Annotated in this window: 86 protein-coding genes (1 of these 86 running past the window's edge); 45 read left to right on the top strand and 41 right to left on the bottom strand. The window is 47.6% G+C overall.

Features of this window, described 5'->3' with window-relative positions:
* The first annotated feature begins 730 nt into the window (after positions 1-730).
* Positions 731-1036 carry an MliC family protein gene (locus A3K86_RS10925; protein ID WP_068330933.1) on the top strand — a complete coding sequence of 102 codons (306 nt, stop codon included), beginning with the start codon at positions 731-733 and terminating at the stop codon, positions 1034-1036.
* Between the two features lie 220 nt (positions 1037-1256).
* Here A3K86_RS10925 and A3K86_RS10930 read toward each other — a convergent pair whose 3' ends face one another.
* The 14 genes from A3K86_RS10930 to hemL form a co-directional block, all read right to left on the bottom strand.
* Positions 1257-2669 (bottom strand): phosphoglucomutase/phosphomannomutase family protein, encoded by a 1413-nt coding sequence (locus A3K86_RS10930; RefSeq protein WP_068330934.1) that lies wholly within the window; start codon positions 2667-2669, stop codon positions 1257-1259.
* Between the two features lie 56 nt (positions 2670-2725).
* On the bottom strand, positions 2726-5131 hold the full coding sequence (locus tag A3K86_RS10935; protein WP_068330935.1) for a GH36-type glycosyl hydrolase domain-containing protein: 2406 nt from the start codon (positions 5129-5131) through the stop codon (positions 2726-2728).
* 33 nt (positions 5132-5164) lie between these two features.
* On the bottom strand, positions 5165-7090 hold the full coding sequence (locus A3K86_RS10940; protein WP_068330936.1) for a beta-N-acetylhexosaminidase: 1926 nt from the start codon (positions 7088-7090) through the stop codon (positions 5165-5167).
* Positions 7087-7977, bottom strand: a complete 891-nt coding sequence (locus tag A3K86_RS10945) for a glucosamine kinase nucleotide-binding domain-containing protein (RefSeq protein WP_415860034.1) — start codon at positions 7975-7977, stop codon at positions 7087-7089. Before A3K86_RS10945 ends, A3K86_RS10940 begins: the two co-directional genes overlap by 4 nt.
* A gap of 4 nt (positions 7978-7981) precedes the next feature.
* Positions 7982-9718 carry a glycoside hydrolase family 9 protein gene (locus tag A3K86_RS10950; protein WP_068330938.1) on the bottom strand — a complete coding sequence of 579 codons (1737 nt, stop codon included), beginning with the start codon at positions 9716-9718 and terminating at the stop codon, positions 7982-7984.
* Between the two features lie 97 nt (positions 9719-9815).
* Positions 9816-10811 (bottom strand): ABC transporter ATP-binding protein, encoded by a 996-nt coding sequence (locus A3K86_RS10955; protein ID WP_068330939.1) that lies wholly within the window; start codon positions 10809-10811, stop codon positions 9816-9818.
* Between the two features lie 26 nt (positions 10812-10837).
* A complete protein-coding gene (locus tag A3K86_RS10960; protein ID WP_068330940.1) occupies positions 10838-11809 on the bottom strand; it encodes an ABC transporter ATP-binding protein in 972 nt (323 codons plus the stop codon).
* A complete protein-coding gene (locus A3K86_RS10965) occupies positions 11809-12837 on the bottom strand; it encodes an ABC transporter permease (RefSeq protein WP_068330941.1) in 1029 nt (342 codons plus the stop codon). Before A3K86_RS10965 ends, A3K86_RS10960 begins: the two co-directional genes overlap by 1 nt.
* Positions 12838-12839: 2 nt before the next feature.
* Complete coding sequence (locus tag A3K86_RS10970) at positions 12840-13826, bottom strand: ABC transporter permease (protein WP_068330942.1); 987 nt, start codon at positions 13824-13826, stop codon at positions 12840-12842.
* 139 nt (positions 13827-13965) lie between these two features.
* Complete coding sequence (locus A3K86_RS10975) at positions 13966-15645, bottom strand: ABC transporter substrate-binding protein (RefSeq protein ID WP_068330943.1); 1680 nt, start codon at positions 15643-15645, stop codon at positions 13966-13968.
* Positions 15646-16530: 885 nt separating this feature from the next.
* The gene (locus tag A3K86_RS10985; protein ID WP_068330945.1) at positions 16531-19920 is read right to left on the bottom strand and encodes a response regulator; all 3390 of its coding nucleotides are present in this window, start codon (positions 19918-19920) and stop codon (positions 16531-16533) included.
* 353 nt (positions 19921-20273) lie between these two features.
* On the bottom strand, positions 20274-21293 hold the full coding sequence (gene rsmC / locus A3K86_RS10990) for a 16S rRNA (guanine(1207)-N(2))-methyltransferase RsmC (protein WP_068330946.1): 1020 nt from the start codon (positions 21291-21293) through the stop codon (positions 20274-20276).
* Positions 21294-21392: 99 nt separating this feature from the next.
* Positions 21393-22478, bottom strand: a complete 1086-nt coding sequence (locus A3K86_RS10995; protein ID WP_084406577.1) for an AI-2E family transporter — start codon at positions 22476-22478, stop codon at positions 21393-21395.
* A gap of 330 nt (positions 22479-22808) precedes the next feature.
* The gene (hemL, locus tag A3K86_RS11000) at positions 22809-24107 is read right to left on the bottom strand and encodes a glutamate-1-semialdehyde 2,1-aminomutase (RefSeq protein ID WP_068330947.1); all 1299 of its coding nucleotides are present in this window, start codon (positions 24105-24107) and stop codon (positions 22809-22811) included.
* Between the two features lie 321 nt (positions 24108-24428).
* Here hemL and clcA point away from each other — a divergent pair, with 321 nt between their 5' ends.
* A complete protein-coding gene (gene clcA, locus A3K86_RS11005; RefSeq protein ID WP_068330948.1) occupies positions 24429-25820 on the top strand; it encodes a H(+)/Cl(-) exchange transporter ClcA in 1392 nt (463 codons plus the stop codon).
* Between the two features lie 59 nt (positions 25821-25879).
* Complete coding sequence (erpA, locus tag A3K86_RS11010) at positions 25880-26221, top strand: iron-sulfur cluster insertion protein ErpA (protein WP_068330949.1); 342 nt, start codon at positions 25880-25882, stop codon at positions 26219-26221.
* Positions 26222-26352: 131 nt separating this feature from the next.
* Here erpA and A3K86_RS11015 read toward each other — a convergent pair whose 3' ends face one another.
* Entirely contained in the window at positions 26353-27672 is a 1320-nt protein-coding gene (locus A3K86_RS11015; RefSeq protein ID WP_068330950.1) for a peptidoglycan DD-metalloendopeptidase family protein, read from the bottom strand.
* A 128-nt stretch (positions 27673-27800) separates the two neighbouring features.
* Here A3K86_RS11015 and tyrS point away from each other — a divergent pair, with 128 nt between their 5' ends.
* Positions 27801-28988, top strand: a complete 1188-nt coding sequence (tyrS, locus tag A3K86_RS11020; RefSeq protein ID WP_068330951.1) for a tyrosine--tRNA ligase — start codon at positions 27801-27803, stop codon at positions 28986-28988.
* Positions 28989-29052: 64 nt separating this feature from the next.
* Here tyrS and A3K86_RS11025 read toward each other — a convergent pair whose 3' ends face one another.
* The 9 genes from A3K86_RS11025 to gltB (A3K86_RS11065) all read right to left on the bottom strand — a co-directional run bounded on the left by A3K86_RS11025 (position 29053) and on the right by gltB (A3K86_RS11065) (position 45536).
* Positions 29053-29472 carry a VOC family protein gene (locus A3K86_RS11025; RefSeq protein WP_068330952.1) on the bottom strand — a complete coding sequence of 140 codons (420 nt, stop codon included), beginning with the start codon at positions 29470-29472 and terminating at the stop codon, positions 29053-29055.
* Positions 29473-29725: 253 nt separating this feature from the next.
* On the bottom strand, positions 29726-30334 hold the full coding sequence (locus A3K86_RS11030) for a TRIC cation channel family protein (RefSeq protein WP_068330953.1): 609 nt from the start codon (positions 30332-30334) through the stop codon (positions 29726-29728).
* Between the two features lie 60 nt (positions 30335-30394).
* Positions 30395-31228 carry a vitamin B12 ABC transporter substrate-binding protein BtuF gene (gene btuF, locus A3K86_RS11035; RefSeq protein WP_068330954.1) on the bottom strand — a complete coding sequence of 278 codons (834 nt, stop codon included), beginning with the start codon at positions 31226-31228 and terminating at the stop codon, positions 30395-30397.
* A 3-nt stretch (positions 31229-31231) separates the two neighbouring features.
* Positions 31232-32185 carry a cobalamin biosynthesis family protein gene (locus A3K86_RS11040; RefSeq protein WP_068330955.1) on the bottom strand — a complete coding sequence of 318 codons (954 nt, stop codon included), beginning with the start codon at positions 32183-32185 and terminating at the stop codon, positions 31232-31234.
* Positions 32185-32886 (bottom strand): 5'-methylthioadenosine/S-adenosylhomocysteine nucleosidase, encoded by a 702-nt coding sequence (gene mtnN / locus A3K86_RS11045; RefSeq protein WP_068330956.1) that lies wholly within the window; start codon positions 32884-32886, stop codon positions 32185-32187. The genes A3K86_RS11040 and mtnN overlap by 1 nt, the downstream gene beginning before the upstream one ends.
* A 213-nt stretch (positions 32887-33099) precedes the next feature.
* Positions 33100-34512, bottom strand: a complete 1413-nt coding sequence (locus A3K86_RS11050; RefSeq protein ID WP_068330957.1) for a glutamate synthase small subunit — start codon at positions 34510-34512, stop codon at positions 33100-33102.
* 12 nt (positions 34513-34524) lie between these two features.
* The gene (gltB, locus tag A3K86_RS11055) at positions 34525-38988 is read right to left on the bottom strand and encodes a glutamate synthase large subunit (RefSeq protein ID WP_068330958.1); all 4464 of its coding nucleotides are present in this window, start codon (positions 38986-38988) and stop codon (positions 34525-34527) included.
* Between the two features lie 535 nt (positions 38989-39523).
* Entirely contained in the window at positions 39524-40996 is a 1473-nt protein-coding gene (locus A3K86_RS11060; protein WP_068330959.1) for a glutamate synthase subunit beta, read from the bottom strand.
* Complete coding sequence (gene gltB, locus A3K86_RS11065) at positions 40989-45536, bottom strand: glutamate synthase large subunit (protein ID WP_068330960.1); 4548 nt, start codon at positions 45534-45536, stop codon at positions 40989-40991. The genes A3K86_RS11060 and gltB (A3K86_RS11065) overlap by 8 nt, the downstream gene beginning before the upstream one ends.
* A 619-nt stretch (positions 45537-46155) precedes the next feature.
* Here gltB (A3K86_RS11065) and mnmL point away from each other — a divergent pair.
* The 4 genes from mnmL (at position 46156) to A3K86_RS11085 (ending at position 52116) form a co-directional block, all read left to right on the top strand.
* The gene (mnmL, locus tag A3K86_RS11070) at positions 46156-47091 is read left to right on the top strand and encodes a tRNA modification radical SAM protein MnmL/YtqA (RefSeq protein ID WP_068330961.1); all 936 of its coding nucleotides are present in this window, start codon (positions 46156-46158) and stop codon (positions 47089-47091) included.
* A 163-nt stretch (positions 47092-47254) separates the two neighbouring features.
* Positions 47255-49090: a GGDEF domain-containing protein gene (locus A3K86_RS11075; protein WP_084406589.1), complete on the top strand. Its 1836-nt coding sequence runs from the start codon at positions 47255-47257 to the stop codon at positions 49088-49090.
* Between the two features lie 189 nt (positions 49091-49279).
* A complete protein-coding gene (gene arcB, locus A3K86_RS11080) occupies positions 49280-51640 on the top strand; it encodes an aerobic respiration two-component sensor histidine kinase ArcB (RefSeq protein ID WP_068330962.1) in 2361 nt (786 codons plus the stop codon).
* Positions 51637-52116, top strand: a complete 480-nt coding sequence (locus A3K86_RS11085; RefSeq protein ID WP_068330963.1) for a hypothetical protein — start codon at positions 51637-51639, stop codon at positions 52114-52116. The genes arcB and A3K86_RS11085 overlap by 4 nt, the downstream gene beginning before the upstream one ends.
* Positions 52117-52216: 100 nt before the next feature.
* Here the strand turns inward: A3K86_RS11085 and arcA are convergent, their stop codons facing one another.
* Entirely contained in the window at positions 52217-52936 is a 720-nt protein-coding gene (arcA, locus tag A3K86_RS11090; RefSeq protein WP_068330964.1) for a two-component system response regulator ArcA, read from the bottom strand.
* An 832-nt stretch (positions 52937-53768) separates the two neighbouring features.
* Here arcA and A3K86_RS11095 point away from each other — a divergent pair.
* Entirely contained in the window at positions 53769-54260 is a 492-nt protein-coding gene (locus A3K86_RS11095) for a putative 4-hydroxy-4-methyl-2-oxoglutarate aldolase (RefSeq protein ID WP_068330965.1), read from the top strand.
* Between the two features lie 107 nt (positions 54261-54367).
* Here the strand turns inward: A3K86_RS11095 and A3K86_RS11100 are convergent, their stop codons facing one another.
* Positions 54368-54829: a hypothetical protein gene (locus A3K86_RS11100; protein ID WP_068330966.1), complete on the bottom strand. Its 462-nt coding sequence runs from the start codon at positions 54827-54829 to the stop codon at positions 54368-54370.
* Positions 54830-55195: 366 nt separating this feature from the next.
* Positions 55196-56911: a bifunctional isocitrate dehydrogenase kinase/phosphatase gene (gene aceK, locus A3K86_RS11105; protein WP_068330967.1), complete on the bottom strand. Its 1716-nt coding sequence runs from the start codon at positions 56909-56911 to the stop codon at positions 55196-55198.
* A gap of 498 nt (positions 56912-57409) precedes the next feature.
* Between aceK and thrA the strand changes: the two genes are divergently transcribed.
* From thrA to thrC, 3 genes are read left to right on the top strand one after another with little or no spacing between them, the layout of a single operon-like run.
* Positions 57410-59869 carry a bifunctional aspartate kinase/homoserine dehydrogenase I gene (gene thrA / locus A3K86_RS11110; RefSeq protein ID WP_068330968.1) on the top strand — a complete coding sequence of 820 codons (2460 nt, stop codon included), beginning with the start codon at positions 57410-57412 and terminating at the stop codon, positions 59867-59869.
* A 1-nt stretch (position 59870) separates the two neighbouring features.
* A complete protein-coding gene (gene thrB, locus A3K86_RS11115; protein ID WP_068330969.1) occupies positions 59871-60827 on the top strand; it encodes a homoserine kinase in 957 nt (318 codons plus the stop codon).
* Positions 60828-60829: 2 nt separating this feature from the next.
* The gene (gene thrC, locus A3K86_RS11120) at positions 60830-62116 is read left to right on the top strand and encodes a threonine synthase (protein ID WP_068330970.1); all 1287 of its coding nucleotides are present in this window, start codon (positions 60830-60832) and stop codon (positions 62114-62116) included.
* Positions 62117-62201: 85 nt separating this feature from the next.
* On the opposite strand, the gene A3K86_RS11125 is transcribed toward thrC, so the two are convergent.
* Positions 62202-63380 (bottom strand): dicarboxylate/amino acid:cation symporter, encoded by a 1179-nt coding sequence (locus A3K86_RS11125; protein ID WP_068330971.1) that lies wholly within the window; start codon positions 63378-63380, stop codon positions 62202-62204.
* Positions 63381-63695: 315 nt separating this feature from the next.
* Positions 63696-64073, bottom strand: coding sequence for an autonomous glycyl radical cofactor GrcA (gene grcA, locus A3K86_RS11130; RefSeq protein WP_068330972.1), 378 nt, complete (start codon positions 64071-64073; stop codon positions 63696-63698).
* A 410-nt stretch (positions 64074-64483) separates the two neighbouring features.
* Between grcA and nfo the strand changes: the two genes are divergently transcribed.
* The 3 genes from nfo (at position 64484) to A3K86_RS11145 (ending at position 67230) form a co-directional block, all read left to right on the top strand.
* A complete protein-coding gene (nfo, locus tag A3K86_RS11135) occupies positions 64484-65332 on the top strand; it encodes a deoxyribonuclease IV (RefSeq protein ID WP_068330973.1) in 849 nt (282 codons plus the stop codon).
* A gap of 497 nt (positions 65333-65829) precedes the next feature.
* The gene (ung, locus tag A3K86_RS11140) at positions 65830-66510 is read left to right on the top strand and encodes a uracil-DNA glycosylase (protein WP_068330974.1); all 681 of its coding nucleotides are present in this window, start codon (positions 65830-65832) and stop codon (positions 66508-66510) included.
* A gap of 186 nt (positions 66511-66696) precedes the next feature.
* On the top strand, positions 66697-67230 hold the full coding sequence (locus A3K86_RS11145; RefSeq protein ID WP_068330975.1) for a hemerythrin domain-containing protein: 534 nt from the start codon (positions 66697-66699) through the stop codon (positions 67228-67230).
* Positions 67231-67293: 63 nt separating this feature from the next.
* On the opposite strand, the gene A3K86_RS11150 is transcribed toward A3K86_RS11145, so the two are convergent.
* Positions 67294-67476 (bottom strand): DUF3545 family protein, encoded by a 183-nt coding sequence (locus tag A3K86_RS11150; RefSeq protein ID WP_068330976.1) that lies wholly within the window; start codon positions 67474-67476, stop codon positions 67294-67296.
* A 715-nt stretch (positions 67477-68191) separates the two neighbouring features.
* Here A3K86_RS11150 and A3K86_RS11155 point away from each other — a divergent pair.
* Positions 68192-69619, top strand: coding sequence for an alanine/glycine:cation symporter family protein (locus tag A3K86_RS11155; RefSeq protein WP_068330977.1), 1428 nt, complete (start codon positions 68192-68194; stop codon positions 69617-69619).
* 87 nt (positions 69620-69706) lie between these two features.
* On the opposite strand, the gene A3K86_RS11160 is transcribed toward A3K86_RS11155, so the two are convergent.
* Positions 69707-70420 (bottom strand): hypothetical protein, encoded by a 714-nt coding sequence (locus A3K86_RS11160; RefSeq protein WP_068330978.1) that lies wholly within the window; start codon positions 70418-70420, stop codon positions 69707-69709.
* Positions 70421-70679: 259 nt separating this feature from the next.
* Between A3K86_RS11160 and yaaA the strand changes: the two genes are divergently transcribed.
* Complete coding sequence (gene yaaA, locus A3K86_RS11165; RefSeq protein ID WP_068330979.1) at positions 70680-71459, top strand: peroxide stress protein YaaA; 780 nt, start codon at positions 70680-70682, stop codon at positions 71457-71459.
* 82 nt (positions 71460-71541) lie between these two features.
* Here the strand turns inward: yaaA and srmB are convergent, their stop codons facing one another.
* The gene (gene srmB / locus A3K86_RS11170; RefSeq protein ID WP_068330980.1) at positions 71542-72789 is read right to left on the bottom strand and encodes an ATP-dependent RNA helicase SrmB; all 1248 of its coding nucleotides are present in this window, start codon (positions 72787-72789) and stop codon (positions 71542-71544) included.
* 159 nt (positions 72790-72948) lie between these two features.
* A complete protein-coding gene (locus tag A3K86_RS11175) occupies positions 72949-73671 on the bottom strand; it encodes a tRNA1(Val) (adenine(37)-N6)-methyltransferase (protein WP_068330981.1) in 723 nt (240 codons plus the stop codon).
* Positions 73672-74032: 361 nt separating this feature from the next.
* Here A3K86_RS11175 and brnQ point away from each other — a divergent pair, with 361 nt between their 5' ends.
* Positions 74033-75346, top strand: coding sequence for a branched-chain amino acid transport system II carrier protein (brnQ, locus tag A3K86_RS11180; protein ID WP_084406578.1), 1314 nt, complete (start codon positions 74033-74035; stop codon positions 75344-75346).
* Positions 75347-75447: 101 nt separating this feature from the next.
* Here the strand turns inward: brnQ and fldB are convergent, their stop codons facing one another.
* Positions 75448-75966 carry a flavodoxin FldB gene (gene fldB, locus A3K86_RS11185; protein WP_068330982.1) on the bottom strand — a complete coding sequence of 173 codons (519 nt, stop codon included), beginning with the start codon at positions 75964-75966 and terminating at the stop codon, positions 75448-75450.
* A 229-nt stretch (positions 75967-76195) separates the two neighbouring features.
* On the opposite strand from fldB, the gene xerD reads away from it, so the two are divergent.
* The 8 genes from xerD (at position 76196) to A3K86_RS11225 (ending at position 86760) form a co-directional block, all read left to right on the top strand.
* On the top strand, positions 76196-77092 hold the full coding sequence (xerD, locus tag A3K86_RS11190; protein WP_068331314.1) for a site-specific tyrosine recombinase XerD: 897 nt from the start codon (positions 76196-76198) through the stop codon (positions 77090-77092).
* A 169-nt stretch (positions 77093-77261) separates the two neighbouring features.
* On the top strand, positions 77262-77990 hold the full coding sequence (gene dsbC, locus A3K86_RS11195; RefSeq protein ID WP_068330983.1) for a bifunctional protein-disulfide isomerase/oxidoreductase DsbC: 729 nt from the start codon (positions 77262-77264) through the stop codon (positions 77988-77990).
* Between the two features lie 110 nt (positions 77991-78100).
* Entirely contained in the window at positions 78101-79825 is a 1725-nt protein-coding gene (recJ, locus tag A3K86_RS11200) for a single-stranded-DNA-specific exonuclease RecJ (RefSeq protein ID WP_068330984.1), read from the top strand.
* Positions 79826-80100: 275 nt separating this feature from the next.
* Positions 80101-81199 (top strand): peptide chain release factor 2 gene (gene prfB / locus A3K86_RS11205; RefSeq protein WP_107270318.1). Its coding sequence is split into 2 segments (ribosomal slippage): positions 80101-80175 and positions 80177-81199, totalling 1098 coding nucleotides; the frame shifts between segments, so codons are not numbered across the junction.
* Positions 81200-81231: 32 nt separating this feature from the next.
* A complete protein-coding gene (lysS, locus tag A3K86_RS11210) occupies positions 81232-82737 on the top strand; it encodes a lysine--tRNA ligase (protein WP_068330985.1) in 1506 nt (501 codons plus the stop codon).
* A gap of 214 nt (positions 82738-82951) precedes the next feature.
* Complete coding sequence (locus A3K86_RS11215) at positions 82952-83383, top strand: hypothetical protein (RefSeq protein WP_068330986.1); 432 nt, start codon at positions 82952-82954, stop codon at positions 83381-83383.
* Positions 83384-83911: 528 nt separating this feature from the next.
* A complete protein-coding gene (locus A3K86_RS11220; RefSeq protein ID WP_068330987.1) occupies positions 83912-85186 on the top strand; it encodes a dicarboxylate/amino acid:cation symporter in 1275 nt (424 codons plus the stop codon).
* Between the two features lie 227 nt (positions 85187-85413).
* A complete protein-coding gene (locus tag A3K86_RS11225; RefSeq protein WP_068330988.1) occupies positions 85414-86760 on the top strand; it encodes a sigma-54-dependent transcriptional regulator in 1347 nt (448 codons plus the stop codon).
* A gap of 113 nt (positions 86761-86873) precedes the next feature.
* Here the strand turns inward: A3K86_RS11225 and A3K86_RS11230 are convergent, their stop codons facing one another.
* Positions 86874-87332 (bottom strand): PACE efflux transporter, encoded by a 459-nt coding sequence (locus A3K86_RS11230; protein WP_068330989.1) that lies wholly within the window; start codon positions 87330-87332, stop codon positions 86874-86876.
* A gap of 145 nt (positions 87333-87477) precedes the next feature.
* Here A3K86_RS11230 and A3K86_RS11235 point away from each other — a divergent pair, with 145 nt between their 5' ends.
* Positions 87478-88359, top strand: a complete 882-nt coding sequence (locus A3K86_RS11235) for a LysR family transcriptional regulator (RefSeq protein ID WP_068330990.1) — start codon at positions 87478-87480, stop codon at positions 88357-88359.
* A 419-nt stretch (positions 88360-88778) separates the two neighbouring features.
* A complete protein-coding gene (locus A3K86_RS11240) occupies positions 88779-89024 on the top strand; it encodes a hypothetical protein (RefSeq protein ID WP_068330991.1) in 246 nt (81 codons plus the stop codon).
* A gap of 121 nt (positions 89025-89145) precedes the next feature.
* Here A3K86_RS11240 and A3K86_RS11245 read toward each other — a convergent pair whose 3' ends face one another.
* Positions 89146-90180, bottom strand: a complete 1035-nt coding sequence (locus A3K86_RS11245; protein WP_068330992.1) for an NADP(H)-dependent aldo-keto reductase — start codon at positions 90178-90180, stop codon at positions 89146-89148.
* A 269-nt stretch (positions 90181-90449) separates the two neighbouring features.
* On the opposite strand from A3K86_RS11245, the gene A3K86_RS11250 reads away from it, so the two are divergent.
* Entirely contained in the window at positions 90450-90752 is a 303-nt protein-coding gene (locus tag A3K86_RS11250; protein ID WP_068330993.1) for a DUF6482 family protein, read from the top strand.
* A gap of 57 nt (positions 90753-90809) precedes the next feature.
* Here the strand turns inward: A3K86_RS11250 and mutH are convergent, their stop codons facing one another.
* Positions 90810-91493: a DNA mismatch repair endonuclease MutH gene (gene mutH / locus A3K86_RS11255; protein ID WP_068330994.1), complete on the bottom strand. Its 684-nt coding sequence runs from the start codon at positions 91491-91493 to the stop codon at positions 90810-90812.
* A 768-nt stretch (positions 91494-92261) separates the two neighbouring features.
* On the opposite strand from mutH, the gene rppH reads away from it, so the two are divergent.
* The 5 genes from rppH to A3K86_RS11280 all read left to right on the top strand — a co-directional run bounded on the left by rppH (position 92262) and on the right by A3K86_RS11280 (position 97797).
* Positions 92262-92786, top strand: coding sequence for an RNA pyrophosphohydrolase (gene rppH, locus A3K86_RS11260; RefSeq protein WP_068330995.1), 525 nt, complete (start codon positions 92262-92264; stop codon positions 92784-92786).
* Positions 92787-92858: 72 nt separating this feature from the next.
* Entirely contained in the window at positions 92859-95114 is a 2256-nt protein-coding gene (gene ptsP, locus A3K86_RS11265) for a phosphoenolpyruvate--protein phosphotransferase (protein WP_068330996.1), read from the top strand.
* Positions 95115-95125: 11 nt separating this feature from the next.
* Entirely contained in the window at positions 95126-95929 is an 804-nt protein-coding gene (locus A3K86_RS11270) for a sulfite exporter TauE/SafE family protein (RefSeq protein ID WP_068330997.1), read from the top strand.
* Positions 95930-95952: 23 nt separating this feature from the next.
* Complete coding sequence (lgt, locus tag A3K86_RS11275) at positions 95953-96759, top strand: prolipoprotein diacylglyceryl transferase (RefSeq protein ID WP_068330998.1); 807 nt, start codon at positions 95953-95955, stop codon at positions 96757-96759.
* Between the two features lie 186 nt (positions 96760-96945).
* Positions 96946-97797, top strand: a complete 852-nt coding sequence (locus A3K86_RS11280; protein WP_068330999.1) for a thymidylate synthase — start codon at positions 96946-96948, stop codon at positions 97795-97797.
* Between the two features lie 171 nt (positions 97798-97968).
* On the opposite strand, the gene A3K86_RS11285 is transcribed toward A3K86_RS11280, so the two are convergent.
* The gene (locus A3K86_RS11285) at positions 97969-99111 is read right to left on the bottom strand and encodes a Na/Pi symporter (protein ID WP_068331000.1); all 1143 of its coding nucleotides are present in this window, start codon (positions 99109-99111) and stop codon (positions 97969-97971) included.
* Positions 99112-99597: 486 nt separating this feature from the next.
* Between A3K86_RS11285 and nhaA the strand changes: the two genes are divergently transcribed.
* The 4 genes from nhaA (at position 99598) to A3K86_RS11305 (ending at position 102417) form a co-directional block, all read left to right on the top strand.
* Complete coding sequence (gene nhaA / locus A3K86_RS11290) at positions 99598-100755, top strand: Na+/H+ antiporter NhaA (protein ID WP_068331001.1); 1158 nt, start codon at positions 99598-99600, stop codon at positions 100753-100755.
* Position 100756: 1 nt separating this feature from the next.
* Positions 100757-101020 (top strand): hypothetical protein, encoded by a 264-nt coding sequence (locus A3K86_RS11295; protein ID WP_068331002.1) that lies wholly within the window; start codon positions 100757-100759, stop codon positions 101018-101020.
* A gap of 122 nt (positions 101021-101142) precedes the next feature.
* Positions 101143-102030: a transcriptional activator NhaR gene (gene nhaR / locus A3K86_RS11300; protein WP_068331003.1), complete on the top strand. Its 888-nt coding sequence runs from the start codon at positions 101143-101145 to the stop codon at positions 102028-102030.
* A gap of 93 nt (positions 102031-102123) precedes the next feature.
* Positions 102124-102417: an ArsR/SmtB family transcription factor gene (locus A3K86_RS11305; protein ID WP_068331004.1), complete on the top strand. Its 294-nt coding sequence runs from the start codon at positions 102124-102126 to the stop codon at positions 102415-102417.
* 102 nt (positions 102418-102519) lie between these two features.
* On the opposite strand, the gene rpsT is transcribed toward A3K86_RS11305, so the two are convergent.
* The gene (gene rpsT / locus A3K86_RS11310) at positions 102520-102780 is read right to left on the bottom strand and encodes a 30S ribosomal protein S20 (protein ID WP_068331005.1); all 261 of its coding nucleotides are present in this window, start codon (positions 102778-102780) and stop codon (positions 102520-102522) included.
* A 209-nt stretch (positions 102781-102989) separates the two neighbouring features.
* Between rpsT and murJ the strand changes: the two genes are divergently transcribed.
* The 6 genes from murJ (at position 102990) to ispH (ending at position 110511) form a co-directional block, all read left to right on the top strand.
* Positions 102990-104549 (top strand): murein biosynthesis integral membrane protein MurJ, encoded by a 1560-nt coding sequence (gene murJ / locus A3K86_RS11315; protein ID WP_068331006.1) that lies wholly within the window; start codon positions 102990-102992, stop codon positions 104547-104549.
* 79 nt (positions 104550-104628) lie between these two features.
* Positions 104629-105591: a bifunctional riboflavin kinase/FAD synthetase gene (ribF, locus tag A3K86_RS11320; protein WP_068331007.1), complete on the top strand. Its 963-nt coding sequence runs from the start codon at positions 104629-104631 to the stop codon at positions 105589-105591.
* 5 nt (positions 105592-105596) lie between these two features.
* Positions 105597-108443, top strand: coding sequence for an isoleucine--tRNA ligase (ileS, locus tag A3K86_RS11325; protein WP_068331008.1), 2847 nt, complete (start codon positions 105597-105599; stop codon positions 108441-108443).
* On the top strand, positions 108443-108970 hold the full coding sequence (gene lspA, locus A3K86_RS11330; RefSeq protein WP_084406579.1) for a signal peptidase II: 528 nt from the start codon (positions 108443-108445) through the stop codon (positions 108968-108970). The genes ileS and lspA overlap by 1 nt, the downstream gene beginning before the upstream one ends.
* A 131-nt stretch (positions 108971-109101) precedes the next feature.
* A complete protein-coding gene (fkpB, locus tag A3K86_RS11335; protein ID WP_068331009.1) occupies positions 109102-109551 on the top strand; it encodes an FKBP-type peptidyl-prolyl cis-trans isomerase in 450 nt (149 codons plus the stop codon).
* Positions 109552-109563: 12 nt separating this feature from the next.
* On the top strand, positions 109564-110511 hold the full coding sequence (ispH, locus tag A3K86_RS11340) for a 4-hydroxy-3-methylbut-2-enyl diphosphate reductase (protein ID WP_068331010.1): 948 nt from the start codon (positions 109564-109566) through the stop codon (positions 110509-110511).
* A 105-nt stretch (positions 110512-110616) separates the two neighbouring features.
* On the opposite strand, the gene A3K86_RS11345 is transcribed toward ispH, so the two are convergent.
* Both A3K86_RS11345 and A3K86_RS11350 read right to left on the bottom strand, forming a co-directional pair.
* Positions 110617-113751, bottom strand: a complete 3135-nt coding sequence (locus A3K86_RS11345; RefSeq protein ID WP_068331011.1) for an efflux RND transporter permease subunit — start codon at positions 113749-113751, stop codon at positions 110617-110619.
* 12 nt (positions 113752-113763) lie between these two features.
* Positions 113764-114912 (bottom strand): efflux RND transporter periplasmic adaptor subunit, encoded by a 1149-nt coding sequence (locus tag A3K86_RS11350; protein ID WP_068331012.1) that lies wholly within the window; start codon positions 114910-114912, stop codon positions 113764-113766.
* Between the two features lie 224 nt (positions 114913-115136).
* On the opposite strand from A3K86_RS11350, the gene dapB reads away from it, so the two are divergent.
* Positions 115137-115343, top strand: partial view of a 4-hydroxy-tetrahydrodipicolinate reductase gene (dapB, locus tag A3K86_RS11355; protein ID WP_068331013.1) — the beginning only. It continues 603 nt past the right edge of the window; the window shows 207 of its 810 coding nt (coding positions 1-207); the start codon lies at positions 115137-115139; the stop codon falls past the right edge of the window.

Below are 115343 nucleotides of genomic sequence, written 5' to 3' on the forward strand. Positions count from 1 at the left end.
CCGGGGGTCGCGGGTTCGAGTCCCGTCCGCTCCGCCACTTATACTAAGCCCGAGTCGAAAGACTCGGGCTTTTTTACGTTTGTATTTTGGTTAATCACGGATTGGAAGCGGCCGCTCAGTGGGTTAGCTTTTTTACCTTGAAAGCTGCGGCCTGCCACGCCGGGGGCGCGCTGGTTGTCGGTGTGGCAGTTTATTTATATAAAGTCCCGTCTGCTCCGCCACTTCTTCGAAAGCCCTGCTAGCAATAGCAGGGCTTTTTACGCCTACTACTAACCCATTTATCATCTATTAATAAATAGACCTCATCTGTTCACTTTTGTGATCTGGCTGTTCATTGTTAACTGTATGTTTTGGTTGTGTGTTTTGTTATTGTCTTGTTGAAAAATAAACAAATGAACGCTCCTAAAAAAGAGTGTCAATCAACGAAAGTAAAGTTAACGAGGTAATTATGTCTGAGTTCGAGATGTTGGTAATGACCGCTCTAGCGTGTGTTGGTATGGGAATGATTGTTGTTGGTCCTGCACTTTTTGCATACGGTCTTTACAAGAAGAAAAAGCTACAAGCTTAATAACAATTTTGTCGCAAATTTTAAAACCTCAGTTGTGTGTTCACCACAACTGAGGTTTTTTATTTTTTTAGATGTTAATGCGTTAGCCTAAACTGGTAATAGTTAATCACAGCTCTGTGCGTAAACGAACATTAATGATAAAGCGGAGTGGGAGGGAATGTTATGCGTCGACTGATGTATGCGCTTGGTATCGTTATGGTTGCGGGGTGTAGCGTGGAGCAATCAGCCTTTCCGGTCGAAATAAATTACACTTGTCCTAAAGGACAGTTTTTTACCGCTCGTTACCCAGACGCTGAGTCAGCGGTGGTATATTACCTAAATGATGTACGAACCTTACGTCATACGCGCTCTGCTTCAGGCGCGCAATATCGAGATGCGAGCGAACAAACTATGCTTTTTACCAAAGGTGATGAAGCAATGTTGGAATGGGATGACTACCGCTTAAATGGTTGCCGGGCTGGGGAGTAAAAGTTTTCGTTCGCGGTAGAATAAATAAGGCGATAGATATAAAAAAGGGCAGTTTTAATCACTGCCCGGTTCGCTAATGACCTGAATCCAGTAGGGAGCGATAAAGTAACACTAATTTAGTGTTACCGAAGGACTCAACATTCACCTATTACTAGGTTATACCAACATGAATTGGTATTACGCATACCGCAACTGGTCTGCGGCATGCGGTTTGGGGGAATCATACGTGAAGGAATTCACGCATTTGTTCCAAGATTGCTTCTGCTTTCTCCTTGCTTTCCATTTCAACAAAGATCCGCAGTAATGGCTCGGTGCCTGAGAAACGTGCCAGTGCCCAGCCGCCATTTTTGAAGTAAACTTTAGCGCCATCGGCATAGCTGACTTTTTCTACTTCTTCGGCAAATTCAGGGAGCGGGCGTTCAACATAAATCTTGTTGTAGAGACGTTCTTTATCCGCAGGTTTAAAGGTGCAATCACCTTCTGCGGTATAGGCGTACCCGTACTTGTCGTAAATTTCATCTAGCATTTCAGACAGCTTCTTACCTGTAACACTGATCATTTCTACCAAGAGGCTAGAGGCGAATACCCCGTCTTTCCCTTTGATGTGACCGCGAATAGTGAGACCGCCTGAGCTTTCGCCGCCCAGTAAGGCATCATCAGCTTCCATTTGTGAACTGATGTGCTTGAAGCCGACAGGTACTTCAAAGCATTTCTCATTGTGCGCTTGTGCAACTTTATCGAGTAAATGGGTAGTGGCGATATTGCGCACCACAGAGCCTTTCCAGCCTTTGTATTCCAGCAGGTAGTAGTAGAGCAGCAGTAAGACTTCATTCGGGTGGATGAAGTTACCTTTTTCATCAATGATCCCAAGGCGGTCTGCGTCGCCATCGGTGCCGATACCAATGTCGTAACCTTCATGCGCCACAATGTGTTTTAGGCGATATAAAGTGGCTGCGTTAGGAGATGGCATCAAGCCGCCAAAGGCGGGGTTTTGTCCGTCGTTGATCACATCGACATCACAGCGCCCTGAAATTAAGACGGTTTGTAAGGCATTTTTGGCAACGCCGAACATAGGGTCAATGACAACGCGAAGGTTGGCACGTTTAATGGCATCAATATCGATAAAGTTAATGATTGAATCGACGAACTCGTTCATTGGGTTGATCACGGTGATCACGCCATCATTTTGTGCTTGTTCAAAGTCGACTGCTTTTACATCTTGAGCGCTGATCTGGGCAATCTGATGCTCAATTTTGCCTGTGATCACTTCATCGGCATCACGGCCCCCTTCAATGAAGACTTTGATCCCGTTGTAATCAGCAGGGTTGTGAGATGCGGTGATACAAGCAGAGTAGGTGGCACCAATCGCTTTAGATTTAAACATCACGATTGGGGTCGGAACGTACTTGTTGATGAAGCTTACAGGGATACCATTGCCAGCTAGCACTTCTGCAAACCAAGCAGCCGCTTTGTCAGATAAGAATCGGCGGTCGTAACCGATCACAAAGCCGTTTTGCTGAACGTTTTCAGCGAGCATAATGTTAGCAAGGGCCTGAGCAACCAAGCGAACATTGTCTTTGGTGAACTCTTCACCGATCAATGCGCGCCATCCCCCTGTTCCAAATTGGATCATGTGGAACTCCTATTTCTCTCGTAGATAGATGGGGCGCAAAGGGCGCCCCAAACTGTTTAACCCATGACTACAGTGACAGTGTTGGTGCTGCCTTCAGGTTGGACAGGGACTGTATCGTCAATGACTTCACCGTTAAGGGTGATGGACTTGATCCCTTTGCTTACACCTTCAGGGTTTTCAACTGTGATGTGATAAGTCGCTCCCAGCCACTGACGTGTGACTTCAAACCCAGGCCAGTCGGTTGGAATACATGGGTCGATGGTAAGGCCATCAAAGCCAGTACGAACACCTAAGATAAAGTTGGTGACTGCAAAGTAAGCCCAACCAGAAGTACCCGTTAGCCAAGGGTGGTTAGCTCGACCATGATTTTGATGGTCACGTCCCATGATGAACTGTACGTACGAGTAAGGTTCTGCAATACGCGTTTCAATCATGTCGTTTTGGTTGTACGGGTTAAGTGCATCATAGAACTTCATCGCACGGTCACCGCGACCTAGCTTGGCTTCAGCAACCCACGCCCAAGGGTTCGGATGCGAGAAGATAGCGCCGTTTTCTTTTACGCCTTGGTAAACGCGAGTAACAAAGCCGATATCATCGTTTGGCGTTGCAAATGATGGTGAGTTGAGGTGTAAACCAAATTCAGAGAATAGGTTTTCATCCACCGCATCCATGGCTTGCTCGCCACGCTCTTGAGATACTGCGCCAGACAATACGGCAAGGGTGTTGGACTCAAGGTGGACACGCCCTTCTTTTTGCTGCGCGGTACCGATCTTGTCACCGTTTTTGGTCAAACCACGGATGTACCAGCCGCCTTCGTCATCCCACAGGTGGGTTTCACAGGCTTCGCGCACATTGGCTGCCATGATGGTGTACTTCTCAACATCTTGTTGCTTGCCAAGGAATTTGGCTAAATCGATAAACTCTTGTAGTGCCCAGAAGTGCAGGAATGACACCATTGAAGACTCACCACCGCCAAGGTTGAGGCAGTCGTTCCAGTCGGCACGAAGTCCTTTACAGATCCCGGTTTGACCCACGTACTCGGCCGAGAAGTCGAGTGCAGCCTTCATGTGTTCGTACACAGTCGCGTCACCGCCATCAGCATACGGGATCACTTCATTGAAGAAGCTATGCTCGCCCGTTTCCATTACGTATTTACAAATGGTCGGTACTAGCCATAAATGGTCGTCAGAGCAAGTATCTTCGATGCCGTGGATCTTGTCGTCATCCGACGGTGTTGGTACCACTGTTGGTGATTTTGATGGGGCAACATCCGCTTTCTCTGGATCGAACCAATCCGGATCAAAGAGGTGGAGACCGTAGCCCGCTTTTACCTGACCGCGTAGCAAATCAACAATGCGTTTGCGGGTCATGGTTGGGTTGGCGTGAGGGACTGAAATCGCATCTTGGGCGGTATCGCGGTAACCCAAACCGGTACGGCCACCGACTTCAATAAAGGAAGCGAAACGCGACCACACCACACAAGTCTCAGCTTGGTATAGGGTCCATGCGTTGATCATGGTATCCAAACCTTGGTTTGGTGATTTTACTTGGAATTTGTCACAGCGCTCATCCCAGTGTGCTTTGATATCAGCAAAAGCGTTGTCGATTTCAGCTAGGTCTTGGTATTTAGTACGCAGACGTTCACCGTTGCCTTTACCAATACCTAGAATGTAAGCAAAACGTACTTCTTCACCCGGTTGGATGGTGAATTGTTTGTGCAGTGAGCCACAGTGGTTATAACAGGTTTGTGCGGTGTTGAAGCAAGTGCCTTGTTCAACTGCAAGCGGGTTTGATTCATCACGGTAGAGACCAAGGAAACTGTCACGTTGACCGTCGTATGAATCTGGGGCAAACGTTGATGCGAGGTAGTAGAAACCTTCGAAGTCGTTGGTGTTGTAGTACAGGTCGTATTCAATGACCCCTTCTTTGTACTCGGTGCCTGCTGAGTACAACGACATCTGGTGGTTTTGGTTATCTGACTGAATGTGGCTGAAAGAGAATTCAACAAACGAGAAGGCACTAATGGTGCGCGGTTTGTTGGAAGTATTTTTGATCACCACATCCCAGATTTCGGCATCTTCGCCTTTTGGCACGAACAACGTTTTCGTGGCTGTGATGTCACTGTATTCACATTTGAATTTAGAGTAAGACAAGCCATGACGCACTTCGTAGTTAGCTTCGTCTAAGCTTTTGGCGACAGGTTGCCATGAGATTGACCAGTAATCTCCCGTTGCATCATCGCGTAGGTAAACATAGTGCCCCGGACGGTCAAAGGTCGCGTTTGGGCGGAACTTGGTCACGCGGTTATATTCAGGCGAGTTGTAGAACGAGTAACCGCCTGCATTTTGTGAAATGACAGTACAGAATTTCTCGGTACCTAGGTAGTTGGTCCAAGGTGCTGGGACATCAGGGCGAGTGATGACATATTCGCGGTTGTCATTATCAAAGTAGCCGTATTTCATGGGTAACAATCCTTTTTCCTGTTCAATGCTGTGTTAATCACAGCGGCGGTACTGAACACCCGCCTGATCTAAATAATGAAGTTGACCGTGAAGACGCGCACTAAAGTCGTCCCATTGTCGTAATTGAGGTTGGCTCCAGCAGACCTCCGCCAGAGCGAGTAGCCGAGGGTAAATCATGTGATCGAATCGCTGCTGAGTGTCGACACGCTCGCACCACAATGCTCCTTGGATCCCCAATAAATGTTGATGGACAGGATCTTGTGGGTCGAGCTCAGCCAAAGGGCGATAGCTGTAAACTTTATCTAGTGGTAATTTTCCAGCCCAATCGACACCCATCTCTTCGGGCGAGTAACCTTGTACCAAGTCGAAATAGGTAAATTGTGCGGGTTGCATGATGACATCAAAGCCAGCTTGGGCAGATTGGAGCCCAGCTTGTTCGCTCAACCACGAATAAATCACGGTTTGGCTATCGACACCGCCGCCTTTGATCACCTCTTCCCAGCCCATCATGCGCTTGCCTTTAGCGCGCAACACTTCGTTGGCAAAGCGCAAGATATGGCTTTGCAATTCCATTGGCTCGCGGTAGCCATGTTTAGCCATGAAGGCTTGGCAAGCAGGGCTTTCCGTCCAAGCGCCGTCAGGAACTTCATCACCACCAATGTGGACATAAGGGGCAGGGAACAGTGCAGCCACCTCAGTCAGCACATTGGTGATGAATTGGTAAGTCCCTGTTAGTGCTGGTGATAAAATATTGTCGGTGTAGTGTTGGGCACCGCTGTATTGCGATTGATCGTCAGGGTCTTGCAGCAATCTAGGTAAGGACTTAAGTGCCGCACGACAATGCCCCGGCATGTCGATTTCAGGGATGATGGTGATCCCACGATCGGCCGCATAAGCGATTAACTCTTTGATCTCGGCTTTGCTGTAGTAGCCGCCGTAGCGCTCACTCAAATGAGAATATTGCGGTTGCAACGCTTCGTTAGGACCACGCCACGCACCGATCTCAGTAAGCTCTGGATAAGCGTCAATCTCAATGCGCCAGCCTTCATCGTCGGTTAAATGCCAGTGGAAAGTGTTGAACTTGTATCGGGCAAGGTGATCGATAAAGGTTTTCAGGCGGCTAAGCGGGTGAAAATGTCGAGCACAATCGATCATCATGCCACGATAACCGTGGTGAGGGTGATCGTTGATATCGACCATAGGGATCGCATAGTGCCCTTGTGGTTCGGCGGTGAGTGGTAGAAGTTGCAATAGACTGGCTGTCGCATGGACAAAGCCTGCTGCATCACTCGCTTGAAGCCAGATCTCTTGTTGCTCAACCAACAGGTGATAGCTACTGGCGGCTAATTGCGAATTGAGCTGATAATGAATATGTCCGGTGCGTTGCAAAGGTAATTGAATATCGCACTGCTGTTCGAGCTCGGCTTGTAACCAGCGGATCGCACCCGCAGCTTCTGGGGCGGCTTGGGCGATCACACAATCGGCAGAGAGCGAGAAAATACCATCAAGCGCGATGAGCTGAGCTGGCTGCGGGATCAAGTTGATCGCTTTAGGCGCAGCTAATGGCGTGGTATAGCGCTCGGTATGCGATAAGCCGAGATCCACCGTGGTCACTTTGACTGGGATCGGCGTGATTTTCTCTCCGGTAGTGGTCGTTGAGAGGAAAGCATCGTTGATACCGTCATCATGGTAGGCAAAGCCATCAGTGTTGATTTCAAACTCGGTGTAGAAACAAGAGTTTGGCGCCAAAGGCGGATTATTAGTTGGGGTAAAAACACAATAGCTGCCGTCTTGTTGCAAGCTACCATGAGTAAAGGAGGCGGCATTGATCTTACGGCTGTTGGCAAAATGAAGTTGCCAATCAAATAGCGCTTGTTCGGTTAAGTTGTGCAAAGTGAGGGCAAAACGAAATGCGGTTTCAGTTTTGGCGATCACTGTCATATCGAGGCGAAAACTCATAATGCCACCTCTTCAAGTGGATAGAGATTATGGTTGCCTTTCGCCATGGCAATGGCACCGTCCATCGCATCCCCTTGTGGATTAGCTATGCGTTGCTGCATGGGTGGGGTTAGCCATGGGTGAATACGTTCAGCGATACTGCCCATCAAGCAAATTTTATCGGTGCCACGTTGGATCAGCGCCTGCATCCACATTTCGATATCAGCGGCGGTTTGTTTTAACATTGCCACCCCGAGTTCATCACCTTGGTTGGCATGGGCGAAGATCTGCGGTGAGAACTGGCCGTAATCACACGGGCGTGCTGTTTTCGACCATTCAACGATGGCGTCGATGTCATGATCGAAATGTGTCAATACGAGCTCGGTAAGTGGGGTCTTCTCACCAATACCGTCAGCGCGCAGTAATACTTGCTGGATCAGCCGTAGCCCCATGACAGCACCGCCCCCCTGATCCGAAATTGGAAACTCTCGACCACCGACCACATGCTGTTCGCCTTGGTGGATCAAAATGCCGCACGAGCCTGTACCCGCAATCAAGATAGCGCCGTCTTGTCCACCCCATGCGCCTAAACAAGCCCCGTAAGCATCGGTGTTAAGGGTTACCGCACCATACGGCATGGCTTGTTGCATGAATGCGTACCACGCACTTTTTTGTTCACCGCCAGCAAGGGCTAACCCGACCGACATGGCTGGGTAATCCTGCTCGCTAAGCCCTGCTTGGCGAGCTGCGGTGGCGATGGCGTCATTGATGGATGTGAGCGCCACTTCGGCACCGAGCAAGATATTGGCGCTGCCAGTTTTGGCTTCACCAAGGAAGTTGCCATTTAGATCGCAGATCCGAGCGCGACAAGAGGTGCCCCCACCGTCTACACCGACGAGATAACGAATGGAATTAGGCATGGTGACGCTCCTTGTATTGCAATGTGATCGCGAGTAAGTACCAAGCGCCATGTGGGAGCCATTGTTCCCCCCAGCGCCAATTTTGTAGCATGTCGTCTTTGTGTGGCTCGGGGTTGAACGCGATATCACGTTCATTTTCAAAGCCAGCAGTAATGCCGTTGCAGATCCCCCCTTTGGCATTGAAGAAACCAAGGTGTGGCAGGTAATCTGGGTTGTTACTGCCATGGCCGTCGAGCATCGACATGTCGAATGGGTTAAGACCAACAATCCAGTTCAGCGCTTGGTGACCATAGTCTTTCAGCGCATGCTCTAGCACGGGATCGTTAGCATAGGTTTGAGCCATGAAAGCCATGCTGGCAAGTGATGCGATACGGGCATTTTCACCTTGCCACCAGTAGCCAGTTTCATTGTGGTGAGGAACAAAAAAGGCGCTTTGTTTTTCACCATCAACCGCTTTGGTGTATTGGCGTGGGTAGCCAAACGGGTTGGTGACTTCTTGGGTGATATCCAGCTCAAACTGTAAGGCGTTTTGCAGTACGGTTGCGGCTTGTAGGTAAAGGGTATTATCACTTTCGATGCTGAGATAGCGCATCAAGGCGATGGCTGGCAGTCCGGCTTCCGCGGCATGAAAATACGGGCGACTGCCGTCTAAGTTCGCCGACCAAAAGTGCTGTTGCTGTTGATCCGAGTGTTGACGACGCATTAGACGTTGCGCCCATTGGCGCGCCTCATCAAGAAAGACGGTTTGTTCGCTGGCTTTGAATAGCTCAACACACGCCATTAGAGCGCAGTATTCATCAATGATGTTCTCTTCGCCGTCATCAAGGTACTGGGTGTTGTGCTCTTTAAGGTGCCAGTAGCCTTTGCAAGCGGCAGCAAGGTAATCGAGACTAGAGACAGGCGATTGGGGCGAAACCCGAGCGACTGAGTGTAACTGGCTTAATTGTGCGGTTGCTGCCAGTGCCGCAATCGCCATCCCGCCGCCTTGACGGAATCCGGCTTGATAATCGGCAGTTTTGTGGCCGTCTTGCGAGTAGTAAGCGCAAATGTCGCGTTGGTTGGTTTTCTTACTCCACTTATCAAACACCGTCATGTAGAAGAACCCTTGTGGCGCTTGCATCCGTAATAGGAAATCGGCGCCGAAGGTGGCTTCTTCTAATAAGCGAACTCGAGTGAAATCGGCAACTTGAGACTCATCTTCCAGTTGGCTGTACGCATGCGCCATGTTCCAGACCACCATAGGGATCTGTTGTGGGTTGAAGAAGTTAGCGTAAGAAAGGTGGCTAAAGTATTTGCTGACATCGCCAGAGGCGTCGTACCAACCGCCGTGAACATCCACGGTATCTTCGCTATCGAGTAGCGGCGCAGTGCGATCGGCGTGGTCGTATTGCCCGCTACAACGCTGGGATTTGAAGTAATGTAATACATCGCTAAAAGTACGGTACATCAGTAAGCCTTGACCGATTTGGAATGGCTTCGAGGTGTATTCACCGACTTTTAAGCAGTAGTCACCGTCCTCTTGGTAGTCGCTAAAGTCGACGCGGTAGAGTTCTCCGGTGTGCCATTGATCGACTGAGCCGCAGTGCTCAATGGGCAGCTGTAGGATTGCTTCGCCATCAGAGCTGCGAATAAGCTGCGCATGGTGGTGTGGGCATTCAGTTTGGGTCTGAATAAGGGCGTGTTTTACGCCAATGCGCTCGTAGCCAAGATGATTGATTAACAGCTGCATGGTTCCTCCTTGGTTGTCGGTACAGCGGACAACCAGTACGTCGATAATGGTTTGAGTCCCTAGACCCAAGTCTTGGGTCTAGGTTGTTGGTTAGTGATCAGCTTTCGTATAAGTAACAACGCACAAAGTGGTTGTCAGACAACTGGGTGACTGCCGGTAACTGCTCGCGACATTTATCGCTGGCGTGGGTACAGCGCCCCGCGAATGGGCAGCCCAAACTTTCAGGTGTCCATAGTGGAATTTCACCTTTGTTACCTTTGAGTTTTTCGTGGATCGACTTGCTCGGATCGGGCACCGCAGACACCAGCAGTTGGGTGTAGGGGTGCTGTGGATCGTGAATGATTTCTTCGGTATCACCCCATTCCACCATGTGGCCGACGTACATTACGGCCAAGTCTTCCGCAATGTAGCGCGCTGTTGCGATATCGTGGGTGATGTAGAGCAGCGCCATTTCACGCTCGAACTTCATCTCTTCCATCAGGTTTAACACCCCGGCACGGATAGATACATCCAGCATCGAGGTTGGCTCGTCGGCCAGTACCACTTCAGCACCGACTGCAATGTTGCGCGCTAAGTTAACGCGCTGACGTTGACCGCCCGATAACTGGTGTGGGTATTTTTCGGCGGTCTCTTTCGGTGGAATAAGACCTACCTGTTCAAGTAGAGCGTAAACACGCTCTTCCAGCTCTTTTTTATTGCTGCCGCTAACCTTGTTGTGGATCAGCAGTGGGCGGGCAATGTGGTGAAAAATAGTATGGGTAGGGTTTAGTGACCCGAATGGGTCTTGCCATACCATTTGTACGCCTTGACGGTATTCCATTAGCTGGTGGTGCTTATTAATGTCGGCAATGTCTTTGCCGTAGTACTCAATGTGACCCGCTGTTGGGGCATACATCTTGGCAATCATTTTGGCAGTGGTTGATTTACCTGAGCCAGATTCACCGACAACAGATAAACCACGGCTTTTGTACATTTTGAACGAGACATCGTTGATGGCGCGCATCATCGATTTTTTCAAAGAGTTACTATTGACGGGAAAATCTTTGACTAGATTTTTCCCCTCAATGATTGGTGATCCCGTTGGCTTGCTCATCATGTTTCCTTACTTAATTCTTGTTATTAACTGCTTTTATTGAATAAGTGGCAGTTTGAAAAACGGTTTGGCTCTAGCTGGCGTAGCTGGGTAGGGATGCTAGAGCAAGCGCTGTGTACCTTGTTACAGCGCGCTTGGAAACGGCAACCTTGTGGTACTTCCAATAGGTTTAGTGGGTTGCCAGGGATCCCCGTTAAGCGAGTTTTTGGTCCGGTTAACGGTGGGAATGAACTGCCTAAGCCTTCAGTGTAGGGATGGAAAGGCTGTTCTAGGATTTGTTTTGATGGCGCCACTTCGACCAGTTCACCCGAGTACATGATGCCGATGCGATCAGAGAACTCGACCATCAACGACAAGTCGTGAGTGATGAACAAAATAGAGAAACCAAACTCTTCTTTGAGGGCGTAGATCTTTTGGAGGATCTCGCGCTGTACGACCACGTCTAGTGCGGTGGTTGGTTCGTCCATGATGATCATTTTCGGATTCAAGGCGAGGGCAATCGCGATCACCAAGCGCTGACGCATACCGCCCGAAAATTGGTGCGGGTAATCGCGCAGACGATCAGGGTGAATATCAACAATTTCCAACAAACCTTGTGCTCGACGGATTGCGTCTTGGCGGCTTAAGTTGGTGTGACGCATGATCACGTCACAGAATTGCTCTTCCATCGTCAGTACTGGGTTGAGCGCGTTCATTGCGCTCTGGAATACCATCGAAATTTCGCTCCAGCGGAAGGCGGTCATTTCCGCCTCGCTGAATTTCAAAATATCGCCACGACCATCGAAAATCACTTCACCGCCAGTGATGAATGCGGGTGGCTTATGTAAGCGCATTAGCGAGAAGGCGACGGTGGATTTACCACACCCAGATTCGCCTGCTAGGCCAAAGATTTCACCTTTACCAATATCAAAGCTGACGTTGTTTACCGCGCGGACATCGCCCGCGTCGGTAATGTAATCTACGCAAAGATTACGGATGGAAATTTGTGGATTGGTCATTATTTCTCTCCTCCTTGCAGCGCAGGCTGTGGAGCTTCAGTCATTGCAGGCGCTTGTTCTTTTTGCTTATTGGCAAGGTTTTTCCAGCGACGCATACCTTTGTGTGAACGAAGTTGTGGGTTCGCAATTTCATCAACCGCGAAGTTCAATAGCGCAAGACCTACCGCGATGAACGTCAGGGCAAGACATGGCACTAATAGCTCCCACCACGCACCCACTAACATGGATGATGAGGTTTGTACGTTGTAGAGCATGATGCCCCAGCTGATGGTGTTCGGGTCACCAAGACCTAAGAACGATAGGGTTGCTTCAGTCATGATGGCTAGCATCACAGAGCCGATGAAGCTCGCGCCGACAATCGAAATCAGGTTAGGCAGAATTTCAACGAAGATGATGCGAATTGGTGATTCACCTAGCACCTCTGCGGCTTTGATAAACTCTTTTTCACGGATGGACAGGGTTTGTGCTCGGACAACCCTTGCACCCCATGCCCAGGAGGTTATACCGATAACAATGGCGATGGTGACTGGCCCTGCTTCACCAATGAAGGCGGCAATAACGAACAACAGCGGTAACTGTGGGATTACCAGCATGATGTTCATGGCGGCGGATAGGATGTCATCGACACGACCACCAAAGTAACCGGCTGACACACCAATCACGGTAGCTAGGAAACACACCATTAAACCAGCGCCAAAACCAACCGCCAGCGAGGTACGTGCGCCGTACACTACTTGTGACCACACATCACGGCCCATACGCGTGGTGCCTAGAACGTGCTCTGCCTTTTTCGACATACGTAGAGTACGTTTGCTGTCGGCTAGGTTGGTTGCCACCCAGCCATCAGGGCTGCTTTGCGCGGCTTTAACTACGAATGCTGGGTATTCGTGAGGATTGCCCGTTTTCTTACTTGGTGAATGCTGGGTGATCACGGGTGCAAAAATAGCGCCCAGAATAAAGACGGTGATGATGACTAAACCAATTAGCGCCTTGGTGTTACTTGATAAGAGCTTAATTAAACCTTTCATGATTATTTGCCTCCCTTACGTAGGCGTGGGTCGAGTGCCACGATGAGGATGTCGGCCATAAAGTTAAAGAACAGCATGAACATGGTCATGATAAGTAGCTGACCTTGAAGAACTTGGTAGTCACGCGCTTTGATTGCGTTAAGTAGCACGGTACCTAGACCTGGGTAGTTGAAGATCATCTCGATGATAAGCTGACCACCGATAGCCATACCCAATGCCATGGATAATGCCGTCACACTTGGCAGCATGGCGTTACGAGCCGCGTAGTTGAACACCACTCGACGCTCGCTCAGACCCTTACCTTTAGCCATGGTGATGTAGTCTTCGTTGAGCAAGTTGATCATGTTGTTACGCATGTTGATCAAGAAGCCGCCGACCTGAATGATGGTGGCACAGAACAGAGGCAGTACGGCGTGGTACGCTACGTCTTTCAAGAAGGCAAAGCTTGTCCAATCAGGAATGGTGCCTGCGGTGTAGGCGTAAGTAGATGGGAACCAGCGTGTACCAATAGCGAAGGTGTACAGTACCAACATGGCAACAACCACTGGTGGTACGGCTTGGACAACCATCATCCCTGGAGAGATAAAGGCATCGTATTTACTGCCGCGTTTCCAAGCCGCATAAATACCTAGGATAGAACCTAGACAGAAAGCCAAGATAACCGCGGTGCCCGCTAGGAATAATGACCAGCCAACGGCACCAGCCATTACATCATTAACTGTTTGTGGGAAGGTTTGGATTGAGATCCCTAGATCCCAAGACAAAATCCCTTTGAGGTAAATAAAGTATTGTTGGTAGATAGGTCCATCAACAAAGCCCAATAGCTCCTTCATGGCAGCAATACGCTCAGGCGTTACTTGCACTGAGGCATTGGCAAACATCATGGTCACTGGGTCACCCGGCATCGCACGAGGCAGAATGAAGTTCAGTGTTATCGCGAATAAAAGCGCTATCAGATAAAAAGATAACCGTCGTAAAAAGAATCCCATAACTCACACCTTAATCATCTAGCATTTAATCCCTGTGCTAGATTCAGGACAGAAATCCCCCTGACGCAAAGCGCCATAAAATCAATAGAGAGGGGGAAGAGGCGGTGTGCAAGGTGCACACCGCAAGTTAGTACCTAAATTAGGCTTTAGGTTTTAGATCAAGTACTTGTAGCAGACGTTCTTGCGTATTAGTGATAGGCATTGGACGACCTTTCGGATTCTTCTCATTCCACCAGCCACTGAAGCGTGCGGTGTTGTATTGAGAAGTGTACGCACCAGACATAACAGGAACCGTTACTTGGTTCTTAGCGATAATGTCTTGGATCTTATGCGCCATCTTCATTTGCTCGTCGCGGTCTGCAGTTTTGTAGAAACCGTCAAGTAGCTTGTCTAGTTCCGCACTGCTCCAGTAGTGAAGAGCGAAACGAGGCATACCTTCATTGGCTTGGAAGCGAGAGTGGTAGCCGCTATCCCAGTAAGTGTAAGGATCCGCACCGTGGAAGTAGTTGGTGTAAGCTACATCGTAAGTCGCATCTAGCATTGCTTGGTTGTATACCGAGAAGTCAGGCGTACTTGCTTTCGCTTTGATACCCACTTCTTCTAGCATTTCCACACTTAGCTGAACTGTGTTGTTGAAGTCAGTCCAACCGTTAGGTGATTGAATAACAAGCTCAAGTTTCTTACCTGATGGCGTTTCAACGAAGCCGTCACCGTTGCGGTCTTTAAAGCCCGCTTTTTTCAGTAGTGCTTTCGCTTTTTCAACGTTGTAAGTCATGAATGGCTTGTACTTGTTATGTACTTTTTCATCAGACCAAGACTCAAATGCTTGACCAAGACCTGATGCGTAGTCATTCACGACACCGCCACCGTAGAACGCGATATCGATGATAGTTTCACGGTCGATAGCCATAGAGAACGCATGGCGGAAGTCGATGTTGTTGATCGCTTCGTTGTTACCTGCGTTAGGCGACTTGTAGTTGAACATGAATGCCTGCGTACCGCCTGCTGGGTACCAGTATTTGTTGTTTGGACTTGCTGCCGCGTAAGTGCTGTCTACATCAGGAATGAAAGAGTAAGTCCAGTCGAACTTGCCGCTTAGTACCTGACCTAGGAATTGGTCGTTACCTGCTACTTGAGGTAGGCGTAGACAGTCAACTTCTAGATTGCCGTTGTCCCAGTAGTTAGGGTTACGACATTGGGTGTATAGCTGTGGCGTAAAGGTTTCGATTTCAGTGAAAGGACCAGTACCCACTGGGTTTTCATTGGTAAAGCGTGTTGGATCTTTAACTTTACTCCAGATGTGTTTCGCAACAACCGATACTTTAGAGATCAGGTAAGGTACGTTTGAGTTCGCTTCCGTTAGCTCAAAGGTTACTTTATCGCCTGATGCTTTAACTGCTTGTAAACGTTGGTTGATACCAGTGCGGTCAAGCTCTGGGTGCTTCTTAAGCATATCGAAAGTGAAGGCAACGTCTTGCGCAGTAAATGGCTTACCGTCAGACCATTTCACACCATCACGGATTTCAAATGTCACTTTCATTAGGTCGTCAGACATGTAGTAGTCTTTCGCCAAACGCATGACAGGTTGGTTACCTTTCAGCTCATTAAATACCACTAATGGCTCGTAGATGAAATCTTGTGAGGTATCTAGTTGGGTTTGTAGGTAAGGGTTAAAGTTACGAACAAATGTAGGGTAGAACTTAGGTACCATAGTTAGTTCACTACGTTCAGCCGCTGAGGCAATCGGTGCCGTAAAGACTGTAGTAGCTGCGGCAACGACCGCGAGTGCTAACTTGGTTTTCTTAATATTGGCAAGCATAGCTGTTCCTTACTTGTGCTTAGTTTCACTTATGGAAATATGTTCCCATTGGAATACATTGAACCCACTATGAATCAACCAATCTTGGTTCATTCAAATGGCCGTGTAGGCTCTCAGTGATACTAAGGAAACGCTTGATTGAGGAAATCGTCAATCAGCACTCTCGTCAAAAACGTTAAAACCCGTCAAAGCCACGTTAAAAACGTTATTTTCCGTTTATGGGGCACTTTCCCCGCTTTTATGAACTGTGTCGTACATCACGTTTGCTCTAGGTTGTTACATGTTGAATGTAAGTGACTGCTAACTTTTTATCCCTCTATTAATGAGCTTTTAGGCTGGCTTTGAATGTTTATGTGATGTAACTCAATAGCCTTTATTGAGTTAATTCCTTTCGGAAAATTTATTGTCAGAATTTGTTGTGATTCGCTTCTCATAAACCACAATATATTTCGCAGTTGGTGCTTGAATACCTGAAATGTTGGTTTTTTCGCCCATAACAGATGACGGATTTTTGCTTAGTATTGGCGTGATGAATGCCTTTTTTAAACGGTTGAATTAATCATCTTAGGCGCAAAAAATTCGCTATTAGCATGAGTGAAGAAAGTGGCTTTTCAGGCTGTGAGGCTTGGTATTGGTACCTTTTTCATTAGCCATTGGTTTTGTCTTAAGAGGAAGAACTGCGCTTGGCGTGTTTTTTTTGGGGCTGAAAGGAGGCGTAAAAAAGGTTGGATAACAGGGGCAAAGGGACAAGTAGCCAAGTATCGAAGTAACCAAGTACCTGAGTACCCAAAGACGGACGAGAGGCAGTGATGGCCACTAAAAAGCCCGCATCAGGTGCGGGCTAGATAAGGTGCTGGAAAACTTGCAATGTACGCGATAGCGGCCTTACTGGGTGATGAGATGCTGGAGGCGGTCGCGCATATCGATTAAGTTTTGTTGCTGGTGCGGATGCTCGCCACAGCGGTCGATCACAAAGTTAATGGTACTGAGCACGGTTCGCCAGCGCGGTGTCTTTGGCAGAGTTTCCACATGCAGGTACTTATCCAGAGTACGAGTTTGTAGCGTACTGCGGTCGAGGTACACGCGCCATAAACCGCTTTCTTCTGCTAAATCGAACTTGGTCTTCTGGCTGGTTTCTTCCCATGTCGTTAAGGTGGTTTTCATCACATCAACCAACAACTCGCGCACGATATTGCCTTTATCTTTGCTGGTATTACCAAGCTTGTCGGCAAGGCGAGTAAATTCACCGCCCAGTTCGCGTAGTTGCTGGAGGTTGTTTTTATCGCCATCAAAAGCAAAGCCAGAGAGCACATCAATGGCATTTTCTAACTCGGTGATACGGTGCTGTGCTGATGGGCCGAGTTGATCGAAGATGAACATCCGTTTGAGCCCTGACTCTTCTGGTAAGTTAATGACATCGGTATCAAGGGCTTTCAGCTCATCGCCAATGCGGAAGGTCAGTTGACCATTAAAATGGTGACTCGCACTGATATCGTCTGGTAGGTGCGTCAGCAAAACATCATCGATGGTGTGGCGTTCGAGTTGCTCTGGTGCGCGCTTGAATAGCTTGCCAGCAGCGGCGTTAGCGTAGCGGATCCGACCTTGATTCTGGACACAGATGATCGCTTCGCTGGTGGACTCAAGTAGCCCCAGTAAGCGGGTTTGGGTTTCCAGTAACCCTTCTTCGACCTGTTCGCGGCGACTGATTTCTTGCTGCAAGGCAACATTGTGTTGGCGTGCTTGTTCGGTCTTACCTGCTTGAATATGGGCGCCAATCCGTGCGATTAACTCTTCTTTGTTAAACGGTTTAGCCAGATAGTCGTTGGCACCACACTCAAAGCCTTTGACACGGTCTTGAACTTGCCCGAGTGCTGATAGCATGATGATAGGTAACTCGCGCAAATCATACTGCTGGCGAAGTTGTTGGCATACCTCATAGCCGCTCATTTCAGGCATCATAATGTCTAACAAGATCAACGCTGGTTGATGCTGTTCCATCAATGACAGGGCTTGAGGACCACTTTCGGCGGTTAGCACGCGATACCCTTCGAGGCGTAAGAAGTTGTTGAGCACTTGCAGGTTAACAGGCTCATCGTCAACCACTAACAGTAGCTCTCCGTCTGGGTTGGTTGGCAGTGATTCATCTTTACAGCTTGCCATGCTCACCGACGGCGCTTGGAAATGGCGACTTTGTTCTAGTTGGCTATCGGCAATGTCTTCTTTGCTTGCCAAATTGAGAGTAAAGCTAAAGGTTGCCCCAACCATAGGTTGGCTACTGACGTACAAACGCCCGCCCATTAACTCGATAAGCTGGCGGCTGATTGAAAGCCCTAATCCCGCGCCTTGGCGATAGTGCGCTGAGCCTGTATTGGCTTGGATCAAGGGCTCAAAAATATGCTCAAGTTGCTCTGGTGGGATCCCTTGGCCTGTATCGACCACCTGAACGCGCAATTGGTTCTCAAGCACGGTAGCTGAGAGCACGATTTTCCCTTCAGAGGTGTACTTAATTGCATTGCCGATCAGGTTATACAGTACTTGCTCTAGGCGCTGCTCATCGGCCAATACTGGCGGTAGATCAGCTGGGATTTGATTGATGATGCGAATGGGCTTATCACCAACAAGGTGGCGCGATAACTCAAGCACCAAGTGGGTTGCTGAAGACAGATCGACGGCTTGTTTGGTGATATCGAGATCGCCATAGCGCATCTTGTGGTAATCGAGCAGATCGTCCACCAAGTTCGTTAAACGCTGACCACTGTTGATCAGCATTTCCAGTTGGCGACGTTGTGAGGCTTGCAGCGGTCCATTGGCGCCAGCCAGTAATGATTCGGCAATACCGACCATGCCATGCAGTGGCGTACGTAGCTCGTGCGAAGTGGTGGCAAGGAATTCATCTTTGAGTTTATCGGTAACTTGTAATTCTTCGTTTTGCTTTTGGATCACTTGCAGGCTTTGCTCAAGCTCGGTGTTTTGTTCGCGGATCAAGCCAATCTTTTCGCGAATGGAGCGCTGCATGCGGGCAAAGCTGGTGGCGAGACGCCCAATCTCATCACTGCGCTCGGTGCCTTCGATTTTTTGGTCGAGATCGCCTGCGGATACTCGCTCAGCAGCCCATGTTAAACGTAGTAACGGCGCGGTGATCGAGTTAGAGAGTAGGTGCGAGGCAATGATAACCAGCACGATGGCGGTGATCATCGCAACTAAGAAGATCTTCTCAAGTTGACGAATGCGAGCAAAAGCATCTTCTTCAGGCAGTTCAACTACCAACGCCCAGGTATTACCAAGAACGTCGATCGGTGAAAAAGCGCTGAGTACCGGTTTTTGGCTGAAGTTAAGGAAGCTACCGACACCAGTATTGCCTTCGAGTGCTTGGCTGATGCTTTCACTATTGAGGGCGTCATGGCTATCGAGGGTAGTGACGATCCGCTGCTGGTGGTCACTGCCGACAAGCAGGGTTTGCACTACGTTGCTGGTTGGCGTGGAGTCAGCCAGTAGATCGCTGATTTTGTCGTTCGTGAGCTCAAAGAACACATAGCTATGCAGATAGCCTTGCTGGATCACTGGCGCGGCAAACCAAGCTGTGAGTGAGTCGCTTTTGCTCGAAGGGGCCGTGAAATCAGTAAAGGCGATAGGTACTTGCTCTGGCTGTGCTTCAATATTGCGGCTTTGAGTACGAATGGCTTGAAAGGTACGGCTAAGGGCTGAGCCTTCAAAACGAACGTCGTTCAAGCCGATGCCAAATCGCTCTGGGTGATTGACTGAGTAAACCACGTTGCCTTTGATATCGACCAGCATGATGTCGCTAAAATCGGAGCGTTTTAAGTATTCTTCGAATGCCCAATGGTAGCGTTTGTGCATCAAGCGGTAGCGTTCGTGACCAATGTAGTTGGTGTTGTTCGCATTGCTGACTTTGCCTTTTTCGGTCAGGGTTTGGGTGAAGTATTGGCTGCGATTATTATCGTCGAGTTTGCTTGGCAGCTCACCGAGTTGGTGAAATGCACCCACTAAGCCATAGAAGCGCCCACCACTGGCATTGGCAAGCTCTGAACGGGCAAAGCTTTGTGCTTCTGATTCTTTAGCCTCAAAAAAGTTAGTCAGTTGTTTCTTCTTGTTATCAAGTAACGAGGCAAGGTGAGTCGTGCTTTGCTCAACCAAATCCTTGGTATGAGAGTTCATGAAAAACAGTGCCGACAGCGTTAATGGTGTAATGCTGAGCACCAAGAAAGCGATCATTAACGTATTTTGCAGACGCTTAAATTGGGTGGAGTTCTTCATTGATTAACCTGTAACGAGATACGTTTTGGCTGATTATGAGCAATAAGCACATTTAACAGACTGGGCGTTAATCGGGTCAGTCAGCAAGAAAATGCGCATTGATACAACTGCTTAGCACATACGTATCTGAGTAATGTTTTGACGTTTTCTGCGTAATAGAAAGGCAATGCGTGACAGCTCAATATCCCTGCAAGCGCGCATTACAGAGTTGTTATACTGAGTTTTTTTGCAGGATCAAGCAAGTGGCGTAGGAAGCGTGTGTTAAAACACAAAATTGACGGTCTTAACGGAGGTAAGCCGTAAGAAATGACGGAATTGAGGGAGCAGGCTAGCCGAAACTAGCCTGTTCAGTGCTATTTTTTCGCGGCGTAAATGTTAAATTTATTAGTACGCGCAGTGGTACGGCACTCGCCAAGGCTCGCTTCAATCAGCGGCGGGTACTGGAGGAAGCTGTTGGCTACAATGATCAACTCACCATCGCTTTCTAGGTGCTGAGGTGCTTGAGCAATAAAATCTTCCGTTGCTGCGTAGAAGGTTTTTAACCCAGCGTGGAATGGTGGGTTACTGATCAGGTAGTTATAGCTACCCGGTAGCTCGGCGTACACATCGGTTGCGGTGAATTTTGCACTCAAGTTATTGATGCGGAAGGTCTCTTGTGCCGATGCAATCGCCAATGCGCTGATATCACACAGCTCCAAATCGATGCTTGGATTGTTGGCTTTCATTACCGCGCCAATCACGCCTGCACCACACCCAAAGTCGAGTACCTTACCCGACAGTGACGGTAGGTTATCGAGCAGTAGCTCTGAACCTTTATCGAATTCACCGTGGCTAAATACGCCAGGTAGTGAGCGGATGGTGATTTCAGTACCTGCGACAGTGAGCGGGTAGTTACGGAACCAATCGGCTAAGTTGAATGGTTTCGCTGGTTGGTCGCAGCGACCCCAGTAAAAACTACAACGACGGGCTGAGTCGTATTTGGTCAGTGGGCCGTAATCGCGGAACATTTTTTCTGCGCTACGCACGCCACTGCGGTTTTCACCCACGATACACACTTCTGTGTCTGTACCAAATTTTGCCAGCAGCATAGAAAGCAGGAAGTCAGCTTCGGCTTTAGCTTTTGGCCAGTACAACAGGATCATGTCGATATCGAGATCGTCAGTTAGCTCGGCACCAAAGTAGCTTTGTACTTTTTGGTGGCGGTTCATTTGACGGTGGTAGCCGTAATTGGTGGTGAAAACAGCCACTGATTGCGCGATGTTCACTAAAGCTGCTGGGTAGTCATCACTGAGTTCACCGGCAACGAGAACTTTACGGTTATCAAAAAACTCCAGTTGGCGAGCAACGACTTGGCTGGCAGCGGAATAAGACATATTGGGCCTCAATTAAACATCACGAAGGGCGCGAATTGTTCCACAAAATGGGCGTTAAAGAAAGCAAAGCCGCCACCAGAGCGGTGGCGGCAAGATAGGCTAGCTTCGGTCTTGCTGTTCAAGGAAGTCTTTGAACTCCACTTCGTACATATGAAAGAGCACGGCGGTAACGGCAAAGATGATCGGGCCGTAAATCATCCCGATCAAGCCGAACAGGTGCAGACCCCCTAAGATCGAGAAGAAAATCAGCAAGGTATTCATGCTGGAGTTACCTTGCATCAATAACGGTCGTAACACGTTATCAATCGAGCCCACGACAATCACACCCCATGCCGCAAGGAAGAGTGCCCATTCCCATTGGTTGATCAGTAATAGGTAAATCGATGCTGGTAGCCAGATCAATGCGGTGCCGACCACAGGAATGAAGGAGGCAAATGCCATCATTGAACCCCAGAACAGCGCAGGGAAGCCGGCAAGCCACATTGCAAAACCACCGACAATACCTTGGACAATTGCGGTTAAGAAGGCGCCCAGTACTGCAGATTTGGCAACTTGCTCTACTTCGTTAAGAAGCGTGTCTTCTTGGCTACGCGAAAGAGGGATGATCATCCGCAAAGTGGCGACCATTTTCTCGTGATCACGCAACAGGAAGAACAACACAAACAGCATCAGCAAGAAGCTGACCAAGAAATTAGTGGCATCGCCTAACAGTTTGGCACTCATGTTTAATAGTTGAGTCCCGAATTTGGATGCGGCAGCGGCAATTTTCTGGATCACCACCTGAGCATCCACACTATCAAATGGCGAGTATTTATCGATTAGGCCAAAAGCGGTTTGGGCATACGGGTGGTTGAGCATCTGCTCAGCGCCGCCATTGGTTAACCAGACATAGCTGTCTTTAGAAAAGCTAGTACCTTGCTGAATGATGGAAGCAAATACCACTAGTAGTGGGATCACTATGATGAAGGTTAGCAAGGTACAGGACAAAATTGCCGCGCTGTTGGGGCGGTTTGGCATGCGTGCTTCAATTTTGGCGTGAAGCGGGTAGTACAGCAGCGAAATAATAAAGCCCATGACAATAGGCCCGAGATAAGGCTCGATGAGGCGATAACTCGCATAAGCGGCAATGGCTAATGCGATCATCAACATCCAGTGTCGGGGTTCGGCTTTGAATGGTTTTGGCACGCGGGTGTCCTTATAGTCGAAATACTGTACAGAGTTGACGCTTATCATCGCATCAAACGGTGGCTATGCAATAGCGAAAAAATAATAAAAAACATCATTCTTGTCTCGGTGATAATGCAAGGCGTATAGTTGATGCGTCAGACATTTATTGTAGAAGGTGGAAGTAATGGGCTGCTGTGAGAATAATTGCGATCAGAAGCGCAAACGTCGCCTGCCATTAGCGGTGTGGGTTTTGTTGGGACTCGCTGTGCTAGCTGTGGTGTTTTGGCGCTAGAAAAGAAAACGCCACGCAAATGCGTGGCGTTAAAGTATTAGCTTGAGTCAAAGCGATTATGCTTTTGCTTCTTCCGCTAGAGTTGCAAATGCACGATCGGCTGCCGCTAGGGTTGCTTCAATTTCTTTGTCGCCGTGTGCTAGCGAGGTGAAGCATGCTTCGTATGCAGAAGGCGCTAGGTAAACACCGTTCTTCAGCATTAGGTTGAAGAAGCGCTTGAAGCGCTCGATGTCACACTTAGTCACGTCTTGGTAGCAAGTTACTGTTTCGTCTGTGGTGAAGAAGAAACCGAACATTGCGCCCACTTGGTTAGTTGCTAGTGGGATACCGTGTTTTTCAGCCAGTGCTTTGAAGCCGTCAGCCAGTGCTTTAGTGGTGTTCGCTAGACGTTGTTCGTTACCTTCTTCGGTTAGCACGGTTAGACATGCATGACCTGCTGCCATTGCTACAGGGTTACCAGACAGGGTGCCTGCTTGGTAAACAGGACCGGTTGGTGCAACGTATTGCATCACGTCTTTACGACCACCGAATGCGCCAACTGGCATACCGCCACCGATCACTTTACCTAGTGTGGTTAGGTCTGGCTTGATGTTGTAGTAACCTTGCGCGCCACCGTGAGAAACACGGAAGCCTGTCATTACTTCATCAAGGATCAGTAGTGCACCAAACTCGTCACAGATCTCGCGTAGACCTTCTAGGAAGCCCGGTACAGGTGGAATACAGTTCATGTTGCCTGCTACTGGCTCAACGATGATACATGCCACGTCTTCTGGGTTTTCGGCAAACACTGCGCGTACTGACTCAAGGTCATTGTAAGTACAAGTTAGAGTGTGTTTTGCGAAATCTTCAGGTACACCCGGTGAGCTTGGTTGACCTAGGGTCAGGGCACCAGAGCCCGCTTTAACCAGTAGGCAGTCTGCGTGACCGTGGTAACAACCTTCAAACTTGATGATTTTGTCACGGTTAGTGAAACCACGCGCTAGACGGATTGCACTCATGGTTGCTTCAGTACCTGAGCTTACCATGCGCACTTGTTCCATTGATGGTACTAGGCGCGACACCATTTCTGCCATGGTGATTTCCATTTCAGTTGGTGCACCAAAGCTAAGGCCACGCTGAGCAGCGCTGATCACAGCATCGCGGATCGCAACGTGGTTGTGACCAAGAATCATAGGACCCCATGAGCCAACGTAATCAATGTACGCTTTACCATCAGCATCAAAGATGTAGGCACCATCAGCACGTTCAATAAACAGTGGGCTACCGCCAACGCCTGCGAAAGCGCGAACAGGTGAGTTAACGCCACCAGGGATGGCTTGTTGTGCTTTGGCAAATAATTCTGCTGATTTGCTCATAAGTCTTGTCCTATTAAATGATTTAAGCTGCGGCATTGTACCCAAAGGAAAAGCCCTAGTGCTAGGGATGTTTGTCACCATTTGACGGATCTTTTTGATTTTTTCCTGCCCAATTATCTCAGTTTTACTATCTTTTACACTGCATACTCGGTGAGCGATCAGTGATGGAAAGCTAGTTTTCAACATTGTTTGTGTAAATTTATAGATGTATTGGTTAGGCTTGCCGCCAGCACATATTGCATTATTTTTCAGTTAATGCTGGCTGCTATTTCATAATCTTTATCTATCCTTTCTGCTGTAACTAACTAATACGGTTAAACCATGACGGAACCTGCTCAACCTCAGGCGGCCAAAGGGCGTCGCCAGCCAACGCGCCTTGTGCGGCGTTTTTTATCGCAAGATAAAACCCCAGTTTCAGTGTTATTACTTGCCGCCATTGTGGGTTTGATCGCCGGCCTGATGGGAACTTTGTTTGAAATCGGCGTGCACTGGGTTTCCGAGCAGCGGACAGATTGGTTGCGCGATGCGATCAGCAGTAATTTACCTTTGTGGTTCACCGCGTTTGTGGTGAGTGCCGGCCTTGCGTTTATCGGCTACTTTTTGGTGCACCGTTTTGCGCCGGAAGCGGGAGGTTCGGGGATCCCTGAAATTGAAGGGGCGATGGATGACATTCGCCCTGTGCGCTGGTGGCGAGTACTGCCAGTGAAATTTTTTGGTGGTTTAGGCGCATTAGGCTCGGGGATGGTGTTAGGGCGTGAAGGGCCGACTGTCCAGATGGGTGGTAATGTGGGGCGCATGATTTCTGATATTTTCCGCCTTAAAGATAAAGAAGGTCGTCATGCCTTGTTAGCCTCGGGTGCTGCGGGTGGCTTGGCGGCAGCTTTTAATGCGCCCATGGCGGGGATCATGTTTGTGGTTGAGGAAATGCGCCCGCAGTTTCGCTACAGCCTGATTTCGATTAAGTGCGTGATGATCTCTGCGATTGTTGCCAACATTGTTTTCCGGAGCATCAAAGGTCAAGATGCGGTGATCACCATGCCGCAATACGATGCCCCAGTGCTAACCTCGCTGTGGCTCTTTCTGATCTTAGGGATGTTCTTTGGTGTATTTGGGGTGATCTTCAATCGCTTGGTGACCCTAGCCCAAGATTTGTTTGCCAAGATCCATAAAAATGACCGTCGTCGATACCTCATTACCGGCACTTTACTCGGTGGCTGTTTTGGTTTGCTACTGCTGTACCTACCTGAGCTAACGGGTGGGGGGATTGCTATTATTCCTGATGCGACCAACGGTAAATACAGTGTTAGCTTATTACTGATTTTATTCTTGGCGCGTGTAGCGACGACCTTATTGTGTTTTGGCTCTGGTGCGCCGGGTGGTATTTTCGCACCTATGCTGGCATTGGGGACCTTGTTCGGTACTTTCTACGGTTCATTGGTGCAAATGGCTTTTCCTGAATTTGGTTTAGAGCCGGGTATTTTTGCTATTGCAGGTATGGGGGCGCTATTTGCCGCTACCGTGCGTGCGCCGATTACTGGGATTTTGCTGGTTATTGAAATGACCAATAACTATCATCTGATCGTGCCGCTGATCATTACCACTTTGGGCGCCACTATGTTGGCGCAAGTGTTAGGTGGCAAGCCGATTTACTCTCAGCTCTTGCATCGGACGATAAAAAAAGAAAAACTACGCGAAGAGGTGGTCAATACTTGAACGTGCTAGTCAGGTATTAGATAATCCGCTTAATAACACGATAAGTATGTGAGGTCTTGATGAGCGACACCAATTTGCCGCTAAACTTTTCAGATGTAGCCGCGCAAAAAGTGAAAACGCTAATCGCTGAAGAAGAAAACCCAGAGCTAAAACTGCGTGTGTACATCACAGGTGGCGGCTGTAGTGGTTTCCAATACGGTTTTACTTTCGATGAGAAGGTAAACGAAGGCGATACAACCATTGAAAAAGAAGGTGTTACCTTGGTTGTTGACCCAATGAGCCTACAATACCTGATCGGCGGTACCGTTGATTACACTGAAGGCCTAGAGGGTTCACGTTTCTTCGTTAACAACCCGAATGCAACGACCACTTGTGGTTGTGGTGCATCATTTAGCGTTTAATGATTATTTGCTAAGCCGGGTTTTCATCTAGCGAGTAGATGAACCAAGCGAGATATTAAAAAAGCCGTTGCTCTTGCGAGCAACGGCTTTTTGTTTGTCTTTTTTTGTTCAGAAGGTGCAGCTGCGAAGGCTTAGCTTCGATTGATCAGCAGTGGTCCCGGCGAACCTGCCAGTAAGTTGCTGAACTGCGCCAGTTGGTTCAAGCGCTCGTTGGCATGCTTCTTAAAGACGGTCTTTTGCTTACCTTTAAGCGATTTAGCTTGTGGCAATTTCACCGTACGCGGGTTTTTGTGCACGCCGTTAACCAAGAATTCATAGTGTAGGTGAGGACCCGTCACTCGACCTGTGCCACCCAATGTGCCGACGACTTGACCCTGTTTCACGCGCTGACCGGTTTTCACTTTACGTTTGGTCATGTGCAGGTACTTGGTGATGTAAGTGGAGCTATGGCGAATAAAGACATAGTTACCGTTGAACTTGTTGTACGAAGACTTCATCACGATACCGTCACCCGCAGCCCAAATCGGGGTGCCAACAGGGGCAACGTAATCGGTGCCACGGTGAGGCCTTACTCGTCCAGTAACTGGGTGAAGGCGGCGAGGGTTGAAGTTTGAGCTCACGTAACGGAAGTTGATTGGCGAGCGCAAGAAGGCTTTACGCATCGCATTGCCGTCTTTGTCGTAATAATTGCCATCTTCACTGCGAACGGCAGTAAAAGTTTGCCCTAAGTTAGTGAAAGTTGCCGCTAAGATATTGCCGCGACCAATGGATTCACCTTCGACAAAGCGCTCTTCAAACAGCACTGAGAATTTGTCGCCAGCACGGATATCCAAGGCAAAGTCGATATCCCAACCAAAGATCCCCGCGATTTCCATAATTTGGTTAGCGGTTAAGCCTGCTTTATCACCCGCATTCCAAAAGCTTGAGGTAATGGTCGCCTTGGCAAAGTTTAGCTGGGTATCTACCGTTTTCTTTTCTTGCTTAGAAACAAAGCTATCGCCCGCACGGGTGATCATTAAGGTTTCAGTAGAGGAAATCGGTTTGACCAACTGAATGAGCTGTTGTTTATCATCAAAGCCAAACTGAAGTGTTTCGCCTGGACGCAGGCTGGTGAGGCTTTTGGTGCCTTCATCGGCATTTACTAATCGGTACAAGGTACCTGGGCTCAATCCTACTTTATCAAACACCACTGCCAAGCTTTCACCAGATTGAATGGTGTGCTTTTTCCATGAAAGGGGCGCGGTGGTCAGCGGTTGAGGCTGAGCTGATATTAATTGAGGTGTGTCGAGATCCAGTTCTAGCGGGTAGGCCTTGCCAATTTCAAATTTACGCTCAATCGGTGCAACAGCATCGGGTGAAGGCAATAACAACAAGATGACGATAAAGGCACTGATCGTGGCGATCAGGATCTGGTGGAGCTTGGGTAATTGACTTAGCTTACGAAACGGCATGGTGTATCTATAACTGGCCTGAATAAAAAAATAGACAACTCTCAGTCTAACTGGTTTCAAAAAACATCGCTATTCAAGTAAGATGTTCGATTATTACTTTTTTGCCAATTCTGTGGGAGCGAACAAGAATGGCCAGCATTGAACAGGCTTTAGCTGAAATTAAGCGTGGTGTCGATGAGCTTATTCCAGAAGAAGAGCTGATTGCCAAACTAAAAGAAAACCGTCCATTACGTATCAAACTAGGTGCCGATCCAACAGCACCTGATATTCACCTTGGTCACACTGTTATTCTCAACAAGCTTCGTACTTTCCAAGAGCTTGGCCACGATGTGACATTCTTGATCGGTGACTTCACAGGTATGGTTGGTGACCCAACGGGTAAAAACACCACACGTCCACCGCTAACACGCGAAGACGTACTTGCGAATGCAGAAACCTACAAAGAGCAAGTATTCAAAATCCTAGATCCGGCAAAAACCAAAATTGAGTTCAACTCTAAATGGCTTTCAGAGCTAGGTGCAGAAGGTATGATCCGTCTGGCATCAAACCAAACTGTAGCGCGTATGCTAGAGCGTGATGACTTTAAAAAGCGTTACGCAGACGGTCGTCCTATCGCAATCCATGAATTCATGTACCCACTGCTACAAGGTTACGATTCAGTAGCAATGGAAACTGACGTTGAGCTTGGCGGTACCGATCAGAAGTTCAACCTACTGATGGGTCGTGAGCTACAAAAAGCCAACGGTCAAAAACCTCAGGTTGTACTGACTATGCCACTACTAGTTGGCCTAGACGGCGTGAAGAAAATGTCGAAGTCGGCTCACAACTACATTGGTGTGAACGATGTACCGAATGAGATGTTCGGTAAAATCATGTCGATCTCTGACGATCTGATGTGGAACTACTTCGAGTGTCTATCTTTCCGCCCGCTTCCAGAGATCGAGCAATTCAAGAAAGACATCGCTGCCGGCAAAAACCCACGTGATGTGAAGATCCTACTGGCGAAAGAAATCATTGCTCGCTTCCACTCTGAAGTGGATGCTGATGCGGCTGAGCAAGAGTTCATCAACCGTTTCCAAAAAGGTGCTATGCCTGACGAAATGCCTGAGTTTGAATTCGAAGCTGGCATCGCGATTGCTAACTTGCTAAAAGAAGCGGGTCTAGTGAACTCAACATCTGATGCGATGCGCATGATCCGTCAGGGTGCTGCGAAAATCGACGGTGCGAAAATTGAAGATACTAAACTAGAGCCTGCGGCGGGCACTGCGGTTTACCAAGTTGGTAAACGTAAGTTCGCACGCATTACGCTAAAGTAATCTTTAGTTATTCAATGCACGATTGAAGGCGCTTAGGCGCCTTTTTTTGTGCCTGTGTTTTCATCTACTGCTGGTAGTCATTCTTCTTCGCGGCATCGTCTGTTAAATACTCGATAAATTCCCACTCTACATCGCTGCTATCAAAGAAATAGATCCGCTTACGCCACGGATGAGCTGTCGCTGCCATTGGGTTTTCGCGATAACCGGCGGCAAGCAAGCGCGATTTAGCCGCATCGACATCGTCAATCACTAAACCAATATGGTTGATGCCAACATCAACGTAAGGCTGGCGGTCAGTCGAATCACGGGCAACGACTTCTTGCAGCGCTAGATAACTGTGTTCTGTACCTACATGGCACCAGCGGTAGTGTTCAGTTTCGCCTTGATGGCGAACTTGAAACTCGGGAATGGCGGTGGTGATAAAACGGATAGTTTGGTTGATATCCTTGATGGTGATATTGGCGTGTTCTACATAGGGTTCCATGAGCTGCTCCTTGCCTTTGACGTTTATGAATACCGTATCTTGTATGATCTTTTTGAGTGTTAAATAAACTTTATGCTTTATATAGTAGTCGAGCATTTGGTTAAGTAAAGTTTTTAGTTTATTTAATGGTTGTGTAGTACCAAAGAAAGGGCTATAACAGTTGAGTTGGAAGTCTGATGGTGTCGCGAAGTTGGCAATAAAAAACCGCCGTGGTCGGCGGTTTTCTTACATTGTTGCAGCGCTACAGGAGTGATTAGCGCAACGTGAACGATGGCAAAGATAAGTGCCAACGGATTGCGGCGAGACGAATGGTAAGGGTGGTGATGATCCCTGCTAAAGAGGAGACCTCGTTACCCACGCCAATGGTTAGCCCAAGGGTGTGGACGGTACCACCTAAGATACAGGCGGTGGCGTACACTTCGGTTCGCAGCACCATTGGGATTTCCCTTGCCAATACGTCACGGATCACCCCGCCGCCACAGCCAGTTAAGACGCCCATTAGCACCGCAACCATAGGAGTGGCTTCAAAGCGTAATGCTTTTTCTACCCCGATAGCGACAAACACTGCCAAGCCAATGGCATCGGCGACAGGCAGTACGTACCAAGGTAGTTTTTGGGGCCGACGAATAGCCGCCATGGTGAATAAACAAGTAATGAAGATCACCCACAAGTAGTTGGTGTCTGTGATCCAGAATACGGGGGTTGCCCCCAGCGCCATATCACGAATGGTGCCACCGCCAATGGCGGTCACGCTGGCGAGCACGACAACACCAAAAGGGTCCATACGGAGTCGGCCGGCTAAAAGCACACCTGATACTGCGAAGACCGCCGTTCCGAACATATCAAGGAGATAGATAAGCATTACTGATACCTGAAAAAGAGAGAAACCGAGAGCTAAGCCGGCTGCTAAATCAGAGAAACTTTAGTCTTGGGCTTGTCGTTGAGCTCTTACTGCATCGAGGTGATCACAAACCTGCTTGATTGCTTTTATGGTGCGTGGCGTTGGACGATTGAGCCAGTCAGACGTCACCGTAAAAACATGCTGGTTATCCACCGCTGGTATTTTACCTTGCCATGCCTGCCACATAGCAACATTGGTATTCGCATGAGAGGTACCAAAGATGATTTCTGGTTGTCTGATCACAACTTGCTCTTGCGATACCTGCGGATAAGGCGCTTTACTCGCGGCAAAAATGTTTTCGCCACCACAGACTTGGAACACTTGGGTCGGCCAATGACCGTCTGCCACCGTGATCATGGGGGCGGCGCTAATTTGGTAAAAGTAACGTACTTTGGTTTTGTTTTGATACTGAGCGGTCAGTTTAGCGAGTTGTTGACGGTAGTCGCTGGCGACTTGCTGCGCTTGTTTCGGTGAGTTTGCATATTGCCCTAAACGCTCAATGGTATTGGCAATATCTGGCAACTCTTTAGAGGTGGAGTAAAAAATATTGAAGCCCAATTGTTCGAGCTTAGCCATTTCGCGGGGTGGGTTGCCGCTTTTCCACGCCAGAATTAAATCGGGTTGTAGCGCTAAAATGCGTTCCAACTTGATACCGCGATGGTTGGCAACTCGCTCAAGTTCGAGTGCCTCGGCTGGGTAGTCGCTGTATTCGGATGCTGCCACCATTTTATCGCCAAGCCCGGCGGCATAAGCGAGTTCTGTCATGTGCGGAGAGAGGCTGATCACCCGTTGTGCTGGGGCTGCTAAAGCAGTGCAGGCCGTGAAACTCAGTAGCAATAAACAGGTGAAACGCACGATTTACACTCCTTGGAAAAGTATCAATATACCGCTTTGAATGATCAGCCAGATGAAGATCCGGCTGCGGGTAACTTGTTCTATTTGGGCGAGGTGCAAAGCTGCAGGGGCAATCTTGCCGCCTAACCGTGGGCGCTCCAGTTTACGCTCGCCATACATTGCCGGTCCGCCTAGCGATAACGACAGTTTGTTACCTGTGGCGATCAGTAGCCAACCTGGGCCAGGTAATTGCCATTGCTCACCGTGTTGCCACAGGCTGCGCAGCGCGAGTTGTCCGTTACGTCCTATGGCAATCAAGAGGGCAAATAAGCGCAGCGGAATAATATCGAGCACTGCGAGAATACGGATCGCAGGTAAGCCAAATTCAGCATACTGGGTGCGTGTCGGTGACCAAGCGCGCGCCAAACTCACCGCGAGACGATACATGACAGCGCCAATACCTCCCGCTAAGCCATACCAGAATAAGACCGCAACGACTTCACGTCCGTAGCCGAGTAATTGGGTTTCAGCGCCTGCTTTGCCGAGCCCGAGTAAAGAAAGGCTATCGGTTTGCCGATTGAGGCGATGGCTGAGTAAGTGACGGCATAAGGTTTTGTTTTCTGCGCTGTATGCCTTGATAAATTGCTGGCTAAACTGGGCAATATTTTTCCAGCCCAGCGCAAACCACAGCAGGGTTAGGTTAAACAGGGCATCAATCCAGACCAATTGGCGACACGCCACTAAGATGATCAAGATAGTTGCCCACATCAGTAACCAAGCCAGTAAACCGGATAACATGCGTTGCTGACGATTATCATCGGGTTTATTGACGCGATTGCCGACCATTAAGGCGACGCGTTGCCACAGGGTCAGCGGATGGAGCTCGGCAGGGATGGCGATCAGCCAATGCAATACCACGGCTCCCCACATTGCAAGTAGGGAGCCGTTGTCTGCGAGAAACGCGGACAGGTTAGCCATTACTGGTTAAGTAGCTCAACCATTTTCGCTACCATTACAGACGAGCTTTTCGCTGCTAGTGGTAGGAATTCGTCGAAGCTCATTGGCGATTCTTTGTCGGCAACGTCAGAGATCGCACGTACTACCACGAATGGGATGTTGAACTGGTGACATGCTTGTGCAATCGCAGCTGCTTCCATTTCAACTGCGATAACCGCTGGGAAGTTGTCGCGGATGTATTGTTGTTTTTCCGCGCTGCATACGAATGCATCGCCAGTACAGATCAGACCGCGTACCGCGTGTACGTCTTGCTCCATTGCAGCAAGAGCTTGTGCCGCGGTATCCATTAGTTTTGCATCAGACGCGAAAGCCGCTGGTTGCTGCGCCATTTGACCGATTTCGTAACCAAACGCTGTTACGTCAGCATCGTGGTAGCGTACTTCGCTTGAAATAACCACATCACCTACGTTTAGGCTGCTGTCGAAGCCGCCCGCTGAACCTGTGTTGATCACAACGTCAGGTTGGAAAACTTCCATCATGATTGCTGAGCCAACAGCTGCCGCTACTTTACCGATACCAGATTGTAGTAGCACGATATCAGCACCATTTAGCGTACCTGTGTAGATGGTACAACCTGCTTTGTTGTGCGTTTCACAGTTTGCTAGTTGGTCTTTTAGGATCGCAACTTCTTGCTCCATTGCGCCAATAATGCCGATTTTCATAGGTAGCTTCTCTTTATTGATCAGTCCTTCACTCACAGTGAGTGAAATAATGGCGAGATTGTAACAAATAAAAAGCGAGAGATCCGAGTCTATCGCCACCGAATATTCATGGGGTGATAGGGCTCTTCACGCTCGCCTTTACTTAGCCTTTGGCTGAATGCTTTCTTAGGTAATGAAAGCATTCAGCCGAGCTTGTTTATCATGGAGAGAAGATTAAATATCGAGGAAATCTAATATCCCTTCAGCGGCCTGACGACCTTCATCGATAGCGGTGACCACCAAGTCAGAACCGCGAACCGCATCGCCACCAGCAAAGATTTTCGGGTTCGAGGTTTGGAACGGATAGTCGCTTTGTTTGGGCGCCTTTATTCGTCCCCACTGATCAAGGTCGACCTCGTGAGCGCTTAACCACGGCATCGCGTGCGGTTGGAAACCAAATGCCATGATCACGGCATCGGCTGGGATCACATGTTCGCTGCCAGCAACAGGCTCAGGGCGACGACGACCCGCCGCATCGGGTTCACCGAGTGCTGTTTTGATCATTTTCACTCCGCTAACCTGACCACTATCGTTCACTTCGATGCCAAGTGGCTGCAAGTTAAATTGGAAGTTAACCCCTTCTTCGCGGGCATTTTTAACCTCACGTTTCGAGCCCGGCATGTTGGCTTCATCACGACGATAGGCACATGTGACTTTGCTCGCGCCTTGGCGAATAGAGGTGCGGACACAATCCATCGCAGTATCACCGCCACCTAGCACCACCACTTGTTGGTTCGCCATATTGGTAAAAGGTTGATCGCTTTCAAGCCCCATCACTTTGTAGGTGTTGGAAATCAAAAAAGGTAGCGCATCGTAAACGCCATCAGCATTTTCGTTGGCTAAGTCAGCCCGCATGTTTTTGTAGGTACCGACCCCGAGGAACACTGCATCGTAATCGTTGAGTAAATCACTTAGCTGAACGTCTTTACCGATTTCGGTATTGAGCTGAAATTCAATGCCCATTTCGCTGAAGATTTTACGGCGGTTGATCATCACTTCTTTTTCTAATTTGAAAGAGGGGATCCCGAACGTTAACAAGCCGCCAATTTCAGGGTAGCGGTCAAAGACCACGGGTTTCACCCCGTTACGGATCAGAATATCTGCGCAAGATAAGCCTGCAGGACCGGCGCCAATAATAGCGACTTTCTTATCTGTCCATTCGACATGTGACATGTCGGGTTTCCAACCCATCTCAAAGGCTTTGTCAGTAATGTACTTTTCAACGTTACCTATGGTGACGGCGCCAAAGTCGCCATTAAGCGTACAGGAACCTTCGCATAAGCGGTCTTGGGGGCATACTCGACCACAAACTTCAGGCAAGGTATTGGTTTGATGAGAGAGCTCAACCGCCTCAAGAATACGTCCTTCGTTAGCGAGCTTAAGCCATTGTGGAATGTAATTGTGTACCGGACATTTCCACTCGCAATACGGGTTACCACAGTCTAAACAGCGATCAGCTTGCGCGCTGGCTTGTTGCTGGGTAAAGGGTTCATAAATCTCAACGAACTCAATCTTACGGATTTTAAGTGGCTTCTTTGCTGGGTCGATGCGTGCAACATCAATAAATTGGTAAACGTTCTGGCTCATGAGGTTCCCTCCTTATTGTGCTTGAACGCGCAGCTCTGCGGCTGAACGGCTTTGGTGACCCAAGAGGGTATTCACATCGGCCGACTTAGGCTTGGCGAGGTAGAATTTCGGGATCCATTGATCGAAATCTGCCAATATCGCTTGGGCACGACTTGACCCTGTTTCTTGCAAGTGGCGGTCGATTAAGCCGCGCAGGTGCTCTTGGTGGATCTGCAAGCCCGCCAGTGGCAAGGCTTCGACGAGCTCGGGATTGACCCGCCCTGTAAAATCGCCGCTTTCATCGAGGATATAGGCAAAGCCTCCTGTCATGCCGGCACCGAAGTTGACGCCGGTATTGCCCAAGATGGCGACGATCCCACCAGTCATGTACTCACAGGCATTGTCTCCCGCACCTTCAACTACGGCAATCGCCCCTGAGTTACGTACCGCGAAACGCTCGCCGGCGGTGCCTGCGGCAAACAATTTACCGCCCGTTGCGCCGTATAAGCAGGTGTTGCCTATGATCGAAGCTTGGTGTGAGGCGAATGCCGAGCCGATTGGTGGGTGGATCACCACTTTGCCGCCAGTCATCCCTTTGCCGACATAGTCGTTGGCATCACCAACAAGATAAAGGTTTAAGCCCCCAGCATTCCAGACCCCAAAGGATTGTCCGGCAGTGCCTGTGAGGTGAAGGTTGATTGGAGATGAGGCCATGCCTTGGTTGCCATAACGCTGAGCAATTTCACCGGATAATCGCGCCCCGATTGAACGGTCGGTGTTGCGAATATCATGGTAGAAATCGCCACCGCTGCGACTTTCAATGGCAGGGAGCGCTTCTGCAAGCAAGGTGTTGCTAAGCGCTGCTTCATCGAACGGGGTATTGGCTTCACTGCAATATACGGTTTTGCCTTCAACTGGCTTTGGTGTTGCCAGTAAGCTGGTTAAATCGAGTTTGGTTTGCTTGGCACTGAAGCCTTCCACTGCGGTGAGTAAATCGGTGCGACCAATGAGATCGGTGAGCTTTTCTACCCCAAGCTTGGCGAGCAGCTCGCGCACTTCTTGTCCAAGGCCGATAAAGTAATTCATCACCTGCTCTGGCAAGCCCTTGAAGTAGTCTTGGCGAAGGGTTTCATCTTGGGTGGCGACCCCAGTCGCGCAGTTATTTAGGTGGCAGATCCGCAGGTATTTACAGCCTAGCGCCACCATAGGAGCGGTGCCAAAGCCAAAGCTTTCTGCACCTAGGATCGCGGCTTTGACCACGTCTAAGCCTGTTTTCAAGCCGCCATCGACCTGAAGGCGAATTTTATGGCGCAAGCCGTTGGCAACTAGGGCTTGTTGGGTTTCGGCTAAGCCAAGTTCCCAAGGGCTACCTGCGTATTTCACCGAGGTCAGCGGACTTGCTCCGGTACCGCCATCGTAGCCTGAAATGGTAATGAGATCGGCGTAGGCTTTGGCAACGCCAGTGGCGATGGTGCCCACACCTGGCTCAGACACCAGTTTGACCGAGACCATGGCTTGCGGGTTTATTTCTTTGAGATCGAAGATCAGCTGCGCCAAGTCTTCTATCGAGTAAATATCATGGTGGGGCGGCGGAGAAATCAAGGTCACGCCCGGCACCGCATAACGAAGTTTGGCGATTTCGGTAGTGACTTTATGCCCCGGTAACTGACCACCTTCGCCGGGTTTTGCCCCCTGTGCGACTTTGATTTGAATGACATCAGCGTTGACCAAATAGTGCGGGGTGACCCCAAAACGCCCAGAGGCTACTTGTTTGATTCGCGAGTTACGCTCATTGCCAAAGCGGCGTGGGTCTTCGCCACCTTCTCCTGAATTAGAATGACCGCCCAAGCGGTTCATGGCGATCGCTAACGCTTCGTGCGCTTCAGGGCTCAGTGCGCCAATCGACATCGCTGCGGAGTCGAAGCGTTTATATAGCTCAGTAGCGGCCTCGACTTGCTCAATCGCGATGGGATCTTGCAGCTCACTTAGGGTGAGTAAGTCACGGAGTGCGGCGACAGGGCGATCGTTCACTTCACGGGCAAACGCGAGGTAGTCTTGATAGTCACCGGACTTCACCGCTTGTTGGAGGGTGCCAACCACATCTGGGTTGTAGGCGTGGAATTCGCCGCCGTGGACATATTTCAGTAAGCCACCGTGGTCGATAGGCTTGCGTTTAAGCCAAGCGCGACGGGAAAGGTTAATACTGTCTTGTTGGAAGTCTTCAAAATTGGCGCCTGATATTCGGCTGGCCGTGCCCGGGAAGCAGAGGTCGATGATCTCTTGGTGTAAGCCAACCGCTTCGAATAAACGTGAGCAGCGGTAAGAGGCGATGGTCGAGATCCCCATTTTGGACATGATTTTGAATAAGCCCTTGTTGATCCCATCACGGAAGTTGACCATCACATCGCGATACGGTTTGTTGATCGCCCCGTTATCAATTTGCTGCGCTAACGATTCGTAAGCGAGATACGGATAAACAGCGGTTGCCCCAAAGCCAAGCAGCACGGCGAATTGATGCGGATCGCGGGCGGTTGCCGTTTCGACTACTATGTTGGCGTCGCAGCGTAGATTCGCGTTGACCAAACGGTTTTGCACTGCGCCAACCGCCATTGCGGCAGGGATCGGCAGTTTATCTTTATTGATACCGCGATCGGATAGCACAATCAAAACGGTGCCGCTTTGTACCAGTCGTTCGGCTTGGTCGCATAAATCGATAATGGCTTGCTTGAGATCTTTCTCTTGTGGGTTGTAGTTAATGTCGATAATGCTGTTGCGGTAATACTGACTATCGAGCTCTAACAACTGGACTAAATCAGAATACAGCAACACGGGCGATTTAAACGCAACGCGATAGGCGTGACCATCGGTTTCACAAAACACGTTCATCTCACGTCCGATGCAGGTTGCCAGTGACATCACATGCTTTTCACGCAGAGGATCGATCGGTGGGTTGGTCACTTGGGCAAACATCTGGCGGAAGTAATCGGTTATAGCTCGCTCTTTGGATGAAAGCACGGCCATTGGCGCATCATCCCCCATAGAGCCAGTGGCCTCTTGTCCATTTTCCCCAATCACCCTGAGAACTTGGTCGAGTTCCTCTCGGCTGACGCCAAACAGTTTTTGATAGCTGCCAAGCTCGGTATCCGATAGCGAGCGGCTGCCCACTTGGTCATCGTCGAGCTCTTCAAATGGGGTCAGGCGTTTAACATGGCTATCGAGCCACTCTTTGTATGGATGACGCGCCATCAACTCATTATCAATGTCTTTTGAATGCCAAATCTTGCCAAATTTGGTGTCGATCACTAGTAGCTCACCCGGTCCGACACGGCCTTTTTCAGCCACTTCATCTGGGGCGTAATCCCAAATGCCAACTTCAGAGGCGAGGGTGATCAATTTATCTTTGGTGATCACATAGCGCGAAGGGCGCAAGCCATTACGGTCAAGGTTACAGGCGGCATAGCGCCCATCAGACATCACGATCCCGGCAGGGCCATCCCACGGCTCCATGTGCATCGAGTTAAAGTCGTAAAACGCCCGCAGTTCAGGATCCATATCAGGGTGGTTTTGCCACGCTGGCGGGACTAACATGCGCATCGCCCGAAACAGATCCATTCCCCCTGCGAGAAATAGTTCGAGCATGTTGTCTAAACTCGATGAATCAGAGCCGGTCTCGTTCACAAAGGGCGCTGCGGTTTGTAAATCTGGCAGCAGTGGAGAGGCAAATTTATAGCCTCGAGCACGCGCCCATTGACGGTTGCCAGCGATGGTATTGATCTCGCCATTGTGGGCAAGGTAGCGGAAAGGTTGAGCCAGTGGCCAGCGTGGTTGGGTGTTAGTGGAAAAACGCTGGTGGAACAAACAGATAGATGATTCGAGTCGAAGATCGCCTAAATCGCTATAAAATTTAGGTAGATCCGCTGGCATGCATAAGCCTTTATAGACAGTGACTTGCGTAGAAAGACTACAGATATAAAAGTCGGGATCGTCATTGATACGTTGTTCGATGCGGCGGCGAGCGATGTACAAGCGACGGTCAATATCGCGGGGCTTCCAACCTGCAGGGGCATTAATAAAGACTTGGGCGATGTCGGGTAATGATGCTTTGGCGATTGGACCGAGTACTTGTGGATTGATAGGTACATCTCGCCATCCAGCGATGGTAAGGGTTTCCTTGGTTAGTTCTTCGCTGATGATAGTGCGGGCTTGTTCTGCTTTGACGGGATCTTGGCTGAGAAATAACATCCCGAGTGCAAACTCGTTTGCGAGTTTCCAGTTGTGTTCTTCGGCGATCAGGCGATAAAAGGCGGTTGGCTTTTTCATTAACAGTCCACAGCCATCACCGGTCTTCCCATCAGCGGCAATACCCCCACGGTGGGTCATACGATCCAGAGCTGAAATCGCTGTTCGTACTAACTTGTGGCTCGTTTCCCCTTCAATATGGGCGATTAAGCCAAATCCACAATTATCTTTTTCCAGCCTTGGGTCATACAGTGTCATTACAACTCTCCCTTGGTCTGCTCATCCTGAGCGTGTCCTTTAACTGCAATTGACCGTCATTACTCGTGTGTTCATAAGTGGTCCAACTGCATAGTTATGGTGATGGTTGATCACCATGACGCATCCTGCGACCTTTCAAGTTAACGGCAATTTACAGAAAGGTCAAATTTTGACCGTGAATGCATTTTTATGACTGATAACATCAAAATAGCAGGTTAATTCGCTATATTTCTGGTTTTTGTTAACTTGGTTGTTACAAGGTGAGGTTTGCGGCTTGGCTAATAATCTGGTGCGTCAGCAACAAAGAATGACAAATTGAAAGCGTTCAAAGAGAAGTTCGTTGAATGAAAATACGCACTCTACATGAATAAAATCAGAGTTCCGTCGGTGGTGGTTTGGTGTCGTCTGGGAGTTTGATACCAGAATAAGATCGGGGTGCTACACGTAAAAAAAGCCAGCTCGACTGAGCTGGCTTGTTTATGCGGTGCATTCCATCAAGGTTTCATGGCGTCTTGATGGCGATTCGATGATGGAATTATGCTTTGGCGAGCATCAACGAGTCCGCTTTGGCTTCAAGGTTTGAGCCACCCATGAGATAGTCATCAATCTCACGAGCACATTCGCGACCTTCATTGATACAACGAACCACCAATGATTGACCTGTTCGCATATCGCCTGCGGCAAACACCCCTTTTTGATTGGTTGCAAAACCTTCGGTTGCGACATTGCCACGCTCATCAAGGGCAATATCGAGTTGAGCAAGGACACCGGTTGGCTCTGGGTGCAAAAAGCCCATAGCCAGAAATGCCATATCGCATGGGATAATGCGTTCAGTACCTTCGACTTCTTTAAAGTTTGGACGCTCACCGTGTTGGGCTTCTTGCCATTGAATATCGGCAATGCGCAGAGCTTTGAGGTTGCCTGCTTCATCACCGATGAATTCTTTGGTTAGAATGTTCCAATAACGGTCACAACCTTCTTCATGCGAAGTAGAGGTTTTCATGATCATCGGGTACGACGGCCATGGCTGACTCGAAGGTCGTGTTGCTGGTGGCACTGGCATAATTTCCACTTGGGTAATGCTAGCGGCACCGTGGCGATTTGAAGTCCCGACACAGTCAGAGCCGGTATCACCACCACCAATGACGACCACGTGTTTCCCCGCGGCATGGATTTCTTCGGCTTTCAAATCCATATCATTGGCACGACGGTTGTTTTGTGCCAGAAAATCCATCGCAAAGTGGACGCCGTTAAGCTCTCGCCCTGGGATAGGTAAGTTACGAGGTACGGTCGAGCCACCTGTTAGCAACACCACATCAAAATCTTGGCGTAACTGAAGGGCATTAATATCGACCCCAACGTGTGCGTTAACTTCAAACTTCACCCCAGCTTCTGCCATCAAGTTGATCTTGCGATCAATGATGTCCATACCGAGTTTAAAATCTGGGATCCCAAAGCGCAGGAGGCCCCCCACTTTCTCATCTCGCTCAAACACCGTCACGCAGTGACCCGCACTGTTGAGTTGCTCTGCGGCGGCTAATCCAGCAGGGCCGGAACCGATAATTGCTACGGTTTTACCGGTACGGCTACGCGGCTTTTTCGGTTTGGCATAGCCTTCACGGTAAGCCGTTTCAACAATGGTTTTTTCGATATTACAGATAGTGATGGGATCTTGGTTGATCCCGAGTACACAGCCGCTTTCACAAGGGGCCGGACAGACTCGACCTGTAAACTCGGGAAAGTTATTGGTTGAGCTGAGGATATTCCAAGCTTCTTCCCAGCTATCACGGTACACCGCATCGTTGAACTCTGGAATGATGTTGCCAATCGGACACGCGTTGTGACAGAAAGGGACACCACAGTCCATGCAGCGAGAAGCTTGGGTGTTGATCTTGTCACCAAACTCGTCATTTAAGACAAACTCTTTGTTGTCTTGAATGCGCACGCTTGGGTCTAATTTCTTCGGCAGCTCGCGGCCGTGTTCTAAAAATCCAGTAGGTTTACCCATTGACGGCCTCCAACGTTTCCTTGTTTTGTGCTTCCGCTTGACGCTTTTGTAATACCGCTTTGTAGTCCCTTGGCATTACTTTTACCATCTTCGCTAAGTTCGCTTCGAAGTTATCGAGGAAGGTTTGTGCGACCGTACTCTTGGTGTATACCAGGTGCTTGGTCAGCATGGTATGAAGACGTTCTTTGTCTTCTTGCGTTAGCGGGTCGAGGTCAACCAGCTCTGGATTGAGCTTGGTTTCAAAGTCACCGAACTGATCCCATACATAAGCAGTTCCTCCGCTCATGCCTGCCGCGAAGTTACGACCTGTTGGACCTAAGATGACAGCGACACCACCTGTCATGTACTCACAACCGTGGTCACCCACACCTTCGACAACGACATGGGCTCCTGAATTACGAACACAGAAACGTTCACCCGCTAGACCGCGAATATAGGATTCGCCAGAAGTTGCACCGTAGAAACAGACGTTACCAACGATGATGTTGTCTTCAGGAATGATGTCAGAGTTAGCATCAGGGTAGAGCACCAAGGTACCGCCCGAAAGGCCTTTACCCCAGTAGTCGTTGGCATCGCCTTCTACTTCAAACTTCACCCCTTTCGCCAAGAAAGCGCCGAGGCTTTGACCTGCTGAACCTTTGAACTTGACGTTCATTGGCTGTGGCAAACCTTGGTCTTTGTAGATCTTGGAGATTTCATTCGACAACATGGTACCGGCACTGCGGTCGGTGTTGATGATGTCAAACTCCACATCCACTTGCTTGCCTTCATACAAGGCTGGGGCAGCCGCTTGGATTAACTGGCGATCCAGCACATTTTCCAAGTTGTGGTTTTGCTCGCGCTGGTTGAATACACCGTCTTCTTCACGCGCCTGTTCGATAAAGAGCACAGGGCTAAGGTCAAGGTTTTGGTATTTCCAGTGGCCGATGTCTTGGCGGATTTTCAGCTTCTGTGACTGACCGACCATGTCATCTATGGTGCGGAAGCCCAGTTCAGCCATAATTTCACGCAGACCTTGTGCCATGTATTGGAAGAAGGTTACGACGTCATCAACGCGACCATCAAAGCGCTCGCGTAGGGTTTTGTTTTGCGTTGCAATCCCCACCGGACAAGTATTCTTATGACACTTACGCATCATGATACAGCCTTCAACGACTAATGCTGCGGTTGCGACACCCCATTCTTCGGCACCCAGTAAGGTTGCAACGGCAAGGTCGCGCGGGGTTTTCATCTGACCATCGGTTTGCACCACAATACGGTTACGTAAGCCGTTTTTCAGTAGTGTTTGGTGCGTTTCTGCCAGACCAAGCTCCCAAGGCAGACCGGTATGGCGAATTGACGACATTGGTGATGCCCCCGTACCGCCATCGAAGCCCGCGATGAGGACAACATCGGCTTTGGCTTTGGCTACGCCTGAGGCGATGGTGCCAACACCTGCTTCCGATACTAATTTAACGTTAACACGGCCAGCACGGTTGGCATTTTTCAAATCGTAGATCAGCTGGGCTAAGTCTTCGATTGAATAAATGTCGTGGTGCGGTGGTGGTGAAATCAAACCGACCCCAGGGGTAGAGTGACGGGTAGCACCGATCCAGTCATCGACTTTATCACCCGGTAGCTGACCGCCTTCGCCCGGTTTTGCCCCTTGCGCCATCTTGATCTGAATTTCATCAGAGTTGGTCAAGTAGTAAGACGTTACGCCGAAACGGCCTGACGCAACCTGCTTGATCGCCGAACGTTCCCAATCACCGTTGTCTTTGCGCTCGAAACGCGCAGGGTCTTCACCGCCTTCACCTGAATTCGACTTAGCACCGATACGGTTCATCGCAACAGCGAGGGTGGAGTGCGCTTCGTATGAGATCGAGCCAAAACTCATGGCGCCAGTGGCAAAGCGTTTTAAGATATTTTCCGCAGGCTCGACCTCATCGATTGAGATCGCGCCAGCTGGGTTTTTGATAAATTCAAGCTGACTACGCAGGGTTGCAGCATCATCACCTTGGTCATCAACCGCTTTGGCGTATTGTTTAAACTGGCTGTAGTCCTTGTTGCGGGTTGATTGCTGCAACAAAGAGATGGTTTCAGGATTAAACAGGTGCTTTTCACCACGCTGTTTCCATTGGTAAACCCCACCAACATCCAACATTTGGATCGGGATTTCACGGGTTGGGTAACCAATGCGGTGGCGGATCAGGACTTCTTTGGCGATATCATCGATAGATAGACCTTGGATACGCGAAACTGTGCCAGTGAAGTACTTATCAACAACGGCTTTGCTGATCCCCAAGGCTTCAAAAATTTGGGCGCCGTGGTATGACTGAAGGGTCGAAATTCCCATTTTAGAGAAGATTTTCAGTAGACCACCGTTGACGCCTTTGCGGTAATTATCGAATAAATCCGCGGTTGGCGTTTCAGGATCAAGCTTGTTCTTACGTTGCAGATCTACCAGTGTTTCAGTTACTAGGTATGGGTTAACGGCGTTCGCCCCGTAGCCGACTAGGGTGGCAAAGTGGTGAGTTTCGCGGGCATCGCCCGTTTCGACCACGATGTCACATTTTGCGCGAAGCCCTTTGCGGATCAGGTGATGGTGAACCGCGCCAACCGCCAACATAGCAGGGATAGCTGCGTGATTGGAGTTAACAGCACGGTCAGTCAAAATAATGATCGAGTAGCCATCAACGACCGCATCTTCTGAGTACTGACAGATACGTTTTAGAGCGCGCTCAAGCTTGCCGGTTTCACCGTTAGCACGGAAAACGATATCTAGCGTTTTGGCTTGAAGGTGCTCGTTATCGATGGCACGCAGTTTTTCTAATTCCGCATTCGATAGAACGGGTGATTCTAGCTCGACTTTTTGACAGTGCTGTGGTGATTCGGTGAGCAGGTTGTGGTCTTTGCCCAAGTAAGTATTGAGCGACATCACCATGCGTTCGCGGATAGGGTCAATCGGCGGGTTGGTCACCTGAGCAAATAGCTGCTTGAAGTAATTCGATAAGTGCTGCGATTGGTGTGACAGTACAGCCAGTGGCCAGTCAGCGCCCATTGCACTTAGCGGTTCATAACCGGTTTTAGCCAGTGGAACGATGATTTCGTTTACTTCTTCTGCACTCATGCCAAAGGCTTGTTGGTGATGCAACAAACGCTCAGGGGTTGGCTGGTGGTGCATGTTATCTGCTTCTGGCAACGATTTTAGGGTTAGAAGGTTATCTTTAACCCATTGCTCGTAAGGCTGAGCAGAGGCGATGCTGTCTTTGACTTCTTCGTCTGAGATGATGCGGCCCTGCTCAAGGTCGGCAACGAAGATGCGCCCTGGCTGTAAGCGACCACGGAAGTGAACATTGTCTGGCTCAACTTCGACCACCCCAGATTCTGATGCCATGATCAGGAAGTCATCTTTGGTGACGGTATAGCGAGAAGGGCGCAGACCGTTTCGGTCTAGCGTCGCACCGACTTGAACCCCATCGGTAAAGCACACCGATGCAGGGCCATCCCAAGGTTCCATGATGTTGGCATGATATTGGTAGAAAGCACGGCGTTTAGGATCCATGTTTTTGTTTTCTTGCCATGCTTCAGGGATCAGCATCATTAGCGCGTGCGGTAGGCTACGACCAGATAGCACTAACAGCTCTAACGCCATATCAAAGTTTGAAGAATCAGAGCTGCCTTCCTGACAAATTGGCAGCAGCATGTTGATTTCTTGCTGGCTGAATAAATTGGACTCAAGGATCGCTTCACGCGCCTTCATCCAGTTCAGGTTACCGCGTACGGTGTTGATTTCACCGTTATGGGCGATGTAGCGGAAAGGTTGTGCCAGACGCCAACGCGGGAAAGTATTGGTTGAGAAACGCGAATGCACTAAGGCGAGCGCGGTTACCATGGTTGGGTTTTGCAGATCCAAAAAGTATTGTGGAACTTGCTCTGTGGTGAGCTGCCCTTTATAAACCAAGGTCTTGTAAGACAGTGAGTTGATATAGAAATCGTCACCAATATTGGACACGCTTTCTAAACAGACACGAACCGTGTAATTACGCAGCACGTAAAGTTTACGCTCCAGTACCGCAGGATCGAGGTTTGCCCCGCCTGTGATAAAGACGTGTTCAAATTGCGGTTCGGTGCTGAGCGGGTCTTCACCGATCATCGAGTTATCGACCGGTAATACACGGTAGCCAATCACTTCGAGATCTAAGCGTTTGGCATTGCGCTCAAGAATATCGCGACATTGCTGACGTTTGTGTTCGTCTTTAGGAAATAGCACTACACCGACGCCGTACTGGTCAAAAGCAGGAAGCTTGATACCCAGTTTGACGGTTTCTTCGAGTAAGAACTCATGCGGTTTTTGTAATAAGATCCCGGCGCCATCGCCACTGCATGGATCACAACCCTGTCCGCCACGGTGCTCCATACGGGCAAGCATATCAAGGGCTTGGGTTACAATCTCGTGGGATTTACGGTTCTTTAGGTGGGCAACAAAGCCGATACCACAGGCATCGTGCTCGAGTTCAGGTACATAAAGCCCCTGAGCATTCAGCTCTTGATCTGTCATAGATACATCCTTCCAGTATTCACAAACCTCTTCCCAAGGTTTGTACTTCCCTAATCGTTATCTCTCGCCTTGTTACTTGTGATGAACTACCTGTTCAGTAAAGCAAGGGAGTGTTTGCTGTGGGATGATGTTGTGGATCACGTAGCAAACTTAATTTTGCAGCAGAGCGGTTCTGGTCATTCGATCTGCTGAAATTGCATGAGTTAGTGACATAAATCACTGATTTTTGCGTAGCTTATGTCACAAATGTTGCTCATTATTTGCACATAAGTGTAACTATCCTACAGTTTTGATACTTTAATTACCAACAAAAAATAGCGGCAATTTTCCGATGCGGTGCAATAACACTGCATGTTAGCCCTATAATGGTGCGTACTTATGCGTGAAATGGCAGTAAATTGCATATTGGTGTCATGGTGTCATAGTTAAACCTTATTTTGTGTAAGGTTACTAACGGATGCTAGTGGTTTGTTTTGTTGTATTTTATTTACAAAGTGAGAACGACTGCTTTGCGCGGGGAATTTTGCGTGCTTTTCTTGTTTTAACACAAATTTTGGTACGCAGATTGGTGCTAACCTGCGCCGCTTATTTTTTCTTCAGGCAACGATCAGGTGAACAAATGCAATTGCATGAACTGGTGAACACTTTTGGACAAGACTTGCATCGCCGTTATGGTGAGAAAGTTCATAAACTGACATTGCACGGTGGGTTTAGCTGTCCGAACCGTGACGGCACCATAGGTCGTGGCGGCTGCACATTTTGTAACGTAGCGTCGTTTGCTGACGAAAAAGCGCAATATTTGCCTATTGAGCAACAATTGAATCAGCGTGCGGGTGAAATTAGTCGCGCTAAACGCTACTTGGCATATTTCCAAGCCTATACCAGTACGCATGCCGAAGTGCAGACGCTGAAGAAAATGTACGAAGAAGCACTGCAAACCGCAGATATTGTCGGTTTATGTGTAGGCACGCGCCCTGATTGTGTCCCTGATGCGGTTTTGGATCTTTTGGCGGGTTACCATCAACAAGGTTACGAAATCTGGCTCGAGTTGGGGCTCCAAACGGCGAATGATAAAACCTTAAAGCGCATTAACCGCGGCCATGATTACGCCTGTTATGAAACGATAGCGAAACGAGCCCGTGCTTTGGGGATCAAAGTGTGTACCCATTTGATTGTTGGTTTGCCGGGCGATACCAAAGAAGACAATATCGAGACGGTGAAAAAAGTGGTTGCCGCGGGTGTTGATGGTGTCAAGTTACACCCGCTTCATATTGTTCAAGGCAGTAAGATGGCGCAAGCGTGGCAGGCTGATCGTCTGAAATCAATTAGCTTGGAAGAATACACCGAGATTGCGAGTGAAATGATCCGTCTAACGCCGCCTGAAGTGGTGTACCACCGTGTATCGGCGAGCGCTCGTCGTCCAACCTTGCTGGCGCCAGAATGGTGTGAAAACCGCTGGCTAGCAATGACTGAGATTGGTCGCCACTTAGATAAACACGGTGCTCAAGGTGCATTGGTCGGCGATGCCTTTGTTTATGAGCCGGTGATTAAATAAAGCCACAAAGCCAAATTAGAATAGTCAAATGAGGTCATTTGGGTCTGATTAATTGGGATTGCAGTAAATACTCACAACCCTAGTCTGAGTGTGGTAGATTAAGCAGCTTATTATGCAACTTCTTAATAAGCTGCATTTTGATTATTGCCACCAACGCAGACGTATGATGACAAAAAAAGTTGTTGTTTCATTAGCCTGGTTCTCCTTGCTTGGTGTGTTTGCACCGAGTGCTTGGGCCGCCGATCTTCTCTTTTCTCAGCCTATATTTATTTTCGCTATTGTTTTAGCCATGGTGGTCTTTGCTGGTTCAATACTGGCGTTGGTGTTCCACAACTCTGAACTCTTTTCTTTCCGTAAACTCTACTCGCTTCTTACTCACTTACCCATTGCCACTATGATAGTGCGCAGCAAAGATGGCTCTATCATGTACGGCAACAAAGCGTGCCGTGAGCTATTAGGGGTACGCAAAGTCGGCAGTAATTACTTCTATCCGCCAGAGATTGAAGCGCAGATGATGTGTGACATTTTGCGTCCGCACACCTCACAATCAAAATTTAGTAATTGGAAAGAGAAACTCCACTTTGCCGAGCGCGATCCGCTGACGGTATTGGTTTCGGGGCAGTATGTACGTTACAAATGGCAGCGTTCGTGGGTACTTTTTATCCATCCAGTATCGCCTGTTGATAGCGCGGAAGCAAAAAGTGAGCATGAGCATTTGGTCTTGAAAAGTGTGCTGAACTCGCTGTCTGAGCTGGTCTATTTTCAAGATAAGTCCGGCAAGGTGATCGGTACTAATAAAGCGTTCGATCGCTTTTGGCGCAACCGCCAAGATGAAGGGCTGATCGACAACATTGATGTGTCGTTAAAAAATAACTCCACCCATACGTGGACCACGGCTCCTGATGGCGCCAGTCGCTTGCTGGAAACCAATAAAACCGCTTTGATTGGTGATAATGGTGAAATCTTGGGGACGCTTAGCATCAGCCACGATGTGACCGAGTGGCATGAAATGCAAGAAAGCCTCAAGCAAGAAATTGAAAAGCGGGAGATCACCGAACAAGCACTGGAGCACAAAAACAACTTGCTCGATACCATTTTAAGCGCCAGTCAGGATCCTATTGGTTTATACAACGAACACTGGGTATATGTGGGGTGTAACGAACCCTTTGCCCGTGCGCTTGGGCATACCCAAGAGAGCTTATTGGGCAAAGTCGCGTCAGATGTGATTGAGCCGGATAAGTGGGAAGAGTTCCGCGTGGTGAATGAGCGGGTGATCCGCGAAGGGGTGACGGTGAAAACTGAGGACTATGTCACCATGGAAACCGGTGAACCTGTGTGGTACGAAGTGGCGACTTCACCGTACCGTGATCCTATCGATGGCACCGCTGGGGTGTTGGTGATGGGACGCGATGTCACCGAGCGTAAACACGCCGAACAACAGTTAGCAGATGCGATTATGGAGCTCCAAGAGATGAGCTTTGTTGATAGCCTGACCAAAGTCGCTAACCGCCGCAGTTTTGATGAGCACCTACGTAAGATGTGGCACGGTCATATTCGCGAGCAGCAGCCACTCACATTGATTTTATGTGATATCGATAACTTTAAAGCCTACAACGACAACTATGGTCACCAGCAAGGCGATCACGCATTGCGTGAGGTGGCGAAAGCCCTGAGCCAAGTGATCAAGCGTGAAACCGATGAAGTGGCTCGTTATGGTGGCGAAGAGTTTGCTTTCCTACTGCCGAATACCGATATGGATGGCGGTGAAGTGGTGGCTGCTAATATTCACCGCTATATTAAACAAACCGCGATTGCGCATGCGTTCTCTGAAGTGGACTCAGTGCTGACTGTCAGCTTAGGGGTAGCAACAGTGACGCCAATGCCGACCCAAGATTACGGTGAATTGGTGCGTATCGCCGATGTTGCGCTCTATAAAGCCAAAGCAGCGGGTCGAAATTGCACTATGGTGATGACAGATAATGAAGCCTTTGGTGTCTAGTGACTGACAGTGAACTTGATGAAAAACCTGCTTTTGCAGGTTTTTTTGTGCCTTGAGGTAGGAAGTGTGGTGCTATCCCTTGGGGAATTGGTGTCAGCCTTTTATGATAATGACAGAGATAGTGTTGGTGGTCATTAAGCGGATTATCAGCAGTCGCATGGCGGCATGAATAAAGTAATGGATTGAATAATGAAACAAATTAAAGTGCTGGCACAGTTCTATGTCGACTTGCTGGTCAAGCTAGGTTTGGTTCGCTTTAGCTTATTGCTAGCGTTGGCTTTGGTCGCTCTTGCCGTTGTAGTGCAAGTGGGCGTGACTTTAGTGTTACAAGGCGAAGTGAATGATATTGATATTGTTCGCTCGGTATTCTTTGGTCTGCTGATCACCCCATGGGCGGTGTATTTCTTGTCTGTGGTGGTTGAGCAGTTGGAAGACTCACGCCAGCGTTTATCAAAACTGGTGACCAAACTTGAAGAAATGCGCTCGCGTGACATGCAGCTTAATAACCAGCTGCAGGACAATATTAGTCAGCTTAACCAAGAAATTGAAGAGCGTGAGAAAGCCGAAGAAGCGCGTGAAATCGCGATGCAAGATTTGGAAAACGAAGTTTATCAACGCGAAAATGCCCAACTTGAGTTAGCTGAGCAAAGTGCCTTGCTAAAGTCTTTTTTAGATGCTTCGCCTGATTTGATTTATTACCGCAACGAAGCAGGGCAATTCTCTGGCTGCAACCGTGCGATGCAAGAGCTAACGGGAAAAACGGAAAAGCAGCTGGTGGGCTTAACGCCACACGATGTGTATAGCGAAGAAGTGGCGCGCAAAATTATTGAAACTGATCAGCAAGTCTTTAAGCAGAATCTGTCACTGACTTATGAGCAATGGCTAGAGTACCCCGATGGGCATAAAGCCGTATTCGAACTGCGCAAAGTACCTTTCTATAGCCGTGATGGTCGTCGTTTGGGTTTGATGGGCTTTGGTCGCGATATTACTGAACGTAAGCAATACCAAGATGCGCTGGAGAAAGCCAGCCGTGATAAAACGGCCTTTATCTCCACAATTAGCCATGAATTACGTACGCCACTCAACGGAATTGTTGGTTTGAGTCGGATGTTGCTTGAAAGCGAACTTAACGATGAACAGCGTGGTTATATGCGTACTGTTCACGTCAGTGCGATTACTTTGGGCAATATTTTCAACGACATTATCGACATGGATAAATCTGATCGCCGTCGTTTGGAGTTGCTGCCTAAATCGCTCGACTTCCACGAGTTTGTCGAGGAAATGGCGAACATTTCTAGCCTGATGGCGGAGCAAAAAGGGCTGCGTTTTGATCTCGAACGGCTGACTGAGCTGCCGCAATGTATTGAAGTCGACAGTACCCGCTTGCGCCAAGTGTTGTGGAACTTGATCAGTAACGCAACCAAGTTCACCAAAGAAGGTGGGGTGATCCTGTCGGTGAGCAGTGAAGTGGTTGACGATAACCAAGCGGAAATCGTGTTCGAAGTGGAAGATAGCGGGATTGGGATGCCGCACGATGAACTCGATAATATCTTCGCCATGTACTATCAAGTGAAAGACGAAAACAACAACCTTCATGCCGTGGGTACCGGGATTGGCTTAGCCGTTTCTCGCCAACTGGTACAGATGATGGGCGGAGATATCTCCGTGATGTCGGATGTTGGTGAAGGCAGTACTTTTATCGTGACGATCCGCGTACCGCTGGTGGAAGCGGTCGAAGAAGAAGAGACCATGCCTGAAGTGCCGCAAGCGAGTTTGCGTATTTTGATGGTCGAAGATATCGAGCTCAATATTACGGTCGCCAAAGCTTTACTCGAAAACCTTGGGCATAGCGTATCAGTGGCAATGCGTGGTCAAGAAGCGCTTGATATGTTCCAACCTGAGGACTTCGATTTAGTGCTTTTGGATATCCAACTGCCGGATATGACAGGGTTTGATATTGCGCAGCAGCTACGTGAGCAATTTACCCAGCTTCCGCCATTGGTTGCCCTGACGGCTAACGTGATCAGTGATAAGAGTGAATATTTGGCGAAGGGAATGGACGAAGTGCTCAGCAAGCCATTGAGTGTTAAAGCCATTACTGACGTGATTCAAACCAAGGTGCTGACATGCCCACTGTGTTTACCGGTTGATGATAGTGAAGCTCAAGATGATGCGCCAAGTGATGAAATGATCAACCAACTGCTTGATCTGGAAATGCTGGATTCTTATGTTGATATTGTTGGGACTAAGCCAGTACACGACAGTATCGCTATGTTTGAAAAGATGATGCCTGACTACCTTGCCATTCTTGATTCAAACATGACCGCCAAAGACCAAGATGGGATCAAGTTTGAGGCCCACAAAATCAAAGGGGCGGCAGGGTCGATTGGCTTGAAACACATTCAGCAGGTCGCGCAAAAAGCGCAGTCGCCAGACTTACCTGCATGGTGGGAAAATATTGATGACTGGGTCGATGAAATTAAGCACGGCTACAAACCGGATTTAGAGGTGCTTCGTAATTGGCTCGCACAAAAAGAGGATAACGCATGAAAGGATTGAAGTTAGCAGGGATATTGGCAACGGGTGCTTTGTTAGCGGCGTGCAGTGCGCAGCAACTAGGTAGTCAGGCACAGAGTTCGACGGATGTATGGCAAGCACCTGCGCAAGTTACTGTCGCGGCCGTTGCTGCTAAACTTGATAGTTACTTATGGCTTAACAGTATGCCTAGCGTAGGCGATAGTGCGAACAAAGGGTTATTAGCTTCGGTGAAGCTGGTGAGTACCAACGGACAAGCATTACCGAGCGATATTGAGGTGACCCAAGTGCTATTGGTTACGGATAAAGCGCAATGGCAAAACGAGAAACTGTTACCTATGACGACGATGGATAATGGTTTTGAAGTGATGTTACGTGACGGCCCTAGCTGGATGCCGGGTGAGGCTGTAGATATTGCGATGACATTTATCTACCAAGGGCAGCGCTATACTGTGACCCAACGTCAGGTGAAGATTGACCAAGTTTTCTAGCCTGATGTGGCTTAGATAACGGCATTAAAAAAGGCACGTTAGATAACGTGCCTTTTTCGTTTGGTTTGAACTGGCTTGCTTAGCGCAATCCGTTCGAAACTTATTCTTCGCCTAGATCGCCACAGAAGCGGTAACCTTCACCGTGGATCGTTGCGATGATCTCAGGGGTATCCGCTACTGACTCGAAGTGCTTACGGATACGACGAATAGTTACGTCAACCGTACGATCGTGTGGCTTAAGCTCACGACCAGTCATCTTCTTAAGCAGGTCAGCACGTGTTTGGATCTTGCCTGGGTTTTCACAGAAGTGAAGCAGGGCACGGAACTCAGAACGTGGTAGCTTGAATTGGTCACCGTTAGGACTAACAAGCGAACGGCTGTTGATCTCTAGCGACCAACCGTTGAATTCGTAACGTTCAACCAGCTTCTTCTCTTCAGTTGGAAGACCTTGGTTCATAGCACGAGTTAGCAAGTTGCGCGCACGGATAGTTAGCTCACGTGGGTTGAATGGTTTAGTGATGTAATCATCCGCACCAATTTCAAGACCCAAGATCTTATCAACTTCGTTATCACGGCCTGTTAGGAACATCAGCGCCATGTCGCCTTGCTCACGCAATTCACGCGCCAGTAACAACCCGTTTTTGCCTGGTAGGTTGATGTCCATGATCACAAGGTGAACATGGTGCTCTGAAAGCATTTGGTGCATTTCTGCGCCGTCGTTTGCTTCAAATACTGTGTAACCCTCAGCTTCGAAAATGCTCTTAAGGGTGTTACGTGTTACGTGCTCGTCTTCTACAATTAGAATATGAGGGGTTTGCATCGGCAGTACCTAATTAAAAACTGAATCTGGTAAAAAAAACAGAATAGTTAAATTCTATAAAAAAATTTCACATACAGGCAAAGTCTTCTACAAAAAATCACCGTTTATTGCTGCGCTAACTACCTGTTTGGTACGCCATCCTTAATCTTGATCGTTCGTTACTCATAACGACAAAATCGCCCCTAAAAGTGGGCATTGGCTACAATTCCCTTGGATGGCGATGATTTTAAGCACTTAACAGCACGCTAACAATATTGCTCTATTGTTTCAGTGCTGCTTTCTTGATATTTCTTGATTTATATCAAACAGAGTGATGAATCATTACGACTCCCGACAATGTTTAACAATCACTACAAATACGTCGTTATTGTGCTAGGTTGATCCTTGCCACCTGTAAACAGCTTTGATGGAAATTGCGAACTTTGCTTATGGATATCAAAGGACAACAACACTCTGTTTACGCTTGCTTTGCAATTCTAACAGCATTTACAGCTATTCGCATGGTTATTCAACATTCCCAATAAATAATAAATGGAAGTTATGTCGAGTAATCACACCAAAATTAACAATCATGCAATTGATTAGGTCAAATTGGTCATCTTACCTACACTGAGTACAAGGTAGTCGGTGTTGGTTTTAGCGCGGCGTTATCGGGTGCTCTCACCAAGATAAGGCATCGCTCAGCGATAGAAGAATAGTGAGAAGCGCATGCTGCCTGTATAAAATTGCTAATAATAATAAATGGTTAGGCTTAGTTGTGTTTTGATCTATGTCTTTATAAAGCTTAAATAAATTGCGAGCTATTAAGACGCTCAAATCAAAGGAGCATGAAATGAAAGATTTACTGCCCGATTTGTGTGATCACTACGAACAGGATGTTCGTTGGTTACCTCAGACATTTGTAGATTATGGTGGAAAGTCGATTTTTTTCGGGGAAGTGGTTACTTTACGCTGTTTTGAAGATAACAGCTTAGTGCGCGATATCGTTAGTCAGGATGGTAAAGGCAAAGTATTGTTTATTGACGGTCATGGTTCTTGTAATCGTGCGCTATTGGGTGATCAACTTGCGTTGCTAGCGGTGAAGAATGGTTGGCAGGGAATAGTTATCAATGGTGCTGCTCGTGATGTTGCTACCTTAGGTGACTTAGACTTGGGCGTTAAAGCCTTAGGGGCTTGCCCTATCAAAACCGTGAAGCGCCAGACTGGAGATCAAAACGTCACGCTTACCGTCGCACATACCATGATTTATCCAGGTGACTACCTTTACGCTGATCGTAATGGGGTATTGTTAAGTCGCGATGAGTTAGATTTATCCGTACTTTGATATCCGCCTTGATACGAGGGAACGAGGACCGAAAGAGTTGAGAAACAAAAAACGCTTGGTGATATCGCCAAGCGTTTGTGTTTGTTGAGTGCAATCATGCATCTTTACTAGAAACGAAAGCCAATCCCAAATTGGTAGATTTGCTCGAGATCTTCGTAGTCGATGGTCGCATGCAGGTTCACCTTATCGGTCACTTGATACTGACTTGAGACTTCCAACCCCATAGTGGCATCTTGATCCACTCTCTTTTCTGTCGTCACGGCACTGCGCAAGCTCATCTTGGGCGTGAGTTTATAGTTCACCCCTGAAAGCATGCCACGGCTGGCTGATTGATTATCATTGCCTGAGGTAAGGCGCGTACTCAAATACAGCTCAATATCGTTATTTAACGAATAGGCGTAGCCACTGTCGATTTGCCATAAATCAAATTGATCGGCATTTTTCGATTGTGAAGACATAAACCAACCCGATGGTGCATCGGTGTTGATCAGACTCAGTAGCTCTTTGTCTGCTGCTGTTGTTGGTAAGGCCACTACCAGCAGGGTTAATGTGAACAGCAAATTTCGCATTGCTTCACCTTCCCTGTTTATTGTTATTGGCTTTGTCGCAAAGTTGTTATCCATCTCTGCTTTTGTCATCAAAGCAGGAACAAAATGAGGGATGCGACACCGCTATTAATACTAGGACAGTTTTCCCAATATTGATATCCGGTCTCAAAGTTAATGAGAGGTGATACCGCGCCGATAGCTAGTGCTTTTTGTGGTTTGTGCGTCGGGTAACATAGTGTTGTGGTGATAAAAATATCAGTGGCAGGATTTCGAGCTAGTTATGCGGTGTGAGATAGCGCTAAAACATGTTTGTTCTTAATGTCAGTAACCGCGACAGCAAGGTTGTAACTTGCGATCGCGGCTGACGTTTAGCGATAAAAGATAAGATTATTGGCGAAAACGCTGCTTTTGCGGATACGGATAAACGTCTTCGTATTGTTGATTACTGATATTGCTTTGGAGCTGACGCCAATAACTGGCTTCAAAGAGATCGCTGTGAAGTTCGTTAAACAGGGCGCGAATTTTCGGGTTGATCAGCAAGAAGGTACGAAACTCTTCGGGGAAGACATCATTGACCCCAACGCTGTACCACGGTTCGGCTGCCATTTCATCTTCAGGGTAGCGCGGCGGTGGGATCTCTCGGAAGTTCATTTCAGTCATGTAACTGATTTCATCGTAATCATAAAATACCACCCGACCGTGACGAGTCACCCCGAAGTTCTTAAACAGCATGTCACCGGGGAAGATGTTCGCTGCCGCTAATTGTTTGATTGCCTTACCGTATTCGTCGACTGCGTGGCGTAAGTCATCGTCATTGGCTTGTTCAACATAGATATTGAACGGGATCATTCGCCTTTCCATGTAGAGGTGTTTGATCATCACGGTTTCATTATCAACATCGATAATTGATGGCGCGACATCCAGTAATTCCTCTAGCAGTTCATCGCTAAAGCGATCGCGGGCAAAACTAAAGTTGCGGTACTCTTGGGTATCCGCCATTCGACCTACGCGGTCGTGCTCTTTTACTAGTTTGTATTTCTCTTTGACGGTGTCGTGATTGATGTCTTTTTGCGGGGCGAATTTGTCTTTGATGATTTTAAAAACAAAGCCGTACGAAGGTAGAGTGAAAACCGACATCACCATCCCTTTGATCCCCTCAGCTGGAACAAATTGATCGTCTGATTGCTCTAAATGGCTGAGAAACTCGCGATAAAATTCGGTTTTCCCGTGTTTTTGACAGCCAATGGCAGTGTACAGCTCGGCTTTGGTTTTGTTGGGCATCAGTTCGCTAAGAAACTGCACCAGAGCCGCAGGAGCCGGGGCATACACCATGAAATAAGAGCGCGCAAAACCAAAGATAATGCTCATTTCGTCGACATCACACAGGCACGCATCAAGGTATAGCTCACCATTGGCGTTATTAAGCAGCGGTAAGACCAAAGGGTATTGCTGTTGGTTATCGAGTGTCAGGCGACCAATTAAGTAAGCGGCTTTGTTACGATAGAAGGGCTCGCGGATCAGTTCTAAGCTGGCACCGTGTGATAAGTGCTGCCCGAACAAGTGTTCGAGTCGTTGGCTTATTAGTGAGATATCCCGCGCTTTATCTTCCCAGCGGGAGGTAAATGGCGTGTCATCAAATAGGCGTTCAAACAGCGCCGTGATGCCATTATGCGCGTGGTATGTGCGAGTTAACGGGGTTGGGTAAGTTGGTAATCGCCCTTCTTGCGAACTGTGTACGAACAGTTTGTCGCGGTTGATATTGCGGTGTTCGAAGATTCGGCAGTACACCGAATTGAAGAAACTCTCGGCAATATCATACCTCGGATAATCCAATAATAAATCTTCATACGCCGACTTCACGGCCATTAAAAATTCCCGATTGGCATAGCGCTCACCGAGCATAATTTGAATTTGGCTGGTCACTAACCCAACGTGATTGGCGTAAAAGCTGATCCGCTTTTTAAGGGCTTGATGCACTGCTGGCCAATCACGTTGTTCGAATCGAGTTTGCGCTCCTGCGGTGACATCGAGGAAGCGTCCATACATGGCATCAAAGCCTTGTAAGATAGTGTGCGCGACAAGCTGTTCCATGGCTGCGGTCATTCGGCTCCCTCCGAAGTAGTGAATGGCTATGCGTTACAGCTGCATGCGAGGTGGTTGAGTTTTCAGCACATTTACATTTGTTCACTATGCAATGACTCGCGAGTAACTGCAATCAATAGTGGTGTTTTTTTATACGTATTACCAATATAGAGACAATAAAATTGTCGATTGTTAACGGGCGGATTGCATTGCTGAATCGAGGTTTGAATAAAAGAAATTGGTTGACTCATCATCAAATGTTCGGTAAACGTTAAGTAATCCAGCAATTTGAGAACGACTTTTAGTCATGATGAAAAACGTATTCAGCACAATGACCACCATTATTATTACCGGCACCACGGGGTGTTGGGGCTAGCTGATACGTAGAGAAAAGATCAGGAAAGCCCGCATCCCACACAGATGCGGGCTTTTTTTTAACTAAATTTAACCAAGATTATATTTAACCATTACGCACCATTTATGCAGTGCCGTTAACGATTAGGAAGTTGGGAGTAGGGAATGCGAGTATTAAAGTTTGGTGGTTCATCGTTGGCGGATGCCGACCGATTTTCAAGGGCGGCAGAGATCATTGCCAACAATGCGCGTCAGGGCGAGGTGTCGGTGGTGCTGTCGGCACCGGGCAAAGTGACCAACAAACTGGTCTCTGTGATTGATAATACGGTGGCGAATGGGGAAGCGGAATTACAGCTGGCGGATTTAGAGCAAGTTTTTCAAACCTTGTTTGCTGACTTGAAAGCGTTAGAGCCCAACCTTGATAAAGCGCTGCTTGATGGCAAGTTGGCTAGCTCATTAGGGCAACTTAAGCAGTATGTTCACGGTATCAAGCTGTTAGGTTTATGCCCAGATAATGTCTACGCTAAGATGATTTCCAAAGGTGAGCGACTGTCGATCGTGGCAATGAAGGCCATGCTTGAAGCTAAAGGACTCAAAGGCTTTTTGATTGATCCGGTGGAATACCTTCTGGCACACGGTGACTACCTTGAAGCCCATGTTGATATTGAAGTCTCGACTCAAAACTTTGCTCGTAACCCACTTCCGCAAGGTCATGTCAATATCATGCCGGGCTTTACCGCTGGTAATGAAAAAGGGGAGTTAGTAACCCTTGGTCGTAATGGTTCAGACTATTCAGCCGCTGTATTGGCTGCTTGTTTACGCGCTGAATGCTGTGAAATCTGGACGGATGTTGATGGCGTTTACAGTTGTGATCCGCGCCTTGTACCAGATGCACGCCAAATCAAATCATTGAGTTACCAAGAAGCGATGGAATTGTCGTACTTTGGTGCATCAGTGCTTCACCCAAAAACCATCGCCCCTATTGCTCAATTCCATATTCCTTGTCTGATTAAAAACAGCTTCAACCCGCAAGGCGCAGGTTCACTGATTGGTCAAGATACCGGTGAAGACAAGCTGGATATCAAAGGCATCACGACTTTAAAAGATCTGACAATGGTGAACGTGTCAGGCCCGGGAATGAAGGGCATGGTGGGTATGGCGAGTCGTGTGTTTGGTGCTATGTCTTTAGCTGGGGTATCGATTGTACTGATCACTCAGTCATCGTCGGAGTACAGCATCAGTTTCTGTATTGAAAGTGAAGATAAGCCTGCTGCGCAACAAGCGCTGCAAGATAGTTTCGAGCTTGAGCTAAAAGAAGGGTTACTTGAGCCAGTTGAGTTCTTGGACGATGTTGCCATCGTGACTTTGGTGGGGGATGGAATGCGCACCTCTCGTGGCATCGCCTCACGCTTCTTTACCTCATTGGCGGAAGTGAACGTCAATATTGTCGCGATTGCGCAGGGCTCTTCTGAGCGAGCGATTTCAGCGGTGATCCCCGCTGATAAGGTTTCAGAGTCGGTGAAGGCGTGTCACGAAAACTTGTTTAATAGTCAGCACTTCTTGGATGTCTTCGTAGTCGGTGTTGGCGGTGTCGGTGGTGAGCTGGTGGATCAGATCCAACGTCAACAGCGTAAACTGGCTGACAAAGGCATAGTGATCCGGGTGTGTGGTTTGGCAAACAGCCGTGGCATGTTACTCGATAGTAGTGGTTTAGCCTTAGATAACTGGCGCGATCAAATGGGACAAGCCGATCAGTCGTTTGCGCTAGCTAGCCTGATCCAATTGGTGCAGCGTAACCACATTATTAACCCTGTGATCATCGATTGTACTTCAGACCAAGGGATTGCCGATCAGTATGCTGATTTTCTCAGCGCGGGCTTTCACGTGATCACCCCAAACAAAAAATCCAATACCGCGAGCATGGCGTACTACCATCAATTGCGTCAGGCAGCGCGTGCAACTCGTCGTAAATTTATGTATGACACCACGGTAGGCGCAGGCTTACCTGTGATTGAAAACTTACAGAACTTGTTAGCTGCTGGTGATGAGCTGTCGCGATTTTCAGGGATCTTGTCGGGTTCTTTGTCATACATCTTTGGTAAGTTAGATGACGGTATGAGCTTTAGCGAAGCGACAACCGTAGCACGCAATAATGGCTTCACTGAACCTGATCCGCGTGATGATTTATCAGGGATGGATGTGGCGCGTAAGTTACTTATTTTGGCGCGTGAGTCAGGCCTTGCGTTAGAGCTTGATGATGTGGAAGTTGAACAAGCGTTGCCACCAGGCTTTGATGCTAGCGGTTCGGTGGATGATTTTATGGCTCGTCTACCTGAAGCCGATGCGTATTTTGCTAAGTTATCAGAACAAGCTGCTAGCGAGGGCAAAGTATTACGCTATGTGGGTGAAATCGATCAAGGTCAATGCAAAGTGAAGCTTGCTGCGGTCGATGGTGATGACCCTATGTTTAAAATTAAAGACGGCGAGAATGCGTTGGCATTTTACAGTCGCTATTACCAGCCAATCCCGTTAGTGCTACGTGGTTACGGGGCGGGTACTGAAGTTACAGCCGCTGGGGTATTTGCGGACTTGATGCGTACATTAGGTTGGAAGTTAGGGGTTTAAGATGAGTGTTGTAGTTTATGCGCCAGCCTCGATTGGCAATGTCAGCGTGGGGTTTGATGTTTTAGGGGCGGCTGTCTCGCCGATTGATGGCACCTTGCTTGGTGATCGCGTAAAAGTGGAAAGCTATGATGCACCTTTTGCACTGCAATGTGTAGGTAGTTTTGTCGCTAAGCTGCCTGAAAATGTGGAAGACAATATTGTATTTGATTGTTGGCAAGTGTTTGCGCGTGAGCTGGACAATAAAGGGCTGGCAGTCAAACCGCTGAAAATGACTCTTGAGAAAAACATGCCGATTGGTTCTGGGTTAGGCTCTAGTGCGTGCTCAGTGGTTGCAGCGCTGGATGCCCTTAACCAGTTTCATGATTTGCCGCTGTCGGAAAATGAACTGCTAGCGCTGATGGGCGAAATGGAAGCCAAGATTTCCGGTAGTCTCCACTATGACAACGTGGCACCGTGTTATCTCGGTGGCTTGCAGTTTATGGTGGAAGAGCTGGGTGTGATCAGCCAAGCCATCCCGTCGTTTGATGACTGGTATTGGGTGATGGCGTACCCGGGGATCAAAGTCTCTACTGCAGAAGCGCGTGCCATTTTGCCCTCGCAATACCGTCGCCAAGATGTGATTGCTCATGGTCGTCATTTGGCAGGCTTTATTCATGCCTGTTATTCGCAGCAACCTGCGTTAGCTGCCAAGATGATCAAAGACGTGGTGGCGGAGCCTTATCGCGAGCAATTACTCCCTAGTTTTGCGAACGCTCGTGAATACGCCTTACAAGCTGGCGCACTGGCACATGGCATTTCGGGATCAGGACCAACCATGTTCACCGTGTGTGATAGTTTAGAAGTTGCTGAACGTGTCGCGCGTTGGCAGCAGGAAAATTACGTTCAAAATGATGAAGGATTTGTCCATGTCTGTCGCCTCGACAGTCAGGGCTCAAAAGTAACAGGAAGTGAGCTATAACCATGAAGCTGTATAACTTAAAGCAACACCAAGAGCAGGTCTCGTTCGGTCAAGCGGTTCGCCAAGGTTTGGGGAGTCAACAAGGTTTATTTTTCCCATCTGAGCTGCCTGAATTAGGTGATATCGATGCCTTGCTTGAGATGGACTTTGTTAGTCGCAGTAGCAAGATTTTATCAGCCTTCATTGGTGAAGAGCTCGATTCAGCCACAGTTAATGACATGGTGGCGAATGCCTTTCAGTTTGGTGCACCAGTTGCCAAGGTGAAAGACAATGTCTACGCCTTAGAGTTATTTCACGGTCCAACCTTGGCGTTTAAAGATTTCGGTGGCCGCTTTATGGCCCAATCGTTGGCGGCTGTTAGTGATGGTGACGGTAAAATCACTATTCTGACCGCAACGTCGGGCGATACAGGGGCGGCGGTCGCTCATGCTTTTTATGGGATGGAAAACATCAAGGTCGTGATCCTTTATCCGAAAGGTAAAATCAGCCCGCTTCAAGAAAAGCTGTTCTGCACTCTTGGCGGTAACATTACTACCGTAGCGGTGAATGGCACTTTTGATGATTGTCAGGCGTTAGTGAAACAAGCTTTTGATGATGCAGAACTGCGTCAAGATGTGGGATTAAACTCGGCAAACTCGATCAATATTAGTCGTCTGATGGCGCAGATCTGCTATTACTTTGAAGCTGTAGCGCAACTGCCGAAAGCAGCGCGAGGCGAGTTGGTTTTCTCAGTGCCGAGTGGTAATTTTGGTAACCTCACCGCAGGTATGTTGGCTAAAGCCTTAGGTCTGCCAGTAAAACGTTTTGTGGTTGCGACCAATGCCAACGATACCGTTCCACGTTATCTGCAAAGTGGGGAATGGTCACCCAATATGACGATTCCGACTATTTCCAATGCGATGGATGTCAGTGAGCCCAATAACTGGCCGCGTATCGAAGAATTATGCCAAGTCAAAGGCTGGCCACTGAGTGACTTAGCCCACGGCGCCGTGTCTGATCAGCAAGCGGCAGAAAGCTTACAAGCGATGCATGAATTAGGTTACTTGTGCGAACCGCATGGTGCAATTGCTTATCGTGTGTTGGACCAGCAACTAAAGGCGGGTGAAACAGGCTTGTTCTTATGTACTGCGCATCCGGCTAAGTTCATCGAAGTGGTGGAAGAGATCTTAGGACAGTCGATTGAGCTACCAGAAACACTGGCGAAACACGGTGCAATGGAATTGCTCTCACTAGAACGTGATGCCAACTTTGAACAGCTTAAAACTGTGCTTTACCAAGCACAGGACTAACCATTTTAACTCTTATGCATAAGAAAAAACGGTAACCCTTGGGTTACCGTTTTTTTATCAAGGCTGGCTTGTTGTGCCGTTAGGATTAAGCTTCTTCTTGAACGGCAGCTGCTTGGGTATTACCTTGCTTTGCAAAGCGGTTAACCCACAGTGAGATTGCCCCGTCACCTGTGATGTTACAGGCAGTACCAAAGCTATCTTGTGCCATGTAAAGCGCAATCATCAGTGCTAATTCCGCTTCACCAAAACCTAGCATAGTCGACATTAAGCCAAGCGCCGCCATAACCGCACCGCCTGGAGCACCCGGTGCTGCAATCATGGTGACACCTAACATCATGATGAAAGGTAACATTTCCCATAAGCTTGGGATCGCGATGTGTTGACTCAGTGCCATTACAGCTGTTGAGCAGGTCACCAAGGTAATGGTTGAACCTGATAGGTGGATAGTGGCACAAAGCGGAATGGTGAAGTTCGCGATGGAGTCATCAACACCGTTGACTTTGGTTTGGCGCAAAGTCACAGGAATAGTCGCCGCTGAAGACATAGTACCCACGGCAGTGAAGTAAGCAGGTAGCATGTTTTTGATGAGTGAGAATGGCTGACGACCAACCGCAAGACCCGTGATCACGTATTGAATGGTGATCCATACCCAGTGCATAACGATAGCCAGTGCTAGCACCATACCGAACGTTTTTAAGGTTGTGAATACAGTACCTTGTGCTGCCATCTCGGCAAATACACCAGAGATGTACAGTGGTAAGAATGGAATGATTACTTTTGATAGCAGTAGATCAATGACGCTGCGGCTTTCATCTGCAATTTTACGTAGGTTTTGACTATCAGTAATACTGATCCCCATACCAAAGAGGAAAGCAGTAGCAAGCGCAGTCATAACCCCAAATAAAGGCGGGATCTCTAGGGTAATAAAGCTGGTTAGGGCATGAGCGCTATCAGTGTTGGTGGCGGTTGGTTCTGGAATACCAGAAATCACAAAGCTAGCAACAATAAAGGCGAGGCTGCCGGCAATAATGGTTGAACCATAAGAAAGGGCAACTGTTTTACTAAGTAGCGAACCGGAGTTTTTCGGCAAACTGGCGATACCGCTGGTGATGTAGCAAAGAATAATTAATGGGATGGTAAATCCGATTAGCTGACCACCAAGTAGTTTGATCGTCAGTAAGACGCGAATGATTGCATCTGGCGCGTAAAATCCAAGTAAGATACCGATCAAAATACCAGCAATCAGTTTAAGGATTAACTTCATAACGCAGGCTCCTGAGGTGAACATCGTGGATAAGTTATGTTTGCATTGCTTATTATCAATTTGATTGATAGTTAGACAATGCTGATAAACTACGCTATTTGTGGTTTTATTCTCTGCTATTTGTCTAATATTGAGACAAATGTTTTACGTTGATTAAAATATGTGAAGCTGATAACTGCGGAATGTAAATGTGTTGTTGCTCGGTGGTGGTTACTGTGAAAATGCTCGAAAAGCGGAAGGAAAAGCAGTGGGGAGAGTGATAATAAAAAACGGCACCGAGTGGCACCGTTTTATCTATTCATAACTAACTATGGATTATAGAGAGTTAGTGAAAGTACGTGCGATAACGTCGCGTTGCTGCTCTTGAGTTAGAGAGTTAAAGCGAACAGCGTAACCAGAAACACGGATTGTTAGCTGTGGGTATTTCTCTGGGTGCGCAGCAGCGTCTTCTAGTGTTTCACGCTTAAGAACGTTCACGTTTAGGTGCTGACCGCCTTCGATTTTAGCTGGAGCTTCGATAGCAACTTCACGGCTCTCGTACTCACCTAGGTCTGCAGCTGGGATAACTTGGTCAGCTTCAAAACCTGCAGAAGCAGCAACACAACGTGCTTCGTTAGTTTCGCTGTCTAGTAGCCAGATTGAGTTTAGTAGATCGTCGTTAGCTGATTTAGTGATCTGAATACCTGTGATCATGACTTACTCCTTCAAAGGATTGTAGTTAATTTTTTCGATTAATGTCGAGCTGGTCGTATTATATATGTGTTTAGATTAAAAATGGTATTGATTTAGATCAAATAACCACAAAAAACCTCAAAAACTTTAAGGGTGTTTTCTTGAGCTATATCAATAGAACCTCAAATTTGTTGAATTGTTAGCCTCTTTTTATAATTTAAAATAATTTTTAACTTTCATTTGTAATTTTATTACTACATTTTTGTGCGTTAAATTTACTCAATTCCTTGTATTTAGCTGGTTGTGATTACCCATTTTGTTGTAATTGTCGTGCAAAAGTAACAGTCCAATAAAAAGGGAAGATTGCAGGGATGGCATTGGTTAGAATGCGCGTCAAATAACGATGAATGAGCAAGAGTTAGGAAATCAAAATGAAGTTATTAGGCGCCCATGTTTCAGCCGCTGGCGGCGTTCATAATGCACCGCAAAATGCATCGGCAATTGGAGCGAATGCTTTTGCCCTTTTCACTAAGAATCAGCGTCAGTGGGTAGCGAAACCGCTAGAGCAAGACGTGATCAATAAGTTCAAAGCCTGTTGCCAGCTGCTAGGTTTCGGTCCTGAAGCGATTTTGCCGCACGATTCATACCTAATTAACCTTGGTGCTCCTGAGACCGAGAAGTTAGAAAAGTCGCGTAATGCCTTTATTGATGAGATGGAGCGTTGCCAGCAGCTTGGTCTAACACTCCTTAACTTCCACCCAGGCAGTCATTTAAAGAAAATTGCTGAGCAGGAGTGCCTGTCGTTGATTGCTGAATCGATCAATATGGCACATGCCGCTGTACCTGATGTGGTTGCTGTAATTGAGAATACCGCGGGTCAGGGCAGCAATATGGGCTGGCGATTTGAGCATCTGGCTGAAATTATTGATCAAGTTGAAGATAAATCACGGGTTGGAGTGTGTATCGATACCTGTCACGCGTTTGCGGCTGGCTACGATTTACGAACCGAAGCGGCAACCGAGGCAACTTTTGCTGAATTTGATCAAGTGGTCGGGATGCAATATCTACGTGGAATGCACTTGAACGACTCTAAAGGAAAGCTAGGTAGTCACCTCGACCGTCACCATAGCCTAGGCGAAGGTGAGATTGGCTGGGATTGCTTCCGCTTCCTAATGCAAGATAAGCGTTTCGATAATATGCCATTAGTGCTTGAAACCATTAATCCTGACATCTGGCAACAAGAGCTCACTACGCTGCGCTCGTTTATTCCTGCCGCTTAATCTACCAAGCTAACGACCACTTCATCAGTGCACCACAAGTATGCGACTTGCTTATTTGTGGTGCCGAGCGTGAGCGTTCTTATCTCTTTATTGTGTACTTTGTTATTTTAATGCTTTGTATCTAAAGGCTTATTTTTAGGAGGGGAAATGTTGGCATTTATCTTTCATTGATTGTAGTGAGAGAAAGAGAGGAGGTTTTCCCATGATTAATATCGAAGTGCTCATTTTATTTGCAGGCTATTCAGCTCAGTTGCCACAAGCATATCGCCCTGTGCAGGGGCGAGGTCACTGGCGTACACCTATAGTGCCTCATAAATAGCGTCTGTGTTATGCGGTGCGTATAACCTTGCAGATACATCAATCAAGTAGTGTTAAGACGTATGGCTGTTAATGAGGGTAGGGCTATTGCTGGCTGTTGGCGAGATTCTTCCTTAAACTAAGGCGCATTCTATAACAACGTTATGTATAACGTTTTGCTAATGAGTTAGGTGCGCACCATGAGTCAGGCATACAGCTGGCAAACCCTTTTTGATCACGAGCAGTCACAAGATTATTTTCAACATATCGAGCAACATGTGGCGCAAGAGCGTGCCGCAGGCAAAGCGATTTATCCAGCCGCTGATGACGTCTTCAACGCATTTGAAACCACTCCTTTTGATCAAGTAAAAGTGGTGATCTTAGGGCAAGACCCTTATCACGGGCCGAACCAAGCTCACGGCCTTAGCTTCTCTGTATTACCGGGAGTGAAAGCGCCGCCATCGCTTGCCAATATGTATAAAGAGTTGGCGACCGATATCGATGGTTTCACTGTTCCTAATCATGGCTATTTGCAGTCATGGGCAGAGCAAGGAGTGTTATTACTCAATACCGTGTTGACGGTAGAGCAAGGTAAAGCCCACTCTCATGCCAAAATCGGCTGGGAGCAATTTACCGATCGTGTGATTGAAGCGCTTAATCAACACGGTGAAGGCATTATCTTCTTGTTGTGGGGCGCGCATGCCCAGAAGAAAGGGAAGAAAATTGATACCGAGCGTCACCATGTTCTGACATCAGCACACCCATCACCGTTATCGGCTTATCGTGGCTTCTTTGGTTGCCAGCATTTCTCGCAGACTAATATGCTACTTTCCCAGATGAATAAATCACCAATTGATTGGCGCTTAAAAGATATTGCTTAATATTTCATCAAAATTGGTGGTTTTATTCGTATTGCAGCTTTAATAATCAGGATCAATCCGTCGTCTAATATCCTCTCGTACGCTTAAAGTAACGTGTTGAAAATCAATGTTACAGACCAGTCAGGTCAAGGAAGTGCTTGATCAGGGAAGAATCGGTCATCACAGATCGAAAAGCGGGAGGTCGCTATGATGTTAGAAACAATCCACGCCGAGCATGGGTATATCAATCGACTGCTGAATATTTTGCAGCAAAAGTTGGTCGCCATAGAGCAAGGCAAAACGGTTAATTACAGCTTGCTCAAAGATATTGTTGAGTATCTTCACCAACATGCTGAGCAATGCCATCACCCTAAAGAAGATGTGATTTATCATTATTATCTTGAACACTACGGGGATAAAGAAACCATTGCTCAGCTGGATTTAGAGCATGAGGAGCTGGCGAAACTGACCCAAGCCTTTGCCGATACCGTTGATATGATCTTGATGGATGCGGTGATCCCACTTGATGTATTTGCCGAAAAACTCAATCAATTTGTGCTTCGTCAACGAGAGCATTTGCAGTTTGAAGAACGCCAAGTGCTGCCGTTGATCCGTCGCCATTTCACGACCCAAGACTGGGTAAATGTGGCTGAGCTATATCAAGAGTGCGAGTGTGATCCCTTGTTTGGTGAGCAAGTCGCGCCTCGTTATCAGCGCCTACACGAACACATGTCGGCTTAATCCTGCATTTCAAATGAAAGCGCCAGCATCAATGCTGGCGCTTGGTAATGGGGTTATTGGTGGTTAATAGTTGAGAAGATCGTCCGTGTTGTCACGGAACATATCAATACCATCGAGTTCTTTTTGAAGTCGTTGTCTGTCCTTTAATGCTTCAATTTCACGCCACTTACGCTTTACCGGCTTACTGCGGGTACTGCGTGCTGGACGCTCGATTGCAAGAATGTCGTCGAATGCGTCGTTGTCCATAATTAGCACCTCTTTCCTTACAGTGTTAAAGCAATCGCTAAATGCTGGATATTTCACCAGATTGCTCTCTAGTTAAATAGCATATTGGCAAATAAAATAAAATTGATACGTTTCGCAATTGTTATCATTTGATGAAGGTTTTATGAGAGTCCACTCACAACAATAACTCTACCGCACAAAAAACAAGCAAGGAAAACGTTTGCGCTGTTGATGATGATTTATTATCTAGCTTGAGTTAGCTTTCGCCACTTCTTAATCTAGAATACCGTAACTACCGTGTTACAAGCGGGTTGTTGCTAATAAAGTTGCGCTCAAAACGTATGAAGTAGCAAAAGTATATTCGGCGGTAGCTCTTTCTTGAGTTGCTCAATTGTTATGGTATTGAGGTGGATGTGTAACTTTTTCTCTTGTTAACCTCGGTCGAAAGCGAGGTTATGTAGGGATTAGGAATTACGTAATAAACAAAATGCATATTGCGTTACTGGCATGATTTTTGGCATGATCATGCGCCATCTGCTGCTTGGTCACTGACCAACGCATCAAATAACGGCCCGCTGTACGGTGTCGTCGACAGTCAGATTATTTGTCTACGGTGTAATTACCGCAAACACATAACAACAACTAAGGTTGATTATAAACAACCGAATGACTTTACGTGTTCTGGTTCAGATCTTGAGGCAGAAGCGTTTTCTATTACATATTTAGAGGGGGAAGCGTGACAAGTCAGATTAACTTTTTGAATGACCTGTTATGGGGTTCCGTACTGATTTACCTCCTGATCGGGGTGGGGATCTTTTTTACTTACCGTCTTAGCTTCATTCAGTTCCGTCACTTTGGCCATATGTTTAAAGTGATGAAGAATAGCCGTAAATCCGATAAAGCAGGCATTTCATCTTTCCAAGCACTTTGTACTAGCCTTGCTGCCCGTGTGGGAACCGGTAACATGGCGGGTGTTGCAGTCGCTTTGACGCTAGGTGGTCCTGGTGCCATTTTCTGGATGTGGCTGATTGCCATGCTAGGTATGGCGACAGCCTTTGCTGAAAGTGCTTTGGCGCAGCTATACAAAACTCGAGATGATGACGGTAACTACCGTGGTGGTCCGGCGTACTACATGGAAAAAGGTTTGGGCATGCGCTGGATGGGCGTGGTGTTCTCTATCTGTCTGATCATCGCGTTCGGTTTGGTGTTTAACTCAGTGCAAGCCAACTCCATTACCCAAGCGATGAATGTCGCCTTTGGTTGGAACCCTGCGTACGTAGGTGTGGCACTGGTTATCATGGCGGGCTTCATTATCTTTGGTGGTATGCGTGCGATTGCCCGTACCGCTGAGCTACTTGTTCCTGCGATGGCACTGTTCTACTTGTTGATTGCTATGTTCATTATGGCGATGAACATTGAGAAGCTACCGGATGTATTAATGCTGATCTTCCGCAGTGCTTTCGGCCTTGAAGAAGCGGCATCTGGTGCCTTGGGTTACACCATTGCACAAGGCATGATCAACGGCTTGAAGCGTGGTCTTTTCTCGAACGAAGCTGGTATGGGTTCTGCGCCAAATGCTGCGGCATCGGCTACACCGTATCCGCCACACCCTGCGTCGCAAGGTTACGTGCAGATGCTGGGCGTGTTCATGGACACTATCGTGATTTGTTCTGCGACAGTGGCAATCATCTTGATGTCTGGTGAATATGTACCACATGGTGAAATTACTGGTATCGAGCTGACACAGCGTGCGCTTAGCTCACAAGTCGGTGATTGGGGTAGCATCTTTATTGCGGTGGCGATTTTCTTCTTCGCTTTCACTTCGTTAGTTGCGAATTACTCATACGCAGAAACCAACCTGATCTTCCTAGAACACAACCATAAAGCGGGCTTGAATATCTTCCGTGTGATTGTTCTTGGCATGGTGATGTTTGGTGCGGTGGCTGATCTGCCAACCGTATGGGCCATGGCCGATGTATCGATGGGGATGATGGCCATCATCAACTTGGTGGCGATTGTATTACTGTCGGGTACTGTGGTGAAGCTGGCGCGTGACTACAATAAGCAGTTATCGCAAGGCAAAGTGCCAACCTTTGATAGTAAAGACTACCCAGAGCTGCACGCGCAGCTTGAAGAAGGTATTTGGGATCAAGACAAGAAATAAATCTGATACCCATGTGACCTGAATTGGTGTCATAAAAAGCCCCGCATTGTTCGCAATGCGGGGCTTTTTGTTGTGATGAAAATGGGGTTACTTTTGCTTAGGCAAGTAAGTGTTCATTACATTGTAGTTGTCTTCACCCATGTACATACCTTGGTAAAGTTGAGTTGTACCATCATCTAGTTCAAACATGGTGTATAGAAAAGAAACGGTTTGCGCTGTCTCTTTGTCGTACACTGCTGTTTTGTAAACATTATTGCTCACTTTGAGCGTAGGTATGTTCTTATTGTCAATAGAAATTGTTTCACCCTTCACGTTAATCGTTAATGAAACAGGTTGATCAGATGGTGGTGAAAATTGAAACGTTCCATCTTCCCACTTCGTTGTAATTTTGGTGAGATCTAGATTACCGAGCTCTTTATTTTCAGGAAGAGAAAGAGATAGCTTATCTCCTTTCATGTTTACACTGACTAACTTATTAGCTACTGATTTGATTTGTTTGTTTGGTACGTCGATTTTGTAAACTTCAGCAAGTGTTTTACCATGACCATCAAACTTGATCTGAATTGAATTGCCGTCGTTAAAGTCGGTGACACCGGTGTAATAACCATTCTGATTGAGTACCACGGTTGCCTGTTTGGTTTCTGATGCTAAGTGATCCGTGGTGCTGAAATTAGTTTCGATAAATAGTCCGTTAAACTTATCGGCTTTAGGTTTAATGTCATCGTTATTATTATCGTTTTTAGAACCACCACAACCAACAAGCGCGGTTGCTACTAGAGCAGACAAAATAAGTTTTTTCATTGTTATTTCCCATTAAAGGCTAAAAATTGTTCGTAAATTCTAACCTCTAGGTTTGTTATCAAACCAGAATCTGGGGTGTAATAATTTCGTGTTTTTCTAAGGCTTTTTTATATGGTTTTTAGTAGTGGTATTATGCTTGTAAATTATATTGCGCAATGTAATAGCACTTGAAGCTGTTATCAGAGTTTGTGGTTGGCAAGGGGCGTGATACTCTGAGGTAGATAACTAAAAATTTCAGTCAGCGAAGGAATAACACCTTATGTTAATTGTGGTTTCTCCGGCTAAGACCCTTGATTACGAGTCACCTTTAGCGACCTCAACACATACCCAACCGACTTTAACTGCGCACTCAGCGGAGCTAATCGAAGTCTGCCGTGAACTTACTCCTGCCGATATTGGTAGCCTGATGAAAGTCAGCGATAAAATTGCGGGCTTGAATGCGGCCCGTTTTGCTGAATGGCAACCTGAGTTCACCACCGAAAACAGTCGCCAAGCGGTATTGGCGTTTAAAGGTGATGTATACACAGGCTTAGAGGCAGAAACGCTGTCGGATGACGATTTTGCTTGGGCACAAGATCACCTGCGTATGCTGTCTGGCTTATACGGCTTACTACGTCCGTTAGATTTGATGCAGCCTTATCGCTTAGAAATGGGCACTAAACTGGCAAACCCGCGTGGTACTAACTTGTACCAATTCTGGGGCAATATCATTACCGATGAGCTGAATTCAGCCCTTGCCGCTCAAGGCGATGATGTGTTGGTGAACCTAGCATCGAACGAATACTTTAAAGCGGTGAAACCTAAAACACTGCAAGCAAAAGTGATCACGCCGGTGTTTAAAGATTGTAAGAATGGCACTTATAAGGTGATCAGTTTCTACGCTAAGAAAGCACGCGGCATGATGGCTCGTTACATCATTGATAATCGCGTGGATTCAGTAGAAGCTCTAAAGCAGTTTGATGTGGCAGGCTATTACTTTGTTGAGGCTGAGTCGACTGCGACCGAGCTTGTTTTCAAGCGTGAAGAGCAAACGAAGTAACGTCAATATTCAGATAAACAAAAGGCAGAGCGTTTGCTCTGCCTTTTTTGATGGTGCTTGAAATATGCAGTGAAGAGTCAGCTTATTTCTTAGTCACTTTTTGCTTTTTCTTTAGCGCTTTTTTCTGCTTCGCCGCTTTAACCTTTTTATCTACCTTCACCTTTTTCTTCTTCACGGTTTTGGCTTTCTTGGTTGTTGGGCGTAGACCTTCAATGAAGCGCTCTGGCACGTCTTCTTTCATGTAACGGCTGATACGTTCGATCATCGCCTGATCGTGTGCTTCAACCAATGAAATTGCAGTACCTTTCTTACCTGCACGAGCAGTACGACCGATACGGTGTAGGTAAACATCTGATGTGCGCGGCAGATCGAAGTTAATTACGTGGCTGATATCAGGTAAATCGATACCACGGGCTGCAACGTCAGTTGCTAGCAGGACAGACACTTGACCATCACGTAGACGAGCAATGGCGTTGTTACGCGATGCTTGTGCCATTTCACCTTGGATCCAGCTGCACTTGATGTTCAATGTGGCTAGTTGATCACGCAGTTCTGCAAGGCGCTCACGGGTTTTGATGAACACAATGCTGCGCTCAGCTTGATCTTTTAGCAGTGACTCCAGTAGTGCTAGTTTGTGCTCCATGTTGTCACAACGTAGGTAGTACTGGTGGATCTTCTTACGCTCACGGCGTGAAGGTTCTGCGTCAACTTCTACAGGCTCGTTAAGGATTGTTTGTGAAAACTCACGAACACCTTTACCTTCAAGCGTTGCTGAGAACAGCAAGCTTTGACGACGCCAGCGACATTCGTTGTGAATGCGGTCAACCACTTTAGCAAAGCCCATGTCTAGCATGCGATCAGCTTCGTCTAGGATCAGACATTCGATTGCACGACAATCAAAACGCTCAGCTTCGATGTATTCCATCAGACGGCCAGGGGTGGCAACCACAAGATCTTGGGTTTTGCCCAGTAGCTCTGCGTGTTCGTCATAAGAAATACCACCCGTGATGGTGAAAATATTCAGCGGGGTATGTTTCGCTAGCGCGCGCGCTTGGTCTGCAACCTGAATGGCTAGCTCACGTGTTGGTGTTAGCACCAATACACGTGCAGGCCCCGGTTTCTTGCGCGGGAAGTCCATCAGGTGCTGGATCATTGGTAGCAGGAATGCAGCGGTTTTACCCGTTCCAGTAGGAGCCGATGCCAGTACGTCGCGACCATCCAAGGCGTGAGGGATAGCCTGCGCCTGAATATCTGTCGGGCGTGAGTAACCTATTTCTGCAATTGCTTCTAATAGTTCGCTATCTAACTCTAATTCGGAAAAGTCTCTCACCAGTTATATCTCCTCGGGAATAAGACCAGTGCTAACCATGATCATCTCCTGTCACGCTTAAGGTGAAATCAAAAGACAAACGGCAAGCCGCGTTAATATAAGGGGCGGCATTATATACTTAAGCCCCCTCAAGTTGCTAGGTTGCCCTCGCTACCTTGCTTACATATTAAGGTAGAAGTGGCGAGTAAGGGCAATAAAAGCATCAGAATATTGCCCTTGATGGTGAATACAAAGCTGTTCTATTTCGGTCTCGCAGCTTTTCGGCGTTAAGGCGAACAATAAACGCCCGACAGGCTTTTTCTCTGTGGTGCGGATTTCACACAGTGATTGGCAATATAAGCCATATTCGTTGGCTGCCGTAATGAACTGACGTCCTTCGTATTCCGGCAAGATAAAACTGGCGACACCTGTTGGCGTTAATAAGGTTTTAATGGCTGCGATTAATGCTTGATGATCCAAAGTATCGGTGTGACGAGCGGTTGCGCGCTTGTCGCATTGCGCTTGTTCGCCAAAGTTAAAATAAGGCGGGTTGCACACTATGGTGTCGATACTGTGCGCAGGGCGAGACGTTAGCCAAGCGAGTACATCTTGATGCTCAGCTTGTAATCGTGCATGCCAAGGGGAATGGGCAAAGTTGTGACGTGCCGCTTTGATCGCGCTGCTATCAATATCTAGCGCGGTAATGCGATGTGGCTTGGCGTTGGCATTCGTGCGCTGGGCTGCCATTAATGCGAGTAGACCGCTACCCGTGCCGATATCAAGGATCTCTCCTTGCGGTTGTAATTTTGCCCATGCGCCTAAGAGTACCCCGTCGGTACTGACAGGCATACCGCAGCCCAAATCATCGACGTGGAATTGTTTGAAAGTGAAGCCTTTTGCCATGTTTCCTCCTGCTAGCCTCGGCATTATATCGGTATTTCCAGCCGTGGTGGCGCAAATTGTTCAGGCAAAAATATTTTATTGTTGGTCAATAAATAGACGATAAGTCTGTTTCAGATCTTTTATATAACTATCAATTATTGGTTTATGTGTTCGTATGGTGACCTCAAATTGGTGTTATCTACTGCTTTTTGACCTTGCGTGTTAGATATAGTGGTGTTTTTCCCTAGAAGGTTGCTTATCGAGCAATTTTTCTTCATTATTTCGACATATTTGTTACATCACCACATAAGATGCTTGTAACAAAATAACAACAATATGCAGACATAAATCATGAATTAGATAAACGAGTGGAAGGTGCAGTTTGAATAAAACACTCAAATTAACAGACATCCTAGCGTTAGGTTTTATGACCTTCGCGTTTTTCTTAGGGGCGGGGAATATCATCTTTCCGCCACAGGCAGGTCAATTGGCAGGTGATAACTTACTCCCTGCTATGTTTGGTTTCCTTTCAACGGCTGTAGGTTTACCGCTTATCGGTATTATTGCAGTTGCGGTTGCAGGTGGCGGCTGGAAAGGGTTAACTCGCGATTTACCACCTTCTGTTGCCACTCTGATGGCTGTGCTGATCTTCATTATTATTGGTCCCGCTTTTGCAGCACCGCGTACAGGTCTTGTGGCTTACGAAATGGCAGTGAAACCGTTTATTGCTGATGCAGGGCAAACGAGCCTAACGGTATTCTCTGTTGTGTTCTTTGCAGTGGCACTGTTCTTTGCATGGTCTCGTGGCAAGCTTATCGACATGATTGGTAAGTTTTTGACTCCAGCACTGTTTGCAGTATTGGCGATTCTTGCGATTGCCGTTTTTGTGAGCCCGCAAGGCGATATCCTACCGGCACAAGGTGATTACCTAGACCAAGCGTTCACAACAGGTTTCCTTGAAGGTTACAACACCATGGATACCTTCGCGGCACTAATGTTCGGTATGTTGATTGTGGATGTGATCCGCAAGAAAGGCGTGACCGATGAGAAGGCAACGTGTACTTACCTTGTTTACGCAGGTTTGATTGCAGCGGCTGGTCTTGCGTTTGTTTACATCTCGCTATTCTACCTAGGGGCAACCAGTGCAGGTATTGCATCAGGTGCTGAGAACGGCGGTGCAATCTTAAGCATTTATGTTCAAGCGCTATTTGGTCCTGCTGGTCAAATCATTTTGTCAGTAATTGTATTGCTAGCATGTTTGACGACGGCGATTGGCCTTATCAGTGCATGTTCTGATTACTTCAGCTCGCTAACTAAACTGTCGTACGAGAAGTGGGCGGTGATCCTAGCTGTTGTGTGTGGTGTGGTAGCAAACGTGGGTTTAAATCAGCTGATTGCGCTGTCTATCCCTGTATTGTTTGCCCTATACCCAGTTGCGGTGGCATTGGTGGCACTGACATTTGTTCGCAAATGGCTACCGAATCCACGCATGGCTTACCGTGTAGTACTGCTAGTGTCGCTACTATTTAGCTTGATTGATGCAGCGAAGTTCATGGGCTTGGATGTATCTTCACTAAACGTTCTACCACTGTTTGACTATGGTATGGCGTGGGTGATCCCTACCTTTGCAGCGCTAGCGATTACTCGCTTTGTGGGTACTGCGGCTGCTGAATCACAAGATGTACGCCCTGCGTAATGTGATAACGTGATTCACTGAAAATACAAACGGGACGCCAAGGCGTCCCGTTTTGCTATCTGTCTTTTTACGTCGTGATGTGAGTTATCCGTTCACGTACGTTACAGCGTTTCAGCGTACTCAGTCATGATCTGCTCACACCAAGTAGTGATGCGCTCATCGCTGAATTCGTATTGACTGTCTTCATCCAGCGCTAAACCGACAAAGTAAGTCTTATCTTCGGTTAGGGCTTTAGAGGCTTCAAAGCTGTAACCTTTGTTTTCCCAGTAACCCACGAAGTTAGCGCCAGTCGGTAATAGTTTGTCGTGCAGCATGCCCATCGCATCGAGGAACCACTCGGTGTAACCTTCTTGATCACCCAGACCAAACAGTGCCACGGTTTTACCGCTCAGGGTTAAGCCGTCGAGTTGTTCCCATACCGCTTCCCAATCTTCTTGCAGCTCACCGAAATCCCAAGTTGAGATCCCAAGGATCAGCATATCGTATTGATTCATTTCGCTGACTGCGGTTTCTTTGATGTTATGCAGGCTGACCAGCTCAGGGCCAATGCATTCACGGATTTTTTCGGCTGCCATTTCGGTATAGCAGGTGGTTGAGCCGTAGAATAAGCCAATCTTCATGGGATTTTCTCGTCGGTTGAATACTAGCTAAGGGTCTGCGCCCTTGTCTCGAATAGCGTGAGTGTACCCTTGTTGCTGTCATTCCTCTATGGTTTGCAGCTGATTGGCGCACAACAAAGATGACATTTTTGCGTGAAATAGACTACTATAGCCAAAACTACTGTATTTATACCCAGTACCCTTGGCAAGTTTTGCAAGGGGATGGCGTGAAACAAAGATCGAGGTTGTGGTGGAAAATGATGAAATCCGTATCGAGCGTTTTCTCGATGCGATGTGGATGGAAAGAGGGTTATCGCAAAATACCCTGATGTCTTACCGCAATGACTTACTTAAATTACAGCACTGGCTTGCTGACAATGGGTTGTCGGTGCTAACAGTGACCGAAAACGACTTACAGCGTTACCAGCAGTGGTTATTCGATGCGGATTACAAACAAACATCACGCGCACGTATGGCTTCAGCTATCCGTCGTTTGTTCCAATACCTGAACCGTGAAAAAGAACGTCCAGATGATCCCAGTGCTATGCTGGCGAGTCCACGGCTACCAAAGCGCCTGCCAAAAGATATCAGCGAAGCAGAAGTCGATGCTTTGTTGGATGCTCCAGATCCTAACGATGCCCTTGAGCTGCGCGACAAAGCCATGTTGGAGCTGCTGTACGCCACGGGATTGCGTGTTACTGAGCTGGTGAGTTTGACCATGGAAAACGTCAGCTTACGCCAAGGTGTGGTGCGTGTGGTCGGTAAAGGCGAGAAAGAGCGCTTGGTGCCGATGGGAGAAAATGCCATTGACTGGATTGAGCAGTTCTTAGCACACGGTCGTCCACAGTTACTGGGTAAAAAAAGTTCGGATGTGGTTTTTCCCAGTAAACGTGCCCAGCAGATGACGCGCCAAACGTTTTGGCACCGGATCAAGCATTACGCGGTACTGGCTGGTATTGATACCGATAAGCTCTCACCACACGTACTGCGCCATGCTTTCGCCACCCATTTATTGAACTACGGTGCAGACTTACGCGTTGTGCAAATGCTGTTAGGGCACAGTGATCTATCCACGACCCAGATCTATACTCATGTTGCAACCGAGCGTTTGAAGCAGCTTCACGAAGCCCATCACCCTCGCGCGTAATGGTTGCGTATTTCCTGCGTTGGTTTATGCTCCGTATCCAAATGCTACTAACTGCAGGAACTTTGAAAGTTTTTGGGACTCTTAAAGGTCTGTTGATGTAGTGAGTAGCGAAACTCTCGCTATTTAGTGCGGACTGCCGCTTTATTTAGATCTAAAAGGATAGAATCGAATGCACTTTATTGGTCGTACTCTACTTGCCTCTGCTGTCGCTTTGACTGCGTTTTCAGTATCGGCAACACCTGATAATGCCGCTATTGAATCGAAGATGAGTGCGTTAGGGTTATCGCCGACTTCGATTTCTCCTTCACCTGTGACAGGTATGAACGAAGTGGTTACTGAGCGTGGCATCATCTACGTATCAGACAATGGTGAATACTTTATTGCTGGTCACCTGTACCAAAATACGGATGCTCAACCCGTGAACCTGACGGAGCAGAAGTTAGCCAAGCTTAATAAAGATAAGCTTCAAGGTATGGAAGACGAGATGATCGTGTACCCAGCTAAAGATGAAAAATACGTAGTAACCGTATTTACCGACACTAGCTGTGGTTACTGCCGTAAGCTGCACAGTGAGATCCCTGCGTACAATGAAGCAGGTATTACCGTGCGTTACCTTGCTTTCCCTCGTGGTGGCGAACGTTCGCGTAACTTCGATGAAATGAGCGCAATCTGGGGAGCAAAAGACCCAGCGAAAGCGATGAATGAAGCGAAGAACGGCACTTTAAATACCGAAGGTGTGACACCGCGTGGCGACTTGGTGATGAAGCATTTCCACCTAGGTCAAGCGATGGGTGTAACGGGTACACCAGCTTTGGTACTGGAAGATGGCACTATGCTGCCGGGCTACCAGCCTGCCGCAATGCTGCGTAAGATGCTAGATAGCAAAGCTAAAAGCTAAGCAATCGCATCACGTCATTATTTAGCGCCCCGTACAGGAAACTGTGCGGGGCGTTTTTGTTGGAATTGGGGTAGAATCCGGATTCAGCCGCAAATAAAAGAAAGATAATTATGATTGAAATTAAGCGTCGTCCTACCGCCGATACGTCCGGCTTTTCAGATCAAACCCCAGCCTTGTTGCAACGAATTTACGCCAGCCGTGGTATCCGCTCTGAAGCGGAGCTTGAGCGCGGGGCAAAAGGACTGCTGAGTTTCAATCAATTACACGGTATTCCTGCAGCAGTACAACTGCTGGTGGATGCATTGGCTAACAATACCCGCATTATTATTGTTGGTGACTTCGATGCGGACGGTGCGACGAGCTCGGCATTATCGGTATTGGCATTGCAGATGTTAGGCAGTGAAAATGTCGACTATTTGGTGCCTAATCGTTTTGATGATGGTTATGGCTTGAGCCCTGAAGTGGTGGAGCAAGCGGTGGCGAAAGGCGCTGAACTTATCATGACGGTTGATAACGGTGTCTCTTCGATTGCAGGGGTTGCCGCTGCGAAAGACAAAGGTATCAAAGTGTTGGTGACTGACCACCACTTGCCGGGGGATGAGCTGCCGCAAGCTGATGCGATTGTGAATCCAAACTTGTACGAATGCGATTTCCCTTCCAAAGCCTTGTGTGGCGTTGGCGTTGCTTTTTATTTGATGCTGGCACTACGAGCGCAGTTACGCCAAGACAACTGGTTTGCCACCAAAGGGATCGCCGAGCCCAATTTAGCCGAGTTGTTGGACTTAGTGGCGTTAGGTACGGTCGCGGATGTTGTCGCTCTGGATGGCAATAACCGTATTTTGGTCCATCAAGGGTTGCAGCGTATTCGCGCGGGTAAGTGTCGCCCGGGGATCCAAGCTTTGATTGAAGTGGCGAACCGCGATGCGTCGAAATTGGTGACCAGTGATTTAGGGTTTGCGCTAGGGCCGCGAATTAATGCCGCAGGACGTTTGGATGATATGTCATTCGGGGTTGAGCTTTTGCTGTGTAACAACATTCAAGCTGCTCGTCGCATGGCTTCAGAGCTGGATGGCTTGAATCAGACGCGTAAAGAGATCGAGCAAGGCATGAAAGACGAAGCGGTCGCAATTTGTGAGCGCCTTAAGTTTAATAAAGCGGATATGCCTTACGGCTTGGTGCTGTGCCAGCGCGATTGGCACCAAGGGGTGATTGGTATTTTGGCTTCGCGGATCAAAGAACAATACCACCGCCCAGTGATTGCCTTTGCCGATGCGGGTAAGGGTGAGATCAAAGGCTCGTGCCGTTCAATCCCTGGGTTACACATGCGTGATGTCTTGGATTTGATCGATACCAAGAACCCGGGCATGATTTTGAAATTCGGTGGTCACGCCATGGCGGCAGGGTTGACCATTCCAGAAGATAAATTAGACGCTTTCAGTCACGCGTTCGATCAAGCGGTGCGTGATGAGCTGGATGAAGATGCGCTAAAAGGTGTGTTATTGACCGACGGTGAGCTCAATGGCAACGATTTGAATTTGGCGACAGCGGAGTTATTACGCAGCGGTGGCCCGTGGGGGCAGCAATTCCCAGAGCCGACGTTTGATGGCGAGTTTCGTTTACTGCATCAAAAATTGGTGGGCGGCAAACACCTCAAGATGATGGTTGAGCCATTAGCTGGGGGCGCGGTGATCGATGCTATTGCCTTTAATATTGATGTGCGTCGCTGGCCTGATGCATCGGTGCAAACCATCGAATTGGTTTATCGCCTTGATATCAATGAGTTCCGTGGCAATACCAGTGTGCAGCTCATGGTCGAGCACTTAAACGCAAAATAATTAAAAATTTTTTCAACTCATATTTAAAAGGCGAAACTGCATAATGTTTCGCCTTTTTGTTTTATTGGATATTAACCCTGAATAATTCACCTTTTTCACTTGGGTCTTAAGGAGAATGAAGGGGTTAAGCTAAGCAATGAAGCTGTTTTCATCGCCTTTACTCAGTGATATAACAATAAATAAAATCACAGATAACCTTGCTCTCCCTCTGTATATTCTATCTACAATTCGATAGAATCCTTCGGTTATGTCCATTTCGGCTATGAAGAGTGGCAATGTTCGAGATTAATCCTATTAAAAACCGACTTGAGGATGTATCAGCACGTACTGATGTCCTTAGGGGGTACCTTTGACTACGATGCTAAAAAAGAGCGTCTAGAAGAGGTAAATGCAGAGCTAGAGCAACCAGATGTGTGGAATGAGCCAGAACGTGCTCAAGCTCTAGGTAAAGAACGCGCAGCACTAGAAGCTGTGGTAGATACGATTGACCAGCTAGATCAAGGCGTTGAAGACGTTGAAGGTCTACTTGAGTTGGCGATTGAAGAAAGCGATCAAGAAACGTTTGACGAGATCGGTCCTGAACTGGAAGAACTAGAAGCGAAGCTTGCGAAGCTTGAGTTCCGCCGTATGTTCGCTGGCGATCACGACGAATCTGATTGCTACATCGACTTGCAAGCGGGTTCAGGTGGTACTGAAGCGCAAGACTGGACGTCGATGATGCTTCGTATGTACCTACGCTGGGCTGACGCAAAAGGCTTCAAAACTGAAGTGATTGAAGTGTCTGAAGGCGAAGTTGCTGGTCTGAAATCGGCAACGGTTCGCATCAGTGGCGAATACGCTTACGGTTGGCTACGTACTGAAACCGGTGTTCACCGTCTAGTACGTAAATCACCGTTCGATTCAGGCGGTCGTCGTCATACTTCATTTGCCTCTGCGTTTATTTACCCAGAAGTGGATGACAACATCGCCATCGACATCAACCCATCTGACTTACGTATCGATGTATACCGTGCGTCGGGTGCGGGTGGTCAGCACGTTAACACCACCGAATCAGCGGTACGTATTACGCACGTACCTACGAATACTGTGGTGCAGTGTCAGAATGACCGTTCTCAGCACAAGAACAAAGATCAGGCGATGAAGCAGTTGAAAGCAAAACTGTTTGAGCTTGAGATGCAGAAGCAAAATGCTGAGAAGCAAGCCAACGAAGACTCTAAGTCTGACATTGGTTGGGGTAGCCAGATCCGTTCTTACGTACTGGATGATTCCCGTATCAAAGATTTACGTACAGGGGTAGAAAACCGAAATACCCAAGCTGTACTAGACGGCGATTTAGACCGTTTTATCGAAGCCAGCCTGAAATCAGGTCTCTAACCTTAGCAGGTTAATAATTAAGGGTTCCCCCCATGACTGATCAATTACAAGATGAAAATAAGCTGATTGCTGAACGTCGTGCGAAACTAGATATGATTCGCGAGAACTGTAAAGCAAACGGTCACCCAAATGATTTCCGTCGCGATAGCCTAGCGGCAGACCTGCAGGCTAAATACGGCGAGTTAAGCAAAGAAGAGCTAGAAGAAGCGAACCACATTGTGGCTATCGCGGGTCGTGTAATGGCGAAACGTGGTCCATTCCTAGCGATTCAAGACGTTTCTGGTCGTATCCAGGCGTACGCAGCGAAAGAAGTTCAGAAAGAACTAAAAGAAAAATTCTCTGGCCTAGATATCGGTGACATCATCGGTGTTAAAGGTGCACTTCACAAATCAGGTAAAGGCGATCTTTACGTGAACATGGATGAGTACGAGTTGCTAACTAAAGCACTTCGTCCACTTCCAGAGAAGTTCCACGGTCTAACTGACCAAGAGATGCGTTACCGTCAGCGTTACGTTGACCTAATCGTTAACGACGATTCTCGTACTGCGTTCATCATCCGCTCTAAGCTAGTAACTGCGATCCGTAACTTCATGGTATCTAAGCAGTTCATGGAAGTTGAAACGCCAATGATGCACGTGATCCCGGGTGGTGCGACTGCACGTCCATTCATCACTCACCACAATGCCCTAGACATCGACATGTACCTACGTGTTGCGCCTGAGCTTTACCTGAAGCGTCTAGTTGTTGGTGGTTTTGAGCGTGTATTCGAAATCAACCGTAACTTCCGTAACGAAGGTCTATCGCCACGTCACAACCCAGAATTCACTATGATGGAATTCTACATGGCGTACGCTGACTACAAAGATCTGATGGATCTAACAGAAGCAATGCTGTCTTCTGTAGCACTAGAAGTGCTAGGTTCAACGGCAATGCCTTACGGCGATGAAATGGTTGAGTTTGGTGGTACATACGCACGTATGACTATGCTTGAAGCAATTAAGCACTACAACCCAGACCACGCTGATATTCAAGCGTTAACAGAAGAAGGTGTTCAAGACCGTGACCTAATGGTTAAGATCGCAAAATCTGTTCACGTTGAAGTTGAAAGCTTCTGGACTTGTGGCCAACTACTTGAAGAAATCTTTGGTGAAACAGCTGAGCCTCAGCTAATTCAACCAACCTTCATCACTGGTTACCCAGCGGACATCTCGCCACTGGCTCGTCGTAGCGATGACAACCCATTCTTCACTGACCGTTTCGAGTTCTTCATCGGTGGTCGTGAAGTTGCAAATGGTTTCTCTGAGCTTAACGATGCAGAAGACCAAGACCAACGCTTTAAAGCGCAGGTTGAAGCGAAAGATGCAGGTGATGACGAAGCAATGTTCTACGATGCAGACTACATCACTGCACTAGAGCACGGCCTACCGCCAACAGCGGGTCAAGGTATCGGTATCGACCGTCTAGCTATGCTGTTCACTAACACGCACACTATCCGTGACGTGATTCTGTTCCCAGCGATGCGTCCACAAGCGAACTAATTACGTTTTTGTAATTCAAGTTATCTTGTTAAAACCACCCTTTAGGGTGGTTTTTTTATGCGTGTTGTTTATGTTTACTGGCGAAAATTTGCTATCACTCAATAATTAAACCCTATAAATACAGTAAGATAGCTACAAACAGTGGTGTTAGGTAACTGAGCTTTTGCTCAAGGCTTACCGTAACTCACTCACGATTAAACAAAACGGATTTAAGATGAAAATGAATTTACGCTTGCTCGTTGCAGCGGCTGCGATTACAACGGTACTTTCTGGTTGTGCGACACAAAAGTTAACGCCACCAGCAACCGATTTTGTCAGTACAGTGCCTGAGGCTTATGAGGTTGAATTGCTGAAACTCAATAATGAGCCTTCACAAGCTTTTCCTGGTGGTGGCGGTAATATGACTTTCCAATACACGCCAGAAAATGCGCTGCTGACTGTGGTCTTTCAGTTACAAAACAGCCGCCGTTTTTGGGACTTTGACCGCCGCGCTGTTGAGAAAGACCTGTTCCCAAGAGCATGCGAAAACTTTGCCGATCCACTAGCGGCAGGTATGGGACTACGATACTGGTACGCGGGTCACGGTGGGTATGTGACTCAAGTGTTGACTGATGAGAAGTGCCAAGCGATTTTGAACAAGTCCTAATCCTTGTAAACCTTGATTTGATGAGGCCACTTTGCTCGGTGTATAGGTAATTATTACGCTGGCAAGGTGGCTTTTTTCATGTTTTGGTGTTGTCTTTACCCACGTCTTAGCGAATCACGCATCGGTAGAGCTCCCTCAGGTTATTATGCTGCTTGATCAATATTTCTTGTTGTATTACTGCGTTTCTTTTAAGCAACTTTCTTTACCAAATATCCCTATAGTGAATTCTTGGGTGTGATTACATTCACAATCTTGAGCATTTTTCTGCGTGCTACATCCCTGTTAATCCTCGGCAAAATTCATACAAGTGTTTATTGATAAGTTACCGTTTTAGCTGATCTTTAGTTTTTTATATCGCAAATATCCGATCTCAGCAGTGTTTAAATTTGAGTGTTAAATGTAGCTAAAGTGTAAAATTTTTACTTTTCAGCCACCATCATCTATGTAAAATGTCGCTGAACTCACGAGGAACAGTGGGATGAAGTAGTAAACAAACTATTAACAAGCACAACCAACTGGAGATGGACGATGAACAAATCGCTATCAGGAAAGATATTTGCAGGCCTATTTGCTGGTCTGATTATAGGTACTGCGATCCAGTATCTGTTTAACGGCGTGACTTTAATGGATACTTACGTGCTGGGCCTTGCTGAAGGTGCGGGTGGTATGTTCGTATCACTGATCAAACTGCTTGTGGTACCTCTGGTTTACGTATCGATTGTTTGCGGTATTGTGGAATTGAAAGACATCACAGCTTTTGGTCGTCTTGGTGGTAAAACCTTTGGCCTTTACATTATTAACACCATCATTGCGATTGCGGCAGCCCTGACTATCGGTATGATTTTCCAGCCGGGGGCTGGTGCAAACCTAGCAGGTTCAGTTTCGGAAGCGGTTGAACTGACTACCACTGAAACACCGGATATCTTCTCACTGATTGTTAACATCGTACCAAGCAACCCGTTCCAAGCGTTTGCAAATGGCGACATGTTACAAATCATCTTCATGGCAATCCTAACGGGCCTCGCGATTCAAGCGCTGGATACCCGTGGTGGTCCTGCGATCAAGACTTTCAAAATGGCTAATGAGATCATGATGAAGCTGATTGGTCTTGTGATGAGCCTTGCGCCATACGGTGTATTTGCCCTGATGATCCAATTGGGTGCAACGCTGGATGCTAACACTTTGATGTCGGTAGCGGGCTATGTTGGTCTGGTGGTCGCAATGCTAGTGTTCTGGATCTTCTTCTTCTACCCAATGATGGTAGGGCTGTTAACGGGAATTAAACCATCAACCTTCCTACGTAGCATCCGTGAGCAAATTCTGTTCTCGCTATCAACTGCAAGCTCGAATGCAACAATCCCTGTAACAATGCGCACGCTGACTGACAAAATTGGGGTATCGAAGTCTGTGGCAGGCTTTGGTGTACCACTTGGTGCTACTATGAACATGTCAGGCGTATCTATCTACATTGCGTTAGCGACAATCTTTGTAGCAAATGCTTTTGGTCAGCCAATTAACTCTGCCGATGTCTTTACGCTAGGGCTAACTATCTTACTACTATCAATTGGTGCAGGTGGTGTTCCTGGTGGTGGTGTGGTGATGGTTGGTGTATTGCTTCACCAACTAGGCTTGCCGCCAGAAGGTCTTGCTATCATTGCCGCAGTTGACCGTATTAATGACATGTTCTGTACCAGTTCTAACGTTGTCGGCGATACTGCAGTGAATACCATTGTTGCGAAGAGTGAGAATGAAATTGATGTCGAATCGACTCAAACTTCAAGCGACACTGTGACAGTAAGCTAAGAATTGCTGCTACCCTTCTGAATAAAAAGCGCCCATTGGGCGCTTTTTGCGTATAATCTCTCTGTTTTATATGAAATTGCACCAAGTGCAAACTGAACTATATTAAACTTGTTGCATTTATCTAAATGTGCCATATATCATCAGCAACTTCTTTCCCGATAATCGGTTAAATTGTGTGGTTAGCACGCGATTTTCGGAAAAAAGTATCAAGATATAAGGCAAATGAAATGGGGAGCGCATTATTCATGAGTTCAGACCCTGGTGCATTAGTGGTCTTTGGTGGCGGTAAAGCGGAGTGGCTTACCACATTGGAGCAAGCCGGCTGGATGTGTCATCGCTGTTATGATTTAAGGGCAGCGGAAGGCTTACTGATTGATGTTGGCCCATGTATTGGTGTGATTGACCTAAGCCGTGATGATTTCAGCCTTCAAGGGATCGCGGCATTAGTGAACCGCAATAAACAAGTGCGTTGGTTAGCATTAGTGCGTGATGACCAATTGAAATCCGACGCAATTTGCCAGTTTATTGTGAATTTCTGTATTGATTATTTCACGGCACCTTTGCCTATCTCACAGCTACAAAAAACCATCGGCCATCAGATAGGGATGTTGCAGCTGGAACGTAAGATCTGGCCGCAACTTGGACAGTTTGGTCACCTTGGGTTGCAAGGTGAGAGCGAGAGCATGAAAAAGTTGCGCCATCAGGTGCGACGCGTAGCAGCAACCGATGTTCCTGTGTTTATTCAAGGGGAGGTTGGTACTGGTAAAGAGCTCGCTGCTCAAGCGATTTTCCAAGCGTCGAAACGTGCCCGTGCTGGTTTTGTGCGGGTAGCCTGTCAGCAACTGACGTCGTCATGGTGTGATCACCGTGACGATGATAGCGGTGAATCGCGCTGTTTATTGAGTGCCGCGCATGATGGGGTGTTGTTTTTGGATGAGATCGCTGAGTTAAGCGATGCCCGTCAGCGTGAGTTATTGCAGTACTTACAAGACGGTGAGTTCACGACACAGTGTGGTCGTAAAGTATCAGGCGATGTACGTTTGATGTTGGCGACCCGCCATGATCCTGAAGAGTTGTTAAATGACGGTAAGTTGCGTCAGGACTTATACTACCGCTTGAACGTTCTCAATATTTCAGTGCCTGCATTACGCGAACGTCAGCAAGATATCATGCAATTGGCGAATTTCTTTTTGCTCAAATTTGCTCGTCAATACAACAGTGTGGCTCGTCACTTTTCAGAAGAAGCCGAGCGCATGCTGCAAGCTTATGTTTGGCCGGGCAATGTGCGTGAGCTACTGACGCAGGTAAAACGCGCGGTGTTATTGGCTGAGCAAGCGAATATCGATGCCGATCAGTTGGATATTCCACGGTTGGCAGATGATAAGCAGAGCTTGAAGAAGATTCGTGAAGAGTCAGAGCGAACCGCTTTGTTAGCCGTGTTGGAAAACAACAAAGGGCAGATCTCTGCGGCCGCGCGTGAGCTTGGGGTTTCGCGGGCAACCATGTACCGTTTGCTCAATAAGCACGACTTATTGTCGTCACCAAAGAGTTTCCGCCAAAGTGCGCACTCTTAAGTGGTTAGCTTGGTGATTGATGAAAATATAAGGTCAATGAAATGGCCCTAATGAAAAAGCAAAAAGCGCCGTAAGGCGCTTTTTTTATGTCTGTCAGCGGTATCTAATTATGATTATTGGCTACGGCATTCATTGTTAGCCGTTGTTGCTACGCTGTTTTCTGGAGCCAATGGGAATAGCTTATCGTACGCCAAATTGTAGCCGTAAGCGTAGAACAAGAAGAATACCACCATACCAAGGTCAAGGATCAGCGCGTCAAGCAAGGTCATGTTCAACCACCAAGCCATTATCGGTAGGGTGATTACAACGAGTACTAACTCAAAAATAATTGCGTGTAAGATACGGATTTTGGTGGTTTTTACCGTGGTACCAAAACGTTTTAGCATCGCTTTATCAAACATTAAGTTATACGCATAGTTCCACAGTGTCGCCAAAATAGAGAAGCCTAACCCCATGATACCCATGCGCTTTGGGTCTAAGCCGACTAAATGGCTCACCACGAAAGTGATAAGGAATAAGGCTATCACTTCAAAGCCGATTGTGTGGCGAATTCTGTCGAGTGTTGAACGCATAGTATGACTCTCTTTGCTTCTGTTCGATTAGTTGGCTTAATAGTAACTGCTTTTTCGGTAGTAAAAAGTTAGTTACTATCGTCAAAAGCGATAGTTTGGTCGGTGGGTGTTCACTGATACGGATAAGTGAAATGAGGGAGTGAAGATGCAGTTTTCTTTAGAGCAGCTAGAAGCCTTTGTTGCTTCGGCGGAAACCGGATCGTTTTCGGCGGGTGCAAGGCGGCTAGGCAAAGCACAATCGGTGATCAGTGCTGCTGTGGCGAATTTAGAAACGGATCTGAATTTAACCTTGTTTGACCGTAGTCGTCGTTCGCCCGTGCTGACGGGGCACGGGGAAGCCCTATTGATCAAAGCTCGTCATATCTTGGAGCAGTGCGGTAGCTTTATGGCGAGTGCCGAGGAATACCAAGCGGGTGTGGAAACCAAAATCACCCTCGCGGTAGAGTCGATGACCATGACGCAGACGATTGCCGATCAGCTGACGCAGTTTGAAGCTCAGTACCCAATGGTCGAGTTAGAGATATTAAATGCGGCAGAAGGCGATATGCTGGAGCTGCTTGAGAGTGGTCGGGCGCAAATCGCGCTGATGATCCAACTGGAAAGCTTAGTTGAAGGGTTTGATTTCTATGGTATTGGTCAATTAGAGATGTGCCATTTGGTTTCTCCCAACCATGTTCTGGCTCAAGAGAAAGTGATTGATTGGCACCACTTAAAAGAGCATCGCCAAGTGCTGCTCAGTGGACGCTATCGTAAGTTAGCTCACCGTTGGCAGCTATCTGATTCTATGTGGGTCACTGATAGCGCATTATCTGCCATGTTATTGGTGAGTAGCGGCATAGGCTGGACAGTATTACCGCGCAATATCGTTGGCGATTTAATTGAATCAGGCTTACTGACTGAGTTGGCGACCAAGATGGATGTTGATGGTTGGCGGCAGTCCGTGGATGTTGCTTATTCTAATCAAAAGCCGATGGGGCCAGCGACGAAAGCATTGCTGACATTGCTTAAAGAGATTCAATTGCGGTAGCAAAGCGAGGTGGCTCGATATAGCTAAAACCAATAAGTAAGAACGCATTGTTTTATTGTGCTGATATTTTAGTCAGAGTTGACGAATTATTAGCATTAAGCATTTTAATGCTTACGATATACAGCACAATAATGTTTTATTCATTCTGGTGAATAATTAGCCTTGTTTAATTCGTTGAAACGGTTACTATTTACACAACTTCACTCATTTCTTTTCCACTAGGAGGCTGCCATGTTCATCACCATCATACGCACATGTACCCAGCTTTCTAGTGATGCACCTAAACCTTCTGCACACTAGCAGCTATCCGCTGTGATCTCGGGCCGCGGATACTGTCGCGGTTAGTTTAGCTATATTCTGATCTCGTCAGCATCTGCGACCCTCCAAGTCTAATCATATTTACTATGGAGAGTTACATTATGCGTCAATCATTATTACTACGCTTAGCAGTTCTATTCGTCCGTGCCGATCTTCATCGCGAGCAACAAGCTTGGCGTCGTCAACATCGCCGAGTATTAGTGGATTTCCCATACCTATCTGAGCACTTATTGCAAGATATCGGGATTGGTCGTGATCGTCGCTTAGATGTTGAGTTCGGCTCAAGCTTAGCGCAGCGTAAAGCTCGTCATCTTCGTCGTGCTTTTCGCTCTAGACAGCTCACGTAATCTTAGCCCTAACGTGAGCAGTAACCTACGTTAGGGCTGTAACTAAGTAGGCCAAGATATCGCTCTTGGTCTTAATCATCCCCGTTCTTCACGGGGATGATGTTACTCAATAAGTTATCCTTTAAGGGCAAGGGTTTGAATACTTAACGCCAATCGCCGCCAAATCAGTCAACACTTCTTCACTTAGCGCCACATCAATACTTGCGATATTACTTGCTAGCTGATCTAAGTTAGTCGCTCCAATAATATTACTGGCGACAAACGGTCGTTGATTAACAAAGGCCAATGCCATCTGCGCAGGATCGAGCCCGTGCTTGTGAGCAACATCGACATAAGCTTGCGTCGCCTTAACACCTTGAGTATTGAAGTAGCGTGAGAAGCGTTCGAATAAGGTGCAGCGCGCCCCTTCAGGTTTTGCCCCATTTAAGTACTTACCACTCAATGTACCAAATGCCAGTGGCGAGTAAGCTAATAGCTCAACCCCTTCATGATGACTAATTTCAGATAAGCCCACTTCAAAGCTGCGATTGAGTAGGTTGTAAGGATTCTGAATTGAAACCACACGCGGTAAGTTGTGTTTTTCAGCCAGCTTCAAAAATGACATCACGCCCCACGGTGTCTCATTGGAAAGACCGATGTAGCGGATCTTGCCTGCTCGCTGTAGCTCAGCTAATGCTTCAAGGCTATCAAGTAAGGTGACGCCTGAGTTGTCTTCTTTATATTCGTAATTGAGTTGACCAAAGCAATTGGTTTCGCGCTGCGGCCAATGGAGCTGATAAAGATCGATATAGTCAGTCTGTAAGCGCTTAAGGCTTGCATCAACGGCATCGTGAATATTGCGATGATCCAGCGCCATATTATCGCGAATGTAAGGCAGGTTGCGCGGTCCAGCCACTTTGGTCGCGAGGACGACTTTGTTACGCAGCCCTGATTTTTTCAACCAATTGCCAATATAGCTTTCAGTAAGTCCTTGGCTTTGCTTGTTTGGCGGCACGGGATACATTTCTGCAGTATCGATGAAATTCACCCCACGCTCAAAAGCAAAGTCGAGTTGGCTATGCGCATCGGCTTCGTTGTTCTGTTCGCCAAAGGTCATGGTTCCTAAACAGATTTTGCTGACTTCGAGTGAAGAATGCGGAATTCGGTGATATTTCATTAAGTCCTCCTTGGACTTGTGCACCAGCTGGGGATGTTACAACGAGACCTTATTCTTGGTTAGTCATCAAGATGATAAGACCTACATAGTCATAACAAGCAACGATTTACACTGATTGATACCAAGCATATCGGCTGGTGAAAATTGAATACTTATTATTAACCTAACGGGAGTTGGGCGAGATGTCGAATCAAATTATTGGCTGAGTTTAAGAATGTGACACATAGTTAGATGGTTACAAAAGTAAACAAGCTCAAGAGGATAGCTAAATGCAGTTAACTCAATTTAAGCATTGGTTGCATTCGCCCGAAGGTGCATTGCCTAAATGTGTGGTGGTAAGCCATGCTGGTAGTGCGGATTATTTAATGGAAGTGGAGTTCAAACATCAGTTAGTCCCTTTAAAGGATGATGAAGACCAAATGCTGAAGTTTAAGAATATGGAGCAAGTCGCGGAGCTGCTAAAACCCTTGGGGATCACCAGTGTGATCTTGCGGATGATCGACCCTTACGATGAGTTTTCACCAGATAACCAAATCTCATCGTGTCGCGAAGAGATGGTGATCACCTTGTAATATTCACCAGAAGAAGGGCGTAGCCACTTCTTCTGATTGGCGTCTGTTTGCTGTTGATCAGATGATGAAGTGCTTAGCCAATATGGCAGCAGTAAAATGGGTTTTGAGGTAAAAGCCGCGCGGCAGGGTTTTGATTGGTTGTCCGTTGGCGCCGTAAGCCTCGGTCAATGCTTTGTTGTTGGCCGCTTTAGGGCGTAATTGCAGTACTTCGCCGTGTTTGGCTGTGATTTGCTCCACTTGCCCTAGTACGATCATGTCCATCAGCTCTTCCCAATCTTGGCGTAGCTGCTGCTCTTCTTCTTCTGATGGTTGCCACAATAATGGTGAGCCAACATGGCGATCGGCTAGTGGAATATCACGTTCGCCTTCAACTGGGATCCACAATACTTTTGCTAGTTTGTGCTTGATATGACTGTGTTGCCAATCGAGCCCGTGCAAGCCAATCAAAGGGGCAACACATACAAAAGTGGTTTCCAGAGGTTTGCCATGATAGCCAATCGGAATGGTTTTCAGCTCAATCCCAAGCTCAATAAAATCAGGAACGGGTTTACTACCGGCGGTTGCCCCAAGGTGCCACTCTAAGAGTTGACCAACCCAGCCTTTGTCACGGCGAAGATCGGGGGGCGGTACGATCCCAGCTTGTTGTGCTAACTCGCCTAGTGTGAGTCCTGCCAGTGCTTGAGCGCGATCTAATAACTCGGCTTCAGTTTGAGGTGTGCTTGGTTGTTCGATGGGGGACATACCACTTATATTCATGATTGAGCTTGAGGCGTCGATGTTATCACAGAGGATCTTTGGGTGAGCGGTTAATTTCTGCTCGATCTTGTATCGAAAGGAAGTGGCTAATTGTGGATAGCTTTGGTGGTTATACTTTTTATGTGATTAACTGGCTGAATTTTAACTATTATTTTTCTTGATTTTGTTGTCGTGATGACTTGAATGAGGAATTTATCAAGAAAGTCACCAGAGATATGCTGGATCACCAACAAAGATATCCACAGGAATCTTGGATAAAAAATTGCCAATTCATGAATCTGGATGGATATACAGGACTTTGTTGGCTATTTAAGCGCTTTGTTCGCCAAGATTACGTTAAATATGACTTGCTGGTGTGGATAGTTTAAAAGTTGGTTGATCTTTGACCGATCGTATATTTGTTCTGATTTTATAAAGTTAGCTGATAATAATATAAGTAGGAGTGTTGTTTTAAGTTTATGTTTTATAGGGTTTAAATTGTGGTTTAACCATGTTTGTGAACCTTTTTATTTTAAGGTTGTTGTGCTGGATATAGCCCATAAATTGGCTTCTGCACAAATCTATCCACAGAAAAAGTGAATAAATGTGGCTTATGTCTCACTTGGTTGTTTATAAAACAATTTGGTGGTTAAAGTTATCCAGAAACTGAGTGCTAGGTAGGAAAAAACAGTTAATAATTAGAATGTTTGTTAACCTTTGCCCCGATCTATGAAAAAATCAGCATTAATAGAGATTTATAATTGAGGTCGTCTAGTGATTGATGGCGATGGATACCGTCCTAATGTCGGGATAGTTATCTGTAATAGCCACGGCCAGGTATTCTGGGCTCGACGATATGGACAGCATTCTTGGCAGTTTCCACAAGGTGGTATTGATGAAGGGGAAACCCCTGAACAGGCCATGTACCGAGAATTGTATGAGGAAGTAGGTCTTACTAAAAAGGATGTGCGGATCATTGCGTCTAGCCGCCATTGGCTACGCTATAAGTTACCCAAGCGTCTGGTAAGGTGGGACTCGAAACCCGTTTGTATCGGGCAAAAGCAGAAATGGTTTTTGTTAAGCCTCGAATGCGATGAGTCGAAGGTGAATATGCAGCGTGGGAGCACGCCGGAATTCGATGGTTGGCGATGGGTCAGTTATTGGTATCCGGTGCGTCAGGTGGTGTCTTTTAAGCGCGATGTTTATCGTCGAGCGCTTAAAGAATTTGCTGCGATGGCGATGCCTTTTAAAGAACGTAAAGAGCGTAGAGTGAAACGCCATAAGGGGCGACGGAACTAATCCCCATCTAAATTCGTGATTATCTTCCTCGCGGGTGGTGCGTTTACTCCCAAGTAAGGCGCGAAACAGCTTATGCTGACACAGCTCAGAGAAATTGTTGAAAAAGTGGCGAGTGCCGAAACCTTGATCGATGCGCTTGATCAACTGGTGGTTAGCACTTGCCAAGCTATGAATACCGACTGTTGCTCGGTGTATATTGCTGACAGCCGTCGTCAGGAATATACCCTGATGGCGAGCCAAGGGCTGGTGAAAACCCATAAGCATATTGCGCTAGGGTTTGAAGAAGGCTTGGTTGGATTGGTTGGTCGTCGAGCTGAACCTATCAATGTTGCCGATGCACGGCAACATCCCCATTTCAAACATCTCCCCGGCACTGGCGAAGAGCACTTTGGCTCTTTCTTTGGCACGCCAATAACCCATCAACGCCAAGTATTGGGGGTGTTGGTGATCCAGCAAAAAGCGCGTCGTGAATTTGATGAAAGCGAAGAGTCTTTCATGGTCACGCTGGCGGCGCAGTTGGCCGTGATCTTAGCTCACGCTAAGGCACAGGGCATGTGGCCGGATCAACACGATGGTCTGCACCTGACAGGCTCTGCTTCATCGCAAGGTGTAGCAGTGGCAAAAGCTTGGTGGGACGACAATCAACCGCGCTTAGAACAAGTGTTACCTGCCTCATCGCTGAGTATTGAAAACGAGCAAGAGCGATTAACGATCGCGATCGATTTAGCGAGCAATGAATTTCGCCGCTTGCGTAAACGCTTTGATAGTGAGCTGCATAAAGAAACCTTGGCAATTTTTGATCTGTTCAGTCACCTGCTTAACGATCCCATGTTGCGTAAAGACTTGTTTGCCAAGGTCAACGCTGGCGATTTAGCTGAATGGGCGATCCGCCAAGTGGTCGAAGCGTATTCAACCCGCTTTGCCAATATGAAAGACGCCTACCTTAAAGAGCGCGCGCAAGATATTCGTGAACTTGGACAACGATTGTTGTTCTTTCTCTATAACGAAGATGTATCGGAATACGAGTGGGATCAGCCACGCGTCTTGCTAACTCGTGAGTTAACCGCGGCTATGCTGGCGACGATCCCACGCGATAAACTTGCCGGCGTCGTGGCGCAAGAGGGCGCAGCGAACTCCCACGCCGCGATATTGTCTCGTGCGTTGGGCATTCCCGCCATTATGGGCGTTGATTTCGTGCCGGATAAAGTCCACAACTGTCAGGTTGTGGTGGATGGCTATCGGGGCGACTTCTTGGTTAACCCTAATCGCCATGTGTTAAAAGAATACCGCCGCTTGCTGCGCGAAGAAAACGAGCAGACCAAAATCGTTGAAAGCGAGTTGGCAAAATGTGCGGTGACCAAAGACAACCAGCGTATTTATATCCACCTTAATGCGGGCTTGAGCGCCGATACCAGTATCGCGGTTAATCGTGGGGTTGATGGTGTTGGCTTGTACCGTACCGAAGTGCCTTTTTTGCTTCAACGCAGTTTTCCTTCGGAAGAAGAGCAAGCCACCCAATACCATGCGATTTTATCGTCGTACCCCACTAAACCTGTGGTAATGCGTACCTTAGATATCGGTGGCGATAAACCACTGCCTTATTTGGCGATTGAGGAAGACAATCCCTTTCTAGGTTGGCGTGGGATCCGCTTTACTTTAGATCATCCTGAGATATTTTTGATCCAAGTACGCGCCATGCTCCGAGCCAGTATCGGCTTGGATAACATGGATATTTTGCTGCCGATGATCTCTGGTGTTGCGGAGCTTGATGAAGCCATTGTGCTGATTGAACGCGCCTTTGATGAAGTGCAAAAGCAAGCCGAACAGCAAGGGCAAACACTGCGCCGTCCACGCTTGGGGATCATGATTGAAGTCCCTTCTATTTTGTATCAGCTTCCTGCGCTAAAAGGCAAAGTGGACTTCATTTCGGTTGGTAGTAACGACTTAACTCAATATTTATTAGCAGTTGATCGGAACAATGCACGGGTTGCGAATGTCTATGATGCATTACACCCTGCGGTTTTGAATGCGTTGAAGCATATTTTGACCGCTAGTCAGCAGCTTGGCATTCCTGTTAGTGTATGTGGCGAATTGGCGGGTGACCCAGTTGGGGCACTGCTTTTGGTCGGCATGGGGTATCGCTCGTTGAGTATGAATACCCGTAACGTTGCCAAAATTAAATATATTTTGCGTCAAATTGATGCGCAAGAAATGGAAGCCTTAGCCCTGCAAGCATTGAATGCCGCGCTGGCGACGGATGTAAGAACAACCACCACACGGTTCGTCGAAGAGAAAGGTCTCGGCGGATTTCTTCGTGCGGGTAAGTAGGACAGAAGTAGATGGAAACCACGTTATGGCTATTTGCCATGTGTTTGGTGTTGGGCAGCGTTGTCGGGTTACTCGCAGGCTTGCTCGGTATTGGTGGTGGGTTGTTGGTGGTACCTGCACTGGCGTGGTTATTACCTCAAGCAGGCATTGAGTCTGGTTTGGTGATGCACATTGCGCTGGCGACGTCGCTGGCGAGTATTGTGCTCACCTCTGGTTCGTCTGCTCGTAACCATATCCGCTTAGGTAATGTTGATTTACAGGCGGTTAAGCTATTGGCGCCAGGGATAGTGGTCGGCGGTTTAGGTGGCAGTGTGATTGCGGAATTGGTGCCTGAACACCTATTACCGAAAATCTTTGCCGCTATTGTACTGATGCTCGCACTGCAAATGTTGGCTTCGATCCGCGTCTCGCAGAATAACCGCACGTTACCTAGTTCTGCCAAGTGTATTGGTAGCGGTGGGGTGATAGGGGTTGTTTCTAGCTTGGCTGGGATCGGCGGCGGTTCGTTAACCGTGCCATATTTAAATTGGCACGGCTTAGAAATGCGTCGCGCTATTGGTAGTGCTTCGTTAGTGGGTGCTATTATCGCCATTGCTGGTATGGTGGGCTTTATTGTCGCGGGAGTGGGCGATGAGGCATTACCGGCTTGGAGCATTGGCTATGTGTATTTGCCGGCCTTAGTGGGGATAGTATCGACGTCGGTGATCACGACTCGCTATGGTGCAGCCTTGGTTAGCCGAACACCAACGGCAACCCTAAAGAAAATTTTCGCCCTCTTTTTGCTATTTATTAGCGTTAGAATGTTTATTGGTTAACAGCGCAACACGAGATTATTTGAATGAGCCAAGGATTTATTACTTTTCCAAACATAGACCCAGTGTTGATTGAGATTGGGCCATTGGCGATACGTTGGTATGGCTTGATGTACCTGATTGGGTTTATTTTTGCGATGTGGCTAGCGAATCGCCGCGCTGATAAGCCCAACAGCGGTTGGACCCGCGATCAAGTCAGTGACTTGTTGTTTGCTGGCTTCCTTGGCGTTGTTTTGGGCGGACGTATTGGTTACGTGCTGTTCTACAACTTTGAGTTGTTCTTAGATAACCCGCTGTACCTATTCCAAGTATGGACCGGAGGAATGTCATTCCACGGCGGTTTATTGGGTGTGATCACCGCAATGTTCTGGTATGCCCGCAAGAATGGTCGTACTTTCTTTGGGGTGGCTGATTTTGTCGCGCCGCTAGTCCCGTTTGGTTTAGGCATGGGACGTTTAGGTAACTTTATTAATGGTGAGCTTTGGGGCCGTGTTACCGATGTACCGTGGGCGATGATTTTCCCAACCGGTGGTCCATTGCCTCGTCACCCTTCTCAGCTGTACGAGTTCTTCTTAGAAGGCTTGGTATTGTTGATCATCTTGAATATCTTCATTCGTAAGCCTCGTCCAGCAGGCGCGGTATCCGGCTTGTTCCTATTAGGTTACGGTAGCTTCCGCTTTATTGTTGAATACTTCCGCGAACCGGATGCACATTTGGGGCTGTTTGGTGGTTGGATCAGCATGGGGCAAATCCTATCGCTACCTATGGTGATTGGTGGTCTGTTAATGATGCTATGGGCTTACAAAACCCAGCCGAAAGGTAAAACGGCATAAGCTATCAACCTCATGATTACGAAAAAGCAGCTCAATGGAGCTGCTTTTTTATTGTCTGCTTGAGCGTGATGGCGGGATTTGATCAGAAAAAGTCGCGTTAATTCTGGTAAGATCGACCACAATTTTTTTGAGTAGCCGAGCAGGCATTCGCCTTGATATCGGTTTTAATGACGAGCGAGTAGAACGATGAAGCAGTATTTAGATCTCTGTCAGCGCATTGTTGACGAAGGTGTTTGGATTGAAAATGAACGTACCAATAAGCGTTGTTTGACCGTAGTGAATGCTGACTTAACGTTTGATGTGGAGAACAACGAGTTCCCACTGATCACCACTCGTAAAAGCTTTTGGAAGTCAGCAATCGCAGAGCTACTAGGTTACCTTCGTGGCTACGATAACGCGGCAGATTTTCGTGCTCTAGGTACGAAAACGTGGGACATGAATGCCAATGACAACCAAGCATGGTTGAATAACCCACACCGCAAAGGTACCGACGATATGGGCCGCGTATACGGGGTGCAAGGTCGTAGCTGGCAGAAACCAGACGGTAGTACAATTGACCAACTGCGTAAGATTGTCGATAACCTGTCGCAAGGTATTGATGACCGTGGTGAAATCCTGACTTTCTACAACCCAGGTGAGTTTGACCGTGGTTGTCTGCGCCCTTGTATGCACACTCACACTTTCTCTAAGCTTGGCGATACCCTGTACCTAACTAGCTACCAACGTTCGTGTGATGTACCGCTAGGCCTGAACTTCAACCAAATCCAAGTATTCACCTTGTTGGCATTAATGGCGCAAATCACAGGTTTGAAGCCGGGTAAGGCGTACCACAAGATTGTAAATGCACACATTTATGAAGATCAGCTAGAGCTAATGCGTGATGTACAGCTTAAGCGTGAGCCATTCCCATCACCGAAATTGATCATTAACCCGAAAATCAAATCGCTAGAAGATTTGGAAACTTGGGTGACGATGGATGACTTTGAAGTGGTAGGCTACGAGCACCACGAGCCAATCAAATACCCATTCTCGGTATAAGTTGCGCTCGCTTTAGTCAGCGGGTTCAAGTGAGTTAAACAGAAAAACGGAGCCACAGGCGATTGCTGGTGGCTCCGTTTTTTTATCTGACGTAAATCATGAATTTTAAACATTAAAAAGCCCCGTCAGTTAGACTGACGGGGCTTGATGTTTTCGCTCTTTAGTAAGGGCTTAAGCCGTTAGGCTTAGGATACCTACTGGGATAACTAGGAATACCATCGCAATGTAACCAAACACGGTTGCTTTGCTCTTAATTGCCAAGTCACCAAGGTGGAAAGCACCTTTTAGCGGTAGTTCACGTAGGAACGGAATACCAAAGATAAGCAGTGTTGCCAATACGTTGAACGCTAGGTGTACGAGAGCAATCTGTAGGGCAAATACCGCGTTGTCGCCAGAGATAGCCGTTGCTGCTAGTAGTGCCGTGATACAAGTACCAATGTTTGCACCTAGGGTGAACGGGTAAACCTCACGTACTTTCAGTACACCAGTACCTACTAGTGGCACCATCAAGCTGGTTGTTGTTGATGAAGACTGTACCAAGATAGTTACGATAGAGCCTGATGCGATACCGTGCAGTGGACCACGACCGATCGCATTCTTCAGGATATCTTTTGCACGACCAACCATTAAGCTACGCATTAGTTTACCCATTGCGGTGATAGCAACGAAGATTAGTGCGATACCAATGAAGATAAGTGCAACGCCACCTAGGGTACCAAATGCTTCTAGTGGACCTTTTACTAGCTCTACAGCTGGCTTAGTTAGCGGCTTCATGAAGTTCAAACCCTTCATGCTCATATCGCCCGCACCCATCATAGGTGATACTAACCAAGATGAAATTTTATCCAACAGACCGAACATCATCTCCAATGGTAGGAAGATCAATACCGCCAATAGGTTGAAGAAATCGTGTACGGTTGCACTTGCAAATGCACGACGGAATTCATCTTTACAACGTGCGTGACCAAGGCTAACTAGGGTATTAGTTAGGGTTGTACCAATGTTTGCACCCATTACCATAGGGATTGCCGTTTCAACTGGAAGGCCACCAGCCACCAGACCTACGATAATCGATGTCACTGTGCTTGATGATTGGATCAGCGCAGTTGCTGCCAAACCAATCATTAGACCTGCTACAGGGTGAGACGCGAATTCAAACAAGGTTTTCGCTTGTTCACCAACAGACCATTTAAAGCCGCTGCTGACCATAGATACAGCAACAAGCAGAATGTAAAGCATGAACGCTAGGTTAGCCCAGCGGACCCAACGCATAGAGCTGTTTTGTGGTGCAGCAGTAGTGGCTTGGGTATTCATAATCATTTCTCCATGACAATAGGATGTCGTTTGGGTGTCATTTTGTTGAAATCTGCCGCGATGGTAGAGGGCTAATATTTCAGAAATATGACACTTTTAATGACAAGGCATATTTGTGCTTAATTTGTGACCGATAAGGTGTCAGGAGAGCTTGACGTCAAGGTGTCTTAATGGTGGTTAATGTGTTGATTTTTAGGTGGTTTAACGATTGCTTAGTGTTGGTTGTAATTGTTTTTTTATCCGAGTCGAATAATTAAAATTAATAGTAAAAAAGCGGGAAGAATCGCTCTCTAATGAAAGAAATATGACACTGAATATGACAGTGAAAAATTATTCTGCGGATATTACTTGGTTACAGGTCTAATTATTCGGTTTTTACGAAGTGTTAGCTCTAAACAAACGATTTTTCAATACAAGCAATTGGCGACTACACTGGTGATACAATTTGTTTGTGAAATTTGTTTTTGTGCAAAGGAGTGACGGTCAATGACCGATGCTATTCGTAAATTTTTAAAACTAGAGTCTGCGGGCGGTATTATCCTGATCATAGCCGCTGCGATTGCAATGATGATTGCAAACTCTCCACTTGGATCAATTTATTCTAGTACGCTTCATTCTTATGTCGCGGGCCTATCGGTTGAGCATTGGATCAACGATGGTCTTATGGCGATCTTCTTCCTATTGATTGGTTTAGAAGTTAAGCGTGAATTAATCGAAGGTGCGCTAAACACCAAAGAGAAAGCGATTTTCCCTGCTATTGCCGCTGTTGGTGGTATGGTGGCGCCAGCGCTAGTGTACGTACTTTTCAACTACTCTGATTCTTTGGCGGTGACTGGCTGGGCTATTCCTGCGGCAACCGACATCGCGTTTGCATTGGGTATCATGGCGCTGCTTGGCAAGCGTGTACCTGTTAGTTTGAAAGTCTTCCTACTCGCACTCGCAATTATCGATGACCTAGGTGTTATCGTGATCATCGCTTTGTTCTACAGCAGCGATCTATCAACAATTGCGCTTGCGGTGGCATTTGCCTCAACGGCCGCCCTGTTCATCATGAACGCCAAGAATGTCACCAAGTTGAGTTGGTACTTGATTGTCGGCGCAATTCTATGGGTGAGCGTATTGAAATCAGGTGTTCACGCAACGCTTGCGGGCGTGGTACTAGGCTTTGCAATTCCATTGAGTGGTAAAGATGGTCGTTCTGATCACCATTCACCACTGAAACACCTAGAGCATGCGCTGCATCCTTATGTTGCGTTCCTTATCCTACCGTTGTTTGCATTTGCAAATGCAGGTATCTCACTAGACGGCGTATCTCTGTCTGGTATGGCTGGTATGCTGCCAGTAGGTATTGCACTGGGTCTGTTTATCGGTAAACCACTTGGTATCTTTACAGCAAGCTACTTTGCTGTGAAATCAGGCGTGGCGAAGTTGCCAGACGGCATTAACTTCAAGCATATCTTTGCGGTGTCTGTGTTGTGTGGTATCGGCTTTACGATGTCGATCTTCATCTCTTCACTGGCATTCACAGGTGCTCCAGCTGACTTCACCACATATTCTCGTCTGGGTATTTTGGTTGGCTCGACGGTGTCAGCACTGGTTGGTTACTTCATGCTGGATCGTGTGTTGCCTAAATCGGAGGCATAATATGAAACCTTATCTACTCACTGCGATGGTGTTTGTATCATCTGCCGCTGTGGCAGTACCAGATTATACGAATTGCACAGCAGATAACGAAACGGAACTTTGTCAGGCTTATTTAGCCGGTGTTAGCCACGGTAAGGCTACAGCGACGACAGTGAATGCTGAGTTGGATGATTCATTCCGCTCACGAGCACTCGAGCAGCGGGTAGGTGAGCGTTACCGTAAATCAGTGCAAGACGACAAAAAAGTGGTACAAACGACCAACTAGTCGTCTCTCAGGCGTCAAGAAGTGCGCCTGAGCCGTGAAAAATTGCAGATAAAGTTGAAGCCCCAATGCGTGCAGCGTAAGCTGCTCGTTTGGGGTTTTTTATTATGGCAGTGAAGTAGCGGATGTCTCATCTTAACTATAACCACTTGTATTATTTCTGGATGGTCTGCAAACAAGGCTCGGTCACTAAGGCCGCTGATGCTTTGTTCCTTGCGCCTCAGACAGTAACAGGGCAGATCCGTGCGTTAGAAGAGCGGATGAAAGGAAAGCTCACCAAGCGAGTGGGGCGTAATATTGAACCGACTGAGTTAGGTCAGTTGGTATTTAAGTACGCTGATAAGATGTTCGATCTTAGCTACGAAATGCTAGATATCGTTAACTACACCCAACGTGAAAATCAATTGTTGGAAGTTGGGGTTGCGGATGCTTTATCAAAGCGTCTTGTGAGCAAAGTATTGCTCGAAGGGATCCCCGAAGACGAACGTATTCACCTGCGTTGCTATGAGTCCACTCACGAAATGCTGCTTGAGCAGCTCTCCATGCATAAACTGGATATGATTTTATCGGATTGCCCGGTGGATTCGACCCAGAGCCCGGGCTTGTACAGTAAGAAGCTAGGGGAGTCGAGCATGAGTTTCTTCTGCTCTAAACCAGATAAACCGCTGAACTTCCCATCTTGTATTGAAGATTACAAGTTACTGATCCCTGGGCGTCGTACCGCAATGGGGCGTAAGTTGCATCAATGGTTTGATCAACAAGGGGTCACCCCGAATATTCTTGGCGAATTTGACGATGCGGCCTTGATGAAAGCTTTTGGTGCTTACCATCAATCCATGTTTGTTGCGCCGTCGATTTATGCTGAGGAAATCGAAGAAGCGAATAACATTCGTGAAGTGAAACGGGTGAGAGAAATAAAAGAAGAGTATTACGTTATTTTTGCTGAGCGGATGATCATGCACCCCGCAGTGAAAAAGATATGTGAAGCAAACTTTGGTAAGTTGTTTAAATAGCGATAATTTACCATGAATTTTTCATGGATTTTTAACCATAACTCCCTTAAGATCTAAGTATATTAGCGTTAACTTAAATTAGATGGTGAGAATATGGAACTGCAACAAATGGAGCAGAATGCTGGACAGGCAGTCGTATTACTCAAAGCCATGGCCAATGAAAGACGTTTGTTTATTCTGTGCTATTTGCTAGAAGGGGAAATGTCGGTTGGGATGATGTGCGAGAAGCTGCAACTCAGCCAATCGGCGTTATCACAACATTTAGCGTGGCTAAGGCGTGATGGCTTAGTGGAAACGCGTAAAGAGTCGCAAACCGTGTTCTATCGCCTTAAGAGCGAAGAAGTCAAAGCGATGATCCAGCTGCTCCACAATATGTACTGCAATTGATATTAACGGCTGCAGTGCAACAAGCGATGTCGTCATACTCAAATGACAGATACAAAAAAACCGGCAAAAGCCGGTTTTTTTATCGCTGTAATCTCGACTCTATTAAAGAGCTTTGATTTTAGCAGCTAGGCGAGCTTTGTGACGTGCAGCCTTGTTTTTGTGGATTAGGCCTTTAGTAGCCATGCGATCCATAACAGGTTGCATTTCAACGAAAGCAGCAGTTGCAGCTTCTTTGTTGCCAGCTTCGATAGCAGCGATAACTTTTTTGAAGAAAGTGCGCATCATTGAACGACGGCTAGCGTTGTGCTGGCGACGTTTCTCAGAAGTGATAGCACGTTTCTTAGCAGATTTGATATTTGCCAAGGGTGTAACTCCCAAATTCTTGGTACGGTGACAATTTAAGGCCGAGGACTATGCCAACAAAGCCAAAGAATGTCAAATGATTTGTGTAAATAACCGCCAAGGCCTTGAAGTTGGCACTTACGGATTAACACGGTTAATATGGCGGCAGATTTTACCAGCATTTTGCCCCGCAAGTCACCTTTCTGGGCTATCTTTTATGAGGTTTTTTTGTGAGTAAGCGTCTTTTACGCTCAGGACTGATAGTCAGCACCATGACTTTGGTTTCTCGAGTCTTGGGTTTAGTGCGTGATGTAGTGGTTGCAAACCTGATGGGAGCAGGGGCTGCCGCTGATGTTTTCTTCTTTGCGAACAAGATCCCGAACTTCTTACGCCGTCTTTTTGCCGAGGGTGCGTTCTCGCAAGCCTTTGTGCCCGTATTGACTGAATATCATGCAACGGGCGATATGGATAAGACGCGCCAGCTGATCGCAAAGGCATCAGGTACCCTTGGGGTGCTGGTTTCGATTGTGACTTTACTCGGAATTTTAGGCTCGGGTGTCGTAACGGCACTTTTTGGTGCGGGTTGGTTTATTGACTGGTTAAACGACGGTCCAGCCGCGCCAAAATTTGAGCTGGCGAGCTTGTTGCTTAAAATTACCTTTCCTTATTTATGGTTTATCACCTTTGTTGCCTTATCAGGGGCCATTCTCAATACCTTGGGTAAATTTGCGGTTTCTTCTTTTACTCCCGTATTTTTGAATGTGGCAATCATTGGCTGTGCGCTGTTTCTATCGCCACAGTTAGCGCAACCTGAAATTGGTTTGGCGATCGGTGTCTTCTTAGGTGGTTTGATCCAATTCCTGTTCCAAATTCCCTTCCTTATAAAGGAAGGCGCTTTTGTGCGTCCACAATGGGGATGGAACGATCCTGGGGTGACAAAAATTCGCACCTTGATGATCCCGGCGTTGTTTGGGGTATCGGTGAGTCAGATCAACCTCCTGTTCGATACTTTTATTGCCAGTTTCTTGGCAACGGGGTCGATTAGCTGGCTTTACTACTCTGATCGTTTATTGGAGTTCCCGCTTGGTTTGTTCGGGATTGCGATTGCTACCGTTATTTTGCCTGCTCTATCGCGCAAGCACGTTGAAAAAACCTCGGCGCAATTTGCCAGCACCATGGACTGGGGCGTACGCATGGTGTTGCTATTAGGTATTCCAGCCATGCTGGGGTTGATGGTGCTAGCGAAGCCGATGCTAATGGTGCTGTTTATGCGCGGTGAATTTACTCCGGTTGACGTTGAGCAAGCTTCGATGTCACTGCTGGCGTATGCGTCTGGCTTGCTGAACTTTATGTTAATCAAAGTGCTCGCCCCTGGTTACTACGCGCGTCAAGATACCAAGACTCCTGTGCGTTTTGGTATCATCGCGATGATCACCAATATGTTCTTCAATGCGATTTTTGCCTATTTTTATGGTTATATTGGCTTGGCGATGGCAACGGCATTGTCGGCGTTGGTGAATGCGGCACTGCTATACCGTGGTCTTCATATGGCGAATGTTTACCGCGTGACGAAAACAACACTGTGGTTTGTGGCGCGTTTAGTGGCTGGTGGGATCGCGATGGTCGCGAGCTTATGGTACTTGATGCCGGAAATGAGTGTTTGGCTTGGTTGGCACTTGGGTCATCGCGTGTTGTGGCTGGCGGGTTTGATCCTTGCTGGGGCGACGGTTTACCTGCTAACTGTGACGATTTTAGGCGTTCGAGTGCATCATCTGCGCACTGATAGCTGATTGACAGAGCGGACTAGTATATAATCCGTCGGTTTTTATCGTGAATTTTGAAAATAACTTAGCCAATCAGCAGCGATACATGGAATTAATCCGAGGAATACACAATATCAAGCCACGTCATCACGGGTGCGTGTTGACCATAGGTAACTTTGACGGTGTTCATTTAGGGCATCAGGCGGTATTGCGTCAGGTAATGGCGAAAGCCGAGTCCATGTCGCTTCCAGCGACTGTGATGTCATTTGAACCCCAGCCGCTGGAGTTGTTTGCCGGAGATAAAGCGCCGGCGCGATTGACGCGTTTTCGCGATAAATACCAGCAACTAAAAAAAGTGGGCGTTGAGCGCTTGCTTTGCATCAATTTTAATGCGCATTTTGCCAATCAAACGGCGGACGACTTTGTTCGTCGCTTGTTGGTTGAGCAATTGGGTGTTAAGTTTCTGGTTGTTGGTGATGATTTTCGCTTCGGTCAAGGTCGAAGCGGCAATTTTGAGATGCTACAAGCGGCAGGCCGTGAGTGGGGTTTTGAAGTTGTGAGTACACAAAGTTTCTGCGTGGCAGAGCAACGTGTAAGTAGTACTGCTATTCGTCAAGCATTAGCCAATGATGAGTTAGTATCAGCATCTGCCATGTTAGGTCGACCTTACAGTGTTTGTGGGCGTGTTTCTCACGGTCGTAAATTAGGTCGTACTATCGGCTTTCCTACAGCAAATGTGCCGCTAAAGCGTCGCGTATCACCGGTTTCTGGGGTGTATGCTGTGGAAGTGCTGGGTTTAGATGGTACCCCGTATCCGGGGGTTGCCAATGTTGGTCATCGACCAACAGTGAATGGTGTCCGCCAACAGTTGGAGGTACACCTGTTTGATTTTACTGGTGATTTGTACGGTCGCCAGATTGAAGTTGTGTTGCACCATAAGCTGCGCAACGAACAAAAATTCGAATCGTTTGATGCGCTGAAAGCACAAATTGAGCGAGATGCTCATACAGCACGGGTGTGGCTGTCTGAGCGTAATAATGTCCAACTTCGCCCAAGTAACGGAATCTAGAATCAATGAGCGACTATAAAGATACCCTGAATTTACCTGAAACAGGGTTTCCGATGCGAGGCAACCTAGCTCAACGTGAGCCAGCAATGCTAAAGCGTTGGAATGATGAAGATCTTTACGGTGAAATTCGTAAAGCTAAGAAGGGTAAAAAATCCTTCGTATTACACGATGGCCCTCCATATGCCAACGGTGATATTCACATTGGTCACGCGCTAAATAAGATTCTTAAAGACATTATTATTAAGTCAAAGACGCTTTCAGGCTTTGACGCGCCATACGTACCAGGTTGGGACTGTCACGGTCTACCAATCGAACTAATGGTAGAAAAGAAAGTTGGTAAACCAGGCCACAAAGTAACGGCTGCGGAATTCCGTGAAAAATGTCGTGCTTACGCTGCGGGTCAGGTTGAAGGTCAAAAAGAAAGCTTCATTCGTCTAGGTGTACTAGGTGAGTGGGATAAGCCTTACCGCACTATGGATTTTGCAACAGAAGCGAACATCATTCGCTCTCTGGGTAAAATTGCGGATAACAACCACCTTCTTAAAGGTTTCAAACCTGTTCACTGGTGTACAGACTGTGGTTCTGCACTGGCTGAAGCTGAAGTTGAGTACCAAGATAAAGTATCACCATCTATCGATGTGAAATTCAAAGCAGCTGACGAAGCAGCCACTGTTGCTAAGTTCTCTTGCCCTGAAGGTCACCAAGGTGAAGGTGATGTGTCTATCGTTATCTGGACAACCACCCCGTGGACACTGCCTGCTAACCGCGCAGTAGCGGTTCGTGACGATCTAGAATACGTTCTGATCCAAGTAGAAGCTGATGCAGAAAACAATCAGCAAGCTTACCGTCTGATCGTTGCTTCTGAGCTAGCGAAAGATGTGATGGATCGTGCTGGTATCGCGCACTACCACAACCTAGGTTTCTGTAAAGGTGAAGAGCTAGAGCTAGTTCGCTTTAACCACCCATTCTACAGCTTCGATGTTCCTGTGATTCTAGGCGATCACGTAACGACTGATTCAGGTACGGGTTGTGTTCACACAGCACCAGGCCACGGTCAAGAAGACTTCGCGGTTGGTCAAAAATACGATCTAGAAGTGGCTAACCCAGTAGGTAGCAACGGTGTTTACCTTCCTGATACTGAGCTATTTGCAGGTCAGCACGTATTTAAAGCTAACGACTCTGTACTTGAAGTACTAAAAGAGCGTGGCGCACTGCTTCACCACCATGCTTACGAGCACAGCTACCCACACTGCTGGCGCCACAAAACGCCAATTATCTTCCGTGCGACACCACAATGGTTCGTATCTATGGATAAAGCAGGCCTTCGTGCGAAAGCGCTAGAAGAAATCAAAGGCGTTCAATGGATGCCTGAGTGGGGCCAAAGCCGCATCGAAGGTATGATCGAAGGTCGCCCTGAGTGGTGTATCTCTCGTCAACGTACCTGGGGCGTGCCAATTGCACTGTTCGTACACAAAGAAACTCAAGAGCTTCACCCTAATACTAGCGAGTTGATTGAGAAAGTCGCTCAACTTGTTGAACAAAAAGGTATTCAAGCATGGTGGGATCTAGAACCTGCTGAGCTTATGGGCGAAGAAGACGCGGCTAACTACGAAAAAGTAATGGACACCCTAGACGTATGGTTCGACTCAGGTGTGACTCACTATTCTGTGGTTGATAGCCGTGAAGAATTCAACGGTAACGCTGCTGATCTTTACCTAGAAGGTTCTGACCAACACCGTGGTTGGTTCCAATCTTCACTGATCACATCTGTGGCAATGAAAGACAACGCACCATACAAGCAAGTGCTAACGCACGGTTTCGTGGTTGACGGTCAAGGCCGTAAGATGTCGAAATCTATCGGTAACGTGGTAGCGCCAAAAGATGTAACTAATAAACTAGGTGCAGATATCCTACGTCTATGGGTTGCTTCTACAGACTATACAGGCGAAGTTGCGGTTTCTGATGAAATCCTAAAACGCTCTGCTGATGCTTACCGTCGTATCCGTAACACAGCGCGTTTCTTCCTTGCGAATCTAAGCGGTTTCAACCCAGAAACAGACCTAGTCGCACCAGAAGATATGGTTGCACTGGATCGCTGGGCGGTAGGTCGTGCGAAAGCAGCACAAGAAGAAATCATTAAAGCGTACGACGAGTACAACCTACATGGTGTAACTCAGCGCCTAATGCAGTTCTGTTCTGTGGAAATGGGTTCTTTCTACCTAGACGTGATCAAAGACCGTCAGTACACAGCAAAACGTGGTGGTCACGCACAACGTAGCTGTCAGACTGCGCTTTACTATATTGTTGAAGCTTTGGTTCGTTGGATGGCACCAATCATGTCATTTACCGCTGACGAAATCTGGAACGAAATGCCAGGTCAACGTGACAAGTTCGTATTCACGGGTGAGTGGTTCGAAGGTCTATTTGGTCTAGCTGCCGATGAGAAACTGAACAACGAATTCTGGGCTGAAATCCAGCAAGTTCGTGGTGCAGTGAACAAGCTACTTGAAGGCGCTCGTAAAGACAAAGTGATCGGTGGTGCGCTGCAAGCGGAAGTAACGCTTCATGCAAATGCGGAACTGGCGGCGAAACTGAACACGCTAGAAGACGAACTGCGTTTCGTACTACTAACCTCTAAAGCGGATGTGGAAGTGGCTGACAGCATGCCTGCTGGCGCACAAGAAACTGACGTTGAAGGTCTATTCGTTACTGTAACGGCTTCAGAAGCTGCGAAGTGTGACCGTTGTTGGCACCACGTAGCGGATGTTGGCACTATCGAAGGTCACGAAGAAGTTTGTGGTCGTTGTGTGAGCAACGTTGAAGGCGAAGGTGAAGAGCGTAAGTTTGCCTAATGACAATGACATCGCCTAAACAAACGACACTGTCGCTAAAACAATCAGGAGTACGCTGGCTTTGGCTAGCGGCTCTGGTTTTCATCATTGACGTAGGCAGTAAGCTGATCGTCATGAACACTATGGAATATGGCTGGCCGAATCGTATCGAGATCTTGCCGTTTTTCAATTTGCTGTATGTGCATAACTACGGCGCAGCGTTTAGCTTCTTAAGCGATGCAGGTGGTTGGCAGCGATGGTTATTTACGGCGATTGCATTAGGTGTTTGTAGCTTGTTGGTTTACTGGATGCGCCGTTCTCCGGCGGATCATCGCCTTGCCAATTGCGCGTACGCTTTGATTATTGGTGGTGCATTGGGCAACTTGTTTGACCGCATGTACCATGGCTTTGTGGTGGATTTCCTAGATTTTTATGTTGGGAATCAGCATTGGCCGGCCTTTAACATCGCAGATACGGCTATTTGTATTGGTGCTGGCTTGATTATTCTTGAAGGTTTTATCGCTGGTAAAAACGACGAGAAAAAGTAAATCAAAACCCTGCGTAACTTAATACCCCTAAGCGCTGTCCGTTGATACGGGCGGCGCTTTGTTGTAAAAGGGGCGTTGAATTTTATAATAGAACTAAGCACCCCGCTTAGTGACGAGAAAGGACCCTACACATGTCGGTGATCAAGGAAGCAGTTATCCAAGAAAACAGTGAAGTGCTAATGCACTTTTCCATCAAGTTATCTGATGGCTCAATTGCAGATTCAACCCAAGCGATGGGCAAGCCGGCAAAATTCCGTATGGGAGATGGTAGCCTGACAGACAATTTTGAAAAGTGTCTGCTGGGATTAAAACAAGGCGAGAAAAGTCGCTTTGAACTAGCGCCGCAAGATGCGTTCGGGATGCCAAACCCAGATAATATTCATCATGTCGACTTGAGTAAGTTTGGTGCTGATGCACCTGCTGAAGTAGGAACTATCGTTGCGTTTGCAGGCCCTGATGGTCAAGATATTCCTGGCGTGATCACCGAGATTGTTGGTGATTCAGTGACGGTCGACTTTAATCACCCGCTTGCGGGCCAACACGTCACTTTCGATGTGGAAGTCGTGACAATAGAAAATTAAGAGCTGTTAGCAATGAATATCTTACTAGCAAATCCGCGTGGCTTTTGTGCCGGTGTTGATCGCGCCATCAGCATTGTTGAGCGGGCACTGGAAATGTACCAACCGCCAATTTATGTTCGACATGAAGTGGTACACAATCGCTTTGTGGTTGAAGGGCTAAAACAACGTGGCGCCGTGTTTGTTGAAGAGTTGCACGAAGTGCCAGACGACAGCATTGTGATTTTCTCAGCCCACGGTGTGTCTCAAGCGGTACGCAATGAAGCCAAAGCGCGTAAGCTAACGGTATTCGATGCGACTTGCCCATTGGTAACCAAAGTACATATGGAAGTGGCGCGTGCCAGCCGCCGCAATATGGAAGTGGTACTGATTGGTCACGCGGGTCACCCTGAAGTGGAAGGCACCATGGGGCAATACGCCAGTGATGAAGGCGGCATGTACTTGGTTGAGAAGCCGGAAGATGTCGACAAGATGGTAGTGAAAGACCCAACGAACCTTCACTACGTTAGCCAAACCACGCTATCGGTTGATGAAACTGCCGATGTGATTGAAAAGCTACGTGAAGTGTTCCCTGAGATCCAAGGTCCACGCAAAGATGATATCTGTTACGCGACTCAAAACCGCCAAGATGCGGTTCGTGAAATGGCTGAAGGCGTTGATGTGATGATCGTGGTGGGCTCGAAGAACTCATCTAACTCAAACCGTTTACGTGAATTGGCTGAAAAACTGGGTACACCGGGTTACTTAACCGATTGTCCAGAAGATGTTGATGCGAACTGGTTCGATGGTAAAACCAAAATTGGTGTAACCGCAGGTGCTTCTGCACCGGAAGAGCTAGTGAATCAGATCATTGCCCGCATCCAGAACCTTACTCAAGCAGACGTTGAAGAGCTGACAGGTCGTGAAGAGAACATGTTCTTTGAAGTACCGCGTGAGCTGCAAGTGAAAACGATCACTGACTAATTCCTCTCAGTAACCGCTGATAAGTGATTGCTTTGCCGTCATGAGTTATAAAAAAGCCCAAGTTGTGCAATTAACTTGGGCTTTTGTGTCTTTGCAATAAACGCTTTAGTTTTGTTTGGCGATACCGCCCATATCAACACGCTTCACTTTCTCGCGCAGACTTTGGATCACAAAGTACAGCACAGGGGTGAGAATCGTCCCGATCACTACCGCCAAGGTCATACCGCCAAATACGGCATTACCTAAGGCGCGACGGCTACCTGCTCCCGCACCACTGGCAACCACAAGTGGCATTACCCCTAGTACGAACGAGAAGCCTGTCATTAGTACCGCACGGAAACGCAAACGCGCCGCTTTCACCGCGGCATCGCGAATAGATAGCCCTTCTTCTTCGCGCTGCATTTTAGCGAACTCAACAATCAAGATGGCATTTTTACTCGCCAGCCCGATTAAGAGCACTAAGCCGATCTGGGTATAGAGGTTGACGTCACTGCCTAGAACCCATACGAAGAGGAAGGCGCCTAATACCGCAATCGGTACCGAGAAGATAACGCCAAGTGGTACTGTCCAACTCTCGTATTGGGCTACCAAGAACAGGTAGGTAAAGAGTAGCGCTAGCGAGAAGATCAGCGGCGCTAAGTTACCTGCTTTTAGTTCTTGGTAGGTCATCCCTGTCCACGAGAAGCTATAACCATCTGGCAAGCTTTGTGCGGCACGCTCCATTGCCGCCACTGCTTCACCAGAACTAAATCCCGGTACTGGAATGGCGTTGATAGTCGCTGAGTTGTACAAGTTATAACGATCAACTACGTCAGGGCCGAGCGATGGGCGAGTGGTGACAAGGGTACTCAATGGCACCATTTGTCCGCCAGTGCCACGCACATAGAAATGTTGGATACCTGCTTCATCAGAGCGATAGTCGGTTTCCGCTTGCATCATGACGCGGAAATTTTTACCGAATTTAGTGAAATCATTGACGTACATGCCGCCTAGCTGGGTTTGCAAGGTAAAGAAGATCTCTTCCAGTGGTACACCCAATACCTTGGCTTTTTCACGGTCGATGTCAGCAAAAATTTGCGGTACTTCGGCTGTGTAATTACTAAAAGCAAAGGCGATTTCCGGCTGCTCGTTGGCTTTGATTATAAAGCCCCGCATTACAGAGGCGAGCTCTTGTGGTGAACGCCCCCGGTTGTCTTGCAGGACAAATTCGACCCCAGCGACACTACCCACCCCAGGTAGAGGTGGTAAGGCGAACGCTTGCGCGACCCCTTCTGGTAACTGGTTATACTTTTGCTGCAAGCGGGCAATGATTTTACTTTGGTGAAGATTTGGATCGCTGCGTTCATCCCAAGTATCGAGCGTGACAATCAGCAAACCACCGTTTGATTTCAGGGAGCCCGATAAGATACTGAACCCACTGGCGTGGATCACATCGGATACCCCAGTTTCGTTACGGGTGATATCAACCAGCTCCGCCATCACTTGTTCGGTACGGTTGAGCGATGAGCCATCAGGCAAAGAAACGTCGACCATGAAAGACTTTTTATCTTCATCGGGAATAAAGCCCGTCGGCAACGCTTTAGCCAATAAACCTGTGCCAGCCAACATCACCACAAATAGCACACTGACAATCACGACGCGGCGGATCATGGTTGCGACTACATTGGTGTAGCGCTCTGTGATCTTATCGAACAGACGGTTGAATGCCGCATGGAACCCTTTTTCGTGCTTTTTCGGTGGCTTCAACAACGAGGCACACAACGCTGGCGATAACGTCAGGGCGTTGATCGATGAAATCAATACCGAGATACAAATGGTGATCGAGAACTGGGCGTACATTTGCCCAGTGATACCCGGCATGACGGCGGTTGGCGCAAATACTGCCAGCAGTACCAAAGTGGTCGCGACCACAGGGCCGGTCACTTCTTCCATTGCTTTGAGGGTGGCATCGCGAGGGCTTAACCCTTGATCTTCCATCAAGCGGGTGACGTTTTCGATCACCACGATGGCATCATCGACCACGATCCCGATCGCCAATATCAGTGCGAATAGCGAGACGGTGTTAATGGTCATGCCAAAGATCAGCAAGAACACGAACGTACCGACCAAAGAGACCGGAATCGCAATCGCCGGAATTAAGGTTGAGCGGAAGTCTTGCAAGAAGATAAACACCACGAGCACAACCAGTGCGACAGAAACAAACAGCGTCTGTACTACTTCTTGGATCGAGGTTTCGACGAACTCTGTGGTGTCGTACAACACTTTTTGCTCAAGATCGCTAGGGAAACGCGCTTCTAAGCCGTTCATGGCATCACGGATCCCTTGAGCTACTTCCAATGCATTGGCGTCGGGAGATTGGTAAATCGCGATGATCGCCGATGGCTGACCGTTTAATCGTCCTTGGGCATCGTAAGTTTGTGAGCCCAGTTCAACGCGAGCAACATCTTTAACTCTTAATTTCCGGCCATCTTGGGTCGCGCGAATAATGATGTTTTTAAACTCATCAGCGTCGACCAAGCGTCCCTTGGTTTGCAAGGTGTACTGGAACTGCTGATTGGGTGGGGTTGGTGACGCCCCGATACGACCCGCTGCCACTTGAATGTTCTGCTCTTTAATGGCTGCAAGCACATCTTGTGGCGTAACACCTAGCGGTGCCATTTTATCGGGATCCAGCCAAATTCGCATCGCGTAGTCGAGTGAACCTATGATGTTGACCTTACTCACCCCAGGTACCCGTGCGAGTTCGTCTTTGATGTTCAAACTGGCGTAGTTGGTGATGTAAAGCGCATCGTAGCTGTCTTTCGGCGAGAACAGGTTTACTACCATCAAGATGTTAGATGACTGTTTCTCGACCGCGATACCTTCGCGCTTAACCTCTTCCGGCAAGCGGGAGGTAGCTTTTTGTACCCGGTTTTGAACTTGAACCTGCGCATCATCGGCATTAGTGCCAACAGCAAAGGTAACCGTAAGGTTATAACTGCCGTCATTGGATGATTTTGAGGACATGTAAATCATGTTCTCAACCCCATTGACCTCACTTTCGACCACTTGGGCTACGGTGGCCTTGACCACTTCGGCATTGGCGCCGGGGTAGCTGGTGGAGACACTGATGCTCGGTGGGGCAACTTCAGGAAACTCAGCGACGGGCAAAACGGGGATTGCCAATAGCCCACACAAGGTGAGCACTATGGAAATCACAAAGGCAAACTTAGGCCGATAAACAAAAAAGCGACTGATCATAATTGCGCTCCTTTATTGCTCGGCAAAAGGTTTGATTTGTTGTTCTTGCGGCTTCACTTCAAGCCCGACGCGAACCCGCTGCAAGCCTTGAACAATGACGCGTTCATTCGGCATGAGTCCCGCATCAACCACCCAATAAATACCTTGGCGGATATGCACTTCGAGATCGCGGCGTTCAACAAGGTTTTCGTTGTTTACCACCATGGCAAAGCGACCTTTTTGATCTTCTTGCACCGCTACCTGAGGTACCAGTAAGGCTTCGACTGGATCGGATGAGGCAATAATGATGTTACCGAACTGACCGGGTTGCAGAATGTGGTCAGGGTTAGGGAAGCTGGCGCGGATCTGGACGGTACCCGTGGTTGGGTCGACGCGGTTATCAATGAAATCAATTTTACCTTGTTGGTCGTACATGCTCTTGTTTGAGAGCTCAAGGCTCAGCGCAAGTTCGGTGATCGCAGGTACCTTTTCATCTTTGCGCATTTCGTACGCATCAAGAATTTGGGTTTCACTGGCATTGAACACCACGTACATAGGATCTTGTTTAACCAGCGTGGTGAGCTCACCGGTAGATGGGTTGATGAGATCGCCTATCGAGACATTCGATGCCCCGACACGGCCATCGATCGGTGCTTTGATTTGGGTATAACCTTGGTTTAGTTTAGCTGCATCAAGCGCCGCTTCTGCTTGGGCAACCGCAGCTTCAGCGGTGATTTTAGTGGTCGTAATTTCATCAAAGTCCACTGCGCTAATACTGCCTTTAGGCAGTAGCTTCTTACCGCGTTTGTAGTTGATCACCGACACTTCATACTTTGCGTGTGCTTGTTTGAGTGAGGCTTCACGCTGGCGAACTTCCGCGGCAAAAGGTTTTGGGTCGAGCTCGAACAGTAAAGTGCCTTGCTTGACATAGTCACCTTCTTGGAAAGGACGCGCAATCAAATAGCCTTCTACCCGAGCTTGAAGCGAAACGTCTTCCATTGCTTCGATGCGACCACTGAATTGGGTCGAAGGGTTGATTTGTTGTTTAGTCACGGTTTCGACAATCACCGCTGGTGGCGGTGGCGCAACAGTTTGGGTTGCTTGTTCTTCGCAACCAGTCATAAAGCCAACTGTACCAATGAAAGCGGCATAAAGGGGGAGGCGCTGTAAAGTCCATTTCATGATTTAACACCCTGTTTAATTTTTTATAATACTTTAGCGATTATGGTCAAATAGCCATTAACAGTAAATAAAATGCTTTTAAAAACGAGTGCATAGCAATAGTTATGGCAAGAAAAATGATATTGGTATCCTTTTTTGCCTCACTCGGCATGGCTGTTGCTGTAACTAGTCAGAGCGGGTAGAGTGGATAACAGTTAACAAATTTTAATGGGAGTATTACTAGCATGGTACGTATTGCGATTGCTGGCGCGGCAGGACGCATGGGGCGCAATTTGATCAAAGCTGTTCAGGCGTCTGAGCAAGCAACGTTGGGCGCTGCGAGTGAACGCCCTGAATCAAGCATGATTGGTGTCGATGCTGGCGAGCTGGCGGGAATTGGTCAATGCGGGATCACCGTGGTGGATGATCTTGCCAAGGTGGCTGATGACTTT

The organism is Photobacterium jeanii (genome assembly GCF_001650345.1).
Lineage (GTDB): Bacteria > Pseudomonadota > Gammaproteobacteria > Enterobacterales > Vibrionaceae > Photobacterium > Photobacterium jeanii.

Coding starts and splice junctions, on each gene's coding strand:
- A3K86_RS10925 (WP_068330933.1), top strand. CDS start 731: ATGCGTCGACTGATGTATGCGCTTGGTATCGTTATGGTTGCGGGGTGT.
- A3K86_RS10930 (WP_068330934.1), bottom strand. CDS start 2,669: ATGATCCAATTTGGAACAGGGGGATGGCGCGCATTGATCGGTGAAGAG.
- A3K86_RS10935 (WP_068330935.1), bottom strand. CDS start 5,131: ATGAAATACGGCTACTTTGATAATGACAACCGCGAATATGTCATCACT.
- A3K86_RS10940 (WP_068330936.1), bottom strand. CDS start 7,090: ATGAGTTTTCGCCTCGATATGACAGTGATCGCCAAAACTGAAACCGCA.
- A3K86_RS10950 (WP_068330938.1), bottom strand. CDS start 9,718: ATGCAGCTGTTAATCAATCATCTTGGCTACGAGCGCATTGGCGTAAAA.
- A3K86_RS10955 (WP_068330939.1), bottom strand. CDS start 10,811: ATGAGCAAGCCAACGGGATCACCAATCATTGAGGGGAAAAATCTAGTC.
- A3K86_RS10960 (WP_068330940.1), bottom strand. CDS start 11,809: ATGACCAATCCACAAATTTCCATCCGTAATCTTTGCGTAGATTACATT.
- A3K86_RS10965 (WP_068330941.1), bottom strand. CDS start 12,837: ATGAAAGGTTTAATTAAGCTCTTATCAAGTAACACCAAGGCGCTAATT.
- A3K86_RS10970 (WP_068330942.1), bottom strand. CDS start 13,826: ATGGGATTCTTTTTACGACGGTTATCTTTTTATCTGATAGCGCTTTTA.
- A3K86_RS10975 (WP_068330943.1), bottom strand. CDS start 15,645: ATGCTTGCCAATATTAAGAAAACCAAGTTAGCACTCGCGGTCGTTGCC.
- A3K86_RS10985 (WP_068330945.1), bottom strand. CDS start 19,920: ATGAAGAACTCCACCCAATTTAAGCGTCTGCAAAATACGTTAATGATC.
- rsmC (WP_068330946.1), bottom strand. CDS start 21,293: ATGTCTTATTCCGCTGCCAGCCAAGTCGTTGCTCGCCAACTGGAGTTT.
- hemL (WP_068330947.1), bottom strand. CDS start 24,107: ATGAGCAAATCAGCAGAATTATTTGCCAAAGCACAACAAGCCATCCCT.
- clcA (WP_068330948.1), top strand. CDS start 24,429: ATGACGGAACCTGCTCAACCTCAGGCGGCCAAAGGGCGTCGCCAGCCA.
- erpA (WP_068330949.1), top strand. CDS start 25,880: ATGAGCGACACCAATTTGCCGCTAAACTTTTCAGATGTAGCCGCGCAA.
- A3K86_RS11015 (WP_068330950.1), bottom strand. CDS start 27,672: ATGCCGTTTCGTAAGCTAAGTCAATTACCCAAGCTCCACCAGATCCTG.
- tyrS (WP_068330951.1), top strand. CDS start 27,801: ATGGCCAGCATTGAACAGGCTTTAGCTGAAATTAAGCGTGGTGTCGAT.
- A3K86_RS11025 (WP_068330952.1), bottom strand. CDS start 29,472: ATGGAACCCTATGTAGAACACGCCAATATCACCATCAAGGATATCAAC.
- A3K86_RS11030 (WP_068330953.1), bottom strand. CDS start 30,334: ATGCTTATCTATCTCCTTGATATGTTCGGAACGGCGGTCTTCGCAGTA.
- A3K86_RS11040 (WP_068330955.1), bottom strand. CDS start 32,185: ATGGCTAACCTGTCCGCGTTTCTCGCAGACAACGGCTCCCTACTTGCA.
- mtnN (WP_068330956.1), bottom strand. CDS start 32,886: ATGAAAATCGGCATTATTGGCGCAATGGAGCAAGAAGTTGCGATCCTA.
- A3K86_RS11050 (WP_068330957.1), bottom strand. CDS start 34,512: ATGAGCCAGAACGTTTACCAATTTATTGATGTTGCACGCATCGACCCA.
- gltB (WP_068330958.1), bottom strand. CDS start 38,988: ATGACACTGTATGACCCAAGGCTGGAAAAAGATAATTGTGGATTTGGC.
- A3K86_RS11060 (WP_068330959.1), bottom strand. CDS start 40,996: ATGGGTAAACCTACTGGATTTTTAGAACACGGCCGCGAGCTGCCGAAG.
- gltB (WP_068330960.1), bottom strand. CDS start 45,536: ATGACAGATCAAGAGCTGAATGCTCAGGGGCTTTATGTACCTGAACTC.
- mnmL (WP_068330961.1), top strand. CDS start 46,156: ATGCAATTGCATGAACTGGTGAACACTTTTGGACAAGACTTGCATCGC.
- A3K86_RS11075 (WP_084406589.1), top strand. CDS start 47,255: ATGATGACAAAAAAAGTTGTTGTTTCATTAGCCTGGTTCTCCTTGCTT.
- arcB (WP_068330962.1), top strand. CDS start 49,280: ATGAAACAAATTAAAGTGCTGGCACAGTTCTATGTCGACTTGCTGGTC.
- A3K86_RS11085 (WP_068330963.1), top strand. CDS start 51,637: ATGAAAGGATTGAAGTTAGCAGGGATATTGGCAACGGGTGCTTTGTTA.
- arcA (WP_068330964.1), bottom strand. CDS start 52,936: ATGCAAACCCCTCATATTCTAATTGTAGAAGACGAGCACGTAACACGT.
- A3K86_RS11095 (WP_068330965.1), top strand. CDS start 53,769: ATGAAAGATTTACTGCCCGATTTGTGTGATCACTACGAACAGGATGTT.
- A3K86_RS11100 (WP_068330966.1), bottom strand. CDS start 54,829: ATGCGAAATTTGCTGTTCACATTAACCCTGCTGGTAGTGGCCTTACCA.
- aceK (WP_068330967.1), bottom strand. CDS start 56,911: ATGACCGCAGCCATGGAACAGCTTGTCGCGCACACTATCTTACAAGGC.
- thrA (WP_068330968.1), top strand. CDS start 57,410: ATGCGAGTATTAAAGTTTGGTGGTTCATCGTTGGCGGATGCCGACCGA.
- thrB (WP_068330969.1), top strand. CDS start 59,871: ATGAGTGTTGTAGTTTATGCGCCAGCCTCGATTGGCAATGTCAGCGTG.
- thrC (WP_068330970.1), top strand. CDS start 60,830: ATGAAGCTGTATAACTTAAAGCAACACCAAGAGCAGGTCTCGTTCGGT.
- A3K86_RS11125 (WP_068330971.1), bottom strand. CDS start 63,380: ATGAAGTTAATCCTTAAACTGATTGCTGGTATTTTGATCGGTATCTTA.
- grcA (WP_068330972.1), bottom strand. CDS start 64,073: ATGATCACAGGTATTCAGATCACTAAATCAGCTAACGACGATCTACTA.
- nfo (WP_068330973.1), top strand. CDS start 64,484: ATGAAGTTATTAGGCGCCCATGTTTCAGCCGCTGGCGGCGTTCATAAT.
- ung (WP_068330974.1), top strand. CDS start 65,830: ATGAGTCAGGCATACAGCTGGCAAACCCTTTTTGATCACGAGCAGTCA.
- A3K86_RS11145 (WP_068330975.1), top strand. CDS start 66,697: ATGATGTTAGAAACAATCCACGCCGAGCATGGGTATATCAATCGACTG.
- A3K86_RS11150 (WP_068330976.1), bottom strand. CDS start 67,476: ATGGACAACGACGCATTCGACGACATTCTTGCAATCGAGCGTCCAGCA.
- A3K86_RS11160 (WP_068330978.1), bottom strand. CDS start 70,420: ATGAAAAAACTTATTTTGTCTGCTCTAGTAGCAACCGCGCTTGTTGGT.
- yaaA (WP_068330979.1), top strand. CDS start 70,680: ATGTTAATTGTGGTTTCTCCGGCTAAGACCCTTGATTACGAGTCACCT.
- A3K86_RS11175 (WP_068330981.1), bottom strand. CDS start 73,671: ATGGCAAAAGGCTTCACTTTCAAACAATTCCACGTCGATGATTTGGGC.
- fldB (WP_068330982.1), bottom strand. CDS start 75,966: ATGAAGATTGGCTTATTCTACGGCTCAACCACCTGCTATACCGAAATG.
- dsbC (WP_068330983.1), top strand. CDS start 77,262: ATGCACTTTATTGGTCGTACTCTACTTGCCTCTGCTGTCGCTTTGACT.
- recJ (WP_068330984.1), top strand. CDS start 78,101: ATGATTGAAATTAAGCGTCGTCCTACCGCCGATACGTCCGGCTTTTCA.
- lysS (WP_068330985.1), top strand. CDS start 81,232: ATGACTGATCAATTACAAGATGAAAATAAGCTGATTGCTGAACGTCGT.
- A3K86_RS11215 (WP_068330986.1), top strand. CDS start 82,952: ATGAAAATGAATTTACGCTTGCTCGTTGCAGCGGCTGCGATTACAACG.
- A3K86_RS11220 (WP_068330987.1), top strand. CDS start 83,912: ATGAACAAATCGCTATCAGGAAAGATATTTGCAGGCCTATTTGCTGGT.
- A3K86_RS11225 (WP_068330988.1), top strand. CDS start 85,414: ATGGGGAGCGCATTATTCATGAGTTCAGACCCTGGTGCATTAGTGGTC.
- A3K86_RS11230 (WP_068330989.1), bottom strand. CDS start 87,332: ATGCGTTCAACACTCGACAGAATTCGCCACACAATCGGCTTTGAAGTG.
- A3K86_RS11235 (WP_068330990.1), top strand. CDS start 87,478: ATGCAGTTTTCTTTAGAGCAGCTAGAAGCCTTTGTTGCTTCGGCGGAA.
- A3K86_RS11240 (WP_068330991.1), top strand. CDS start 88,779: ATGCGTCAATCATTATTACTACGCTTAGCAGTTCTATTCGTCCGTGCC.
- A3K86_RS11245 (WP_068330992.1), bottom strand. CDS start 90,180: ATGAAATATCACCGAATTCCGCATTCTTCACTCGAAGTCAGCAAAATC.
- A3K86_RS11250 (WP_068330993.1), top strand. CDS start 90,450: ATGCAGTTAACTCAATTTAAGCATTGGTTGCATTCGCCCGAAGGTGCA.
- mutH (WP_068330994.1), bottom strand. CDS start 91,493: ATGTCCCCCATCGAACAACCAAGCACACCTCAAACTGAAGCCGAGTTA.
- ptsP (WP_068330996.1), top strand. CDS start 92,859: ATGCTGACACAGCTCAGAGAAATTGTTGAAAAAGTGGCGAGTGCCGAA.
- A3K86_RS11270 (WP_068330997.1), top strand. CDS start 95,126: ATGGAAACCACGTTATGGCTATTTGCCATGTGTTTGGTGTTGGGCAGC.
- lgt (WP_068330998.1), top strand. CDS start 95,953: ATGAGCCAAGGATTTATTACTTTTCCAAACATAGACCCAGTGTTGATT.
- A3K86_RS11280 (WP_068330999.1), top strand. CDS start 96,946: ATGAAGCAGTATTTAGATCTCTGTCAGCGCATTGTTGACGAAGGTGTT.
- A3K86_RS11285 (WP_068331000.1), bottom strand. CDS start 99,111: ATGAATACCCAAGCCACTACTGCTGCACCACAAAACAGCTCTATGCGT.
- nhaA (WP_068331001.1), top strand. CDS start 99,598: ATGACCGATGCTATTCGTAAATTTTTAAAACTAGAGTCTGCGGGCGGT.
- A3K86_RS11295 (WP_068331002.1), top strand. CDS start 100,757: ATGAAACCTTATCTACTCACTGCGATGGTGTTTGTATCATCTGCCGCT.
- nhaR (WP_068331003.1), top strand. CDS start 101,143: ATGTCTCATCTTAACTATAACCACTTGTATTATTTCTGGATGGTCTGC.
- A3K86_RS11305 (WP_068331004.1), top strand. CDS start 102,124: ATGGAACTGCAACAAATGGAGCAGAATGCTGGACAGGCAGTCGTATTA.
- ribF (WP_068331007.1), top strand. CDS start 104,629: ATGGAATTAATCCGAGGAATACACAATATCAAGCCACGTCATCACGGG.
- ileS (WP_068331008.1), top strand. CDS start 105,597: ATGAGCGACTATAAAGATACCCTGAATTTACCTGAAACAGGGTTTCCG.
- lspA (WP_084406579.1), top strand. CDS start 108,443: ATGACAATGACATCGCCTAAACAAACGACACTGTCGCTAAAACAATCA.
- fkpB (WP_068331009.1), top strand. CDS start 109,102: ATGTCGGTGATCAAGGAAGCAGTTATCCAAGAAAACAGTGAAGTGCTA.
- ispH (WP_068331010.1), top strand. CDS start 109,564: ATGAATATCTTACTAGCAAATCCGCGTGGCTTTTGTGCCGGTGTTGAT.
- A3K86_RS11345 (WP_068331011.1), bottom strand. CDS start 113,751: ATGATCAGTCGCTTTTTTGTTTATCGGCCTAAGTTTGCCTTTGTGATT.
- A3K86_RS11350 (WP_068331012.1), bottom strand. CDS start 114,912: ATGAAATGGACTTTACAGCGCCTCCCCCTTTATGCCGCTTTCATTGGT.